Source organism: Pseudomonas sp. CC11G, assembly GCF_056174845.1.
Genome location: NZ_JBWBZC010000008.1, coordinates 56247 through 166028, shown reverse-complemented (window position 1 = coordinate 166028; position 109782 = coordinate 56247). Strand labels below are relative to the sequence as shown.

The window sequence follows — 109782 nt, the reverse complement described above, 5'->3', positions numbered from 1 at the left end:
CCGGATAAATGCGCTCACCGCCGCCCATCTGCATGAGCTCGGGCCCGTCCTCCCCGACCCAGGCCATACCTCGTGGTGCGCTGTCGGTGCCGGTTGCGTACCCAGGAACTGCGGCAGTTGCAGCGGGGTCTCCACTGACAGCTGCGAGAACCGTCGGGGTGATGGTCAACGTCTGGCCGATTGTTTTGGCCAGTTCCTGCATTTGGGTTTGGATCTTCGCGATTTCATCTGGAGAAAGGTTGATGGTGATATCGACCTTTTTCAGCGCATCGAGCTTCTGCTGCAGGGCGTCAACTGTTTTGGTGGTTGCCTCCACGCTCGCCTGGGCGTTGTCGAATCTGATCTGGTCGGCGGTCTGCTCAATGGTTTGCAGCTCCTTAACGAAGCCTTCAAAACCATAGGTGTTCGCCCCTTCCTGGCTGAGCTTCTTCAGGACGTCCAAAGCCGCGTTTGCGTTTTGTTTGGCGGCCTCAACGTCGCCCGAGCGAAGAGCGGCGGCGGCTTTCGACCGGAGGTCCTGCGCCTGTCCGTAGCTGGCTTCACCGCCGCTGCCGCTATTAATTTCGGCAAGGGCTTCTGCGTACCGTTTAGCCGTCTCGACCTGGGCGGCCTTAGCTGCACTCAGCTCCTGATTAGCCTTGCGCTGGGCGGCGACTTGTTTGTTTAGCGACGCTTGGGTGTCCTTGGCCAATTGATCCAAAGTAGCCTTCATTGCGTCAGCCTTGGTTTTGGCTTCTGCCGCACTCTTTCCCATGCCGCTCGCCGCTTGGTTGAATCCCTGCTTGAGGTTGTTTGCTACTTCCAAGGCCTTTTTACCGGCCTCTTCGTACTCTCCGTTGAACAGTTTCGTCACTCGGGCCACAGCATCGGAGGTTGTCGCGGCGTAGTCGGTCACGCTTTGGCGAAGCGTGTCCATGGCGCCAGTAACGTTACCGCTAGCAAGTTGTGCGGATGCCGCGATGAAAGCTCCCAGCATGTCGCCAATCGTTTTAAACCCAGCCCCCAGCAGAATGGCGCCAGCTGTCAGAGCCTTGAAAATTGTTCCTAGCACGCCGGCCGAGGTCGATGCCGAGTCACTGTTGGTCGAAAGGTCGACCATCAACCCACTGACCGAAGTCAGCGAGGGGAGCAGGCTTGCTGCCATTTGCTGGCCAACGCCCTCAGCCACAGTGCTGAGCACGTCGAGCTGGTCGTTAAAGTCACCGGCCGCCGAGTAGGTTTCCTGGTCCAACACTAGGCCTAGGTCTTTCGCCTGATCGGTCAAAGCCTTGATGCCATCGGCGCCCCGGTTCAGCAGCGGCAGCAGCTTGGCGCCGGACTTACCGAACAGCTCCACCGCCAGGGCAGATTTCTGCGCGCCGTCCGGCAGTTGGGCAAATTTGTCCGCCAGCTCCACCAGCAGTACGTCAGCGCTTTTTACGTTACCGGTGGCGTCCTTCACGGAAACGCCAATCGAAGCGAATGCCTCGGCTTGGGTCTTCGAACCTTCGCTGGCTTTGACCGCGTTCTGGCTCAACTTTGCCAGAGTGACCGACAGTGCATCGCCCTCGACAGTCGCAAACTTAGCGGCGTACTGGAGACCTGCGAAAGCCTGCGCAGATACCCCGGCGCGCTCCGCCAGCTCGTCGGTCTTGTCGATTGCGTCAATGCTGTTTTTTACGTAGGCCGCGAACACGCCGGCGCCGACGGCCAGCGATGTGCCGATGATTGCGCCCGCCTTGACGGCTGTTTTGCTCAGATCACTGAAAGACGCGGTGGCTTCGGAAAAGGCCTTCTGCGATGTGTTCTTGCCTTCAATGACAAGCTGCGTGGTTACCTTGCTACCGGCCATTGGTCAGCCTCTGAATGTATTGGGAGAACACCTGCTCTTTTGCCTTGGCGTATCGAGCGGCGGTTGCCATAGAGCGCTCGGCCTTTCTCCGCTGCCCTTCAACTGCGCCCACCCAAAGCTCAAGTTGCGCGAGCGTGTAGCCCTTCACGTCTGCCCAGGGGTGGCCGGCGCTGATCAGCGCTTGGATTGAACTTGCCCAACCAGCTGATTTGCCTGAGCCAGTAGGGCCTGGTCGAAAAAATCGGCGTTGACTCGCAACACGTGGAGCACCAGTTCAAACGCCACAGCGGCCGGCATGTTGCGGCGCTGCCACCAGTTGAGCGTGGTACAGCAAGCCAGAATCCCGCGAAGCAAAGCGGTGTTCTTGCTGAACTCGAAGTATTTGAGCGGCGCGGGTTCGGCCAGTAACGCGAACACGGCGGCCCCCATCTTCGAGAATTCTTCAAAGTGATCGAGCGTGACGGGCTTGATGCGGACGCGCTTGCCCAGCACCAAAACGATTTGCTGCTCAGGGAACAGCACTTCCAAATCGGACATACGAACTCCATGAAAAAGCCCGCACGGGGCGGGCTATGGATGGGAGAAAGCGAGGGATTAATCCGGGTTGGTTTCTTCCCACTTCAGCAGGGCCGACTGGCCGGCGCCGAAGAAGTCCGGGTCTTCCGAAAGAGTGAAGGTCACGCCCACCACGGCGAAGTCTTCGCGGTTGATCAGCGGCAGTTCACCGGACAACGCAATGCGAGAGCGGCGAATAGAGACCCGGCGATTTTGCAGCTCGCCCGCCTCGTTGGTGGTCTCGATGAAAACTTCGTAATACTTGCGGCCCTGAATGAACGCTTCCACCAGGTTGGTATTCGGGAAGGTATAGGCGTACTTGACCAGCAGGCTTTTGTTGCCATCGGCATCAGCCACAGTCGCCGCGATATCGGTAGCAAGCTGGCCGCCAGGAAGGACCTTGATACCACCAGGCGTCTTCACGAAATCGACATCAGCTTCATACTCGTCAGTACCGTCGGCACTGGTGAGGCTGGTGATAGCCAGCGGCAGTTTGTCCGTGATGATGGTGCGCCCAACCATGGCCGCCTTGGTCTCGGCAGCTACGGTGCCGGAGAGCACCTGCACATTGATGGAGCCCAGCAGCGCGGCCAGGCTTTCTGGTGGCAGTTCCAGCAGCTCACCTTCGAGGGTGCCACCAGATGCACGGCTCACGCCGTCCAACTCGCTGTTGGTGCGGCTGCGCGGATCGGCCAGACTCAACTCGGTCAGCGCCGGCGTGAATCCAATAGTGCGGAAAGGACCGAACTCGAAGGGTGGCAAAGTAGAACCTTTCGGGCGCACGTGTACGCGGCCGTAGTACAGGCCAGTAAATAAGCTCATTTGTATCTCCTGTGGGCGGCGCCCGGTTATTGGTACTTCTCGACGTACTCGACATCGACGGTGACGATCACGCGGCTGCGGTCGGCGGGTGGGTCATTGGGAAACTCGACGCTGTCCTGCTTGCACTCGCCTGGAATGGGGCGGTCAAACACGCCGCCAGCCCACCCCAGCGCGCGCAGCACGTCAGCATGAAAGAGCTGCATTTCTGGCAGGGTGGCCGTGCGAGAGAAAACGCCCTCGATTTCAAAGGTGGCGTTACGGCGAACGTTCCGTAGTACGCGCTCCAGGGTCTGGTCATCGCTGATGCGCAGCAGCACATAAGGGAGCGACTGCTTGTCCTCTACCACCTTTCGGAGAAACACCCCGTTGAGCGCAGTGCTATAGCCATTCACTGGTGCGATAGCCTGCAACCGAGCCTCGATAGCTCGGGTCAGTTCGGTTGCGACGGACATTTGATAACTCCAGAGAATGCGTGGGATCAGCCCTTCGCCAGCTCGCGCCGAACACGCTTTTCGAATTCTTGCTGTAGGAAAATATTGGTCCAGCGAACGGTATCGGCGCCGCTCAACTGCTTGAACCAGTAAGCAACCGAAGGCCCCATTGCGGCGCGCAGCGATCCTTTACCAGTGAGTTTGCCTTTCTTTCCTTTACTGCTGAGGGGCAGCTTGGCGGCGCTGCCTGGGTTTACGAACCCAGCCGCGACCTTCCGGCCGTTGGGGCCTTTGACCCAAAGCCGCGCCCTGGTGGCGTCGACAGAGTCGTAGCCCCAAGACTCATAATTCAGCACAGAGACGCCAGACGAGGACGCGATAATTCGACTGTTCAATCGCCGCGTATTCGCCCGTTTCACCCGCAGCGCTTTGCGCGCCTGGGCGCCTCGGATTGTTCCTCGAAGCGGGCTGACGTAGCGCTGTTTGCGCGTCTCGGTGGCACCAGTGTTCAGCGTGCCGCGCAAGATTGGCACTACTGATTTACCCTGCGCGGCGAGGCGCTGAGTTGCCAGCTCGACACCCACCACACGGACATTGACCTGCATCAGATGCGCTCCAGCCACAGCGCCCGGACAATGCCGTCGTCGCTCGATTCGTCGTACGCGATCACGGTGTACACCTCGGCGCCGACGGCGAATTGGTCATCCACCTGCACCCGTCCGGTTTCGATCAGAACCACTTCGCCGCGGATGCGGTAGGAGGTGGCCTGCCCGTCTTGGTCCAAATACGGCGCTTCGAAATTAAGCTGGATGCGGCAAGCCACTTCCGGACGGCCCGCGGCGCGACACAGCGCTCGCTCGCCAACGAACTCATCCGCCGAGCACCGCAACTCCGCCTTGGTGCCCATGGCGTCACGAACGCTGGTAAGGCAGAACAGGCGGTCTCCGTGTTTCAAGTAGCGGCCTTGCTGTAGGCGCTCGCTGTACCTGGCGCGGATATCGACACGGGCCAGGCTCCGCACGCCAACTTGCGGGGCAAGGTCCGCAGCATCTTTGCTCACGATGCCAAGCCACACCTTGCCCAGGTCGCAAGCCACCAGGTCAGACCCGAACACCAATACGGTGGCGTGCCGGTTCAATTCGCCCGAGCGCATCAGACACCCAGCCCGATGCGGAACGGCTGGAGCAGGTGCTGCGAACCCATGGGCAGCACCATGGGCGCCTGGCTCAACACCACGTCTTCGTGGTGCTCGTACAGGTGGCCAAGCTTCAGCAGGCAGGCGGCGGTGATCGACGGATTCAGGACGATTCCGCGAATGGCCATTGCGTGCGCGGCCTTGGCTTCAACGTAGCTTGCTTCGATCAAGCCGATCTGCACGCCGCGCAACTCGCAATCTTGGATGGCTTCAGCAGCAGCCAAAGCCGCCGAGCGAACGGCGCTGGCGTCAGACAGAGCGAAAACCGCGTCATCCATAGCGTCAAGCAAGGCAGCCTGATCGGCGTAAATGCCACGGTTCATAAATTGGGATGCGGCGTGCTCCGCCGCATCGAGGTACATCTGCACCATATCCTGGGCATCGTCATCGGCCCGCAGGTGATTCATTGCAACATCGATGGCGATGACAGACATGGTTAGGCCTTAGCTTCTTTGGTTTTCGGTTCAGCCTTGGCCTTGTTGGCGGGATCAGGCTTCGCTTTGTTTTCAGGAGCCGGCGCGCTTTTGGCGCCGCCAGTGCGTTCAACTAACCCGTTCAATTCCAACTCCTGAGCGCGAACGCTGGTTACAGAAATGCTTTGGCCTGGGGCCGCGAATTCGGCGCCGTTGTTGAAGCCTCGCAAAACCTTCACTTGTTCTTCCGACATAGACAAAAGCGCCCGGAATACCGGGCGCCCTCCTGTTACGCGCAGGCTTACGGCGCGGTGAATGGGCCTTCAACGAAGGATTGCGGACGGTAAACCGCCAGCGCCAAACGTTCTTCAGCGCGGATGGTCACCATGTTCTTGGTGAAGTTGTCGGCGTCTTCGGTCGACACTTCCACAGCTGCGTCTTCGCGGTCGAACACCTGGGCAGCGATGTCGAACGCACCAACAAGGAAGCGGCCAGCCGGGATTGCGTTGCTGTCCACCACCGGCAGGCGCCACATACGAGGCTGGCCACCTTCCTGAACGTTCACCCAGATATAGGAACCGGTGGTGTCCTTCGCCAGCTCCATGTCCGCCCAGTCGATTGGGTTCAGCGCGATAGCACTCGCGCGGTATTCCGCGATACGCACTTGCAGAATCGCGCGGCGCAGGATGTCCAACTTGTTATCACCCGATTTACGCAGCGACTCGTTGAACGGCGTTGCCTGCGGAATCAGGCCCAGCAGGTTCTGACCGGTGCCGTCGCCGGCGAGGATTTGGTTTTCCTCGACGTATTTCAGGCCGTAGATGGCGCGACCGTCGATATAGCTTTGCAGCAACGGGATATCCGCCAGTACCTGCTTGGAAGCACGGAACCAGTGGGCAATGGTTTTAACGGTGGTGGTTACCAGGTCGAACGACAGGTCCGACTGTGGTTTGGCCAGGGTCTCGCCAACGCCGGCCGCCATGTTCTGGAAGCCGCTTTCCTTCACATACTCAATAGCGTTGGAAGAGGTGCGGCCTGGCATGATCAGGTCGCGGATGGTGAACGGACGCTCAGGGCCAGTGATGATGCCGGCACGCGGGTTGGCTGAATCGCGTCACCCACGCCACCGGTGCCGGTGGTGGAACTGGTAATGCTGGTAACGGCCTTAAGGCGCAGTCGCGCGGTGCCGCGACCGGATTCCGACAGGCTCTTGAAGCCGGCGCTCTCCGAAAGCTGAGTACCCGCCGACTTGAAGTCTTCATCGTTGGAAGCGCCGCGGCGCGCCAGCTTCTGCTCAACTTCTTTCAGGCGGTCCATCAGCTCAAGGCCGGACTTGGACAGGCCGTCCAGGATCACCTTGGTGTCGTCGAGAATCTTGCCGTGGCTTTTGATTTCCTCGTTCGCCTTCTGGGCGAAGGCCTTGATTTCGATATCGCGCGTGTTCAACGCATCCATCACCGACTTCAGTTCTAGCTGTTCGTCACGACGCCCTTCACGGTCATCCTTGCGCTCCATCGAGCGGGCGATTGGGTTTTTCTGGTGCATGGGGTATTCCTCAGAACTTAGGGAGTGAGAAGCTGCCGAGCTGAGTTACCAGCGCTTTAGCGGATTCGGTTTCGATTTGCGGGTCGCCACCGGACTCACTCCGGTTCAGCAGGTGCTTCAGTCCACGGTTCGCAATGACCGCGGCCTGGGTCTTCGAGAAGCCTGCCTCGCGCAGGATCTGCTCAAATTCGGGGAGGGTTGGCAGAGTGCCGTGAGCGAGCTTCGCCTTGACCTCATCAATTCGCGCGTCGTCATTGGCCGGCGAAGTCACAATCGATATCTCGATCAGCTCCAGCTTTTTCAGCGTACGAATGCGCGTCTTCTCGTCGTAGCTGTCGTCCAGCACGTAATACCCGATGGACAGGCCGGTGATGGCCTTCGACGCCATGCCGCGCTGAGCCACGTTCGCGTTTGGCGCATCGCCAAGCCAAAGGCTTCCTTTACCGAAAAGGCCGTGGGTGTCTTCAACCAGGCTGTCGATGTCCCAGTTGCCGATGGGCGAGTCGGTGCGGTGCTGCCAGAGCACAGGGAAGGTGCGGCCTTTGGCCTTGGTCGCGGCGATGCTTTCGATAAACGCACCTGGTGCGACCACTTCGTTATACGAGTCGACCACGCCGAACACAGAACCGTAGCCAGAAAAAAGGCCAGCATCGCTGACCTCTTTGACCTGATAGTCGAATGACCGAATCTGCATCGGCCGATTTTTGCGTTTCATTCCGGCACTCCGGTTTGCTGGTCATCGTTGAGCCAGGCAGTCAGTGCGGCCTTGGCTTTCTGTGCGTCTGTACCGCCGCCAGCCAGTTCATCAATTGGGGCCATGCTGGTCTGTACGGTGAGCTTGTCGGCATTGCCGCCGCGCGGCGCCAGGTTCTCTTTGGCGCGGCACTCATCGCGGGTGTAGATACCGTTTTGGGTCATAGCGCTGTAGAAGGCTGCACGGGCGGCGCTGTCTGCGCGGAGCAGGCCCTCCACGTTGAACTTGAAGAAGTAGTAACGGCGCTCAGCAATCGGCAACAGTCGGCGATTCGCCGCTTGCTCGATTCGCTTCATCCAGGGCAGCAAGGTGAACGTCAGGAATCCGATCATTTGCTGTTCCATCCCGGTCCCCCAGGAAGTGGAGTTAGCGGTGTGCCCAACCATGAAAGGGGGCACCCGGAACCACCGGCAGATTTCCTCAACATTGAACGCGCGCGTTTGCAGCATCTGCGCGTCTTCAGGCGTCATGGAGACCTGCTGATACTTCATTCCGCCTTCCAATACCATTGTCTTGCCAGTGTTAGTGGCGCCGGCGAACTGGGTGGCCATGTCATTGCGCAGCTCGTTGCGCTGCGTTGGCGTCCACACTTGGTCGGTAGAGAGCACGCCGCCTACCTTCATCCCGTTGGCGAACATCTTGCTGGCCGACTCATCAGCAGCCATTGCAGCGCCGAACACGTTTCTGCCGAGGGCAATGGGGCTCAGACCCTCCAGCGGGTCAACGCCAAACCCGCGCACGTGCATCATCGAAACTTCGGGAATCAGGCGGGATCGACCGTCCTGGCCGATGGTCTTGTATTCGATAGAGCCGTCGGTCAATCGGCGGCAGGTGGTCAGCTGGGGAGCAGGAACTCAAGGCTGACAACTACGCCACCGCTGCGGACCAGCTCAATGAAAGCATTGCCGTGCAACAGCAGACTGCTGAGAACACACTCCCAAAACTCCACAGCCGTCTGATCCGCGTTGGGTGTGCGGCCCACCAGGTCATGCAGCGGATTGTTTTCCGCCAAGACCGAAGCGCCTTCGCCACGGCGGTACAAATCAATCGGCAGAGTGGCCAGGGTCTCTGCAATCAGCCGAACGCAAGCCCATACGGTCGACAGCTGCAGCGCGGTTTGTTGGCTTACTGTTTTCCCCGATGCGGAGTCAACGCCGTAGTAGGCCCGCCAAAACTCTTTGTCGCGAAGGGAGATTGAGCTTCCGCTAAACAGGCGCGACAGCGTGCTTTTGATCAGACCTTGCCCCGCGGCTTTCGTCTTCTTCGACATTCGATTAACCGATGATGATGGGGTTGGACAGGAAGCCGGACGCATCACCAGCCTCGACGCTGGTCATTGCGCGGTTCATTGCCATGATCAAAGCCACCACCCCGTCGATCTTGTTCTCGGGGCGTTCTTTGTTCGGGTAGATGTTGTCCTTTGCGTCGGTCTTGGCGACGACGTTGCTCGCCATCCAGCTGAGTACCGGGCAATTGCCGTGGGCCAGAAGGCGCTGTGCAACCAGCTTTTCGACCTCTTTCATAGGCTCGCTGAAGTTGCGGACGGTGGCGCCCACCTCAACCATCACCATCCCTTCGCGTTCCATTTCTTGCGAAAGCTGGGTGGCCTGCCATGGGTCGTAGTCGAATTCACGCACGTCGAAGCGGCCGGCGAATTCGCGCATATCGTCCTTGATCACCTCGAAGTCGATCACCTCACCATCGGTAAGGGTCAGCAGCTTCAACTTGTCCCATTCGGCATAGCGCATTGCGTTGGTGTCTTCCGACTCCATCGCTCGGGCTTCCGGCAGGTAGTAGCGGCCGTGCACGTGCCAAAGCGGGTCGTCCTCAATCGGCGGAAACACCAGCACCATGGCAGCGATATCGATCTTTGAAGCCAAGTCCAAGCCGATGTAACAGGCCCGGTTCTCCAATTCGTGAAGGCTTTTCCGTTCCTGGGCTTCAGCCCAGCGAAGCATGTTCAGCCAGGAAGCTTTCGCGCCCACCCATTCGTTGAGGTGCTTGGTGCGGAACGTTGCCTGCTTGCTGGCCGATTGCATCGCATCGCGCTGGCGAGCAGCCAGAAAATCGCCGTTGATGGACACGCCGTAATTCGGATTCGCCTTGCGCAGAACCGCTTCAGTGGTCCAGTCGTCGCCCTTGTCGATGGTGTAGAGGATCGCCCACAGGTCGGGGCGGTCTGCTCCCTTCACCTTTTCAAGCATCTTTTCAGAATCGCGAATGAGCTGGTGGCACGGGCCGCCAATGGTGGAGCCAGCCGTGGTGATGACCAGCATCAGCGGTTGCTCACGGGCGCCCATCCCGGTTTCCATCGTGTCGAAAAGAGTGCTGTCGTGGTGCTCGTGGTACTCATCGACAATTGCACAGCTCGGGCTTGAACCGTCGCCAGGCTTACCGATCACGGGTTCAAACCTTGAGCCGTCTTCCACCCGGCACATGTTCGAAGCGTTCACGTCCACGCCGTAATGGTCACGAAGCTCTGGCGTGCGCTCCACCATCAGCTTCGCGGGGCGAAAAACCTCCCACGCCTGCTTCTCGGTGGTGGCGCCCGAGTAGACCTCGGCACCGAACTCACCGTCTGCGGTGAACATGTAGTTACCAACCCCGCCGCCGATCAGGCTTTTGCCGTTCTTGCGCGGGACGAAAATCAGAATCGTCCGGTACTTTCGCAGCCTGGTTTTGCGGTGCACCCAGCCGAACGGGATGCAAATCGCGAAGAGCTGCCAGGGCTCAAGCTTTACGGACTGGCGTTTGCTGGCCCACTGCCTTTCGTGTGGGGGAGCAGCTGCAGGAACTTGGCCACCCGCTCGGCCTTCGCCGGGTCGAACACGTACGGAAACGACGGGGATGCCTTGCGTTTCCGATCATCGATGTGGCGTTGACAGGCCAGCTTGATGAAGCTGCAAACCAGAATCTTGCCGCTCACCACATCGCGGGCGTACTCTCCGCCGCCCTTACCAGCGGATAGCTCGGACGCGACGCCATTAAAGATTCTCGAAAGGGTTGCCTTGCGGCTTGTCTTTGCGGCCGCCAATGCGCGCCCGGTCGGCCGGGGTCATCCCGAACTTGCCGAGCAGAGCTTCAAGGCGAACCAACTTTGTCGCCGGAAATTCGGCGGGTCATTGCGGAACTGGGCCAGCATTACTGCCGCCAATTCCAGGGCGAATCGGTCGGACTCGGTAATCACATCGCGCGGGGCGGCGGTGATCAGTTCCGACCAGGTGCCAAGTTGTTGTTGTGAAAAATATGACGGCGCGTCGCCGAGTTCGCCGGCGGCCTGGGCGTCTTCACGCTGGCGCTCGGGGTGTTTCTTGAACGACCCACGGGCGTCGAGCACGTTGGTCGGCGTCCTTGGTCTGCCCATTTTTGAGAATCGCGATTTTGGAGAAACGGAAAAAAGGCTCCCCCCGTCGTTCGGGACGTGAAAGCCCTAGAGTTTTTACCCACCCCTCCCCCCTTCCGTGAGCCCCACACGCTCGCCGACCCTGTTGTGACAGGCCCTGCATAGGCTTCGGACGTTGGTGCGGTCTAGTGCGCGCTCTGGTGCCTTCTTCACGGTCTCGATGTGGTCAACAATCACCGCCAGCTTGACCCTGGAGTACCGAGCGCACTCACTACACAGGGGGTTTGCACGCAGCCAAGCAGCACGAAAGCGAACCCAGGCCTGCGATTTGTAGAAGTCGTCGCTGCTATCGCGCCGGCCGTTGTAGTCCTTGTGCACCTTCTTCATGTGCTGTGCACGCTTGGCATCGGCCCTGCGCCTGGTGCCTTGGGCAATGTGGTGACCCACGTACTAACTCCCTGCAGCCTGGGGTGGCGCATGGTTTGAGTGGACGACCGGGCATTAAGGATCAGTACGAGTGCGGCGCTCTGCCCCGTTCCATGCTTCAGACCTGAGCACGCCGGCCAGGTTGCCGTCGCGCGGAACACTGACCAGGTGAAGAACACCAGTAGGCAAATCAACGGCCACGCCTCAACGGGCAGGACCAACTTGCCCTTGGCGATGTACAGCATGGTGGAGCCAGCGCAACCCATAACGAGCTGGGCGCCAATAGACACAGGCAACTTAAAGCGGGCATTGCCGCGCTTGTAGGTGAACAGCCGCACAAACACTGCGGCACATAGCCAGAACGTTGCTTGCGTAAGGACAGCGCTAAGCATCGGGATCCCCTTGCCTCATGTCCGGGGGTTGAACCCCGGACCTAGGGTCAGGATCAACACCGCGGCGCTTGATGGCGAACAGGGTAAGTGTCACCACCAGAGCAGATGAAACGAATGCAGCCGGCGCTGAAAACTTGAAGGGGCGTACACCCCACAGCTCGACCTCGGTTATCGCCGGCACGAACAGGTAACCCATCACCACCGATGCGACAAAGAAGAGGACTCGCTGCCAGATGGGAAGTTCGCGCGTTGTAGTGAAGTAGATCAATCCACCGAACAGCGCGCCGATGGCGGCATATACATCGATGGATGCAACCAGGCCGACGACGCTTACACCGACTGCGCCGGCAACAACTCCAGTCGCTGTGCTCGGCTCAGCCATCGCGGACTCCATGAAGAAAAGGCCCGGTGTGAACGGGCAAGTCCGTCGCTGGGGAAGCAAACGGAGAGGGTAGAAACGAAAAAGCCCCGGCGGTTAGGCCAGGGCTTTTCAAGCGGTAAAACCGCAAAGTAGCTGGAAATCTACAGTTCTCGACCGGTCGAGTCAAGCGGCCTCGCGGCGGCTCTCCAACGCGCCATCAATCCACGCAACGCCCGCTTTCCACAACTGCCGCACCTTCTCCTTTCCCATGCCCAGTTTCTTAGCCAGCGAGTCCAAAGGCATGCCGCTGGTGTAGTAGCGCAAGATCACCTCGCCACACTCTGGGTAGCGGTGGCCCAGGCGGCCGACCAGCCTATCGACCAGAAGCGCTTGGTCATCGGTGATATCTGGAGTGGCCCGAAATCCACTTACCGAGCACGACGCCACACCAGACCCCTGCACCACCCACATACCCCACTGACATAGGAGACGTTCCGTGTCTTTAGTGTCCTGCTGCTGACCTGGCTCCCCGGCAAATATCATTGACCATCCCCACCCTTCAGCCGATCAATCTCCAACTGCAACGCTTTCACTTGCGCTTGCAGCCCCTCCGCTCTATTCCACTCCAGCCGACGCAGTTCAAGCTGACGCTGCGCCTCCATCCTCAGTGCGGCGCGCTCGGACACCATCGCTTCGAAATCAGACCAGAGACGCTTTGCACGAGCTCGGGTATCGGTGGGCACCAGGCCGCACGGGAGCGCAGAAACCATGTAGCCGGGCCCAAGCAAAAAGTCCTGCTCAACTTGCTCCGTGGTCATGTAAGCAGCGGCTCCATCCTCCATTGATAACTTCACCCACTTGTCACTATTGACCATTCCGCCCCCTAATTGCTCGCCCTGCATCCTCACCTTTGATTGATGCGGAATAACGCTGGAAGCCTCGCCATCATTGGCCTCAGCGGCTTTAGTGGTTTCGTGCAATCTCGGCGCTGGGTTGGTGTGAATCACCCCGAAACCCCGGCCATCTAGGCTGTCGTGCCACTTCTCCAAGGCGGCCCTTTTCAACTCTTCGGCGGTGGTGTGGATGTAGGCCGCAGCAGTTGCGCCCATGGAGTGATTCAGCAGCAATTCCCCCACCAGGTAATCGACACCCAGCTCCAGCCAGGACGTGCGGGCGAGCTTGCGCAGGTCGTGACTTGTCCACTCGCCATTCCCAAGCGCGCGGAAGACTTCACTTGCCTGCTTATGGGTAAGGGGCTTGCCCGCTTCATTCGGGAACAGATACGGCCCTTCGATGCCCTTGGCTTTTAGCAGCTCCAGATAGCGGCGGACCAAGGTGGCCACCTGTTCAGTCACGGGCAGCACATGCTCAACGCGGGTCTTGGTGGTGATTCCCGGCAAGACCCATTCTCGCTCGCCCAGGTCGATGCTGCTTTTCCGCGCAACACGTGTTTCGCCAATGCGCGTGCCATGGCAGAGCATCATCAGCGGCAACATGCACTCGACGGGCTTGCGCTCGAAGTCGGCGGCCAGAACCTCCAGTAACTCAGCCAAGCGCCCGGCTCGTAGCTGAGCGGATTTCGGCTTGATCTTCGCCTTCACAAAGTCGCCAAACTTCATCCCAGACATGGGGTTGGCGGCGATCTTGCCGACGCTGTTTGCGGTACGCAGTGCAGTGGCCAGCACCCCGAACACCTGACGCACATATGCGACCGAAAGCGTCTCCTGCAACGGCCAGAGCAACGCCGTATCGATGATGGATTTCGTCAGCGTGTCGAGTTCCTGCTCCTGCAGCCGGGGGAACAGGTGCTGCTTGATGATCGACTTGCAGGTGTCTTTGCGCTTGGCAGAAAGGCTTCGGTCGCGCTGCAGCCGGTCGCCGTACCAGCTGAGCACCTGGCCCACCGAGTAGAACTCTCCGACCACAGCACTTGCTTCGCTGTTGGCCGCGCGGCGCGCAAGGATGCTTGGCAACACCGTGAGCATGGTTTTCACCTTCAAGGCTGGATAGTCCGCGCTTTTCTTCCACCTACCATCGATCACCACATGCCATGAACCTCTGGCGCGGTCAGTGAGGAAGCGGAAACGAAGCTTGGGGTATCGGTCGTCACGCAGTTCTGCCACGCCCAAGGCGGCTTGGCGCGCGATTTCGGCGTCACTGAATTGAACCTTGGCCGTGTGGGTCACTGGCGCACCCCGGAGGTTTCTGTTTTAGCCTTGAGGTCAGCCGCGATCAGCGCCGGAACGTCATTCACCGAACTGGTGTAGGCAAAGGGAATGGAGTCATCAGGGCGGATCAGTGCGAATTGTTTACAGGTAGGGCGCTGGATGAATGCCACGGTGAACCCGTGCTCAGCGATCCAGCAATTCGACAACGGCGCGGCCAAACCCGCTTTTGGCTGCCAGTGAGAAGGAACGGCGAAATCAGACATCGCGCACCTCCACGGTGGCACGGGCGGACTTCCAGTTGAACGGCAGAGCGATCACCCCGCCCTCCCGCAGCCGATCCCATGCCCGAGCGCCCACGGCGCGCTCCAGATCCATCGGTGGAAGGTTCGAGAGGATGATCGTCGGACGCTGTTCCTCGTAACGTCCATTGATCACGGTGAACAGCACGGCAAGTTCAAACTCTGTCGGCTTGGTCGCCCCGATTTCATCGATCACCAGTAAGGCGGGCTCAATCAACGCTGCGTAAGCGTCCGCCTCGGTGTACCGAGCCGCTTTATCGTAGGAGCCCTTGATGAGCATCAGGATCGCACTGACGGTGCGGAAAACCGCTGTATCGCCGCCAGCCATCACCGCTTGCGCGGTCGCGGCGGCAAGGTGGGTTTTGCCAGTACCTGGTGTGCCGGTCATTACGACGCAGCGGCCGGCTGCCTTATGGCGCTGGAAGTTCTCGGCGTAGCTCTTGCAAGTGTCCAGGCACAGCTGCTGCTCAGGGGTCGCGGCCTGGTAGCCGTCAAACGACTTGCCGGCGAAGCGGCGTGGAATCAGCGAGTCGCCCAGACGCTGCTTCAGTCGCTCGACGCTCGCAGCCAGCTCTTCTGCCCGCTCTCCAGCGGCGCGCGCTTCTTTGGCGCAGGAAGGGCAGCCGCTGGAAGTCGGCCGGCGGCGGTGTTGAAAGGACATGTATTCGCCGTGGCGTGTGCACGTGGCCAGGTGCTTGGCCGTGACGCCCACCAACTTCTCAGCGGCGCTGATCGAGAAATCTGCCTGAATTGGTTCAGATGCCATACGTGCCATCCCCTCGCGGGATCAACCCTGCGTGATAGTTGTGTTTGTCGAAGTCGTTGTGGCGGTCCAGCGTGGGATGCGGGTGGACGTTGCCCGGTGCAGAGGTGACCTTTTCGGGGAAAAGGCCCGTCCAGCCCGCGGCTACCGATATGCGAAGCACTTCGTCGGGATTGACGTGTCCTGCCAGTTGTTGGGCTTGGTGCTCGCACATGGTTGCGGTGAGGGGATTGCGTTTTTCCTTTCGCAACTGGACCCAGCTGGCCCAAATGTCCTGACTGACGTTTGGCGGGCAAGCTGTGAGCGGATCGAATTTCGCAGCGACCGGGCGGGCCGTCTTTTTCGGCGCGCCCTGCTCTTGATCTTTGCTCTTATCTTTATCTTCTTCTTTATCTTTATCTGGCGTGACTTCGCGTGACTCGCCGTGACCGGGGTTGTTTTCCGCAGCTTCGCGTTGACGCTGCCGTTGTAGTCGTTTCCGCTCAGCGGCAGACATCGTGCCGGTTTGCTCGTCCCCTTGGTCCTCTTTCTTAGGTTGGCGCGCAGCCCACCCGCTGACCATTTCACCATCCAAAACCCGGCCCTGCATGGCGCACAAAATCGAGGCGATTTGTTCTTCTGTCACGTCGAGGGCGCTGGCTAAATCTTCCTGCGTGACTGTCACGTGACCACGCGTGACATTGCGTGACGCGTCAACAATCAGGTGCAAATACACGGCCTGCACAAGAGATATTGGCTGGGCGGAAAAGCGCGCGATGGTGCGCCACTTTGGATCGGTTGGCATGTCGTGCCAGAGGCGTAACCACTGGTTGGCCATATTCCCTCTCACTACTGGATGCCCTTACAGCAACACCAGCGGACTAATCAAAATCGGTCTGCCTGCGTAATCTGGCCTCATCAGAAACGAGGGCAGATTCATGAGTCAGGCAGCGGAGTTGGTAAGGTCTTTTAAGTCGGGGCAAAGCTCTGCGGCCTTGAATGCTCCCTTGGTCACCTGCTCGGCGCGTGTAGCGCTTTTCGGGCTGATGTTGGTAGCGCCCGAAAGCCACTGAGAAACCGCAGGCTGGCTTACACCCAAGGCCTTGGCGGCCTGAACCTGATCCCCGAAGTGATCGACGAGCTTTTTGATAAGTGGATTCATTTTCGCGGCCCATGATAAGCGTCCTTATAGCCTATTCATAAGGAGGCTAATTTGCAACTCAATAAGCGCGCTTATACATTTGGCGGCATGAACCTAGCCCAACGCCTCAAAGCTGCGCGCAAGCACGCAGGCCTCACCCAACGACAGCTCGCCGAGAAGTCAGGGATTACGCAGCCCAACATTTCGCAGATCGAAGGCGGGTCGAATCTTCAAAGCGCGCACGTGACGCGAATCGCTCTTGCTTGTGGCGTTTCACCGCAGTGGCTTTCTGATGGCATTGGTGGAATGCTTGATGGCCTGGGACGGGAGTTTTATATCGTGGGCGGTGATTCGAACGTTTCGAATACCGATCAGCCGTACAAAGCTCCCCAGCGCTATCCGTTAATCAGCTGGGTCATTGCAGGGATGTGGGAAGAATCGTGCGACAACTTCAATCCCGGTGATGCCGAGGAATGGATCGAGTCTCACGCCAATGCCGGGAAATGTGGCTATTGGTTGGAGGTCAAAGGACTGTCGATGTTTGCGCAATCGGGGCCGAGCTTTCCTCCGACGATGCGCATTCTCGTGCAACCGGAAGGGTTCGACTTGGTGAGCGGGAAGTTCTACATCGGGAAGCTCTTGAGCACCGGTGAGACGACGTTCAAGCAGTACGTGCGGGACTCTGGCGTGGAGTACCTGGCCCCGCTCAACCCTGCGTTCAAAACGATAGAAATCGATGAGGACGTGCAAATCATCGGCCGCGTCATCGACGGCAAGCTGCCGGCGGCACTTTTCTAAAGCGTTATCGCAGCAACTGCCGACGAGCGTCGTCATAACGCTTGGCAGTTTCTTTCTGCGCCTGCCTGGCGCGAATGTACTGATCAAGTGCCAACTTCTGTTGCTGAACCCTCAATGCGAGCTCGCGACCTAAAGCCTGTTTCTGCGGATCGGACGATGCCATGAGCCCGACGGCTTCTAGCTCGTTGGCGGGCACCTCGACATAGCGCTGGTGCTCGATCTCCTTATCCTTTGCGATCTGCGCCGCCTTTGCAGCTTCTGCCCTCTCTGCGTCTGGGGACGGTCGCGCATCAACGGTGATGGCGTTGTCGGGGCTATCTGCGGCGCCAGCGCACGGGCGATCAGTGAAATCGAATCCGCCTCCCGCTTTCGGGCATTTGTATATTTGGCCAAAAGCCAGTCCAGGTAGAAGCAACAGCAACGCAAAAATCCGCATATTCATCTCCTTTGAATCGCCGGCCGGCACCGGCGCGCACCCCGCATTCTCCACACATCACACCCATTCAAAAAGCTTGATAAATTCGCTTATCAAAAAAGATAAGCAGACTTATTGACGCCTAGTATTAGTAGGCTTATATTTGCCCCATCGGAAACGAACACGGGCAAAGCAAATGGAAACCATCACTCGCGGTAACTGGAAAGGATTCACCGGTTGTGGCCTCAGCAACCGCGAGCTGGAATTCACCCTTGCTGTAGCCAATGGCGCCACCGACAAAGAAATCGCCCGCCAGGTTGGCCTGGCATGCGACTCGGTAAAAAAGCGCATCTACAACGCCATGTTCAAGCTCGGCGTAAACCGCCGGGCCGCCCTGGTAGCCGAAGCCATGCGCAAGGCAATCATTGCCCCGCTGGTGATCCTTCTCTGCTGCCTCTGCGCATTCCAGACCTTTCTTGACCTCGGCCACATGCAGCGGGCGCACCGCGTCGTGCGTATCCAGCAGCGTGCCGGCGGCAAGCGCGACACCACCGATGACCCCTTCGAGTTTTGCTGATGACCACTGACCAACGCTTCGGCCTGGGCTGGTGGTGCATCGCGGCAATCGTCGTGGCCATCAACCTGATGTAGGGCAGCGATGCCTCGGGGCAACCCGGAACGCTCTTTAACAACCAACGCCATGAACAGCTAGCCCGAAAGGGCGAGGCAGCCCGAGCTATCCACCGGCGGGCGACAGAAATCCGGGGGAGTTACAAAACGTATTGCCACTACTGGCGACCGGCGATCCGACAGGCCCGAAAGCCTGCCCACGCACAGATAGCTGTGACGGCGGACGAAGCGAAACGCTGAACCGAGAAATGCCCAGCAGGCGCGAATGACCCGGTAAGCAATGCGAGCGGTACGGAAAGCTTCACTGATGCACCTGCTCACCCGGGTGCATTGGGAAGCAACCAACCAAGGAGAAGGACATGTTGATACTCACCCGCCGCGTAGGCGAAACCCTCCACATCGGCGACAACATCAGCGTCACGGTGGTGGAAGTGAACGGCAACCAGGTGCGCATCGGCATCGCCGCGCCGAAGGACGTTCGAATCATGCGTCCGGAAGCAAAGCTGCAGCAGCCGAAGCTGGTCACGGCCAGTTAGGAGGCAGCATGGATCGCTTGCAGATCGAATACGCGCTTGCCCGGCAGATACCCGAAATGCCTCGCGGCTTCGAAATCCACACCAACTACGGGCAGTTTGCCCTCGATGGAAAGGACGCTGAGAAGGTCGCGGCGCTGGTGGAAAAGCTTTTGCGCTCTCGCCTGGCCGAGCTGCCCGCAGACTGAGTTGTAAACCGGCAGCTTACAACTGCCCCGATACCTGCTTCGGCAGGCTGCATCGGACAGTGATCGGCGCCTCCTGTGACAGCGGGGTGGCCACCTTGCTCCGAGCCAACAGCCAAGGCCTCCACCCTTGGTTAGGTGAAGACGGGCAACACACGCGGCGATTCGATCACTGTCCGATGCAGAAGCGGCGTGGAAAGCAGACACGCAGCGCAACGTAGCTCCGAGCGCACTCAGAAAACCGGAGACGTGGTGCCCGTATTCAGGCGGGGTAAAGCAATCAGCGGATCAACGGCCCCACGACCGCCGCAGAGAGCAAGGCTGTATCAGCCCCATTGCGGGGACTGTTGGCCTGGGGATAGCCGGATTAGCGCCCGGCCTTCTGCATCACCAATTTCATAGGTGGCCACTGCCTGCCCAGTGAGCGTTCAGCGGAGGGTTTAGCCATGGGCCATTAAACGATCCGAAAGCACCACCTGCAGCAACCATCGCAACGAGTTAAGGCCGCCGCCGAGGCACGGACGCCCGGCAGCACCCTCCCCGCCTTCATACGCCGCCACCTTACCGGTTGGACCTTGCGGAAGACTCTTCCGGACAGGGTGGCGACCTATGCACGCAAACCCACCCCGAGGAATACCCATGAAACAGAAAGCGATCCTGTTCGCCCTGGCGTTGGCCTTTACCGGCCTGGCCAACGCTGCACCCGCTGAGCTGAAGTTCTGCACCGGCGGCGAAGGCGGCTTCTACGAGAGCTTGGGCCAAGCCATCGGCAAGGCGATCACCAAGACCACCGGCAGCCATTTGGACGTGATCAACACCGGCGGTTCGGTGGAGAACGCCCAGCGCCTGAAAGACGGTGACTGCGACATCGCCATCATCCAGGCCGACGCAGTGACCAGCCTCCCTCTGCCGGCCGACATCAAGGTGTCGGATGCGCACACCGAGGTGGTGTATTGGCTCCACGGCCCGGCCGGCGTCGACGACTTCGGCAAGATGGAAAACGATTCGGTGGCCGAGAAATACGCCTTCGCGGCGGTGAGCGGCAGCGGTGCACTGGTGACGGTGCGCAACTGGATCAAGACCGACAAGGACTACGAAGGCGCGCGCATCGTTGAGTTTGACGATTGGTACAGCGCCGCCGAGGCGGTCGCCCAGGGCTACGTTTCCCGCGCCGGTGTTCGCATCGAGATTGCCGGCATGCTGTACATCGGCCGCGCCGGCAAGATCACCCCGGACATCACCGAAGACTTTTCGAAGCAGATCATGATCGGCGAAGTGAACGACGACTCCTTTGAGAACGCCAAGGACGCCAACAACAACCCGCTCTACACCCACTGCAAAATCAGCGGCGAAGCAACCAGCGGGCTGAAGACCTCGACCACCCTGGCCGCCGACAGCTACTGCCTGCGCGCACAGATCGTCTACAACAACGACTACCACAAAGACCTGCCAGCCAAAGAGCAGCGCGAAGTGCGCCGCGCGGTAGACAAGGGCATAAACGGCATCGTCAAAGCGGTTCGCTAACGTGCTCCGCTTCGCCCTGGCCGTGATCGTGGTTGGCCTGCTGCTCACCACCTCTTCCCTCCTGCACTTCCTGTCCATCACCTACCTGGTCGGCGTCCTCTCGGGGCTGCTGCTCGGCGGCGTGCTTTGGTTCCGGCTACGCGGGAGCAACCCGAAGGCTTGATTCGTGCCCTGCATCCGCGGGGCCAGGTGCCAACCATGACGATCTACAGCGCCCTCCTGATCGTGTTCGTCCTGCTGAAGCTGTTCGACCTGCTCGACTGGTCATGGTGGTGGATCACCGCCCCGCTCTGGGGCTCGGTCAGTTTCTACGTCCTCGTCCAGCTGCTTCGCCTCATTCCACGGCGCAAAGGCCCCACACCAACACTACCGAGTGAGCACAACCTATGAACCGTTCGCCCGACATCGACCATGCAATCGAACACACCCGCCAGGCACTGGCAGCCCGCGCACAAAAGCGCCACCTCCCACCGCCGCGCGCCACCCAGGTGTTCATCCACGGAAAGGCCATGGTTCAGGTCAAAGACCTCGACACCGGCCGCGTTCTCGGCTTCCGCCGCTCCTACAGCGAAGCACGCTTGCTGGCCGCCCAATTGGAGCGCGGGGAGCTTCGCGCATGATCGGCTGCAACTCCCATATGCTTAAGCAATCGGAATCGGCAATGCTGGAAGAAGCCATGGCCCGCTTTCTTGCCGGCGGCGGCGCCGTGAATGAAGTGCCCAACGGCCTGAGCAACCCCAACCCCATCGCGTTCATTCAGCCTCGCATTGCGCCATCAAAAGCGCGCAAGAGCCGCGCCAAAGCACCTGAAGAAAAGAAGCCAAGGCGCCCCAGTCTTTCCGACCTGGCGCGAAAAGAACGCGACGGCAAGATCGCCGAAATGGCCAAGACCATGACGGCACCCGAGATAGGCGAAGCGCTGGGGCTCAGTCGGGGCACGGTTGTGGATATCGGCCGCCGCCGAGGCTTCGGCTTCGTGCCAACCCCGGCCATAGACGACGGCGAAGACGCCCGGTACATCGAGCGCATCCTGGCCATGAAAGGCCTCGGCGTCACCAAAACGCAGTGCGCCCGAAAGCTTGATATCTCCCTGACGAAGATGGACCGCCTACTGGCAGTCGGAAAGATCGACTACCCCAAAGCAGGACCAGGGCGCCCACGATGAAACGAGCACCACACCACCGGCGGCGGATGCACATCACCCTGCCGCCAAGCGAGATTGTCCATGGCAATGACAACGCAGCAGCGGTCAGCGAAAGCGGCCGAGAAGCGCGCAGCGAAGCAAATCGAAATCCTGCGGCTACCAACACCACCAGGCACCAAAGCCCAACTGGCCGACCTGATGGAATGGCATGGCGTTGAGGTCGCGGCGGAAGCCATGAGCCTGATGGTTATGAACCTGCATGCGCTTGGACCGACTGGTTCGGCCCACGCCTTCGCCGTGCCGCGCCACGAAATACGCATCAGCGAAAACGTAGCGCGGAAGCTCTACGAGGAAGGCGCCCGACAGTCGCAAAGCTTTGATAAGGAGGAAGCGTGAGCAGCCAACCAACACCGAAGCAGGCCGAAACACTAGGCCATATCCGCGGCTTCATCGAAGCCAATGGCTATTCGCCAACCGTCACGGAGCTGGCGGCCATCGCCGGCGTACACGGTAACGCTGTGCAGGGCCGCATTGACGCCCTGGTCAGCAAAGGCTTGGTCACTCGCACCACTGGCGCCGCGCGAACCATCCGCCCCGCCGCCTGAAAAACCTTTCCCCTTTCTGGAAAACCTTTTCCGCCACCTGCTGCGGCTGGGCGGCGCTTTGCCTGGAGAAACGCATGACACCCTCCCACCAGATACGGGTCGGCGATTGCCTGGAGCTGCTGCGGGCGATGCCAAGCGAGTCCGTGCAGTGCTGCGTCACCTCGCCGCCCTATTACATGCTGCGCGACTACAACATCGACGGGCAAATTGGGCTGGAGGAAACGCCGGCGGAGTTCATCAACCGGTTGGTTGAGGTGTTCCGCGAAGTGCGCCGAGTACTCCGGAAGGACGGCACCGCCTGGGTAAACATGGGCGACAGCTACGCCGGAAGCTGGGGCGCACACGGCCGGGCAGATATGGGCATCAGTGTCTCAGCAATGAGCGCGAGGCAGGTTGCAGCCAGCCTGCGCAAAGGCAAGAAGGTGAAGAGCGAGGGCTACAAGCCGAAGGACATGATGGGGATGCCTTGGCGCCTGGCCTTTGCCCTACAGGACGATGGCTGGTATCTGCGCCAGGACATCATCTGGAATAAGAACAACCCAATGCCGGAGAGCGTGCGCGACCGGTGCACCAAGTCGCACGAATACATTTTCCTGCTGAGCAAATCGCCGAAGTACTACTACGACCAGGCGGCCATCCTCGAACCCTGCTCACCCAACACACATGCCCGATTATCCCAGGCAGTGCAGGAGCAGATCGGCAGCGAGCGGGCGAACGGTGGCGCCAAATCCAACGGCAACATGAAGGCGGTGGCCAGGAAGTCAAACGGCGTTGGCTGGGGCTATGACACCAGCAGCAAGCCGCGAACCGCTGGCCGAGTGAAGGACAACGCCTCCATGGACTCGGCCCTGGCAATCATGCCCAGCGAGCGCAACAAGCGCAGCGTGTGGACGGTACCGACCCACAGTTTCAAAGGCGCCCACTTCGCCACCTTCCCGCCTGACCTGATCAGGCCCTGCATTCTCGCCGGCGCACCGCGCGGAGGCCTTGTGCTTGATCCGTTCGGCGGCGCCGGTACCACCGGCCTGGTCGCCATGCAGGAAGGCCGGTGCTCGCTTCTGCTCGAGCTCAATCCCGAATACGCCGCGCTGGCCACTGCCAGGCTGAACACAGCCTGGATCGATGGTGCTGCGCAGATGGACATCCTTCTCGACTCCAAGGAATCAGCCGCATGACAGCCTTTCAAAGCCTGCCCCTCCCGTTGGAGTGGGAACTTGTCGTTGACCTGTTCGCCGGCGGCGGCGGGGCCAGCACAGGTATTGCCCGGGCGTACCGCGAACCCGACGTTGCGGTGAACCACAACCCCATCGCCCTGGCCGTGCACCGCGCGAACCACCCCGAGACGGCCCACTATGTGGCTGACGTCTTCGAGGTCGACCCGGTGTTGGCAACCGGCGGCCAGCCTGTAGGCATCCTCTGGGCCTCCCCTGATTGCCGGCACCACAGCAAGGCCAAGGGAGGCGCGCCGCGTGATCGCGGAGTTCGCGGCCTGGCCTGGGTTGTCGTGCGCTGGGCACATGCCACCCGCCCCCGTCTGATGTTCTTGGAGAACGTCGAAGAGTTTTGCGACTGGGGCCCCATCGACGAACACGGCCAGCCGATCAAGGCTGAGCGTGGACGGACCTTCAAGTCGTTCGTTGCTGCGCTGAGCACTGGCCTGCCAGCGGATCACCCGGATATGCCGGAGATACTGGAGTCGATAGGCGAGTTCGTGCCCATGCAGGCCCTGGTGCGCGGCCTGGGCTACAACGTCGAATGGCGCGAGCGTATTGCCTCCAACGCTGGAGCCCCAACCATCCGCAAGCGCCTCTACTTGGTCGCGCGAAACGACGGGAAGGCGATTGTCTGGCCGGAGCCAGTGCGCCACAAAGCGCCGACGCGCAAACAGCAACCTTGGCGAACTGCGGCCGAGTGTATCGACTGGAGATATCTGGGCCGGACGATCTTCCGCGACAAGCCGATGGCCCTGAACACCCGCCGGCGAGTGGCCAAAGGCTTGTGGCGCCATGTTCTCACCAGCGCCAAGCCGTTCATTGTGCCAATGCGCGGCACGTCCGATGCGCACACCAGCACCCACGGCACCGACGAGGCGCTGTCGACCATCAGCGCCGGAGGTACGCATCACGCATTGGTTCAGCCGGTCACCGCGCCCTTCCTAACCGAGTGCGCCAACGGGTCATCGCAACGGAACTTCGATATTCAGGAGCCGCTGCGCACTCAGGTCGCCCAGGTGAAGGGCGGCCACTTCGCCGTCGTGGCGGCCAACATGGTCACGCTGCGCAAGGGGTCGGTGGGCGCCGATGTAGCCAGCCCACTTGGCGTTGTCGCAACCAGCAGCGGCCACCATGCGTTGTCTGCGGCGTTCTTCGAGCAGGCCAACGGCGGCTTCTACGATGGGGATGGGCGCGCTGCCGACACGCCGCTATCGACTATCTGTCAGTCCGGCGCCAACCAGCGCCTGGTGAGCGCCTACCTGGTGAAGTACTACGGCGCCGAACAGGACGGTGTGTCGCTGCATGAGCCGATGCACACCCTGCCCACCAAGGACCGCATTGCACTGGTCGAGACGGTACAGGTGCCGAATACGCTCACACCTGAGCAGCTGGAAGGCGCCCGCCGGTGCGCCGCATTCATGCACGAACACCTGCCGGAGCATTTCAAAGACCCGGCCGAAATCGTCATGGTGGGCGGCTACGTGCTGGTGGATATCACGCTGCGGATGCTGCAACCGCCGGAACTGAAGCGCGCGCAAGGCTTCAACGAGAACTACATCATCGACCGCGGCTTGTTCGTTGATCCGGTGACCGGCGCTGAAGAGTGGCGAGAGATAAACAAGACGGATCAGGTGCGGCTGATAGGGAACAGCGTGTGTCCTGACGAGGCGGAGGCGCTGGTCCGGGCGAATGCGGCGGACCTGATCGAGCTATACAACCGGCTCGCCGCGTGAGCCGAATACGCCAGTTAATCGGCTCAAACCAACCCTCCCCGGCACTTCCTTGCCCGATGCGGCCGGGTCGGAAGGAGAGTTTACACAAACGGAAGCATGGATAACCCTTGCAGAACCGCCGCCACCGAGGCGGCCCAGGCTGCTCGAGCATTCCAGAGTGCTTGCTTTTGCAAAGTGGCTAAAACATTGCTTCCATCCCTGGTTATGGAGAAGTTGTCGGGCATCCCACCCGGTGCCGGTGGGCGCTCCTCAGTTACGACTTTGGCCTTAGCAGATATCACCCAAAGGACTGCGGAGGCGATAGCCGAAAAGGCGGCAAGACCCTGGAGCAAATCTTTCAAATCGATGCAGACCATCTGTTCCTCCTTGAACCGGCACATCGCCGGGCTTGGCACATTTACCCCATAACCCACTGTCACGCCACCCGGGCGTTCACTGCTTGCCAAACGGAAACATCAGGCGCTTCCACCAGGCCGGCCTGGGCCCTGCCGTCACTCTTCGGAACACCTGAAGCACAGCATCAGCGCCGAGCTCCAACTCTTTCAGGCTCCGCCGGTTCTTTTCCATTTCACGGATAACCAGCACCGCCAGCTTCTTCTCTGTATCGGTCAAGTCGGCCATGCGCTTCTCCTCTGCTTCGATCACGTTCGAGAAAGCTAGCACTTGAATTGACTATTGCCTGTAGGGGCATTCCGAACATCCCCCCGGCACTTGCTTGCCCGATGCGGCAGAAGGGAAAGTGGCTACCTGAGCAGTTTTTCTTTTACCAAAGCGTTCAGCGAAGAGGTGATTTCTTTAACGTAACTTAGAGTTTCTTCCTCGCCAACCAATCCTTTGTCTTTAAACTCCGTAGCAATTTTAGATACTGCAAAACCATATACTCCACGTCTTAACTTTGGATAATTAAGATTGGACCAGTTCGTATAGTTATTTGACACGGACGAGCACAAGTATTCAAAGCGCAGGACCGCCTCAAACATTTTACCTGCTTCGACACCCCAAAGAACTGAGCATTCCAGTTGAAGGCCCTTAAACTCCGCCGCAAGGGCTTCAACTTCTGCTCTCTTTTTCATTAATATTTCTTCGAAATAGCCATGAAGCATCATTGGCGGGCCTTCCGGATTGGTAGCCACGGCTTCTGCGGAGGATTGGACATGGCTCCACAGGTACATAACCTCCCGCGTGTATTTACTTAATGTAATTGCTACTTTTCGCGCCAAATCGTGGTCGGAGGTTGCACTTATTTGTTTTCTCCAGGTATTTACTCCTGAGTATGCAACCCCGACGGCAGCTATCGTTGCTATTGCAGCGAAAATTTCCATTAAGTCGTGAACACTCGTCACAACAAAGAACCCTTCCCCAATTACGGCTCTACCTATTATTCCACCCAAAACCAATAACAGCGCGCATCCGCCGTATATCACTGAATCAGCTTTCAATTCCGACACTCCCTTACTGACCACAATCCCTTTCCCATCACGTTATCAGGTGAGGATTCCCCGTGCACCGAATCTACCTCAGCGGCCCCATGACCGGCCTGCCCGACTTCAACTACCCAGCATTCAACGCCGAAGCCGCACGACTGCGCGACCTGGGCTACGAAGTGGTGAACCCCGCCGAGAACCCGCCACAAGCATCATGGGCCGACTACATGCGCCAGGACATTCCGCAGCTGCTCACCTGCGACACCCTGGCCCTGCTGCCGGCCTGGCACAACTCCAAGGGCGCGAAGCTTGAGCATCACATTGCCGCGCAGCTGGGACTGCTCAGGGTCAGCGTTCATCAAATCGAGCAGCCAGCAAAGCAGGCGGCACCAGCCTTCATTCCCGAGCGGGCTGCCGCTGGCGTGACTGATGAACGTGCAGAATTCGAAAAATGGGCCGTGACCGACTGGCCAAAAGCACCACTGACGTTTGTGCGTGACGCATTGCCGAAGAACGACCCGCGCTATGGCGAGTATTGCGCAGATTACCTGCAGCGCGCCTGGGTCGGCTGGCAGGCCCGCGCAGCGCTTTAACCCCTTCCCCACTTATCCAATCAACTGCCGGCACTGGCCGGCGGTAAGGACGAAGTCATGGCTAAAAATAATCACCTGGAGCTCGGCAAGGAGATGTGGCTGATCCTCTCGCCGACGTTCCACCAGGTGGCCGCCGACAATGGCATCACGACGCAAGACCAGTTTGTTTCGCTATGGGCCGGCTTCCTCGCCGGTTCCTGCGGCGCCATGACCGCAAACGTTGGTCCGGACTTCGCGGCCGCTCTTCTGGACGAAATCAAAAAGTCGGTGGCCGCTGTCTCCCGCTCGAAACTGAAGGCGGTGAAATCATGAAAGAACGCCCCATCCTGTTCAGCGGGCCTATGGTGCGCGCCATCCTGGAAGGCAGGAAGACAGTCACACGGCGGCGGGTGAAGTCCACCAAGGCTCACGCCGACGGTTTCATGTTGGTGAACCACGGCAAAGGCTTTTGGCCTTACAACTCGTTCGGCGACTTCACCAGCGACCAGGAAGGCATGGAATATCCAATTGCCTGCCCTTACGGAAAGCCAGGTGATCGGCTGTGGGTGCGGGAAACGTTTTCCACGCTTAGCGCAGGCCAGTACGAGCCGGTAAAGCCCAGACAAGGCTATGGCCAAGACGTCCGCTTTGCAGCAACCGACCCGCTTTCCGATTGCGACGTTGGAGTGCGTGGTTACCAGTGGCGGCCCAGCATCCACATGCCCCGCTGGTGCTCTCGCATCCTGCTGGAAATCACCGCCGTGCGCGTGGAACGCCTGCAGGACATCAGCGATGAGCAAGCCCAGGCCGAGGGCTGTTTCTTCACCGACTACGGCCGGCAGTGCTTTCACGGTGGCACCGGCTGGAAAGATGTTGGCGATTGCCCAGCGCAGGCCGGCCACCAACAGCGCAATGGCTGGATGTGGGACGCGACAACCAGTCATGAACAATGCCTCGGCACACCGCGCTGGGCGTTCGGCAACCTTTGGAATTCGGTCAATGGGCCAGATGCCTGGGACGCCAACCCCTGGGTATGGGTCGTAGAGTTCAAGCGGGTGAACGGTTGAGCGGCCTCGAAATCTGCCCCATGTCACTGGCTGAAGCCAATGAGTTTGTTCGACTCCACCACCGGCACCACCGCCAGGTCCAAGGCCATAAATTTAGCCTGGGACTTTCCGCTGGCGGCGCGGTGGTTGGCGTTGTGATCGTTGGCCGTCCAGTCGCTCGCCACCTTGATGACGGAGCCACGCTGGAGGTAACCCGCTGCTGCACAGACGGAGTGCGCAACGGCTGCTCCAAACTTTACGGCGCTGCGTGGCGGGCAACGCGCGCTCTGGGCTATCGCCGCCTGATCACCTACACCCTCGCCAGCGAAGAAGGTGGAAGCCTGCGCGCCAGTGGCTGGCGACTCATCGGTGTGCGCGGGGGCGGCCAATGGAGTTGCCCAAGTCGGCCGCGGGTTGAAACCACAAACCCAGGGCAAAAGCTTCTCTGGGAAGCAGTAACCCCTTAACCCCCCCCACTCCCCTACAGCCTGCCGGTGATCGGCGGGCGAGGTATTTCCATGTCTGCAACTGAACGCTTCCGCGAGTTGGCGAATGACGCCCTGTGCGAAATCAGCAAGAACAGCCCGGCGGGGGCTTGCCTCGCCCTCGTCATTTACACACCAGGCAAACCCGAACACGACATCGTGCTCCGCGATATTGGTCTTGATGACAACGAGGTGCTGAGTGCACTGCGGCGCCGAGGCTTCAGCATCGACGGCGACAACGCCTACAAGCGCGATCTGTGCGACTCGATCATCGGGGCAATGATGCTGGGCGCCCAAGATAAGAGCCCGCCACCCGACGGCCAATGGCAGCAACAGTTCTGGCAGATCGCCCGCGAAGAGGCGGCCGACCGGCAAGACCTTATTACGGCCTTGGCCCAGGTGGCCGACTGCCTCGGCAAAGCCCTAACGCAAGGCGAAGTATCTGCCAAGCAGGCAGGCGCAGCGCTGGTGAACGCCGGCGAACTGTTGGCGAAGTTCCAGCGATAACCCCTCCCCACCTTCTGCCGCCATAGGGCGGCCCGCAGAGGTATTGCCTATGGGCCTGAAAGCCACCCAAATGCCGGTGCAGGACGAAGCGCACGACAAGGTGCTGGAGTCCCGCATGGCTGAACTGATCGGAACCACCACAAAGGCCCTGCAGCGAAAGCGCGAGCGCGGTATCACGCCCCTTGGAGTGTGGCAGCGCGTAGACGGCAGGGTCATGTACAGCATTCGGAGATATGAAGAATGGGTAGAAAGTCTGTGGGAGCCCTGCCCGAGGGCGTCGAAGTCGTCGGGCAGTCAGTCCGCATCCGATTCACATGGAAATCCAGGCGCTGTGAAACGCTCACCTTCGCGCCGACCTCGGCCGGTATCGCAGCCGCCTCAGCTCTACGTTCTCAAGTAAAACAACTGATCAAGCTCGGCGTGATGACGGACGACAAATACGCCGAGCTGTTCCCCGCCTCCGGCTACGTGCTGTCGCAACAGACCCCGATGTTTTGCGCTTACGCCCAGACCTGGCTGGACAGCCGGATCATCGTCAAAGGCACCCGCGACAACTACCGGGGCACCCTGAACAACTACTGGATGCCGTTCATTGGGCCGCGGCGTATTGATGAAATCACCTCGGCGGACCTGCGCAAGATCGTTGCGGAAACGGACTGGACGTCGGTAGGGGTTCGGCGCAATGCCACGGACAAGCTGTCGAGCGTGTTCAAGTCGGCGGTGGCTGACGGCCTGATCGCTCGCAACCCTATGGCATCCATCACCCGGCCGAAGCTGCAAAAGAAGGTCGTGGACCCGCTGACACGCGAGGAAGCCGAAGAGGTGATCGCGCACCTTTACCAGAACCTCAAAGGCCTGGTGCGGGTGTACGCCTGCTTTTTCGAGTTCGCGTTTTTCACTGGGATGCGCCCGGGCGAAATCATGGCGCTGCGCTGGGATGAGGTGGATATGGGCGCGAAGAGTGCACACGTCTGCCGCGTGCTGGTGAAGGGGAAGATCGAGGAAAGGGTAAAAACGAAGCACAACCGGCATGTGCTGCTGAACCGCCAGGCGCTGAATGCCTTGCGTGAGGCCATGCCGTTGACCAAGGCGCGGAGCCCATATGTTTTTGCGCCAGCGGTGTTTCCAGATGACGAGCCGTACATCCACACCACCAGCACCACAACCGACTATTTCCACGACGCGCTGAAGGCCTTGAAGATCCGCCGGCGCCGTCAATACGACACCCGCCACACCTACGCGACCATGTGTCTCATGGCCGGCTTGAACCCCGCCTTCATTGCCAACCAGCTTGGCCACAGTGTACAAATGCTGCTTTCGACCTACGCCAAGTGGCTCAACTCAACTTCCGATTTTGCGGAGTTGGATAAGCTGGAAAACCGGCAAGTTGGTACAACTTTGGTACAGGCAAAATAGCTGCAACCCTACAGGCCCCGCCGTTTCTGGTCGAAGTTTGAAGACTGCGACATTTCCTTATAAGATCCGGCCTCCCCATTTCGTCGCACCGTGCGGCCCCCAGCCGCTGGTAGAGCCCTTTTTTCTGTGAAAATCCAAGGCTTGCTCACCAGCGCAATCGTTGTACAAAAGGTAGTTAATGATGAGCGCAAGACACTTTCTCTCGCTAATGGACTGCACGCCCGATGAGTTGCTGGGTCTGCTCCGTCGCGGCATTGAGCTGAAGAGCCTGCGCCATCGAGGCATCCTTTTCGAGCCGCTGAAAAATCGCGTGCTGGGTATGATTTTCGAGAAAGCCTCGACCCGTACCCGCCTCTCCTTCGAAGCCGGCATGATCCAGCTCGGCGGCCAGGCCATCTTTCTGTCGCCGCGTGATACCCAGCTGGGCCGTGGCGAGCCGATCAGCGATGCCGCCATCGTCATGTCGCGCATGCTCGATGCGGTGATGATCCGCACCTTCGCCCACAGCACCCTCACCGAATTCGCAGCCCATTCGCGAGTGCCGGTTATCAATGGCCTGTCGGACGACCTGCACCCCTGCCAACTGCTGGCCGATATGCAGACCTACCACGAGCTGCGCGGCCCTATAAGAGGCAAAACCGTGGCCTGGATCGGCGACGGCAACAATATGTGCAACAGCTACATCGAAGCTGCCCAGCAGTACGATTTCCAGCTGCGCGTGGCCTGCCCGCCCGGCTATGAGCCGAACCCGGCCTTTGTCGCCCAGGCCGGCGACCGCGTGACCATCGTGCGCGACCCGCGCGAAGCCGTGGCTGGCGCCCATCTGGTGAGCACTGACGTTTGGACCTCCATGGGCCAGGAAGAAGAAGCCGCCGAACGCCTGGCGCTGTTCAAGCCGTACCAGGTCACCCGCGCCCTTCTCGACCAGGCCGCCAGCGACGTGCTGTTCCTACACTGCCTGCCCGCGCACCGTGGCGAAGAGATCAGCGAAGACCTGCTCGACGACCCACGCTCCGCCGCCTGGGACCAAGCCGAAAACCGCCTGCACGCGCAAAAGGCGCTGCTGGAAATGCTCGTTGAGCCAGGCTACCGCCCGGCATGAGTACGGCGGCGCTGCTGAGCCTGCGGGACCTGAGTTGCGGCTACCGCGACCATCCCGTGGTGCAGCAGCTGAACCTGCAACTCAATGTCGGTGAAATCGGTTGCCTGCTCGGCCCTTCCGGCTGCGGCAAAACCACCACGTTGCGCGCCATCGCCGGTTTCGAGCCGGTGCTGGGCGGCGAAATCCAGCTAGGCAGCAGCGTTATCTCCCGCGCTGGCTTTACCCTGGCCCCGGAGAAACGCCGCATCGGCATGGTGTTCCAGGACTACGCCCTGTTCCCGCACCTGACCGTCGCCGACAACGTCGCCTTCGGCATCCGCCAGCAACCCAACAGCACGCAAACCACCGCCGAGCTGCTCGACCTGGTCAAGCTTTCCACCCTGAGCAAACGCTTTCCCCACGAACTCTCCGGCGGCCAACAGCAGCGTGTGGCGCTGGCCCGCGCCCTGGCAACCGACCCGCAATTGCTGCTGCTCGATGAGCCCTTCTCCAACCTCGACAACGAATTGCGCCGCCGCTTGAGCCATGAGGTGCGGAAATTCTCAAGGCCCGTGGCACCAGCGCCGTACTGGTCACCCACGACCAGGAAGAAGCCTTCGCCGTCAGCGACAAGGTGGGGGTGTTCAAGGAAGGTCATCTGGAGCAGTGGGACACGCCCTACAACCTCTACCATCGGCCGCAGACGCCCTTTGTCGCCAGCTTTATCGGCCAGGGCTATTTCGTTCGCGGCGAAATGCTCAGCCGTGAATCGGTGCAGACCGAGTTGGGAGTTATCAATTGCCAACCGCGCGATTGGCCCAGCGGTAGCCCGGTGGATGTGCTGCTACGCCCGGACGACATCGACTTTGCCGAAGATGGCGAGCAAAAGCCTTGGTGCTGAGTACGAGCTTTCTCGGCGCCAACACCCTATATCGCCTGCGCCTGGCCACCGGCGGGCACGTTGAAGCGTTATTCCCCGGCCATGTACAGCGCCAGGCTGGCGACTACGTCGGCGTGCGTCTGGCGGCCACGCAGGTCGTTACTTTCCCCGCGCCGGGCAGCCAGCTCTAAAGCGCTACCACCTGATCGCGGCCGTTGTCTTTGGCCTGATACAACGCGCGGTCGCCGCGTTGCATGGTGGTTTGCCACGGTTCCGGGCCGATATAGCGGCTGATCCCTACCGACACCGTCATCCGCAGCTGCGGGTAACCCTCCCACTGCGTGGCGCGCAAAGTGCCGCGCAACCGCTCCATGGCCAGCAGCGCGCCCGCTTCGTTGGTGTTGGACAGAATCAGCAAAATTCTTCGCCGCCCATGCGCGCGACAAAATCCACGTCGCGGATCACCCGCTGCAGAATGCCCGCCAGTTGGCACAGCACCGCATCACCGCCGTGGTGGCCGTACGCGTCATTTACGTGCTTGAAAAAATCCAGGTCCAGCAGGCACAACACAAAATCGTAGGTGCCGCGGTCGGCCAGGGCTTTCTGCTGGTCCAGCACTTCGTTGGCGAAACGGCGGTTGTACAGGCCCGTCAGCTCATCGGTAATCGCCAGTTGCTGGATACGCTCCAGCGCCACCTGCAGGTCGCGGTTGCGCTCTTGCAGAATGTCGCGCAGACGGCTCATCTCCAGCCCGAGCATCGAAACCCCGCCAATCAACACGAAAAACGCCAGGGTACGGATCGCCTCGATCTGCCAGTCAAAATTCATCCCGCGGTGGATCAGCGCAGCCATCAGCACGCAGTAGCAGACCGCGGTGTACACACCGATGCGGATAAACCCGCGCAAGCTCAGGCGGAAGGCGCCGAACATCAGCACTACCAGCACCATCATCAGAAACAGCGAACGCAGGCTGTCGGCGAAATACACGCTGACGAAGATTACGCCGATGGCCCAGCTCATCTGCGGCAAGGTCAAGCTGGGGTCGTGAAAACGCAGGTTGAGGTTGAACCAGGTCAGGGCGAAAAAGCCGGCGGAGCTGGCCAGCACAATAAGGGTCAGCAACAGCATGCCGGCCACTGTCAGTTGCATAAACCCGCCGGCAAACGCCAGCCAGCACAACAACAGGTAGCCCAGGGATGCACTGCTTGCCAAGAGAATCCGGCGTACGCGCAACCGTTGTTGGCGAGACGGCATCAGCGGGTCCTTCTCCGTAAGGATCGTTAGGGCAGTATAACCAGCCGTTTCCGTCGCGCTTGGTTGCTCAGCGGTATCGCGTCACAGATGCAGACGGCCACTGGCCACCAGCACCGCATGGCCGGCGATTTTTACCCGCTCGCCGTCGAGCCGGCAGAACAACTCGCCGCCGCGCGCCGAGCATTGAAAGGCATTGAGCTCCGGCTTTGCCAACCGTGCAGCCCAGTAGGGAATCAGGCTGCAATGAATGGAGCCGGTGACCGGGTCTTCATCAATGCCAATGGCCGGGGCGAAGTAGCGGGAGACAAAATCATGCTGCTCGCCCGGCGCGGTCACGATCATGCCCAGCCACGGAAGCTTTGCTACGGCGGCCAGATCGGGCTGGCATTCACGCACTTGCTGCTCGCTCGCCAACACCACCAGCAGCTCCTTGCCGGTATCCAGCACCTCGACAATCGGCCCATTCACCGCCGCCTTGATAGCCGCGCTGGTTTCGATCGCCTGCCCCGGCAGGCTGGAAAATCCAGCACCAGCCGCTTACCTTCGCGGCTAACGCTCAAGGCGCCGGACTGGCAAATAAAGTCCAACTGCGGCGCGGTTTCGCCGTGCAGCTCGAAGAGTGCAAAGGCGCTGGCCAAGGTGGCATGGCCGCACAACGGCACTTCACAGGTCGGGGTAAACCAGCGGATATGCCAGACCGCGCCCTCTTTCACCACGAACGCGGTTTCGGCCAGGTTGTGCTCGGCGGCGATGGCCTGCATGCGCGCCTCGTCCAGCCAGTTGTCCAGGCGATAGACAATCGCCGGGTTGCCGGCAAATGGCGTCTGGGTAAAGGCGTCGATCTGGTGGAAGTCGAGGGACATGAGCGCGCTCCTTGGCATAAAAGGCGCCCAAGATACCGAGATTGAATCGCGCCGGCCTGATACAGCCGGCGCTTATTCGAGCGCTACAGCCCTACATGAAGCAGGGCTAGCCTTCGCTGCGCACCCGCTTCACGGCATCCAGCCAGCCGGCGTAGAGTTTTTCCCGGTGCGCGGTGGCCATCCGCGGGCTAAACAGGTGCTGGCGGTGCCAGTGCTGGGCAATGGATTTCAGATCGGGATAAATACCGGCTTGCAGGCCCGCCAGGTAGGCGACGCCCAACGCCGTGGTTTCGGTGATTTCCGGGCGCTCCACCGGCACGCCGAGGATATCGGCGAGAAACTGCATCACCCAGTTGTTCTCCACCATGCCGCCGTCCACCCGCAACGAGCTGGGCGAAGCCGCGCCGTCCTGGCCCATGGCAACCAGCAGGTCGCGGGTTTGGTAGCACACCGATTGCAGGCCGGCGGTGACGATTTCCTTGATACCGGTATCACGGGTTAAGCCGAAGATCGCGCCACGGGCTTTGGGGTCCCAATACGGCGCGCCCAGGCCGGTAAAAGCCGGCACCAGAAACACGCCGCTGGCGTCACCCGTCTGCTCGGCCAACGCTTCGGTGTCGCGGGCATGGCTGATCAATTTGATGCCATCGCGCAGCCATTGCACCGCCGCGCCAGCGACGAAAATGCTGCCTTCCACGGCATAGGTCACCTCGCCTTTGAGGCGATAACCCACGGTGGTGAGCAGACGGTTTTGCGATACCACCGGCGTTTTGCCGGTGTTCTGAATCATGAAGCAGCCGGTGCCGTAGGTGCTTTTCACCATGCCCGGTTCAAAGCAGGCCTGGCCAACCAGCGCGGCCTGCTGGTCGCCGGCCATGCCCAACACCGGAATGCTCGCGCCAAACCAATTGGTGTCGGTGATGCCGAAGTCGGCCGCGCAGTCGAGCACCTCGGGCAATACGCTTTGCGGAATCTCGAACAACGCCAGCAGGTCGGTATCCCATTGCTGGGTATGGATGTTGAACAGCATGGTGCGCGAGGCGTTGCTGGCGTCGGTTTTGTGCGACTTGCCGCCAGTCAGGCGCCACAGCAGGAAACTGTCGACGGTGCCAAAGCGCAGCTCGCCGCGCTCGGCGCGTTCCTGGGCACCGGGCACGTTGTGCAGAATCCAGCGCAACTTGGTGGCGGAGAAATACGGGTCGATCAGCAGGCCGGTCTTGGCCGCGACGGTCGCTTCATGGCCGGCGTCCTTCAGCCCGGCGCAGTAGTCGGCGGTGCGCCGGTCTTGCCAGACGATAGCCGGGTGGATCGGCGTGCCGGTGGCGGCGTCCCACACCAACGTCGTTTCCCGCTGGTTGGTGATGCCGATGGCGGCGATTTCCGAGGCGTTCAGGCCGCTTTGGCGCAGCGCATCGCGGCAGACTTTCAGGGTGCTGAGCCACAGGTCTTCGCCGTCGTGCTCCACCCAGCCGTCTTTGGGAAAGTACTGTTTGAATTCCTGTTGCGCGCGGGCCACCGGGGAGCCTTGGGCGCTGAATACGATGGCGCGGCTGCTGGTGGTGCCTTGGTCGATGGCAAGAAGGTACTGGGACATCTGCGCTTCCTTGTTATTTTTGGTTATGACATCGCCAGCGGCGAACCTGCTGTTTTATTCGCGGCCAATCGGGGCGAAGGCGCCTTGGCAATGTGAAGCGAGCACCTCGGCCGCCAGCTCCACTTCCAGGCCGCGACGCCCAGCACTTACATGAATGGAGGGAAATTGCTTGGCGCTTTCATCAATAAAGGTGCGCAGACGCTTCTTCTGCCCCAGCGGGCTGATGCCGCCGAGCAAGTACCCCGTGGAACGCTGCGCGGCGGCCGGGTCGGCCATATCGGCTTTTTTCACTCCGGCGGCATGGGCCAGCGCCTTGAGGTCCAGCGTGCCCGCCACCGGCACCACGGCCACCAATAGCTCGCCTTTTTCACTGGCCGCCAGCAAGGTTTTGAACACCCGCGCCGGGTCCAGGCCCAACTTCTCGGCGGCTTCCAAACCGTAGGAAGCCGCCTTGGGGTCGTGGGTGTAACTCAGCACGCGGTGCTCGGCGCGGGCTTTTTTCAACAAGTCGATGGCTGGGGTCATGTTCGAATGTGAAAATTATCTGGCAAAGTTCGCGTACCTTAGAGGCGAACCTGGCAAAAGTCGAGCAGCGCCGCCCGGCCCGGTTCGCTGCTCAACCTGCTTATAATGCCGCGCAAAACAAGGAAGCCCCCATGACCCTGGCGCCCCGGCAGCAAGACATTCTCGACCTCGCCCGCGAACGCGGTTACGTCAGTATCGATGAACTGGCGCAGGCGTTTGCCGTCACCCCGCAAACCATTCGCCGCGATATCAACCAGCTCGCCGGACAAGGCCTGCTGCGCCGCACCCACGGCGGCGCCGCCAGCGAAGCCTCGAGCACCCAGAACACCGCCTACACCATGCGCGCCGGGCTGATGCGCGACGAGAAGCAGCGCATCGCCGAAGCCATCGCCGCCCAGGTGCCGGACCACGCCTCTGTGTTTATCAATATCGGCACCACCACCGAAGCCATCGCCCGCGCCCTGCTCAATCACCGGGGTTTGAAGGTGATCACCAACAACCTGCACGTGGCCGCTCAACTCAGCGACAAGGCCGACTTCGAAGTGTTGGTGGCCGGCGGCACGGTGCGCAGTGACGGCGGCATCGTTGGCCAGACTGCCGTGGATTTTATTCAGCAGTTCAAAGTGGACTTCGCCCTGATGGGCATCAGCGGCATCGACGACGACGGCAGCCTGCTCGACTTCGATTACCAGGAAGTGCGGGTGTCTCAGGCCATTATCGAGAACGCCCGGCACGTGCTGCTGGCGGCCGACTCCAGCAAGTTCGGCCGTAACGCCGTGGTGCGCCTGGGCTCCATCGGCTTGGTGAACCAGCTGTTTACTGATCGCGCTCCCTCGCCTTCCCTTGCTCGCTTGCTTGCGCAACATAAAGTGCAGCTCAAGCTCGTCTGACGCTTATCCCTACACATTAAAAAGAAATGACCGCTTGGCGACCGAACAGGTCGTCCGGCTGGCCAATGGCAAAACATTCGGCTACCATTTTCGGAAACGAACATTCAAACGTTCACTTTCGACTTTTGAGGCCGGCCATGCCCTCCACCCAGAAACCCAGCAGCTCCCTTGCCGAGATCTATGACGTTGCCGTGGTGGGCGGTGGCATCAACGGTGTGGGCATTGCCGCAGACGCGGCGGGCCGTGGCCTTTCTGTGTTCCTTTGCGAAAAAGACGACCTGGCGCAACACACCTCCTCGGCCAGCAGCAAGCTGATCCACGGCGGTCTGCGCTACCTCGAACATTACGAATTCCGCCTGGTGCGCGAAGCCCTCGCCGAACGCGAAGTGCTGCTGGCCAAGGCGCCGCATATCGTCAAACCCATGCGCTTTGTATTGCCTCACCGCCCGCACCTGCGCCCGGCGTGGATGATTCGCATGGGCCTGTTTCTGTATGACCACCTTGGCAAACGCAAACAACTCGCGGGCTCGCGCAGCCTGCGCTTTGGTGCCGGCAGCCCGCTGAAAGCCGAAATCACCCGCGGTTTTGAATACGCCGATTGCTGGGTCGACGACGCCCGCCTGGTGGTGCTCAACGGCATGGCCGCCCGCGAGCAAGGTGCACATATTCACACCCGCACCCGTTGCGTGAGCGCCCGGCGCAGCAAAGGCCTGTGGCATGTGCACCTGGAACGGGCCGATGGCAGCCTCTTTTCGATTCGCGCCCACGCCCTGGTGAACGCCGCCGGCCCGTGGGTAGCGCGCTTTATCAAAGATGACTTGCAGCAGAAATCGCCCTACGGCATCCGTTTGATTCAGGGCAGCCACATCATCGTGCCGCGCCTGTTCGACGGTGAGCAGGCGTACATCCTGCAGAACGAAGACCGCCGTATCGTGTTCGCCATTCCGTATCTGGAGCGCTTCACGCTGATCGGCACGACCGACCGGGAATACCAGGGCGACCCGGCGCAGGTGGCGATTACCGCCGAGGAAACCCAGTACCTGCTGGACGTGGTGAACGCCCACTTCAAACAGAGCATCAGCCAGGCCGACATTCTGCACACCTACTCCGGTGTACGGCCGCTGTGCGATGACGAATCCGACGACCCTTCGGCGGTTACCCGCGATTACACCCTGGCGCTGTCTGCTTCGCCGGGCGAGGCGCCGTTGCTGTCGGTGTTTGGCGGCAAGCTGACCACCTACCGCAAGCTGGCGGAATCGGCGATGGGCCACCTGGCACCGTTCTTCAAACAAATGAAAAGCAGCTGGACAGCCGAAGCCCCGCTACCCGGCGGCGAACAGATGACCAGCCGCAGTGCGTTGGTGGAAGCGCTGTGTGGGCAATATGGTTGGTTGCCAACCCAAGTCGCGCGGCGCTGGGCGAGTACCTACGGCAGCCGCAGCTTCAACATTCTGCAAGGCGCCAATTCGCTGGAAGACCTTGGCGAACATATGGGCGCCGGGCTGTATGCCCGTGAAGTGGATTACCTGTGCCGCGAAGAATGGGCCGGCGATGCCGCCGATATTCTCTGGCGCCGCAGCAAGCTCGGGCTGTTTATGACGCCGGGGCAGCAGGCGCGGTTGAGTACGTATCTCGAAAGTCCGCAGGGGGCGAACGCCGCTTAAATCGAATCTGTGTGTGCTTAGCAAGACCTTGCCCCGCATCTTTGCGGGGCTTTTTTTATATGGCCTCGGTGAAATTTTGTAGGAGCGACCTTGGTCGCGAACCCTGGAAACGACATTCGCGACCGATGTTTGCAGGGTTCGCTAGCATGCTAGCTCCTACAGTTCCCAATCAATACACCGCAATATGCGAATCCGCACGCGGCTCGGTCCCGCCGCATAGCACGCCGGTTTTCGGGTCACGCAAAATAATCTGCCCGCGCCCGTAATCCGTCAGATCACAGGCAATCTCCACCTGATGGCCGCGCCGCGCCAAGGCAAATGCCAAATCCCGCGAAGCGCCCTGCTCTATCCCGACCTTCATCTCCCCCAACCACTGCCAGCGCGGTGCATCCAGCGCTGCCTGCGGGTTAAGGCCGAAATCCACCAGGTTCATCACCATCTGCACATGGCCTTGCGGCTGCATATAGCCGCCCATGACTCCAAACGGCCCCAGGGCTTCGCCGTCTTTGCTCAAGAAGCCAGGAATGATGGTGTGAAAAGTTTTCTTGCCCGGCGCCAGGCTGTTGGCATGGCCGGGGTCGAGGCTGAATTCCGAGCCGCGGTTTTGCAGGGCAATGCCGCTGTCGGGCAGCACTACGCCCGAGCCGAAGCCGTGATAGCAGCTCTGGATAAACGACACCATATTGCCCTCGGCATCCGCCGTGGCCAGATAGACAGTGCCGCTGGCGTGCGGGTCGCCATGCAGCGGTGGCTGTGCGCGCTCGCCGATTTGCGCGCGGCGGCTTTCGATATAGCCGGGGCTGAGCAACTGCTCGACCGCCACGCGCATATGCTCAGGGTCGGTGATGTGGTGCAAGCCGTCGCTGTAAGCGAGTTTCATCGCCTCCAGTTGGCGGTGCCAAGTGAGCTGGCTATCGCGCTGATCGAACTGGAAGCCTTCGAGAATCTTCAGGGTCATCAGGGCAATCAGGCCCTGCCCGCTTGGCGGGATTTCCCAGACGTCGACGCCCCGATAATTGACGCTAATCGGATCGACCCACTTTGGCCGGTAACTCTCCAGATCACTGGCCCGTAGATAGCCGCCGGTGGCTTCCGAATGGGCGGCCAAGCGCTGGGCAATGCTGCCGCGATAAAAGCTTTCGCATTGCGTAGCCGCCAACTCGGCCAACGTTTCAGCCTGCGCCGGGTTACGAAACAGCTCGCCGGCCTTCGGTGCGCCGCCGTCGAGCAGAAAGGTCGAGAACCAGCTTTCCAATACCGGCTGGCGCTCGGGGGTGTATTCCTCAAGGGCTGTCTGCCATTGGTGCGCGACCACCGGCGAGACCGGAAAACCGTCGCGCGCCAGGCTGATGGCCGGCTGCAATAAATCTGCAAATGGCAGCCGACCAAACCGCCGCGATAATTCTGCCCATGCCGCCGGACAACCCGGCACCGTCACCGGCGCCCAGCCATACACCGGCATTTTTTCGTGCCCCGCCGCCTGCATGGCCTCGATGCTCAACGCGTGCGGCGCATGGCCGCTGGCATCCAGACCGTGCAATTGGTTTTTCACCCACACCAGGGCAAAAGCGTCACCGCCAATGCCGCAACCAGTGGGCTCGACCACCGTCAGCGCCGCCGCCGTAGCGATGGCGGCGTCAATGGCGTTGCCACCCTGGCGCAGTATTTCAATTCCCGCCTCGGCCGCCAACGGCTGCGAGGCGGCGACCATGCCGCGCCGGGCGAACACGCTCTGGCGCTGGGAGGGATAGGGGTATTCATGGGCAGAAAACGTCAACATAGGCAGAACTCACACAAGGTAAAAACGTACGTCCGTTTTTTACTTACCGGACTTGATTCGGGTCCACTCACGGGTGATCACACGCTGAATCGCCGGCGGCAGATCGGCCGACACGAACAGCTTGGAAATCACTTCGTCACTCGGGTAGATGCCGGGGTTGTCGCGCACTTCGGGCTTGAGCAGCGCGGTGGCGTCTTTGTTGGGGTTGGCGTAGCCGACGTAGTCACTCACTGGTGCAATCACTTCCGGGCGCAGCAGGTAGTTGATCAGCGCATGGGCGTTTTTGGCGTTGGTCGAGTCTTTCGGGATGGCGATCATGTCAAACCACAGGTTCGCGCCTTCCTTGGGAATCACGTACCGGATGTCCACGCTCTTGCCCGCCTCTTTCGCCCGGGTTTGCGCTTGCATCACATCACCCGAATAACCGATGGCTACGCAGATATCGCCGTTGGCCAGGTCGGTGGTGTATTTCGACGAGCTGAAATAGGTCACCGACGGCCGCAGTTTCTGCAGCAGCGCCGAGGCTTTTTTGTAGTCGTCCGGGTTGGTGCTATTGGGGTTCATGCCCATGTAGTGCATGGCTTGCGGAATGATTTTTACCGGCGCATCGAGCATGGCCACGCCGCAGTTTTTCAGCTTGGCGAGGTTGGCCGGGTCGAACACCAGCGCCCAGGAATCCACCGGCGCATTGGCACCTAATGCGGCGCGCACTTTCTCGACGTTGTAACCAATGCCCAAGGTGCCCCACATATATGGCACGGCGTATTTGTTGCCTGGGTCGGCTTCTTCCAGACGGGCCATCAGGCGCGGGTCGAGGTGCTTCCAGTTGGTGAGCAATTCACGCTGCAACGGCTGGTAGGCGCCGGCCCGGATCTGTTTGGGCAGAAACTGGCTGGAAGGCACCACTAGGTCATAACCCGAATGGCCGGAGAGCAGTTTGGCTTCGAGCATTTCGTTGGTGTCGAAAACGTCGTACTGCACCGGCACGCCGCTGTCTTTCTCGAAGTTCTTGAGGGTGTCCGGGCCGATGTAATCGGACCAGTTGTAGAAGCGGATGGTCTGCTCCGCCGCCTGGGTAGCCGGCAGAATTGCCAGTGCGCAGAACGCGCCCAGCAGTGTGCGTGAAACGGAAGTGCGCGAGCCCATACTGAATATCCTTTGGTGAGGTAATACAGAAAAACCGGGTGATGGGGGGAGCCGTAAGCAACGTTTCAGGAGCCTCAGACTCCTTCTTCAAGAAACCGCACCAGCTCGGGCACGGTGCCTTCGATATGGTCACGCAACACGCGCTCGGCCGTGGCCGCATCGCCGCTGCGAATGGCATCGAGAATTTCGCTGTGTTCTTCGCGGGCGCTCATGGGCTTTTCCGCGTGCTGCAGCCACAGGCGCATATGGGGTTCGATCACGGAATAGAGCGCGGTGATCTGGCGCATCAGCCGCGGGCGTTCGCTCAGGCTGCACAGGTATTCGTGGAACACCCGATGGCGACTAACCCACTCGGCGCTTTCGTCCCGGCATTCGTCCATTTCATCGAGCAGGCGCTCAAGCCGGTTCAAATGGCGCTCGGTCATCTTCGGCACCGCCACGCGCAAGGCCAGGCCTTCCAAGGCGCTGCGCATTTCGAAGACCTCGTGCATCTCCTCGATATTCAGGCCACTGACCACCGCCCCACGGTTGGGCCGCAACGTCACCAAGCCTTCCGCCGCCAAGCGCCGAAACGCCTCGCGCACCGGCATGCGGCTCATGCCGACTTCAGTGGCGATTTCCTCGGCAATCAGGCGGTCGCCGGTGCGGTACTGGCCTTTGCAGATGGCATCGAGCAGAAAGCTGTACACCTCTTCTTCGGCGGTCATGGGTTGTTTCGCGTAGGTGGGGACCAGGTGCATGCGGGGCTATCTCTTGGCTTTTTGGATCCAATTATCCATAGATGCAAATTAGCAAGATGTGGGCCAGGGGTGACTAAAAGTACTTATCCGATTGTTTTTAAAGGATTTAGTTAGAGATCGAGCTAGTGGCGATGGAGATCAAACAGGCACGGATCGCCACATCTCGGTGCGGGTTCGTTACCTCCGCGCACACTTTGCGAAAGTTAAACCCTCTCCCCAGCCCTCTCCCGCAAGCGGGCAGAGGGGGCAAACCGAGTTAGCCGGAAAGAACGCGATTGAGTTCCCCTCTCCCGCTTGCGGGAGAGGGGCTAGGGGAGAGGGTTGAGGCAAACGCAGATTCAACGCGCAAAAAAAACCCGGCAGATTGGGGAATCCACCGGGCCGATACACCCAGGAGCAGGAGTGTGAAGGGAGGAGCAACAAACCAGTGGTTTGGCTCTATCTAAAGAAGCGCACCGTTAAAACCGTCAAGCCACCTGCGCCAACTGCGCCTTAGCCTGATTCAAGCCTTTTTCCATAAATTCGCCACCCAGGTTCAACCCTTCGGCGTGGATAAAACTCACTTCATGAATCCCGACAAACCCCAGCGCCTGACGCAGGTAGGGTTCCTGGTGATCGGCCGTGCTGCCGGCATAGATGCCACCGCGAGAAGTCAGCACAAACGCGCGCTTGCCGGTGAGCAGACCTTGTGGGCCGGTGTCGGTGTATTTGAAGGTGACGCCAGCCCGCAGCACGTGGTCGAGCCACGATTTCAGGGTGCTTGGAATGGTGAAGTTGTACATGGGCGCGGCCAGCACCAGCACGTCGGCGGCCAGCAGTTCATTGGTCAGGGTATTGGAGCGCGCCAATGCGGCTTTTTCGGCGTCGCTCTGCTTGTCGGCCGGGGTCATCCAGCCGCCGAGCAGGTCCATGTCCAGGTGCGGCACTTGCTCAACGGCGAGGTCGCGGACGGTAATGGTGTCGGCGGGGTGAGCGGCCTGCCACTGGGCGATAAATTGCGCGGTGAGTTCGCGGGATACCGAACCCTGTTTGCGGGCGCTGCTTTCAATAACCAAAACCTGGGACATGGGGCTGACTCCATCTGCGTTGTCATTCGATGGAGTAAGACTACGGCCACAGATATTGATTAAAAAGCGTAAAAAACCGCTGCAACCCATCTATTAATTTGATTTATCCCTAAGCAAACTCTAGGCTTCAAACTCAGACAGGATTACACGTGACCTTGATGCGCATCTTGATCACCTGAGAGGTGAAACGGCCGGTGAGTAATGCATCTTTACCCGGCTGCAGGGTGACTTTACGGGTACGTGGCGCTTCCGGCCCGTTGCGGAACACCGCTTTGCATTCCGCTGCTTTCTGGCCGTAGTTGACCAACTGCACCGCCCCCATATTGAAGTCGACCTCCTGGGTTGAAGCGGAAACCTCAGCGCCATTCAGGGTCTTTTCCAGTTCGATGGGAAAAGCCTGCGCGCTCAGGGGCAATACAGCGAAAGGCAGCGCGGCAAAGGCCAAGCACAACATCTTATTTTTATTCATCAGCTGGTCTCCAACAGGGAGCACAGCTTAGGCCAAGAGGAAGCGAGGATGAAAGCGCCCCGGGTAACCCTGGATCAGTGGCGAACCCTGCAAGCGGTGGTCGACCACGGCGGCTTCGCCCAGGCGGCCGAAGCCTTGCACCGTTCGCAGTCGTCGGTGAGCTACACCGTGGCGCGCATGCAGGAGCAGCTTGGCGTGCCGCTGCTGCGGATTGACGGGCGCAAAGCCGTGCTCACCGAAGCCGGCGATGTGCTGCTGCGCCGCTCGCGGCAACTGGTAAAAAACGCCAGCCAGCTCGAAGACCTCGCCCACCATATGGAACAAGGCTGGGAAGCCGAAGTGCGTTTGGTAGTAGACGCCGCCTACCCCACCGCCCGCCTGGTGCGTGCGCTCACCGCGTTTATGCCGCAGAGCCGGGGTTGCCGGGTGCGTTTGCGTGAAGAGGTGTTGTCGGGGGTGGAAGAAGTGTTGAAAGACGGCATCGCTGACCTGGCCATCTGCGGCTTCAACGTGCCCGGTTTTCTCGGCTCGGAAATGAACCCGGTCGAGTTTGTGGCCGTCGCCCACCCGGAACACGCCCTACACCGTCTGCACCGCGAACTCACTTTTCACGACCTTGAATCCCATATGCAGGTGGTGATTCGCGACTCCGGCCGCCAGCAGCCGCGCGACGTCGGCTGGCTCGGCGCCGAGCAGCGCTGGACCCTCGGCAGCCTAGCCACCGCCGCCACCTTCGTGGCCAGCGGCCTGGGCTTTGCCTGGCTGCCGCGGCACCTGATCGAACGTGAATTGCGCGACGGTGTGCTCAAGGAATTGCCGCTGGACCGCGGCGGTAGCCGGCACCCGACCTTCTTCCTTTATACGAACAAGGACAAACCCCTGGGCCCGGCCACGCAGATTCTTATCGAGCTGCTGCGCAACTTCGACGCCGCGCCGCTGGATGCACCCTTCGCCGCCCCCGCCATGCACGGCTGATACGACACTCGCCAGGAGGCTCCCATGCCGTATTTCGACCACGATGAATGCCAGCTTCACTATGAGGCTTACGGTTTCAAAGAGCATGGAACCGGATCGCCGCTGATTCTGGTGCACGGCTTGGGTTCCAGCACTCTGGACTGGGAGTACCAGGTGCCGGTGCTCAGCAAGCATTACCGGGTCATCAGCCTGGATGTGCGCGGCCACGGGCGCTCGGACAAGCCGAACGAGAAATACAGCATTGCCGGCTTTGCCGAAGACGTGGCGGCGCTGATCGAACACCTGAATCTGCCGCCGGTGCACCTGGTGGGCATTTCCATGGGCGGCATGATCGGTTTTCAGGTGGCGGTGGATTACCCGCAGTTGCTGAAAAGTCTGACCATCGTCAACAGCAGCCCCGAAGTGAAAGTGAAACGACCGAAAGATGCGCTGATGGTGGCGCAGCGCTGGGTCATCTCGCGCCTGGTGAGCCTGGAAGTTATCGGCAAGAAACTAGGCCGTTTGCTGTTCCCCAAACCCGAGCAGGTGGAGTTGCGCCTGAAGGTGGAACGGCGCTGGCCCATGAACGACAAACGCGCTTATCTCGCCAGCCTCGACGCCATTATTGGCTGGGGCGTGCGGGAACGACTGGCGCGCATTACCTGTCCTACGCTGGTAGTGACGGCCGACCACGATTACACCCCGGTGGCCGCCAAACAGGCCTACGTAAACGAACTGCCCAACGCCCGCTTGCTGGTGGTGGAAGACTCCCGCCACGCCACACCGATGGATCAACCCGAGTTCTTTAATACGGCGCTACTCGCCTTCCTTGCCGAAGTCGAACAGCAACCGAAATAACGCCAAACAACAACACAAATATCCCCAACAAGGTCTGCCCCCATGTTCAAGAAAGCCACCCTCTTCGCCTGCTCCGTGCTGTTTGCCGGCCACTTGTTCGCTGCAGAGAACACCCACGTTCTACTCACCACCAGCCTCGGCGAAATCGAGATCGAACTGGAAGACGCCAAAGCGCCGATCAGCACCGCCAACTTCCTCGCCTACGTGGATAAAGGCTTCTACAGCAAAACCATTTTTCACCGAGTAATCCCGGGTTTCATGGTTCAAGGCGGTGGTTTCGACACCGATATGCGCCAGAAGAACACCGCCTCGCCGATCAAAAACGAAGCCGACAATGGCCTGCATAACGTGCGCGGCACCCTGGCCATGGCCCGTACCGGCGTGGTCGATTCGGCCACCAGCCAGTTCTTTATCAACCAGAAAGACAACGCCTTCCTCGACCACGGCGGCCGCGACTTCGGCTACGCCGTATTCGGCAAGGTGGTGAAAGGCATGGATATCGTCGACAAGATTTCCCAGGTGCCGACCGGCCGTTATGCCGGCATGAGCGATGTGCCGAATACGCCCGTGCTGATTCTGTCCGCCAAGCGCCTGTAATCCAGATGGCCCATGGATGGGCCATTGCTGCACAGAGAGAGCAACGCAATGTATCGCCGTTTTGAACAACTGATTGATATCTTCCGCCCTGCTCCCAGCGAAGCGCCGCCCACCGATGTATGGCGCTTCTACTTGTACTTCCTGCGCCAGGCCTGGCCCAGCTTCGTCGCCCTGATGGTGATCGGCCTGATCGTCGCGCTGATCGAAGTGGCGTTGTTCAGTTTTCTCGGCGATATCGTCGACTGGGCGCAAAGCACGCCCCCTGCCGAATTCTTCCACCAGCACAGCACCGCCTTGCTGTGGATGGCTGCGGTTACCCTACTGTTGCGGCCCTTGTTCAATGGTCTGCATGGCCTGCTGGTACACCAGACCATCAGCCCCAGCCTGACCAACCTGATCCGCTGGCAAAACCACAGCTACGTGCTCAAGCAGAGCCTGGGGTTTTTCCAGAACGACTTCGCCGGGCGCATCGCCCAACGCATCATGCAAACCGGCAACTCCCTGCGCGACTCGGCTGTGCAAGCCGTGGACGCGCTCTGGCATGTGCTGATCTACGCCATCAGCAGCCTGGTGCTGTTTGCCGAAGCCGACTGGCGCCTGATGCTGCCGCTGCTGGCGTGGATCGTCTGCTATATCGCCTCGCTCGTGTACTTCGTGCCACGGGTAAAAGAACGCTCGGTCATCGCCTCCGAATCGCGCTCCAAACTGATGGGGCGCATCGTTGACGGCTATACCAACATCGCCACCCTCAAGCTGTTCGCCCACACCAATTTCGAGCAGAACTACGCCCGCGAAGCCTTGAAGGAACAGAACGAAACCACGCAAATGGCTGGCCGGGTGGTCACGCTGATGGACGTGGTTATCACGGCCATGAACGGCGCGCTGATCGTCGGCACCACGGGGCTCGCGTTGTGGTTGTGGAGCCAGGGGCTGATCACCGTCGGCGCCATTGCCTTGGCCACGGGCCTGGTAATTCGCCTGATCAATATGTCCGGCTGGATCATGTGGGTGGTCACCGGCATTTTCGAAAATATCGGCACCGTGCAAGACGGCATGCAAACCATCGCCCAGCCGCGCCAAGTGCTCGACATCGCCCAGGCGCCGCGCCTGCAAGTGCCGCAAGGCGCGGTGAGCATGCGCAACGTCAACTTCCACTACGGCAAAGGCAGTGGCGTGATTGGCGGGCTGAACCTGGAGATTGCCGCCGGCGAGAAGATTGGCCTGATCGGGCCGTCCGGCGCCGGTAAATCTACTCTGGTGAACCTGCTGCTGCGCCTGTACGACATTGAAGGTGGCGAGATTCTGATTGATGGCCAGAACATCGCCGAAGTAGCCCAGGAAACTCTGCGCGAACGCATCGGCATGGTGACGCAAGACACCTCGCTGCTGCACCGCTCCATCCGCGACAACCTGCTATACGGCAAGCCGGACGCCACCGACGCCGAGCTTTGGGAAGCCGTGCGTAAAGCGCGAGCCAGCGAGTTTATTCCCGAGCTGTCGGATGCCCAGGGCCGGTTTGGTTTCGATGCCCATGTGGGTGAGCGCGGGGTCAAACTCTCCGGCGGCCAACGCCAGCGCATCGCTATTGCCCGGGTACTGCTCAAAGACGCGCCGATCCTGATCCTCGACGAAGCCACCTCGGCGCTCGACTCTGAAGTGGAAGCCGCCATTCAGGAAAGCCTCGACAGCCTCATGCAAGGCAAAACCGTGATCGCCATCGCCCACCGCCTCTCCACCATCGCCCGCATGGACCGTTTGGTTGTGCTGGATAAAGGAAGGATTGCCGAGAGCGGCACGCATTCGGAACTGCTGGCGCAGAAAGGGTTGTATGCGCGGCTGTGGCATCACCAGACGGGTGGGTTTGTCGGGATTGATTGATTGCCCGTGCAGGCCAATCGAGCCCCGCACGATGTGTGGGGCCGCCTAGGCGAGCGCAGCGAAACCCAGCATTTTGCGAATCGATGGGTTTCGCTTACAGCTCTACCCATCCTACGGCCGTATAATTAGATAGCCTGCTAACAATATCGATATCAGTGATCTGCACTACAACCAGCATTGATTTCTCCTAAGCCGCCGCAACTGGTCAGATAGCACCATCTCCACCGCTATTGAGACCGCCATCATGAAACCCCTTGCCATCGCCGCCTTTGCTCTGCTTGCCGCCACCCCGTTCGTGTTTGCGCAAACCTCGCAGCCCAACACCGCCAAAGCCGGCGCCAACATTCCAGCCGTCGAGTACCAATACGGCATGCAACTGGACGTGAAGAAAGTGCTGTCGATGACCGACGTGTCCAATGTCGCAGGTGTAGTGCCGGTGACCATGGTTTACGAAGACAGCCACGGCCAGGTGCAGAAAGTTAAATACCTGGAGCTCGGCGGCGCTGATGACCACAGCTAGAGGCCGCGTCATTGCTCGCTCTTACTGCTAAAAGAGCGAGCGAAGGCTCAAGCACGGGCATTTCCGACGAAAGATAGCTTGCTTCCGATTTCAATTGATCATAGTCTCAAAGCGCGACAACTTGTCGCACCCAGAGCCACAGCAGTGAAGAGAGCCACAATCCAAGCCTTCCCGCCGTACCCGAAGGTTTCAGTTGCCGCTTTCATTCGACCCCCCGACCGTTGAGGAAAGACCATCATGAAAATAGCGTCACTGGTTACAGCCGTTCTCTCCGGGTTCGCCCCGAGTGTATTTGCCGATGACCTAAACCCGAGTCCCGGTGCCGGCCTGCCGACCGAGACTTACCATTACGGTATGAAAGTCGATGTCGCCAAAGTGCTGCACCGTACCGACAACTCCGACAAAGCCGGCGTCGTGCCCGTCATCGTCGTGTACGAAGACAGCCTCGGCGAAGTACACAAATTGAAGTATCAGGAATGGGGCGGCCGCGTGCAGCACAGCTGAGCGCCTGCCATGAACCGTAGGATGGGTAGAGCCGAAGGCGAAACCCATCGTTACGCGTTTTACGAATCCGTATTTTCCTGCTTGAACGGCAAGAGGCTTCTCGCCTCCTCCGCATACGCCCGAATCCCCTCCCGCTCATCCTGCAGAAAACCCGCCACTGCATCGCGCAGCCCTGGGTGACAGAGGTAATGCCAGGACTGGGTAATCACCGGCTCAAACCCGCGAATCAACTTGTGCTCGCCCTGAGCGCCAGCATCGAAACGCTGCAAACCCTGGCTGATCGCATAGTCCATGCCCTGGTAAAAACAGGTCTCGAAATGCAGCCGATCAAACTCCGCCAAGCAACCCCAATAACGTCCATACAAACTGTCGCCGCCGACCAGGCTGAAGGCCATGGCCACCGGCCGTGAGCCCTGAATGGCGAACACCACGCGAATGGCTTCAGGCATGCGCTCGGCCAACAGGCTGAAAAACGCGCGAGTGAGATACGGCGACTGGCCGCGCACCGCGTAGGTATTGGCGTAGCACGCGTAGACAAAGTCCCACTGCGCCTCGCTGAGCTGCGCACCTTCGTACCACTCGAAACCAATCCCCTGCCCCGCCACCTGCTCGCGTTCCTTGCGCATTTGCTTGCGTTTGCGCGAGGCCAGCACGTCGAGGAAATCGGCGAAATCCCGGTAACCGCGATTGCGCCAATGAAACTGGCAGCCCAGGCGCTGCAGCCAGTTCTCCCGGCCATCGAGCAAGGCATTGGCCAGGTCATCGGTGAAGTTGATATGCAGGCTGGAAAGGCCTTGGGCCGGCAAGTCTTCAACTAACTGGTTGAGCAATTGCGAGGCGCTGTCTGGCAAACCGAGCAAGCGCGGCCCGGTCACCGGCGAGAACGGCACGGCGCCGAGCAGCTTGGGGTAATAACGAATGCCGGCGCGCTGGCAGGCATCGGCCCAGCCGTGGTCGAACACGTACTCGCCGTAGGAGTGACTTTTCAAATAGGCCGGCAGCGCGGCCTGCAACTCGCCCTGCTCGCTCAGCCACACCCGATGCGACGCCCGCCAACCGCTGCGCCCGCCGATACTGCCGCTGTCTTCCAGGCTGGAGAGAAACGCGTGGCGCAGAAACGGCTGCGACTCGGGCAGTAATGCATCCCAGGCTTCAGCAGAGATAGCGGACAGCGAGTCGAGAATTTGCACAGGCATGGGCGGGTCCACAGCGGGTTAGACGGCTTGGCCATCATAACGGCAGGCTGCCTGGCACAGTCAAAATCAAAAACTGCGCCCATAAAAAAGCCCCGCCGAAGCGGGGCTATAAAAGGAGCAGAACCTTTGTTGCGTAGAGCTACTACTTAGAACACGTATTGAGCGCGGATCACGAAGCCGTCGCCGTCGTCATCACCATTGATGTTGGTGATCTTGTCGGTTTTGACCTTGGTGTACATGCCGCTGATTTTTACTGCTTCGTTGGCGTACCAGTTCACACCCAGGTTGTGCACTTTGGCCGAGGTGTCATCAGCTTCGCGCAGGAAGGTACCGGTGGTAGCCGTTACAGCGGTGTCGTTATCCACGTTCAGGCTGTCGTAGCGGTAGTAGATTTCCCAGGCACCAATTTCCTTGTTGGCTGGTTTCACCGCGTCGAATTTGCCCATTTTGTAGCCACGCGCTTCACCGGTCAGGGTGTAGGCGGCTTGAACGTAGTAGCCGTCGCCTTTCAGGTCATCCTGAGCGCCGTCAGACTCGGTCTTACGGTTGAAGTATTCGCCCTGCAGGGAGAAAGGACCGGTTGCCCAGGCAGCTTCAACACCGTACGCCTTGTCTTGGTCCCAGAACTGGGTAGCGCTGTTGGTACCGCCGAATACGGCGCGGTTACCCAGGTTGCCAGCAGCGTTGCCGCCGTTGGTATCAACGCCACGCATGCCCAGACGGGAGCGGAAACGTACGTCAGCACCGGCTACGTCTTTAAGGTCACGCTGAGCGACGTTCAGACCGAAGTGCAGAACGTTACCGGCTTCAGCGAACGGAGCGACCACGAAACGGCCGTTGAATTGCTTAACGCTTTCGCCGTCGGTGTCGTTGGCGTCTTTGCTGGTCAAGCTAGTGGAGGCGTAGCCCCAGTTGCTGATCAGGTACTGCACTTGCAGACCGAGGCCGTCTTGGTGGGTGTTAACCCAGTCCAGGGTTTCGGAGGCGGCGCTACGTTCCAGAGCAGTTACCCACTTGGAGCTGGTAGCTTTTTCCAGACCGAAATCCGGGTCGAAACGGCCAGCACGGATGGTCAGCGGAGCAAAGCCGGTGTAGCTGAAGGAGGCTTCGTCGAAGTTACCGCTGCTCGGAGCGCCAGAGCTGTTGCCGGAGTTTTCCGAGAAGTCGTAGTTAATCTGGTAGGCCCAGTCGGTGTACGCAACACCGCCCAGTTCCAGGTAGGCGCGGCGGAAGTAGGCAGCGTCACCGTTGTCGCCGTTCTTGGTGTAGAAGCCGTCGAAGCTGCTGTAGTCGGCTTGAACACGACCGCCCAGCTTGAAGCTGAACGATTTGTCAGTAGTAGCCACTTCAAGGCCACCTTTAGTTTTTACAACGATGTCAGCGCCGTCAGTAGTAACGGTACCGGCGAAAGCCTGGGCGGAAATGGCCAGGGCCAGGGCGCTGGCGGCAAAACCGGCGAAGTGCTTACGGATCATCGAAGAATTCCCCTATTGGTCTTTGAAATACACCCGAGCGGCTGGCTCGTTTGTGCTGGGGGGAATACTGGCGGGGGGTTATTTCAGCTCAGTTGCTTTTATATAAATGTTTTATGACAAAGGAACTTTTTTACTCCGAATAGGAATATGCATTTAGAAGCTCTAGGACGCACCTTTCAGCCTATTTTCTGGCACCCCGCCAGCAGCGTGATATCACCGAAAAGCAAAACATTGCTGTCACATAGCGGGAACATGACCACCGCTGGTCAGGCATAAATCTGCCCATTGCGGCCGTTTTTCCGGCAGTGCAAGCCTCGTTAAGTCCCCCTTTCTCATGTAACTCACGCCCGCCGATCGCGCCGTCAAAACATCTATTTAATCGATCATTAGCAGGCATAAATTGCGCTATTCGCCGATAACAATCCGATAGATCATGGCACCCAACACCAGCGGCATCCCACCGCCACGCCACCAACGGCGCGGCCCAACGAGCGCCAACTGGCTAACCAACGGAGGACACAAGTCATGATCGAACGTCGACCTTTTGAACAGATGGGTGGTGCCAACCATGGCTGGCTGAACGCTCGCCACCACTTCTCGTTTGCCGAGTACTACGATCCGAAACGAATGAACTGGGGCCAACTGCGTGTGTGGAACGACGACGAAATCGCGCCACAAAGCGGCTTCCCCCGTCACCCGCACCGGGACATGGAAATCATCACGTATGTTCGTGAAGGGGCCATTACCCACCAGGACAACCTGGGCAATAAGGGCCGTACCGAGGCCGGTGATGTACAGGTAATGAGCGCCGGTACCGGGATCGCCCACAGCGAGTACAACCTCGAGGATGAAACCACCAAGATCTTCCAGATCTGGATTCAGCCCACCGAGTTCGACGCGCCACCAGCCTGGGGTGCCAAGCCGTTTCCGAAAGGTGAACGTGCAGGTAGCTTCGTAACCCTGGCCAGCGGTGACAAGAGCGACAGCGAAGCCCTGCACATCCGTGCCGACGCCCGCTTGAGCGCTGCCACCCTGAAAGCCGGCCAGCAAACCGAATACCGCCTGGGCACTGACCGCAAGGCGTATCTGGTAGCGGCCAGCGGCGTGATCAGCGTCAACGGCGTTCAAGCCAACGCCCGTGACGGGATCGCGGTGAGTGGTGAAGATGTGCTGGTGTTCAACGCCGTCGAGGATGCGGAAATCATCCTGGTGGATGTGGCGTGATTCCCAGCGTTACGCAGTAAAAAAGGCAGCCTTCGGGCTGCTTTTTTTGTTGGGAAAGCAATCGCGGCTGAAGCTGCTCCTACAAGCGGGTGCGTTGCTCTGTAGGAGCGGCTTGAGCCGCGATTCCTGCAAACGACAAAACCATGTGCAGCCAGCCCATCTCAGGCTAGGCTACGGCTCTTTTTCCGCTGGAGCTGCCGCCATGAGCCACGACGTCGAAACCCTCGATACCGCCCCCGCCGTAGAGCCCCTGACCAGCACCGAAGCCCGCGTGCTCGGTTGCCTGGTGGAGAAGCAAGCCACCACCCCTGAAAGCTACCCGCTCACCCTCAATGCCGTGGTGCTGGCCTGCAACCAGAAAACCAGCCGCGAGCCGGTGATGAACCTTACTCAGGGCCAGGTCGCCCAAGCTCTGCGCGCACTCGAAGGCCGCAGCATGGCCCGTCTGGTGATGGGCAGCCGCGCCGATCGCTGGGAACACCGTGCCGACAAGGCGCTGGAGCTGGTGCCGGCGCAGGTCATTCTGCTCAGTCTGTTGTTGCTGCGCGGGCCGCAAACGCTGAATGAATTGCTGACCCGCAGCAGCCGCATGCATGACTTTGACGACGTCGAGGCGCTGCAACACCAGCTCGAACGCCTGGCCAGCCGTGGCCTGGCCGTGCAGGTGCCGCGTCAGGCCGGGCAGCGTGAAGACCGCTATATGCACCTGCTGGCCAGCCCGGAAGAGTTGGCGGCGGCGATTGCCAGTAGCGGGCGCAGCAGCGACGGGCCGGCGCCTTCGCAGTCGCGGATTGATGAGTTGGAAGAGCGCATCGCCCAACTGGAAGCGCGGTTGGCGAAGCTGGAAGAAGCGAACGGCTAATCACACGACCGAGTAAAGCCTCTGCCCTCACCCCTAACCCCTCTCCCGCACGCGGGAGAGGGGAATAGATTCAAGGCGCGGCTGATTACTCGACCAGCCCCCTCTCCCTCCGGGAGAGGGCTGGGGTGAGGGGCCGTTAAATTTGATTACCCGAAATAAAAAAACCGGCTCAAGGCCGGTTTTTTTTATGGATCAATCCAACATCCCCACATGCTTCGGATGGCTCGCCACCCGCTCAAGCCAGGCCCGCACTGCCGGGTACGGTTCCAGATCGAAACCGCCTTCATGCGCCACATGGGTATACGCATACAGCGCAATATCCGCGATGGAGTAATGATCGCCCACCAGATAGTGAGTGAGCGTCAACTGCTTCTCCATCACCTTCAACGCCTTGTAGCCGCCCTTGCGCGTGGCCTCGTATTCGGCGCGGCGCTCTTCCGGCAAGCCTTGGTACAGCTTGATAAACCGCGCCACGGCAATGTACGGCTCATGGCTGTACTGCTCGAAGAACTGCCATTGCAGCACTTGTGTACGCAGGCGCGGTTCACTTGGCAGGAATTCGCTGCCGTCAGCGAGGAAATTCAGAATCGCATTGGACTCCCACAGACAGGTGCCGTCTTCAAACTGCAGCACCGGAATCTTGCCGTTGGGGTTCATGGCGAGAAATTCCGGGGTCTGGGTTTCGCCCTTGAGAATGTCCACTGGCACCCACTTCGACTCTTTGCCGAGCAGGTGCAGCATCAATTTGACCTTGTAGCAGTTGCCGGAGAGGTAATCGCCGTAAACCTTGTACATATCAACCTCCTAATCAGGTTGTGTGAAAACTACTGCGCTAGGGCAGGCTGCGTTAAAAACAGGCTCAAAATGCTCATTGACTGCGTGTCAGCTGCGCTTTTTCGCCTGTTTTTGCCTTGCCTTCCCGTCGCTCGCTACGTTTTCACGCACTCTATAATTCGCGAGCTTTAACTTAAGCAGCGTTTTTTAATTGTGCTTGGCGGATAACATTGGCCAGACGCGAAAGGCCTTCGCCCAAACGGTCCGGCGAAATATGGCTGAAGTTCAACCGTAAATAGCCGTGGTTCTCGTCGGGCTTGGCGAAGAACGGCTCGCCGGGCATAAACGCCACGTTTTCCTTGAGTGCCGCATCCAGCAGCGTGCGGGTATCCAACGGCGTCTTAAGCGTCAGCCAGAAAAACAGCCCGCCCTGCGGCACGTTCCAGTCGGCCAGGTCGGCAAAGTGTTCTTCCAGCGCCAGCTGCATAGCGTCGCGGCGCACACGGTAGAAGTCGCGCAGCTCGGCCAGATGAGCCTTGTACTTCTCGGTGCCCAGCCACTGCAGCGCCTGCCATTGGCCGACGCGGTTGGTGTGCAGGTCGGCCGATTGCTTGAGGCGCAACAGGTGCGGGAACAGGTCTGGCGTGGCGATCAAAAAGCCCACGCGCAGGCCCGGCAACAGAGTTTTCGACACGGTGCCGGTGTAGATCCAGCTGGCCTTTTTCAGGCGGCTGACGATGGGCGTGGCGCTGCCGGCATCGAACACCAGCTCGCGGTACGGCTCGTCTTCAATCAGGGTGACGCCGAACTCGTCGAGCAAGGCGGCCACGGCGTCGCGCTTGGCTTCGCTGTAGCGCACGGCCGACGGGTTCTGGAACGTGGGAATCAGGTAGGCGAACGCCGGCTTGTGTTGCTCCAGGCGCTGACGCAACGCCTCCAGCTGCGGGCCATCGGCCTCTTGCGGCACGCTCAGGCACTCGGCGCCGAACAGTTGGAACGACTGCAGCGCGGCCAGGTAGGTCGGTGCTTCCAGAAGAATTTCGGTGCCCGGATCGATAAACAGTTTCGCCGCCAGGTCGAGAGTTTGCTGCGAGCCGCTCACGATCAGCACCTGGCTGGCCTCGCAGGCGATACCCAGCGAGCGCGCTTCGGCGGCGATGGCTTCGCGTAACGCGGGCTCGCCTTCGCTCATGCCGTACTGGCCGATGCCGCGCGGCATTTCGGCCCAGTCCACTTTCGGCAGCATGGCTTCGGCGGGCAGGCCGCCGGCAAACGACATCACTTCCGGACGCTGCGCAGCCGCCAGAATTTCGCGGATCAAAGAGCTTTTAAGACGGCTGATACGTTCGGAGAAAACCATGCAAGTCACCGGTAGCAAAGGCAGGGAAAAATAAGTCAAACTGCTTGACCGAAATCGGCTAAACCGAAACTACGACGATACGGATAACAACGTCAATATGCTTGACCTTAAAAAACCAACCTCGCAGCAAAATGCCATGGAAGCATTTTTCTTCGGCTACCAGGCATTCACCGCCAAAGCCGATGAAATGCTCGCCCGCCGGGGCTTGAGCCGGGTTCACCAGCGCATCCTGTTTTTTATCGGGCGCAGTCCCGGCATGAGCATGAAGGAGCTGCTGGGCGTGTTGGGGGTGAGCAAGCAGGCGCTGAATATGCCGCTGCGCCAGTTGCTGGAAATGGACCTGGCGCGCAGCGACGCCGCCACCGACGACAAGCGCAAACGCCTGCTCTACCTCACCGTTGAGGGCGTGAAACTGGAAGGCGCACTGCGCCGCGAACAGGTAAAACTGCTGCGCCGCGCGTTCGATGAAACCGGCGAGCAGGCGGTGAATGGCTGGTTTGCGGTGAACCAGGCGCTGGCGCGGCAAGCAACTAGCGAAGAATAGGCACAGTCGACGCAAAACGGACTACTCGCGACAACTGTACGGCCATTTGCGCCAATTGCTGTATCGGGACGCCAACCCGCGCCGCGCTTAGGCTGGACGCTTATCTGGAGTGGACCACCATGAGCCCCGAACTGCTACTTGCCTTTGTCGCCTTTGCCTTTGTCACCTCCGTGACGCCCGGCCCGAACAACACCATGCTGCTCGCCTCCGGGGTGAACTTCGGTATTCGCCGCACCGTGCCGCATATGCTCGGGATTAGCATCGGGCTGATGTCGTTGGTGCTGGCGGTGGGCCTGGGGCTTGGTCAGGTGTTCGAAAAAGTGCCCATGCTGTACGTGATGCTGCGCTATGTCGGCGCTATCTACCTGCTGTACCTGGCGTGGAAAATCGCCCGTTCAGGCCCACCCGATGCCAACGGCGCGGAACGCGGCAAGCCGTTCGGTTTCTTCCAGGCGGTGGCCTTTCAATGGATTAATCCCAAGGCCTGGATCATGGCCGTGGGCGCCATTACCACCTTCACCCCGCAAGAAAATTTCGTGGTCAACGTACTGCTGATCGCCAGCGTATTCGCCCTGGTCAATTGCCCGACGATGAGCGTGTGGACCGCCGCCGGCAGCCTGCTGCGCAATTGGTTGCGCAACCCGCGGGCCCTGCGTTTTTTCAATATCACCATGGCGCTGCTGCTGGTCGCCTCGCTCTACCCCATCTTCAAGGACGTGTGAATGGAAGCCGCCACCTCCCAACCGCTGCGCCCCCTGGCCGATAGCTCACCGTCGGCGGTGGTCGCCGGTTTTATCGCCATGATGACCGGCTACACCAGTTCGCTGGTGTTGATGTTTCAGGCCGGCCAAGCCGCCGGGCTGACCACCGCGCAAATCTCGTCGTGGATCTGGGCGCTGTCGATCGGCATGGCGATTTGCAGCATCGGTTTGTCGCTGCGCTACCGCACGCCGATCACCGTGGCCTGGTCGACCCCAGGCGCTGCACTGCTGATTACCAGTCTCGGCCATGTGAGTTATGGCGAGGCGATTGGCGCCTATATCACCTGCGCGGTGCTGGTGATTATTTGCGGGCTCACCGGCAGCTTTGAGCGCTTGGTCAAACGCCTGCCCGGCTCTCTGGCCGCGGCGTTGTTGGCGGGCATTCTGTTCAAGATCGGCAGCGAGATTTTCATCGCCGCCCAGCACCGCACTGGCCTGGTGGTGGCGATGCTGTTCACTTACTTGCTGGTCAAGCGCGTACAGCCGCGTTACGCCGTGCTCGCCGCCTTGCTGGTGGGCACGGCGCTGGCGGGGTTTATGGGGCTGCTGGATTTCAGCGGCTTTCATCTGCAAGTGGCGGTGCCGGTGTGGACCACGCCGAGCTTCTCCCTGGCTGCGACCATCAGCATCGGCATTCCCTTGTTCGTAGTGGCAATGACCTCGCAGAACATGCCCGGCATCGCCGTGCTGCGTGCCGACGGCTACAGCGTACCGGCCTCGCCGCTGATCAGCGTCACCGGTATCGCCTCGCTGCTGCTCGCGCCATTTGGCTCCCACGGTATCAACCTGGCGGCCATCAGCGCGGCCATCTGCACCGGCCCACATGCCCACGAAGACCACAGCAAGCGCTACACCGCCGCCATGTGGTGTGGGGTGTTTTACGGGTTTGCGGGGATTTTCGGTGCCACCCTGGCGGCGTTGTTTGCGGCGTTGCCCAAAGAGCTGGTGTTGTCGATTGCGGCGCTGGCGTTGTTCGGCTCGATCATCAATGGCCTGACCAATGCGATGGCCGAACCGAAGGAACGCGAGGCGGCGCTGATCACCTTTATGGTGACGGCCTCGGGCTTGAGTTTGTTTTCGATTGGGTCGGCGTTCTGGGGGATTGTGGCGGGGGTGTTGACGTTGTTGATCCTCAACTGGCGCAAGGCGTAACTATCCGATCAAGCCACCGTCATCCCCGCGCAGGCGGGGATCCAGGTTCGGTACTGGCGCATCAAACGGTGATCTTCTGCGAAATTCTGGATTCCGAATCGTCGGACCGCCGCCTGCGCGGGAATGACGGTGGTGGGTTGCTCATCACGCCAACCGAAAATGCTCCACCATCCCCTGCAACTCATGGCTCAAGCTCGCCAGCTCGATGCTTGAAGCCGCCGTGCCTTCCATTGCCATCGACGACTGATCCGCGCTGCTGCGAATATTGGTCACGCTGCGGTTGATCTCTTCCGCCACCGAGCTTTGCTGCTCAGCCGCCGCGGCAATCTGCTGGTTCATCTGGTGAATCACCGACACCGCCGCCGCAATACTGCCCAGCGCGCTTTCGGTTTCCAGCGCATCGCTGACGGTCAGCTCCACCAATGCCGTGCTGCTTTGAATCTGGGTGACCGAACTCTGTGCGCCTTTTTGCAACGCACTCACCAGCCGCTCGATCTCTTCGGTGGACTGCTGCGTACGTTTGGCCAAGGCCCGCACTTCATCGGCCACCACGGCAAAGCCCCTGCCCTGCTCGCCCGCCCGTGCGGCTTCAATGGCCGCGTTCAATGCCAACAAATTCGTTTGCTCGGCCACGCTTTTGATCACGCTGAGCACCGCCACAATATTGTGAATTTCGCTGCTCAGGTGCTGGATGCTGGCGCTCGCCGAACTGGATGACACCGACAGCTGCTCAATGCGCGCCAAAGTCTGACGCACCACGTTCTGGCCATTGGCGACTTTGCTATCCGCCGTTTCCGCCGCGCCCGCCGCTTCCTCGGCATTGCGTGCCACGTCGTGCACGGTGGCAGTCATCTGGTTCATGGCGGTGGCGACCTGTTCGGTCTCTTCTTTCTGGCTGGCCACTTCGGCGTTGGTCTGTTCGGTAACGGCCGACAGAGACCGCGCCGAGGTGGCGATCTGGTTGATGCCGACCTGCAAGCCACCCACCATGCTGCTCAGGCTGGCGGACATGCGCTGCATGGCGCTCATCAGTTGCCCCACTTCATCGTTGCCGCGCACCTGAATCTGCGTGCTGAGGTCGCCTTCGGCAATGCGGGTGGCAACATGAATCACGCTGTGCAGCGGTTTGACGATCACCCGAGTGATCAGCAGCGAGGCACACAGGCCCACCAGAATCGCCAGCGCCGACGAGCCGAGAATCAGCACCGAGTTGGCTTTCAGTTCCGCCTGCATGGCTTGGTCTTGCGCGGCGTATGCCTGGTTGACGTCGGTCACCACCTGCTCGGCGCGCTCGCGCATTTGCGCGTAAACCTGGCGCTCCTTGGCGAGCAGATCGGTGTATTCGGCGAGCTTGCCGCTGAAGGTGGTGATATTGGTGCTCACATCATTGAGCACGCTCACGTAGCCGGCGTCGGTCACCGAACCTTTCAGGGTGTCGGCTAGCTTCAGCGCTTCATCGGCCTGGGCGATCTTGCTCGACTCCAAAGCCTCGCCCTCGGCGGCCTTGCGACTGGCGGCCAGGCGCGCGTGGGCTTCGTTCATGGCTTGCAGCATCAGGCGCGACACCTGGCTGACCTGCCCGGCTTGCTCGATAAACTGCGCGCCGTTCTGGCCTTGCGAGTCCTTCAGTTCATAGGCGCCGTCGTCGGCCAAGCCGGCCTGCAGTAAATCCAGGTTATTGGCCACGCTGGTCACCGACCAACTGGCCATTTCCAACGCCAGATCTTTGGCCAGGGCCAGCTCGACGAACTGGTCGAACGAGGTGCGGTAGGCGCCCACGGCCTGCTCCACTGCGTCCATCGCCGGTGCACTGGCCGGCGACTGCTGTTTGAGCGCGGCGCTGGCGGCGAGAATGCTTTCCACGCCTTTACGCAGCGAATCGGCCGCCTTGGCATCGCCGGTAATGGAGAACGCCTGCTCGTCGAGGCGCACACGCAGCACGGCGCTGTTGATGGCCGACATCTGTTTAAGGCCGTCGAACCGCTGGCTGATGACTTGCAACGAAGTCACGCCAATGGCCGCCACCACGGCGGTGAGCACCAACACCAGGCCAAAGCCGGTGCCCAGCTTCTTTGCCATACCCAGGTTGGCAAAACGGCGTTGCAAGGCGGAAATCATGGCGCGGGTCCCCTATCGACGGCTTAACGACAGATCTGTCATTCAAGATTCGTGCGAAGTTGCGGCGCGCGGCAGCGTTGTACAAGCGGCTTTACCCCGGGGCATGGCAAATAGCTATGCCGGGGTCGCTTTCAGAACAAAAAACTGACGCCAAGGGTTTATACGCGCCCAGCGCGCGCACCGGCCCGACACGTAGGCTGCTCCATCGCAGCGCATCAAACTGACAGCCTGCTGACAACAGACATCACACAACAACAAAATCCGTTCTAGACCGCTCAACCCCGCCAGCACCCGCCTCTGCGGCACTCCGACACCCTTGAAACCTGCGTCGTTACTGAGCTAACGAAATTATTCAGCTAGCACTTTCGTCTAACAGTGCGTTGACAAAGCCGGTTAGCTCTGCAAATAATCCGGCACAGTTGTACGACAACATATAACAACAACAAAATTTGCAGGACAACGCCATGACGACTCGCCCCATAGCCAGTCCTTTACCGCGCCAGCCCTCGGCCCGGTCGTTCGTTCGCCCCCACGGGCCACCCCACCCTATTGAATTCGCTGACGGCTAGCCCTTAGCCCGCAGCAATGGCTTGGCCGTTTTTTTGCGGTTCAAGTTCCACGTCCCGGTACAGGGGCATCACCGGTTCCACCACAGATGCAGGCCATGGTTTGGCTCGCAGGGGAACGGCTTTTTCAAAAATGGGAGCACAACAACAATGACCACCCGCACCGTTCGTTCACTTGCCCTGTTGGGCGCAGGCAGCATGGCGCTGGCAATGCCACTCGCCAGCCAGGCTGAAGGCTTTCTTGATGACACCAAGGCCACGCTGAATTTTCGCAACGCCTACTTCAACCGCAACTTCACCAACCCGGCTTATCCGTCTGCCGCCAACCCGCAGAACAAGGCCGAAGAGTGGACGCAGAACTTTATCCTCGACGTGAAATCCGGCTACACCCCGGGCCCGGTTGGCTTTGGTGTGGACGTGCTGGGTCTGTACTCGCAGAAACTCGATGGCGGTAAAGGCACCGGCGGTTCGCAGTTGTTGCCGATTCACGACGACGGCCGCCCGGCCGACAACTTTGGCCGCCTGGGTGTGGCCGCCAAAGCCAAGCTCTCGAAGACTGAATTGAAAGTCGGCGAATGGATGGTGGTGCTGCCGATTCTGCGCTCCGATGACGGCCGCTCCCTGCCGCAAACCTTCCGCGGCGGCCAGGTAACTTCCCAGGAAATCGACGGCCTGACCCTCTACGGCGGCCAATTCCGCCAGAACAGCCCGCGCAACGACGCGAGCATGGAAGATATGTCCATGCAGGGCCGGGGCACGGTGCTGTCCGACCGCTTCAACTTCGGTGGCGGCGAGTACAACTTCAACGAAAAACGCACCACCATCGGCGTCTGGTATGCCGAGCTGGAAGACATCTACCAGCAGCAATACTTCAACGTGCTGCACAGCCAGCCGGTCGGCGACGTCACCCTGGGCGCCAACCTCGGCTACTTCATCGGCAAGGAAGACGGCAGCCAACTGGCCGGCGACCTCGATAACAAAACCGGCTTCGCCATGCTCTCGGCCAAATACGGCGGCAGCATCTTTTATGTCGGTTTGCAGAAAGTCAGCGGCGACAACGCCTGGATGCGCGTCAACGGCACCAGCGGCGGCACCCTGGCGAATGACAGCTACAACTCCAGCTACGACAACGCCAAGGAAAAATCCTGGCAGGTGCGCCACGACTACAACTTTGCCGCCCTCGGCGTGCCGGGGCTGACCCTGATGAACCGCTATATCAGCGGCGATAACGTGCACACCGGCGCCATCACCGACGGCAAGGAATGGGGGCGTGAATCCGAGCTCGCCTACACCGTGCAGAGCGGCACCTTCAAAAGTCTCAACTTCAAATGGCGCAACGCGAGCATCCGCCGCGACTACAGCACCAACGAGTTTGACGAGAACCGCATCTTTATCAGCTACCCGCTTTCCCTGCTGTAACGCTCACGCTTTTCTCCTCGTGTGGAACCACGTTTAGCCCGTCCTTGTGACGGGCTTTTTTTATGCAAAACCACACGTCATCCCGGCGCAGGCTGGGACGACGGTGTTGAGGGTGAGCACTCTGCCATCACTGAACATGGCAACCCACCCGTTCGCAGCTTATGCTCACCCCCATGCCCAATCGTTACGCGCCCTCGACCAGTTTCATCGACCTGTTGCTAGACGCCGTGTGCGTTGTGGACAGCAGCGGTCACTTTGTCTACGTGAGCGCCGCGTTCGAGCAGATTTTCGGCTACACCCCCACGGAAATCCTCGGCCGGCAAATGCTTGACCTGGTGCACCCGGAAGACCGCGCCAAAACCCTGCAAGCCGCCAGCGAAATCATGGCCGGGCTACCCAAGCTGCACTTTGAAAACCGCTACGTGCGCAAAGACGGCCAAGTGCGGCACATCATGTGGTCGGCGCGCTGGTCGCCGGCCGATCAGCTGCGCGTCGCCGTGGCGCGGGATATCACTGCGCGTAAAGAGGCTGAATCGATGCAGGCCGCGTTGTATGCGATTTCCGAGGCAGCGCATGCGGCCGAGGACTTGCCGGCGCTGTTCGAGCAGATCCACCAGATCATCGCGGCCCTGCTGCCGGCGCTGAATTTCTCGGTGAGCCTGCGCGATGAAAGCACTGGCGAGCTGGATTTCGTTTACCACGTAGACGAACAGCCCCACGCGCAGAACAAGACCGACATCAGCCTGTTCAACCAGGAAATTCTGCGCAGCGGCCACGCCGTATTGCTCACCCCGCAAACCCAACCCTGGTTGCCGGCGCACCTGCACTACCTGCTGGGCAGCGATGGTCAGCAATGCTGGCTGGGCGTGCCGCTGCATTCGCACCACGGCATCATCGGCACGCTTGTGCTCAAGCGGTACGCCGGGGCCACGCCGTATACCGATAAGCACCAGGAACTGCTGCAGTTCGTGTCCACCCAGATTGCCGCCGCCATCGAGCGCAAACAGCTGACCGCCACCCTGCTGCATATCGCTCAGCACGACCAACTCACCGGCCTGCCCAATCGCGCCCTGCTGCACGACCGCCTCAACACCGCCCTGGCCCGCGCCCGCCGCGAGTATGGGCAAGTGGCGCTGCTGTACCTGGACCTGGACAAATTCAAAGCCGTGAACGACCACCACGGCCACGCCACCGGCGACCTGTTGCTGCAAGCGGTGGCCGCCCGCTTGAAAAGCTGCGTGCGCGCCGTGGACACCGTGGCGCGCTTTGGCGGCGATGAATTTGTACTGCTGCTGGAGAACGTCGACCTGCCGGAGCATGCCCTCGGCGTGGCGGAAAAGATTCTGGCGGCGCTAGGCCAACCGATGGACCTGGCAGGCGTACAGCTGCAAATTCAGCCGAGCATCGGCATGGCCTTCTACCCGGAGCACGGCGATGCCCCGATGCAGCTCCTCAAGCAGGCCGACGCCTCGATGTACCACGCGAAAACCAGGGCGGTAACCGCGTGGCCTACCAGCCGCACAAGTAAGTACTAGGCCTGCTGCGCCTGCACTTCCAACTGCGCCAACCCCTGCTCGAAGGCCTGGCCGCACAGCTTGTCCATGTCCATCACCATATGCATACCCTTCATCAGCAGGTTTTTCGGCCCGCCCATGGCCCAGGTGACCCGCACGTTTTCACCCTCGGGCACCAGCGTGAACACCACATCGTTGTTGGCTTTGAAGGGTTTTAGAAACGCCAGCTTCATGCGCACCAACTCATTGGGCCGGCTCTCGACGATGGTCGAACTGCCCTGCCCCACCTGGATGTTGCCCACCCAGCTTTGCGTGGCGCCGACCCCGGTATCCGGGCCGCTGTAGGTGACCTGCATGGCCGGGTCGAGCTTGGCCCAGGGCGACCACTGCTGCCACAAGTGAAAGTCGTTGATTTGGGCAAACACCTTGTCCAGCGGCGCGGCGATGCTGCGCGAGCGCTCGACATGAAAGGTGTCGGGCTGGCGCGACACCACCAGCAGCAACACGACAACCGCCACCACCAGGGCGATGACTACAAAACTCAACATGACCACTCTCCTTGGGGTTATTCGCTGCAGCAGCTGTGGGCCGGGCCCGCTGGCTGCTCGTATTGATCGTGCAACTTCCACCAGTATTTGCCGGCGTTGTTGAGGTCGGGCATGCCATCCCAGCCTTCGCGGCGGCCGAATGGCGTGAGGTCCAGCCAGTTGTTGGTGCCGTCGAGCAAATCCAGGCCACGGCCGTAGGTGGAATAAGTGTGAAACACCTGCTCACCGTCACGCAGAAACACACTCACGCCCGGCTGCTCGCCGTTCGCATGATGGTCCAGGCCCAAGCGCTGCAACTCGGCCTTGCCTCTGTAGTTGTACTGCACCGGCGCCACGCTTTCGTCGAGCGTCACGTGGAAGTCGTAGTTAAAGCGGCTGTTGAACGAGGAAAACCACGGCAGCGTCCAGCCCATGCGTTTTTTGAACGGCTCGATTTCGGCCAGCGGCGCGCGCGATACCAGCACCAGGTTGGTATCGCGCGCCTGCATATGCGCCTGGTGGCCAATGTTGTCGACCACAAATGAACAACCGGGGCAGCCCTGGCCTTGATCGCGGTGGAACATAAAGTGATAGACCAGCAGTTGGCTGCGGCCGGCGAACAGTTCCACCAGGCTGACTTCGCCTTGCGGGCCGTCGAATCGGTAATCCGCCGTCACTTCCACCATCGGCAGGCGGCGGCGTTCTTCGTTGAGCAGGTCACGCAGTTTGGTAAACGCTTTTTCCCGCGCCAACAGAGCTTTGCGGGCTTCGAGCCATTGTTCGTGGTTAACAACGTTCATGATTGTTACCTCGTTCATTTTCTATTTGTGGGAGCCAGCTTGCTGGCGAAGAACGTTGTGCAATTTCCCTAAAAACCGCGTCAGGATTCTTCGCGAGCAAGCGCGCTCCTACACGTCCAACTCCCGTACCGGCCGCACTTCCACACTGCCCACCCGCGCGGCGGGAATCTTGCCGCCAATCTGGATGGCTTCGTTGAGGTCGCGGGCTTCTATCAGGTAGAAGCCCGCCAACTGCTCCTTGGTTTCGGCAAACGGGCCGTCGGTAATCGACAGCTTGCCCCCGCGCATGCGCACCGTGGTGGCGGTTTCCACCGGGTGCAGGGCTTCGGCGGCGAGCATGCGGCCGCTCTCCTGAACGGCCTGGGCGTAGGCAAAACACTCTTCGTCTTTAGGGCTGTCGGGCTGGCTGTGGAGGTCGTGTTCGTTGCTGTAGACCAGGCAGAGGTATTTCATCGCGGGCTCCTTAACAGGGCGGTGTGCTCAGTAGTCGAACGGCCAGACGGCCAATCGACATCGGCAGACAATTATTTTTACGGCTGACTCAATTCGCGCAGCCGACCTTCGAGAAACTGCCGATCCGGCGCTTGCTGCGCCAAGGCCAGCGCGCGCCGGTACGCCGCAGTGGCGGCCTCGGTCTGGCCCAGCCGCCGGTGCAGATCGGCCTCGGCGGCATGGGCCAGGTGATAGTCCGCCAGTTCGCCAGCGGCCAGCGCCTGCACCAGTGGCAATGCCGCCTGCGGGCCCTCGACCATGGCCAACGCCACCGCCCGATTCAGCGCCACCACCGGCGACGGCGCGGCCTGCAGCAAGGCGTCGTACAGGCCGACAATCTGCTGCCAGTCGGTGGCATCGCTATGCGCCGCTTCGGCATGCACCGCCGCAATCGCCGCCTGCAAGGTATAGACGCCAAACTGCCGCGAGCGCAGGGCTTGCAGCACCAGCGCGTCGCCCTCGCCTATCAATTCGGTCAGCCATAACGAACGATCCTGCTCGCTCAACAGCATCGGCTCGCCGCTGGCCGACAACCGCGCCGGGCGCCGTGCTTCGTTGAGCAGCATCAGCGCCAGCAGGCCCATCACTTCGGCGTCTGGCAGCAACTCCAGCAGCAGGCGACCGAGGCGGATAGCTTCGCTGGAGAGATAGCTACGGGTCAGCGAGTCGCCAGAACTGGCGAAATAGCCTTCGTTGAACACCAGATAAATCACCCGCAACACGGCCTCCAGGCGCTCCGGCAGCTCGGCGCGGCTGGGCACTTCATAGGGAATGCCGGCATCACGGATTTTGTTCTTGGCCCGCACGATGCGCTGCGCCACGGTGCTGGGGGCGGTGAGAAAGGCGCGGGCGATGTCCTCGGTGCTCAGGTCGCAGATTTCCCGCAGGGTCAGGGCCACCTGGGCATCGGCGCCCAGGGCCGGGTGGCAGCAGGTGAAGATCAGGCGCAGGCGGTCGTCTTCGACGCTGTCGGCGTCGGCCTCGTCGGTGCTCAGGGCGACGAGTTGTTCGGCGTGGTGTTCCAGCGAGTCGAACCGCGCCTGACGGCGCATGTTGTCGATGGCTTTGAAGCGGCCGGTCGACACCAGCCAGGCGCGGGGGTTGGCGGGCACGCCGTCGCGGGGCCATTGCTCCATGGCGATACGGAAGGCTTCGTGAAGGGCTTCTTCGGCCAGGTCGAAGTCGCCGAGCAGGCGGATAAGCGTGGCCAGCACGCGGCGGGATTCGTTGCGGTAGAGGGTGGTCAGGGTTTCGGTGAGGGTGGGCACCGGGGAAATCCTCGTCCGTGATTTTGTCTGGGAGGATTCTAGGCTGCTTTCGCGGACTGTCGTACACCGGGAGATTCTGGGTCCCTGCCTGCGCTGCGGTCCGACGATTCGGGACGACGGAGGTTTGAGCCTCTATCACCGTCACCCCAGCGCAGGCTGGGATCCAGAATTTCGGAACGATTGAAAATCCCGCCCCAAAAATAAAAAAAGGTGCGCTCGTGGCGCACCTTGGGGTGTTGCAAACAGCTCTAGGGAGAAACGCCCTCAGGCTTGTGACCCAAGCGCGGTTTGCGGGCAAACCCGCGAACTCACAGTGGCGTGAGCAACTCGCCGCGTTCAACAAACGCCTGCAAATTGGCCAGCACCAGCTCTTCCATCTGCAACCGGGTTTCCTCGGTCGCACTGCCCACATGCGGCAGCAGCATCACGTTATCGAGCGTGAACAACGCTTCAGGCACCTTCGGCTCGGCTTCGAACACATCCAGCCCTGCACCGCCAAGCGTGCCGTTCTGCAACGCCGTCACCAGCGCCTGCTCATCAATCACCGAACCACGGGCGACGTTGACCAGAATTCCGGTCGGGCCCAGCGCAGCAAGTACTTCAGCGTTGACGATATGGTGCGTCGCCGCCCCGCCCGGACAGGTCAGCACCAGAAAGTCCGCCCAGCGCGCCAACTCCACCAGGCTGGCTTCATAGGTGTAAGGGCTGCCTTTGACCGGCGAGCGATTGTGGTAACGCACGTCCATATCAAACCCGCTGGAACGCTTTACCACCGCCTGACCAATCCGCCCCAAGCCAACAATGCCCAAGCGCTTGCCGCTCACCCGACGGGCCAGCGGAAAATTGCCCTTGAGCCACCCACCGGCGCGCAGAAAACGTTCGGAAGCCGCCAGCTTGCGCGAGGTGTCGATCATCAGGCCCATGGCCAGATCGGCCACGCAGTCGTTGAGCACCTCGGGCGTGGTGCTCACGCCAATGCCACGGTCGCGAGCGGCGTCCACGGCAATCGAGTCGTAGCCCACGCCGAAGCTGCAGATGGCCTTGAGGTTGGGCAAAGCAGCCAGTTGCTCAGCCGAGCAGCCGAAACGCGCCGAGGTGGCGACCAGCTCGAACTGGGCGCCATGCATTTTCAGAAAGGTTTTCGGGTCGGGTTGTTGCCACAAGGGCGTGACGTCGTAGCGGTCGGCGAGGTTGTGCTGGAAGCGGTCGGTCAGGGGGCCTACCTGTAGAACCTTGGGCTTGCTCATGGGTGCTCCTGGCAGATTGTCGTTTGCAGGGTTCGCGAGCAAGCTCGCTCCTACACAGGACACCGTAGGAGCGAGCTTGCTCGCGAAGCTCTTGATCTACCCCACGCTCACGTAATCGGCGCCGGGTTGAACAGGGTAATGTCGTTGTGCAGCTTGTGCTGCTCGGCCCAGGTTTTTTTCTTGCCGCTGGCCACATCCAGGTAGTAGTGGAACAGCTCCCAACCCAGCTCTTCGATGCTTGCCCGGCCCGTGGCAATGCGCCCGGCGTCGATATCGATCAGGTCGGGCCAACGCTGGGCCAGCTCGGTGCGGGTCGATACCTTTACCACCGGCGCCATGGCCAACCCGTACGGCGTGCCCCGGCCAGTGGTGAACACATGCAGGTTCATCCCGGCCGCCAATTGCAACGTGCCGCAAACAAAATCACTGGCCGGCGTAGCGCAAAAAATCAGGCCTTTTTTCTCGAAGCGCTCGCCTGGGCCGAGCACGCCATTGATGGCGCTGTTGCCGGATTTGACGATGGAGCCCAGGGATTTTTCGACGATATTCGACAACCCGCCCTTCTTGTTCCCCGGCGTGGTATTGGCGCTGCGGTCGGCCTCGCCTTTGGCCAGGTAGCGGTCGTACCAGTCCATCTCGCGCACCAGTTCCTCGGCCACTTCCTTGGTCTGCGCCCGCGAGGTGAGCAGGTAGATGGCGTCGCGCACTTCGGTCACTTCGGAAAACATTACGGTCGCGCCGGCACGCAGCAACAGGTCGCTGGCAAAACCCAGCGCAGGGTTAGCGGTGATGCCGGAGAACGCATCGCTGCCGCCGCATTGCATGCCCAGAATCAACTCGGCTGCCGGCACCGTTTCACGGCGGCGTTGGTCGAGTTTTTTCAGGCGCACTTCGGCCAATTCCATGATCTGTTCGATCATTTCGGTAAAGCCGTGGCTGGAGTCCTGCAGGCGATACAACCAGGGTTCGCTGAGGTCGACCGAGGCGTCGCCTTCATGCATCACCTGGCCGGCTTGCAGCTTCTCGCAACCGAGGCTGATCACCAGCGCTTCGCCGCCCAGATTGGGGTTGCGCGCCAGGTTGCGCACGGTGCGAATCGGGATATAGGCGTCGGTCGCGGTAATGGCCACGCCGCAGCCGTAGCTGTGGGTAAGCGCCACCACGTCGTCGACGTTCGGGTACTTGGGCAGCAGCTCGTCCTTGATGCGTTTTACCGCGTGGTCGAGCACGCCGGTCACGCACTGCACGGTGGTGGTGATGCCGAGGATATTGCGCGTGCCCACGGTGCCGTCGGTGTTGCGGTAGCCCTCGAAGGTGTAGCCCTCAAGCGGCTCCCCTGCAGCCGGCACTTCGGTGGACAGCGGCAGGCTGTCCAGGGGCGGCGCGGTGGGCATGCGCAGCTGGTCTTCCTGCACCCAGCTGCCGCGAGCAATCGGCTTCAGCGCGTAGCCGATGGTTTGCCCGTAGCGAATGATACGCCCGCCTTCGGGAATATCTTCGAGGGTGATCTTGTGGCTTTGCGGCACGCGCTCAAGGGTGGTGAGGCCATCGGCGAAGGTGGTGCCGGCGGGCACCCCTTGGTCGTTGACCACAATCACCACGTTGTCCAGCGGGTGCAGGCGGATGTAGCGCGGCGAGTCGGAATGTTCAATCAACTGCATGACACTCGCTCCTCAGGAGTGGGCTGGCGTAAGTTCGGCTTCGCGTTGCTGGCCGCCGTTGGCTGGCGGCTCTTTCAACTCTACGCGCTGAATCTTGCCGACGATTACCAGGTAGCTGAACACCGCCAGCACGGCGTTGGCGCCGACAAATACCAGGGCCCATTTGAACGAACCGGTATTGGCGATGATGTAGCCGATCACGATTGGCGTGGTGATCGAGGCGATATTGCCGAAGGTGTTGAACAGGCCACCGGACAAACCGGCAATCTGCTTGGGCGAGGTGTCTGCCACCACCGCCCAGCCCAGCGCGCCGATGCCTTTGCCGAAGAAGGCCAGGGTCATAAACCCTACCACCATCCAGTCGGCCGATACGTAGTTGCAGAACACCATGGTGGTCGACAACGTCAGGCCGCAGACAATCGGCAGCTTGCGGGCGAAGGTCAGCGAGTGGCCTTTGCGCAGCAGGTAGTCGGAAATGATGCCGCCCAGCACGCCGCCGATAAACCCGCAGATGGCCGGCAAGCTGGCGATAAAGCCGGCCTTGAGAATGGTCATGCCGCGTTCTTGCACCAGGTACACCGGGAACCAGGTGAGGAAGAAGTAGGTGATCGCGTTGATGCAGTACTGGCTCAGGTATACGCCCAGCAGCATGCGGTTGGTGAGCAGCTGGCGGATATAGTCCCAGCGCGGGCCGTCGCTTTTGCGGGTCTGGTCCATGTCCACCAGGCCGCCGTTGCTTTCGATATGGTCGATTTCCGCCTGGTTGATGCGCGGGTGTTCCTTGGGGTTGTAGATGGTCTTCATCCAGATGCCGGAGAAGATAATGCCCAGCACGCCCATGACAACGAACACATGCTCCCAGCCCATGGCGTGCACGATCCAGCCCATGATCGGGGCGAACAGTGCGGTGGCGAAATACTGCGCCGAGTTGAAGATGGCCGAGGCCGTGCCGCGTTCGGCGGTGGGGAACCAGGCCGCGACGATGCGCGCATTACCGGGGAACGACGGCGCTTCGGCAAAGCCAACCATAAAGCGCAGCACGAACAGCGTGGTTACTGCCCAGGCCACCGGCAAACCGCCGACAAAGCCTTGCAGCAACGTAAACAACGACCAGATGAAAATGCCCGCCGCGTACACCTTTTTCGAGCCGAAGCGGTCGAGCAGCCAGCCGCCGGGAATCTGCCCGAGCACATAGGCCCAGCCGAATGCCGAGAAGATAAAGCCCAGGGTGACGGCGTCGATGCCCAGGTCTTTTTGCAGGCTGGAACCGGCGATGGAAATGGTCGCGCGGTCGGCGTAGTTGATGGTGGTGACCAGAAACAGCATCAGCAGAATCAGGTAACGCACGCGAGTTGGTTTGGTGTCTTGCACAGTCGAGGCTCCCACGTTTTGTTCTTGTCGAGCGGGTGCGCGGTTTAGCGCACCAGGCAAGGTCGTTTGTTATCGAAGGTCCAATTCGGAATCAGGAACTGCATGGCCACGGCATCGTCGCGGGCGTTCAAACCCATGCCCTGGTACAGCTCGTTGGCCTTGGCCAGCGCGTCCCAGTCCAGCTCCACGCCCAGCCCTGGGGTTTGCGGCACCTGCACTTTGCCGCCGACAATCTGCAGCGGGTTGCGGGTCAGGTGCTGGCCGTCCTGCCAGATCCAGTGGGTATCGATGGCGGTGACTTTGCCCGGCGCGGCGGCGGCCACGTGGGTGAACATCGCCAGGGAAATATCGAAGTGATTGTTGGAGTGCGAACCCCAGGTCAGGCCCCAGTCGTTGCACATCTGCGCCACGCGCACGGAGCCTTGCATGGTCCAGAAATGCGGGTCGGCCAGCGGAATGTCGACCGACTGCAATTGAATGCAGTGGCCCATCTGCCGCCAGTCGGTGGCGATCATATTGGTGGCGGTAAGCAGGCCGGTTTCACGGCGGAACTCGGCCATTACTTCACGACCGGAAAAACCGTTCTCGGCGCCGCACGGGTCTTCGGCATAGGCGAGTACGCCATGCAGATCGCGGCACAGGCTTACTGCTTCTTTCAGCGACCAACCGCCGTTGGGGTCGAGGGTGATGCGTGCCTCGGGAAAGCGTTCGGCCAGGGCCCGCACCGCTTCCACCTCGGCCGCGCCGGCTTGCACGCCACCTTTGAGTTTGAAGTCGTTGAAGCCGTAGCGGGCATGGGCGGCCTCGGCTTGGCGCACGATGCTTTCCGGGTCCAGGGCGGTCTGGTTACGCACGCGAAACCAGGCGTCGTCGGCGTCGTCTTCGTTGCGGTAACCGAGGGTGGTTTTGTCGCGGTCGGCCACATAGAAGAGGTAGCCGAGCATTTCTACCGCATCGCGCTGCTGGCCTTCGCCGAGCAAAGCGGCAACCGGTACGCCGAGGAACTGGCCGAGCAGATCGAGCAGCGCCGATTCGAGCGCGGTCACGGCATGGATGGTGATGCGCAGGTCGAAGGTTTGCAGGCCGCGGCCGCCGCTGTCGCGGTCGGCGAAGGTTTTGCGCACCTGATTGAGCAGACCGTTGAAGTTGCCGATGGACTGGCCCAGCAGCAGGCTGCGGGCATCTTCCAGGGTTTGGCGAATACGTTCGCCGCCCGGCACTTCGCCAACGCCGACATGGCCGGCGCTGTCTTTGAGAATAAGGATGTTGCGGGTAAAGAACGGACCGTGGGCGCCGCTGAGGTTCAGCAGCATGCTGTCGTGGCCGGCAACCGGCACCACTTGCAGCTCGGTAATAACGGGCGCGCTGGCAATCGCCTGGCCGTGGCTTGCTGTGTTCATGACCGTTTCCCTATTTATTTTTATGCGGGGACTGGCTGAATGTTTGTATGTTCTGTCGGAGCGGCGTTGCCTGGTTCGCGAGCAAGCTCGCTCCTACAGAACGGAGCAGCTGTTCGGGGTTAGCCGATATAGGTGGTTTTTACGGTGGTGTAGAACTCGGCGGCGTAACGGCCTTGTTCGCGTGAGCCGTAGGACGAGCCTTTACGGCCACCGAACGGCACGTGGTAATCCACGCCGGCGGTTGGCAGGTTGACCATCACCATGCCGGCCTGGGCGTGACGTTTGAAGTGGTTGGCGTACTTCAGCGACGTGGTGGCGATACCGGCCGACAGACCGAATTCGGTGTCGTTGGCCATCGCCAGTGCTGCTTCGTAATCCGCCACTTTCACCACGTTGGCCACCGGGCCGAAGATTTCTTCGCGGCTGATGCGCATGTCGGCCGAGCTATCGGCAAACAGGGTTGGCGCGAGGAAGTAGCCTTCGGTATCGCAGGTCACCAGACCGCCGCCCGCCACCAGGCGCGCGCCCTCTTCCTGACCGATGCCGATATAGCGCAGGTCCTGGTCGAGTTGGGCTTGGGAAACCACCGGGCCGATATCGGTGCCGGCTTTCAGGGCGTGGCCGACCTTGATCGACTTCATGCGCTCGGCAACCGCTTCAACAAACTTGTCGTGAATGCCGGCGGTGACGATCAAACGGCTGGAGGCAGTGCAGCGTTGGCCAGTGGAGTAGAAGGCGCTTTGTACGGCCAGTTCTACCGCCAGTTTGAGGTCGGCGTCGTCGAGGATGATCTGCGGGTTTTTGCCGCCCATCTCCAGCTGCACCTTGGCGCCACGGGCCACGCACTGAGTGGCGATGTTGCGGCCGACGCCCACGGAACCGGTAAAGCTGATGCCGTCGACCTTGGTGTTGTTAACGATGGTTTCACCGACCACACGGCCAGCGCCCATCACCAGGTTGAACACGCCAGCCGGGAAGCCGGCGCGGGAAATGATTTCGGCGATAGCCCAAGCGCAGCCCGGCACCAGATCGGCGGGCTTCAACACCACGCAGTTGCCGTAGGCCAGCGCCGGGGCAACTTTCCAGGCCGGAATGGCGATGGGGAAGTTCCACGGGGTGATCAGGCCGACCACGCCCAGCGGCTCGCGGGTGACTTCTACCGATACGCCGGGACGTACCGAGGCGAGCACTTCGCCAGCCTGACGCAGGCATTCGCCAGCGAAAAATTTGAAGATATTGCCGGCGCGGGTCACTTCGCCGATGGCTTCGGGCAGGGTCTTGCCCTCTTCACGGGCCAACAGCGTGCCGAGCTCTTCGCGGCGGGCGAGGATTTCGCTGCCGACTTTATCGAGCGAGTCACTGCGTGCCTGAATGCCGGAGGTGGACCAGGCCGGGAACGCGGCGCGGGCGGCGTCGATGGCTTGGTTAACCTGGGCGGCGTCGGCCTGGGCGAATTCACCAATCACATCGGCGAGGTCGGACGGGTTGACGTTGTTCGAGTAGCTGGCACCGGCTACCCATTCGCCGCCGATGTAGTTGTCGAAACGCTTTTGTTCGCTGTTGGCCACGGAAAAGCCTCCTGAAAAAGAAACCACAGCCGCTGTGTTCAGCGGCTGGTTGCTTGCGGGTCGCGCTACTTATTGCGGACCTCTTTATTGAGGACCTTGGGCGTGAATCAGTGCGGCGAGTTTTTCGTACTCGTCCTTGGTCAGGTCGGTGAGCGGTGCGCGTACCGGGCCGGCGTCGTAGCCAACAATCTTGGCGCCCGCTTTCACGATGCTCACGGCATAACCGGCGCGCTTGTTGCGGATGTCCAGGTACGGCAGGAAGAAGTCGTCGATGATCTTGCCGACGGTTTCGTGATCGTCGCGGGCAATCGCGTGGTAGAAGTCCATCGCGGTTTTCGGGATGAAGTTGAACACTGCCGAGGAGTACACCGGCACGCCGAGAGCCTTGTAGGCAGCGGCGTAGACTTCGGCAGTCGGCAGGCCGCCGAGGTAGCTGAAGCGATCACCCAGGCGGCGACGGATCGACACCATCAGCTCGATATCGCCCAGGCCGTCTTTGTAGCCGATCAGGTTCGGGCAACGCTCGGCCAGTTGCTCCAGCAGCACTGGCGTCAGGCGGCAGACGTTACGGTTGTAAACCACCACGCCGATTTTTACCGATTTGCACACTTGCTCAACGTGCAGGGCCACGCCTTCCTGGCTGGCTTCGGTGAGGTAGTGCGGCAGCAGCAGCAAACCTTTGGCGCCCAGGCGCTCGGCTTCCTGGGCCATTTCGATGGCTTGGCGGGTTGGGCCGCCAACGCCGGCCAGAATCGGCACACCGCCATCGCAGGTGTCGACTGCGGTTTTAATCACCGCGGAATATTCGCGGTTGGTCAGCGAGAAGAATTCGCCTGTACCACCGGCGGCAAACAACGCCGACGCACCGTATGGCCCCAGCCATTCCAGGCGACGGATATAGGATTCGGGATTGAAATCGCCGGCAGCGTCGAAGTCAGTCACAGGGAAAGACAGCAGGCCGGCAGAGAGGATGGACTTCAGTTCTTGTGGATTCATTATTCGAACACCCTGTAAAGCGCGTAGTGGATTAAGGCGTGGCAGACCGATTGCCCTGCTGCCGAAGAAACGGCCGAGGGCTCAATCGCAAACGCAGAGTTACGTTATCGTACAACTACAAAGACTGTCATCCCCTTTTCGCTTCCGCTCATCTACGACTATAGGCGTACTGGTCGACGCGACTGCCCGTGTTCTAGCCTTGCAAATGCCCGCTGACTCAAGCTCCGCCTGCCGCCGCACGCCTTAACGCCTGAGCCTTAGCGGGCTTTAGTCCAGCACAGGCTGTAGTCTACTCAGCCAGGCCGGTAGCGAATTTTCTACCTAAGTCGCGTTGACAAACTTTGCAAGGGCTGTTGATAATCGAGCCAAGTCATACGACAACCGATAACAGCGCACGGCTTCTGTGCACACCTATCGGCACTGATCGAACCCATAAAAACAAACACAAGAAATTCAGGGCCCAGTCATGACCAGTCAATCCAACGCCCCCACTCCGTTCAATCGCCTTCTACTTACCGGTGCCGCTGGCGGCCTGGGTAAAGTGCTGCGCGAAACCTTGCGCCCTTACGCCAACGTGCTGCGTCTTTCCGATATTGCGCAAATGGCTCCGGCTAGCGGCGAGCACGAAGAAGTGCAGGTGTGCGACCTCGCCGATAAACAAGCCGTGCACCAACTGGTGGAAGGCGTGGATGCGATTCTGCATTTCGGCGGCGTGTCGGTTGAGCGGCCATTCGAAGAAATTCTCGGCGCCAATATCTGCGGTGTATTCCATATCTATGAAGCCGCGCGCCGCCATGGCGTAAAGCGCGTGATCTTCGCCAGCTCCAACCATGTGATCGGCTTCTATAAGCAGGACGAGAAGCTCGACGCCGCCTCCCCTCGCCGCCCGGATGGCTACTACGGCTTGTCCAAGAGTTACGGCGAAGACATGGCCAGCTTCTACTTCGACCGCTACGGCATCGAGACCGTCAGCATCCGCATCGGCTCGTCATTCCCGGAACCGCAGAACCGCCGAATGATGCACACCTGGCTGAGTTTCGCCGACCTCACCCAGTTGCTGGAACGCGCCCTCTACACCCCGAACGTCGGCCACACCGTGGTGTACGGCGCCTCGGCCAACGCCACGCAGTGGTGGGATAACCGCCTGGCCTGCCACCTGAATTACGCGCCTAAAGACAGCTCGGAAGTATTCCGCGCCAAGGTAGAAGCCCAGCCGATGCCGGCCGCCGATGACCCGGCGATGGTCTACCAGGGCGGTGCCTTTGTAGCCGCCGGGCCGTTTGGCGACTGACCGCACCACCGCGTTAACGCTGTCGCTCTTCTGATAAAAACAAACAGAGAACTGCGCTGCCATGGATGCTGAACTGATTGTCGACGCCCGCAATGCCACCGGCGAAAGCCCGGTCTGGAGCGTGGCTGAGCAGGCCTTGTACTGGGTGGATATTCCCGCCCAGCGCCTGCACCGCTGGCGCGCCAGCGATGGCCAGAGCCACAGCTGGCAAACCCCGGAAATGCTCGCCTGCATCGCCCGCAAGGCAGACGGCAGCTTTGTGGCCGGCATGCAGAGCGGGCTGTTCCGCCTGCGCGCCAAGGAAGACGGCAGCCTCGCCAGCAGCCCGCTTGCCAGGGTCAGACACGCCCACGCCGATATGCGTTTCAACGATGGTCGCTGCGACCGCCAGGGGCGCTTCTGGGCCGGCACCATGTTACTCGACATGGCAGCCGGTTCACCGGTGGGCGCGCTGTACCGCTACGACGGCCAGGCCGAGCCACTGACCGCCCAACTCAGCGACTTTATCGTGCCCAACGGCCTGGGCTTCAGCCCGGACGGCCGCACGATGTACCTGTCCGATTCGCACCCCAGCGTGCAGAAAATCTGGGCCTTCGATTACGACACCGACAGCGGCACGCCGCATAACCGCCGGCTCTTCGTCGATATGAATGACTACCTGGGCCGCCCCGATGGCGCTGCCGTAGACGCCGATGGCTGCTACTGGATTTGCGGCAACGACGCGGGTCTGGTGCACCGCTTCACCCCCGAGGGCCGGCTGGACCGTTCCCTCGCCGTACCGGTGAAAAAGCCGGCCATGTGCGCCTTTGGTGGCGCCGGGCTGGACACCTTGTTCGTCACCTCGATCCGCCCCGGCGGCGACCTCAGCGACCAGCCGTTGGCCGGTGGCGTGTTCGCCTTGCAGCCGGGGGTCAAGGGTCTGGAGGAACCGTTGTTCGCGTCCTGACACCACTACCCAAGCCACCCTCAAACAAAAACAAAACGGAGCTTTAACCATGAACTTCAAACGCACCTTGCTCACCGCCGCCCTGCCGCTGGTGTTCTGCCTGTCGAGCAGCGCCCAGGCGTTGAATATCAAGTTCGCCGAAGTGCACCCCACCGGCTACCCACCGGTCGTGGCTGAACAAGCCATGGGCAAGAAGCTGGAAGAGCAATCCAAGGGCGAAATCACCTTCAAGATGTTTGCCGGTGGCGTGCTGGGTTCGGAAAAGGAAGTGGTTGAGCAGGTACAGCTCGGCGCCATTCAGATGACCCGCGTAAGCCTGGGCATCGTTGGCCCGGTGGTGCCAGACGTGAACGTGTTCAACATGCCGTTTATCTTCCGCGATCATCAACATATGCGTGACGTGATCGACGGCCCTATCGGCCAGGAAATCCTCGACAAGATCACCAACTCCGACTTCAACCTGGTGGCCTTGGCCTGGATGGATGGCGGCACCCGCAACCTCTACACCAAGAAGCCGGTGCGCAAGATGGCCGACCTCAAGGGCATGAAAATTCGCGTGCAGGGCAACCCGTTGTTTATCGACACGATCAACGCAATGGGCGGTAACGGCATTGCGATGGCCACCGGGGAAATCTTCAGTGCCCTGCAAACCGGTGTGATCGACGGTGCGGAAAACAACATGCCGACGATGCTCGAACACAACCACTACCAGAACGCCAAGTTCTACACCCTGACCGGTCACCTGATTCTGCCGGAGCCGGTGGTGATCTCGAAAACCACCTGGGAAAAACTCACCCCTGAGCAGCAAGCGTTGGTGAAAAAAGTCGCCCGTGAAGCGCAGTTCGAAGAACGCAAATTGTGGGATGAAAAATCGGCCAGCAGCGAAGCCAAACTCAAAGCCGGGGGCGTGGAATTCATCACCCTGACCGACGCCGAGAAGAAAGAGTTTGTGGATGCGACCGCGCCGGTACGTGCCCAGTACGGCGCGCCATATGCAGACTTGATCAAGCGCATCGAAGCCGTCCAGTAAAAACTACTGCGCTCGGTTAGGCGGCGTTAAAGACAGATTCAAAAATGCTCATTGGCTACAGCCAACTCCGCTTTTTTCATCTGTCTTTGCCTTGCCTAACCTTCGCTCGCTACGTTTTTACACCGTTGAAATAGAAAGCGAAGAAACAGCCCACCACCCTGATAACGCCGCTGGTGAAGTCCCATGAGAAACACGCTGCTGCTCATCAATGACCAGATCTACCGCGCCTGTATCGGCATCGCCGGTATGTCGGTACTGGTCATGACCCTGATTATTCCCTGGGGCATTTTTGCCCGTTACGTACTCGGCAGCGGGTCCAGCTGGCCCGAGCCAACCGCCATTTTGTTGATGGTGGTGTTTACCTTTTTCGGCGCAGCGGCCAGCTACCGGGCCGGCGCCCATATGGCTGTCGGCATGGCCACCGAACGTCTGCCCCTGCAGGCACGCAAGGCGCTGGCAATTGTGGTGCAACTGCTGATGGCGCTGATCTGTGTGTTCATGATCATCAAGGGCGCCAAGTTGTGCGCCGGCACCTGGAACCAGTTCCTCGGTGAAATGCCGTCCGTGCGGGTGGGTATCTCGTACCTGCCGATTCCAATTGGTGGCGTGATCACGCTGATTTTCGTACTGGAAAAACTGTTCCTCGGCGACCAAAGCAAGCGCCGCGTCATGAGCTATGACGTTGAAGAAGCCCAGGGGGCCAAATAAATGGATGCGCTAATTCTGTTGGGCAGTTTTATCGTGCTGATTCTGATCGGCATGCCGGTGGCGTACGCCCTGGGTTTGTCGGCGCTGATCGGTGCCTGGTGGATCGATATCCCGTTCGATGCCCTGATGATTCAGGTGGCAGGCGGGGTGAATAAATTTTCGCTGCTGGCGATTCCGTTCTTCGTACTGGCCGGCGCGATCATGGCCGAAGGCGGCATGTCGCGGCGGCTGGTGGCACTGGCCGGCGTGTGCGTAGGATTTGTGCGCGGCGGGCTGTCGCTCGTAAATATCATGGCATCGACCTTCTTCGGCGCCATCTCCGGCTCGTCGGTGGCGGACACCGCCTCGGTGGGTTCGGTGCTGATTCCGGAAATGGAAAAAGCCGGCTACCCACGGGACTTCGCCACAGCTGTAACGGTGAGTGGTTCGGTGCAAGCCCTGCTGACGCCGCCGAGCCACAACTCGGTGCTCTACTCGCTGGCTGCCGGCGGCACGGTGTCGATTGCCTCGCTGTTTATGGCCGGTATCGGCCCGGGCCTGCTGCTCAGCGCGGTGATGATGGTTCTGTGCATGATCTTCGCCCGCAAGCGCAACTACCCCAAGGGCGAAGTGATTCCGATGCGTCAGGCGCTGAAAATCGCCGCCGAAGCGCTGTGGGGCCTGATGGCCATGGTGATTATTCTGGGCGGCATTCTGTCCGGCATCTTTACCGCCACCGAGTCGGCAGCCATTGCGGTGCTGTGGTCGTTCTTCGTCACCATGTTCATCTACCGCGACTACAAATGGCGCGACCTGCCCAAGCTGATGCACCGCGCCGGGCGCACCATTGCCATCGTGATGATTCTGATCGGCTTCGCGGCCAGCTTCGGCTACATCCTGACCCTGATGGAAATCCCCACCAAGATCACCACCGCGTTTCTGACTCTGTCGGATAACCGTTACGTGATTCTGATGTGCATCAACGTGATGTTGCTGCTGCTGGGCACCGTGATGGACATGGCGCCGCTGATCCTGATCCTCACCCCGATTCTGTTGCCGGTGGTGATCAACTTCGGCGTCGACCCAGTGCACTTCGGCATGATCATGCTGGTGAACCTGGGGATTGGTTTGATCACGCCTCCAGTGGGCTCGGTGCTGTTTGTGGGGGCGGCGGTGGGCAAGGTGTCCATCGAAGCGACCGTGAAAGCGCTGCTGCCGTTTTACGTAGCGCTGTTCGCCGTGCTGATGGCTGTGACGTATATCCCGGCAATCTCTCTCTGGCTCCCTAGCGTGGTGCTCTAACACGATCCCGTAGGATGGGTAGAGCCAGAGGCGAGACCCATCGATTCGCAAAATGATGGGTTTCGCTTCGCTCTACCCATCCTACGGTTCGTACGGTTTCACGCTGCATCGGCCGCACCCGGTTACATTGGGTGCGGCTTTTTTCTAAGGATGGTTATGTCTTCTGCCCCCGCCCTCTTCCCCCGCCATATCGCCGTCCTCACCCTGGCCTTGCTCGCCAGCTGTTTTGCCGGCAACCACATCGCCGCGCGCATTGCCTTCGACCATGACACCGGCCTGCTACTGGCGATTCTCTGCCGTTCCGGCGTCACCACTCTGGTACTCGCCGGCCTGGTCTGGTGGCGCCGCGATTCACTGAAGCTGCCGGTCGGCACCTGGCCGTGGCAGCTGGCGCTGGGCTTGTTGATCGCCACGCAGAGCTTCTGCGTGTACTCCACCGTGGCCCGAATTCCGGTGGCGCTGGCGCTGCTGATCGTCAATATCGCGCCCATTTTGTTGGTGCTGCTGACCTGGGCGTTGGGCGGCGCAAGACCGACGCCGCGCTCGCTGGTGCTGATGGGTGTGATTCTGTTCGGTCTGGTATTCGCCCTGGATGTACCGGAACGTTTGAACGGTGTGGACGATGGCATCCAGTGGTTCGAAGGCGTGATGTTCGGCCTGGGCGCTGCCGCGGTATTTGCCGTGGCGCTGTGGATCACCGACAACAAGCTGTCGGCCATGAAGGGCACGGTACGCAGCATGCTGACCATGCTCATCGTATTTTCCAGCGTGGCCATTGCGGGGTTCAGCGGCGTGATGCCCGGCGGCGTCAGCCTGCCTAGCGCGAGCGCCGGGTGGGTCGCCCTCGCCTGCCTGGTGGTGCTTTATGGCTTCGCGTTTTCGCTGCTGTTTATCTGCATGACGCGGCTGGATATGGCGCGCAATGCGCCGGTGATGAATGTGGAACCGGTGGCCAGCCTGGTGTTTGGCTGGCTGATTCTGGGGCAACTGCTGAGCGTGGGGCAGATTGTCGGCGGGCTGATCGTGGTGAGCGGCATTGTGCTGCTCACGTACCGCAAACGTGCTTGAAGTGATTTATTCCTGGCCAGCCTGGGCGGCTTCATGGGCCTGGCGCAGTCGCTCTCGGCTGTTGGTCAGGTGCAGGCGCACCGCGGCGCGGGCGGCATCGGAATCCTGGCGGGCGATGGCCTCGAAAATCTGCTCGTGCTCTCGTTCCAGGCGGGCCATGTAATGGCGTTGGTCATCATGGGCAATACGCGCCGAATTGAGCCGCGTGCGCGGAATGATGCTGGTGCCCAGGTGGCTCATGATGTCGGTGAAGTAGCGGTTGCCGGTGGCTTCGGCAATCAGCAGGTGGAACTGGAAATCCGAGACCACCGCATCGCCGGAATGGGCCGCGCTTTCACGCAGAGCATCCAGCACTTCGCGCATGGCTTGCAGTTGCTCGGCAGTGCGGCGCTGCGCGGCGAGGCCGGCAGACTCAACTTCCAGGCTGATACGAAACTCGAGAATGGCCAACACATCGCGCAGGGTGACGATGGTCGCCGGGTCGATCCGAAAGCCGCTCGGGCTTGGCGTATCCAGCACGAAAGTGCCGATGCCATGACGAGTTTCCACCAGGCCCGAGGCCTGCAACCGCGACAGCGCCTCACGCACTACGGTGCGGCTGACGCCTTGCGCTTCCATGATCGCCGACTCGGTGGGCAGCTTGTCGCCCCGCTTGATCTGCCCGTCGCGAATCTGCTGCGACAGCTCGGTCACCAACTCCTGAGCGAGGCTGCGATGCTTGCGGCGCACACGTGGTTGGGGGCTTGGGATATCCATGGGGACGGTCATTCTCGGCTAACGGGCAGGCGGCCATCATATCCCAGCAGTTGTACGATGACACCCCCGCAAGCGCCGCAAAGCTGCGGCATAACGACATCCTTTCGCACACAAGAGTGCGCCACTTCCTACAGAGTGCCTTGCCTATGAATGCCAACGACCTGGTCTCCATCGAAGACGCCCTCACCCGCCTGAGCGTGGCGCCTGCCATCGGCGGCAGCCTGGTGGCCTGGACGCGGCTGAGCGATGGTTTGAATCTGCTGCGCCCCTGCCCGCCTGACATTGAAGGACCGCGGCAGCTGGGCTGTTACCCGCTGGCGCCCTGGTCCAATCGTATTGCCAACGGGGGTTTTGATTGCCCTGACGGTTGGTTGGCGCTAAGCCCGAATGCCAGCAACGACCCGCTGCCGATCCATGGCAGCGCGTGGCAGCAGGCGTGGACGGTGCTTGAGCATGGCGCGTCGCGGCTGGTGCTTGGGCTGGACAGCCAGGTGCCGTTTGCCTACCGCGCTGTGCAGCGCATCAGCCTGGAAAACGGGCGGCTTAGCATTGAGTTGGAAGTCACCCATTTAGCCGACCAGCCCTGCTGGCATGGGCTGGGGTTGCATCCGTATTTGCCGCGTACGGCGGCCACAAAACTGCAGGTGCATGCCGATGAGGTGTGGCTGTGCGATGACGGGCGATTGCCGACGCAGTTGGTTGAGCTGCCGGCAGCGTGGAATTTTCGCGCAGGCGCGGCGTTGCCAAATGAATTGGTGGATAACGGGTTTACGGGGTGGGATGGTCGGGCGCTGATCACGCAGGCGGACTTGGGTTACCAGCTGGAAGTGCGTGCTACCGGCAGTGAGTTTCTCCTGCTGTTCTGCCCGCTGGATAAACCGTTTTTCTGTTTCGAGCCGGTAAGCCACCCGGTGAACGCGCACCACCTGCCAGGGCGGCCGGGGTTGCGGTTGTTGGCGAAGGGAGAGACGTGTGAGCTGGGGTTTAGTCTGGAATACCAAACGTTGAACTGAGGCGTACGGCTCGAGACTCTGGGTCCCAGCCTGCGCTGGGACGACAAAGAAATGGCATCTATCACCGTCGTCCCCGCGCAGGCGGGGACCCAGAATCTGTCAGGCTTACGCTAAACGCTCAGCCCATCAGATCGCAGTAGACCCACCATCCACCGCCAGCGAATGCCCGGTGGTAAACGCAGCGTTATCGCTGCACAGGTACATCACCGCCGCAGCAATTTCTTCCACCTTGCCGATACGACCAACCGGGTGCATGGCGGCCACAAAGTTGGCCTTGGTCGGATCCGCCTCATGGGCACGACGGTACATATCGGTATCAATCACCGCCGGGCATACGGCGTTCACGCGAATTTTCTTTTTGGCGTATTCGATCGCGGCCGACTTGGTCAGGCCGATCACCGCGTGTTTGGACGCCGCATAGATACTCATCTTCGGCGCCGCACCCAGGCCAGCCACAGAAGCGGTGTTGACGATGGCGCCGCCACCTTGCGCCATGATCAGCGGCAGCTCGTACTTCATGCACAGCCACACGCCTTTGACGTTCACGCCCATGATGGCGTCGAACTCGGCTTCGGTGCCTTCGGCCACACGGCCTTTTTCGATCTCGATACCGGCGTTGTTAAAGGCGTAGTCCAGACGACCGTACGCGTCGACCACACCGGCCATCAGAGCCTGTACTTCGGCGTCTTTGGTCACGTCGCAGCGGATAAAAGTGGCATCGCCGCCCGCATCGCGGATCAGCGCCACGGTGCCTTCGCCGCCGGCCACATCGACATCCGACACCACTACCTTGAGGCCTTCCGCTGCAAACGCCTGCGCGGTGGCGCGGCCGATGCCGTTGGCGGCGCCAGTTACCAGGGCTACCTGGCCGGAGAAAGTCATGCTCATCCCTCTATCCCTCTTTAGTGGTATCGAATTGTTGTAGCGGGCAAGTCTAGCCAGCCCCACACACCGCGCGTCAGCACTATTTAAAGCCGCGAGGAACGACTATCCAGCGCAGTGATAAAAGCGCGCCCCGAGGCATTTAGCAGATGGATAAGCCTGCATTCCGCTGGTGATCAAACCTTGCCCTCGGGGCGTGAGCGGTCTATCACCACTGTTTCCCTGCCATGAGTGTTTAGCCATGACCACCCAACTCAACCGTCAATTCCTGCTCGCCCAGCGCCCGGTCGGCCTGCCTAGCCGTGACACCTTCAGTTATGTGGAAAACCCGGTCGGCGAGCCCGGTCCCGGTCAGATTCTGGTGAAAAACGAATACCTGTCCCTCGACCCGGCCATGCGCGGCTGGATGAACGACGCCAAGTCCTATATCCCACCGGTCGGCATCGGCGAAGTGATGCGCGCCCTGGGCGTCGGCAAAGTGGTTGCCTCGCAGAACGATAAATTCCCGGTCGGCACGTACGTCAACGGCGCCCTCGGTGTGCAGGACTACTTTCTCGGCGAGCCTAAAGGCTTCTACGCCGTAGACCCAAGCCGCGCGCCGCTGCCGCTGTACCTGTCGGCCCTGGGCATGACCGGCATGACCGCCTACTTCGCCTTCCTGGATGTCGGCCAGCCGAAAGAAGGCGACACCGTGGTGATTTCCGGCGCAGCGGGTGCAGTGGGCAGCGTGGTCGGCCAGATCGCCAAGATCAAAGGTTGCCGCGTGGTCGGCATAGCCGGCGGCGCCGAGAAATGCCAGCTGCTCAAAGACGAGCTGGGTTTTGATGGCGTGATCGACTACAAAAATGAAGACGTGATTGCCGGCCTGAAACGCGAATGCCCGAAAGGCGTGGACGTGTATTTCGACAACGTCGGCGGCGACATCCTCGATGCCGTACTGACCCGTATCGCGCCAAAAGCCCGCATCGTGATTTGCGGCGCCATCAGCCAATACAACAACAAAGAAAACGTGAAAGGCCCGGCCAACTACCTCTCCCTGCTGGTGAACCGCGCGCGCATGGAAGGCTTTGTGGTGATGGACTACGCCAGCCAGTTCGCCGACGCCGCCAAAGAAATGGGCGGCTGGATGGCGGCCGGCAAGCTGAAGAGCAAAGAAGATATCGTCGACGGGTTGGAAACCTTCCCTGAAACCTTGCTGAAGCTGTTCAGTGGGGAGAATTTTGGCAAGTTGGTGTTGAAGGTTAGTTAATCCTAAGCACAAAAAAGCCCGCTGGCGGGGAACCGCGAGCGGGCTATCAATGCCAGACGTTGATCTACTTAGTCTTTGGCTTGAATGCGGGTCCGGAGTAGTTACCCACCTTCACCTTCTCCACTTTCTTCACCACGATCTCGTTAGACAGCTTTTCGTTTAGCGCAGCGATCACGCCCTCCAAACTCGTCGCCCCTAGTAACCCACTCGAGCTCTGCACAAGGGAAAGCTTTGCAGTTCTGAATAGGCTCACATCGTCGGCGGCGAACTCACCCCGGCATATTCCAGCCGACCCTTTCCGCGATCCTTTAACAACAGCGTGTTGGCCGGGTGTTTATCCAGCAATTTAGTGGCTGCACGATCGGAAACCGGACTGTTGACCGAATCAACCACAATCCGGTGCTCGTACTTGTCTGGAACGTAGGCCACCGAGGCATTTTTCCCCGCTACCAAGCGGCGCAACCCGGTTGTCACCGGCTGAGCACTGAATGGCTCCATTGAGGATTTGGGAGTCGCCAAGCCATCGGCGGTGCCTTTGTTCAACTCACTCCAGCGGGGATAAAACTTGCCTGTTTCATAATCCTGAAACACTGCAGTCAAGTCATACACCCGGGCGTTCTGGATATGGGCTAGATCCTGTAAGGCAGGTAAAAGCTGGCCATCCTTCTGATGAAGTTGCAAATGGTGGCTACCAAAAGAACCGATAGTGCCGGGGCCGTTCAAACCCGGGATTTTTTGGATAGCCCACGCCATGTACCGGTTACGGAAGTCATCACTGCCGTCGGCGGCATCGTTGGTCTCATTCCGAGCATCAATGGGATGGACGGTAACGCCCATTTTGAATGCGTCGCTCAATACGCGTTTGTCCCATGGCATCGCCCCGCCGTTATTATAGAAATCCAAGATTCCCTGCATGATTTCCCCATCTTGCCTAACACCTGGGGCTACAAATGAGCGGCTCAAATAGTCTTCGATGGATTCGTAACCTTTCGCCCTTATTTGGCTTTCCAGCGCCTCACCCTGTTGGTTAGCCTTTAGATCGTTACTCAGTGCACCGCCTTCATACAGCAGATTCCTGACCTTCCCTTCTGCAATCAAGTGCTGGATTACCATCGCGGCATCAGCAAAGTTGTGATCCTCACCCAGCAGCACCGGCCCGTCGAGCAGTTGTTCGGCCACCTGGTTTCTGATCTGCGCCAAAAACGCTCCCCGCTCTTCATCAATGACCAGATTTTTCTCTGCCCACTGGATCATCCTTTCCACCCGATCGAAATCGGGCACCGTATCAGTATCAGTCACGCTATCGCGTTGAGTTGAACCGGAGGCCTCGTTTGAAGGCTGTGCGGCAGGCAGCTTGTCGTTGCCCAATGTTCCCTGCACCCGTGGATCGGCATCGTGAACTTTGCGCCCGTCTTTATTGATAGCCAGCGGCGCGTCAAAGCCTCGCACCTGGGTGCCCGGTAACCGCGCCTGTACCTCGTTCGCCAGGCACTGCGCCGTGTTGCAGCCCGCCAGCGTCAGCTTGCCGACCGGCCGGCCAAACTGGTTTTGCACGTTGCTGACGATGTCCAACACATCGCGGGCATCGGCGTCACCAATTCGGGTACCGGCAGCATTGCCATGCCCCACCACCTGCACTTTCAGTGTCTGGCCGGGCGGTATCACCGGGGGCTTCCCGCCCACCCAACGCAAACTTCCATCGGGGTTACGGGTGTAGTGCGTGGTGCTTTCCGGGTGTTTACCCGCCAGGTTGCGCGCGGCCTCCCGCGTAACCTGATCTTTGTCGACCTCGACGACGGCCTGGTATTTTTCCGACTGGGGCGTCTTCTGTTGGAACGCGTCCTTCGGGGCCAGATACTTATCGGCATAGGTAGGGACCGGCTTGATAAGGAGCTCGTCGATAGAGGCGTAGATACTTTCGGCCTCTGCATCACGTTCGGTAAAGTCCCCCTGCGAACGGCCACTTTCGTCAGCGCCTTTCACAGCCGGTTTTAGGCTGGAAGCCCCGTCATAGTCAGGTCCTGGCATGCGGCTTCTGTCGTCACCTAAGACGTAGATATCTTGCTGGCGCAGGTAACCACCAGAATCGGTATCGAGTGATTTGGCGCCCGACATATCAACGTAAGGCGACTCAGCCCCTTTTGCAGCTGGGCGCTTGCCACCAACCAACGCTCGCGGAGCGGCGCTGCTGACGTCGAACTTGCGACCATCCCCACCAATCGCACGACGAGGCTTGGGTGGCACGTCGTAGCGCATAAATCCCCTTCGAAATGAACAGGTCAGCGTTGTCGCCGAACACCTCCAACGTGCCCGAAATGGAACTGGGGTTATTGCCCGTCACTTCGGTAAGAATCGCCCGCGCCGTACGCGACAGATTGGGGTTATTCAGCAGCGCGCCGCCCAACTGACTGGTGCCATTGACCATGCTGTTGTTGTAGATCAGGCCGGGGCTTTTCACATCGAATTCGGTAAAGCGGTTGTGCGACAGGCCGTTGTTATTGGGGTTAGCGATCTCGATCACTGGCACGCCGTTGGGCGCGCTGATGACTTGAGTGCGGGAGGACGACGTGCTTGGGTCTATCACGATCTGCGCTGACGCCCAACCAGGTACGCCGGCCAGCAGCAGCGAAAGCGCCAGGCCATTGAGAGTGGCAGAAGCAGATGACTGGTCCTGACCAGCCTTGCGTCGGGTGCGGGTGATTTCGGCGACGGGAATTAAACAGCCTAATGGCTTGCTGAAGATAAGGCGGAAACAGTGCTTGTTCATATATAAACCCCACTCTCAGTGCAGCACGAAGCACGCTTAAGTGAAAAAGACGGCCACAGCTGCAAACAATTAAAACGGTATTAATTTATCAACGCTGGCTTAGCGCATCCCGGCAAACGCTATTCGTTCGAACGCTTCTCCAGCGGAGATAAAACAGGAACTTCACGCTCATCCTTTTCCGACTTTCGCCGCGACTTTTCCAAGATCTTCCGTCTGCTTTCTTCTAACTCGTGTTTTATTTTTTCTTGCAGGCGAAGTTTACTTTTTAGGTCTTGTTCTATTTCCACGGGCGTCACGAGCGGCGCCTTTCCTACGCGGCTTTCAGCGCCACCGTGCGTCGAAAAGCTCATAGCTATGGCTAACGCCAGGACACCGACGCAACACCAGGAAAAATGGAGAATAGGGGATTTAATAAAAAAGCTTGGGGCAGCAAACGGGGGGAATTTAATTGTACTCATGGCGGCGTAACTACTTTTTTAATTAATTTCTTAACGCTACGCCAATCCACTAAACGAACATACAAGACCAAACAGCCAGCCTTGTAAGCTGAGTCTCTCCAACGCCTACATATATTCTTCTTACTTCAAACCCACACAAATAATGGAAAACTCACACAACAACACAAGAGCATTACCAGCCAGCAAGCAAGCACCACATTCATCTATTGACAAATAACAGAAACAAAAAAGCCCGCAGATGCGGGCTTTTTGGTTAGTAGCGCAAACGTTTATTCGGCGTTGGCTGCCATCGATTGGCGCATGGCCAATGCATCTTTAGGCAGATGACGGGCCGCTTGTACCAGCGCAACCAGGGTCAACAGCATGGCAATTGGAATCAGGTACATGGCGTCATGCAGCCCCACGGCCTTGAACGCTTCGTTCATTTCGGCAGCACCGGCGGCGTACATGGCCGAGTGGGCGAAGTGGTCAGACAGCCAGCCCACCACCACCGGGCCAAGGCCGCCGCCGAGCAGGTAGAGGCCGGCGAAGAACAGGGCCATGGCGGTGGCGCGCAGACGCGGCTCGATCACGTCCTGAATCGAGGTGTATACGCAGGTGTAGAAGTTGTAGGAGAACAACCAGCCCACGCTGAAGATCGCCACGAACAGCGCAATGCTGTCCGCGCCGAGGCTCAGCGCCCAGCCGGTGGCCACGGTGGAAATCACCAGCGACGCGGCGGCCATCCACAAGCGACCGCGCTCGGAACGTTGGTGCGCCTTGTCGGCAAACCAGCCACCGATGGTGAGCCCGAACAGACCGGTCACGCCGACGATCACGCCGGTGGCAACGGCCGCCTGGCCCAGCGGCAGCAGGAAGTAGCGTTGCAGCATCGGCACCATGAAGGAGTTGCAGGCGTAGGTGGCGAAGTTGAAGCACAGGCCGGCGACGATCAGCCACCAGAAGGTGCGAATACTCAGCACCTTGCGTACCGGGCGGTCAACTTTCACCGCCGCCACTTGCACTTCTTCAGCGGCGCCGCGCTGCGGCTCGCGGATGAAGAACATGAAGATCGCCAAAATCATGCCCGGCACGGCGGCGATAAAGAACGGCGCACGCCAACTGCCGAACGCTTCCACCATCGCGCCGATGGTGAAGAAGGCCAGCAGCAAGCCCAGCGGCAGGCCGAGCATAAAGATGCCCATGGCGCGGGCGCGCTTGTTGGCGGGGAACAGGTCGCCGATCAGCGAGTTGGCCGCCGGCGCGTAGCTGGCTTCGCCAATGCCTACGCCCATGCGCACCAGAAGAAAACTCCAGAAGCCGGTAACAAAGCCATTGATGGCTGTAAGACCACTCCAGGCCAGCAGCCCCCAGCCCATGATTTTGCGGCGCGAGCCAGTGTCGGCCATGCGCCCAAGCGGCACGCCGGCAATGGCATAGATGATGGTGAACGCAGTGCCGACCAGGCCGAGCTGCAGGTCGCTCAGGCTCCATTCGTGGCGCAGGGGTTCGATGATGATCGCGGGGATGCTGCGGTCAAAGAAATTGAACAGGTTGGCAAGGAACAGCAAGAACAAGACACGCCAGGCGTTGTTCGCCTGAGTAGCACTGGACATAACGGAGTTCTCTTTTGTTGTTCTTATAAAACCGGCCGGGCCTCTACGCAAAAAGCTGTAGGACAAAGCACCAGGGTGCAATCTAGAGCCTCTGCCTACGTATGTCTGTGAATATTCGTAAACCTTATGTAACTCGATATAGAGCCGTACGCCGCTTCGATAGGGCGTGCTTTGCGCACCAAGCGATCTCCTGCCAAACCGCTTGGTGCGCGGAGCACACCCTACAACAGCGGGCCCCCGTTTCGAGCTCGATAAGACCGTTTGTCATTTGGGCTTGCGCGCCATCTAAGATATATCTTAAGTTATATCTTAGATAACCCAAGACGAGAGCAAAACGATGCGAGACCACCATCACACCCACCATCATCACCCCATATCCGCGAAACCGATGAGTTCGAGCGCCGCCCCGGTGGGCGCGGCGGCCGCGGGCCACGTGTGTTTGCACCAGGCGATCTGAAGTTGCTGCTGTTGGCGTTGATCGCCGAGCAGCCGAGCCACGGCTATGACCTGATCCGCCGCATCGAAGACATGTTCGAAGGCGCCTATGCGCCGAGCCCCGGTGTCATTTATCCGACCCTGACCTTTCTCGAAGAAAGCGACCTGATTTCTGGCGATGCGCAGAACGGCAAAAAGCTCTACAGCGCGACCAGCGCTGGCCAGGCCTCATGACTGAGCAGCAAGTGGCGCTGGACGGCCTGAAAGTTCGCCTGGAAGTCAGCAAGCGCGCCCTGCGTGGCCACGACCGGCCGGCACAGATTCACGAGGCGGTGCATAACCTGCGTCACGCTTGCAACTGCACCATGGCCAGTGGAGCGAGGCGGAAATCAACCGCGTGCGCGATCTGCTAAATGCCGCCGCCACGGCCATCGCCGCCGGCCCTGCCCCCATTCAAAACACTGCGGAGACCGCGCAATGACGACAGCAAACCCGATGGGCATTCACCGCGTGATGCACGAAATCAAACGCCGCCGTCTGGACGTGCTGCGCGTGACCGACATTACCCCCCATATGCGCCGCATCACGGTCGGCGGCCCGGAGTTGGCAGGCTTTGTCAGCCTGGGCAGCGATGACCATATCAAGCTGTTCTTCGCCGAAACGCCCGAGCAACAGGCCGCGCTGGAAAACATGACGTTCGGTGGCGACAAGGAAGGCCCGAACCGGCGATGCGTGATTACACGCCACGCCGTTATGACCTTGCGCTGGGCGAGTTGGATATCGACTTCGTGCTCCATGGCGACGGCCCGGCGTCCACCTGGGCCGAGCAGGCTACGCCCGGCCAGCACCTTTATATAGGCGGGCCGCGTGGGTCGATGATCGTGCCGGATATGTTCGACAGCTATCTGCTGATCGGCGATGAAACCGCCCTGCCCGCCATTGCCCGCGCCTGGAAGAGCTGCCGGCCAATCGGCAGGTGCTGGCGTTGATCGAAGTGCCGAATGCGGCCGAGCAACAGGAGCTGAAAAGCGCGGCGAACGTTGAGGTGCGGTGGCTGCATCGCGAGGCCGGGCAGGATCTGCTCAGCGCGGTGAAAGGCATCACCTTGCCGAGCGGTTCGCTCTATACCTGGATCGCCACCGAATCGCAGATTTCACGGCGCGTACGCCGGGTGCTGCTGGATGATTTCGGCGTCAATGAAGACTTCCTCAAAGCCGCCGGTTATTGGAAAGCCGACGCCTCTACTGAGGACTGATCAGTCCACTCGCCCGCCATTCGGCCAGCCAACCCAGGGATTCCTGGGTACTGGCCGTAGGGCGATACTCAGCCGCCAACCAACCGCTATACCCCGCCTCGCCCAGCGCCTGCAAGGCACCGGCAAAGTCTACCGTTCCGGTCCCAGGCTGATTGCGCCCGGGGCAATCGGCAAACTGCACATGACCAATCTTGCCGGCCAACGTCGCAATCGCCGTCGGCAAGTCCAACCCCTGACGCGCCATATGGTAAAGATCCAACTGCGCGGCAAAATTCGGGTGATCCACGGCCTCAATCAGTGCCAGCAGATGCTCCGGCGTGTTGATCAGAAAGCCCGGCATATCCAGCGGGTTGATCGCCTCGCTCAGCACCTTGATGCCCAGCCGCGAAATTCCTCGGCAGCCCGGCGCACATTCGTCGCCAATGTGGCCAGTGCCTCTTCGCGGCTGACACTTCCGCCAACCGCCCGGGCAGCACGTTGACGAATTGCGGACGCACCATGGCCGCGTAGGTCAGCGCTTCCTGCAAGGCTTGCTCGAATTCGGCCTGACGCGCAGGTACCGCGGCCAAACCAGGCCCGCCGGAAGCCAGATCCGGCGCAGCAATATTCAGCAGCACCAGCGGCAAGCCCGCCGCCGCTAACGCTTCCTTGAACTGAATAGCCGGCACGTCGTAGGGATACTGCACTTCCACGGCAGAAAACCCGGCCGCAGCTGCCGCCACGATGCGCTGCACCAGCGGCACCTCGGTAAAGAGCAGGGAAATATTGGCGACCACCTTCATCAGTGTTTCTCCCGGTACAGCTCAATAAGCGTGGCGGGGTCGCGCTCCAGATTGCCGACATTGCTGCCATGCAGGCGCATCAGTTGCGCAGCCAGGGCGCTGACGGGGGTGCTGGAGTCATGTTCGCGGGCCAGTTTTACCGCGGTGTCCAAATCCTTGAGCAACGTACGAACATGCCATTTGATCGGCTCGAAATGGCTCTCGGCCATTTGCGGGGCAAGAATTTGCAGCGGCTTGGAGTCGGCAAAACCACCGACCAAGGCGGACGCCAGCAGGCTGGCATCGACGCCGGATTTTTCCGCCAGCGCCACCACTTCGGCGATCACCAGCGCATTGCAGGCGACGATCATCTGGTTACAGACCTTGGTCACCTGCCCTGCCCCCACCGCGCCCATGCGCGTCAGGCGTTGGCCGAGGTGCATCAGAATCGGCCGCACCTGCTCGATATCGTGTTCACGGCCGCCGGCCATGATCGCCAGCGTGCCGTTCTGCGCACCGGCCACGCCGCCGGAAACCGGTGTATCCAGCCAATGCATGCCGCTGCGGCTTTCCAGCTCGGCAGCCATTTCGCGGGTGGCGGCGGGTTCCAGGCTGGAAAAATCCACCAGCAGTTGGCCGGCTTTCGCCCCTTCTGCCACGCCGTTCTCGCCGAATACCACCTTGCGCACGACGCGGGTGTCGGCCAGGCACAGCATCACCACGTCGGCGTGGGCGCAGAGTTCAGCGGGGGTGGAAACCTGACGGGCGCCGGCGGCTACCAAGGGGGCGCATTTGTCGGGGGAGCGGTTCCACACGGTCAGTGAGTAACCGGCAGCCAGCAGGCGCTGGCACATGGGCAGGCCCATCAGGCCGATGCCGGCGAAGGCGATAGAAGGGAGGGCGGCGTTCATCGAGGGCTCCAAAGTTCAGCGAAGCAGGCTGCAGCGAAAGACGGCCATCTTAACCTTGTGGTCAACGAAGAAAAGCGCGCACCACCGTCGTCCCCGCGTAGGCGGCGGTTCGACGACTCGAGACCCAGGATTGCCTGGCCAGCACCGATACCTGTCCTATTCTGGGTTCCCGCCTGCGCGGGAATGACGGTGGTGTTTGGACGCCTTATGTTTACGAGGCCGGGCGCTCTTGAATCAACACCCAAGGCGCCACCACCACCGCCCACAACTGCGGGTCGCGGGCCAGCAGGTCTTCGGCCAATGCCGTTTCTACCTTGCTGATGGCGGAGCTTTGCAGCCACTGCCCCACTTGCGCGCCGTTATCTTCGGCCACGGCCGTCGCCACTTCGATCAGGTCCATGCCCGGCGTTACCCACAGCAAAGCGCCACGGGCGAAGAACGGTTGCAGCTCCGCCCAGGTAATGGCGGCGGTTTCGCCGAGCAACTTGGCGTACAGGGGGTTGATGGCGTCGGTCATCGCAGGCTCTTTGTTCGACAAAATGTAAAAGGTGGTCCACCGTTCGTGGCGGCCATGATAGCGGCGCACCACAATGAAACAAGCGCGACCTGACGTACAAAGCACGAAAGGCGGCACGCCGTTTTTCTATACGTTTGTTGCGATTTAGCGACATTGCCTACAGACGGCATCAGTCGCCGCTTTTCAAGGGATAAATCGGCACTCTAAACTCCGCCGTTAAAGTTGCCAGGGATTGTAGTCAGGTGTTTTTTCCTGACTTTGCAACTTAAGACCAACAAGGCATGAACCTCTGCGCGCTAGCGTGGATTGGTCCTATAAAAACGAAACACATAAGAGTGGAGCACTATGAACAAGGCTACTAAGCAACTGTTTGCTGCCATGGCTATGGCCGGCGTCGCCAGCTATTCACTAGCAGCTGACACCATCAAGATCGGCCTGGCTGGCCCGGTTACCGCGCTGTCGCTCAATACGGCGAGATGCAGTTCATCGGCGCCAAAATGGCTATCGAACAAATCAACAAGGCTGGCGGTGTAAACGGCCAGCAGCTCGAAGGCGTGGTTTACGACGACGCTTGCGACCCGAAACAAGCCGTGGCCGTGGCCAACAAAATCGTCAACGACGAAGTTAAATTCGTAGTTGGCCACCTGTGCTCCAGCTCCACTCAGCCGGCTTCCGACATCTATGAAGATGAAGGCATCCTGATGATCACCGCGGCTTCCACCAGCCCGGAAATCACCGCCCGTGGCTACCAGCTGGTCTTCCGCACCATCGGTCTGGACAGCCTGCAAGCCCAACCGCCGGTAACTTCATTGCTGACCACGTCAAGCCGAAAACCGTTGCTGTCATCCACGACAAGCAGCAGTACGGCGAAGGCATCGCGACCGCGGTCAAGCAGACCCTGGAAGCCAAAGGCGTGAAAGTCGCCCTGTTCGAAGGCATCAACGCCGGCGACAAAGACTTCTCAGTCATGATCGCCAAGCTGAAACAAGCCAACGTCGACTTCGTGTACTACGGCGGCTACCACCCGGAACTCGGTCTGCTGCTGCGTCAGTCGGCTGAGAAAGGCCTGAAAGTGAAGTTCATGGGCCCAGAAGGCGTGGGTAACAAAGAACTGTCGGCTATCGCTGGCCCAGCTTCCGAAGGCCTGCTGGTTACCCTGCCGAAGTCGTTCGACCAGGACCCGAAAAACCAGGCGCTGGTTGAAGCGTTCAAAGCCAAGAAAGAAGACCCAACCGGTCCGTTCGTGTTCCCGGCTTACGCCGCGGTACAAGTGATTGCCGAAGGCATCAAGAAAGCCGGTGACACCGACACTGCCAAGGTAGCTGCCGCCCTGCGCGCCAACACCTTCAGCACCCCGACCGGTGATCTGAGCTTCGACGCCAAGGGCGACCTGAAAGACTTCAGCTTTGTAGTCTATGACTGGCACGCTGACGGCACCAAAACCGAAGCCAAGTAAGTTTCGAGCCGCAACCCGAAGCCCACTGCATGTGCAGTGGGCTTTGTTTTAAGAGGTAAACGGGTCCACGCTCAGCCAAAAGCTATTGAGCGGCACCCACGCGAAAGCTTTCAAAACCCCATTCCCAAGCTAAATAGCAAGGCAGGTCTGCTCAAGGCAGGACTGAACGGCGCGAGCCGGCCCCGTGAGGGGCGAAGCACAAGGCGTGCTTCGTGATGGTAGCGATTGACCACCCCTGTTCCGCTGCAAACCGCAGCGCACAGTACCCGCCCCGGCGGGATGCAGCCCCTACAGGCCCTGCATGGCGCAATCGTCCACCTGACGCAGCTATCGAGCCCTGCAACCGGTTTTGCAAGTTTTCAGGAGAGTTTTGATGCCTGACATCTACCATTTCTTACAGCAGCTGGTTAATGGCTTGACCATTGGCAGCACCTACGCCCTGATCGCCATCGGCTACACGATGGTGTACGGCATTATCGGCATGATCAACTTCGCCCACGGCGAGGTGTACATGATCGGCTCCTACGTCGCGTTTATCGTGATTGCCGGTCTGACCATGCTGGGCCTGGACAGCCTGCCGATCATTCTGATTGCGGCCTTTGCGGCCACCATCATTGTCGCCAGTGCTTACGGCTATAGCATCGAACGGGTCGCCTACCGACCGCTGCGTGGCAGCAACCGTTTGATCCCGCTGATTTCGGCTATCGGTATGTCGATATTTCTGCAGAACGAGGTGCTCCTCGCGCAGAACTCCAAAGACAAAGCGATTCCAAACCTGATCCCCGGCAACTTCGTATTTGGCGAGAGCACCATGAACGGTGTGGTCATCTCCTATATGCAGGTGCTGATTTTCGTCGTCACCTTCCTGGTGATGGCCGGCCTGACCTTGTTCATCTCCCGTTCCCGCCTGGGCCGCGCCTGCCGCGCCTGCGCCGAGGACATCAAGATGGCCAACCTGCTGGGCATCAACACCAACAACATCATCGCCCTCACCTTCGTCATCGGCGCCACCCTGGCAGCCGTCGCGGCGGTATTGCTGGGCATGCAGTACGGTGTGATCAACCCGAATCTGGGCTTCCTCGCCGGCATCAAGGCGTTCACCGCCGCGGTACTGGGCGGTATCGGCAGCATTCCGGGTGCCATGCTTGGCGGCCTGGTGCTGGGCGTTGCCGAAGCCTTCGGCGCCGATATCTTCGGTGACCAGTACAAAGACGTGGTGGCGTTCAGCCTGTTGGTGTTGGTGCTGTTGTTCCGCCCGACCGGCATTCTCGGTCGCCCGGAGGTTGAGAAAGTATGAGTACCTCTATTAACGCCAAGCAGCTCAAGACCGCGTTTTTCAGCGCCCTGCTGGTGCTGGCCGTGGCCTACCCGATTTTGGGCCTGAAGCTGAATATCGTCGGCATCAAGCTCGAAGTGCACGGCGCCAGCGACCCCATTCTGTGGACCATCTTCGCCTGCGCCATCGCCATGTTCTTTTGGCAACTGTTCCGTGGCCAGTTGGGCGATGCCTGGAGCGCCGTGCCGAAAGTACCGAGCGTGCCGGCTTCGGCCAGCAACTTCCTGACCCTGCCTTCCACCCAGCGCTGGTTCCTGCTGGCTCTGGTAGTCATGGCGCTGGTATGGCCGTTCTTCGGTTCGCGCGGGGCGGTGGATATTGCCACCCTGATCCTCATCTACATCATGCTCGGCCTGGGCCTGAACATCGTGGTGGGTCTTGCCGGTCTGCTGGACCTGGGTTACGTCGGCTTCTACGCCGTCGGCGCCTACAGCTACGCCCTACTCTCGCACTACTTCGGTTTCGGTTTCTGGCTGTGCCTGCCGATTGCCGGCCTGATGGCGGCGCTGTTTGGCTTCCTGCTGGGCTTCCCGGTACTGCGTCTGCGCGGCGACTACCTGGCCATCGTTACCCTGGGTTTCGGCGAGATCATCCGCATTCTGCTGCGTAACCTCACCGGCCTTACCGGCGGCCCGAACGGCATCAGCAATATCGAAAAACCGACCCTGTTCGGCCTGAGCTTCGAGCGCAAGGCAGCCGAAGGCATGCAAACCTTCCACGAGTATTTCGGCATTGCCTACAACTCCATCTACAAGGTGATCTTCCTTTACCTGGTCGCCCTGTTGCTGGTGTTGCTCGCCCTGTTCGTGATCAACCGCCTGCTGCGTATGCCAATTGGCCGTGCGTGGGAAGCGCTGCGTGAAGACGAAATCGCCTGCCGCGCGCTGGGCATGAACCCCACGGTGATCAAGCTTTCCGCGTTCACCCTGGGCGCCTGCTTCGCCGGTTTCGCCGGTAGCTTCTTCGCCGCCCGCCAAGGCTTGATTACGCCGGAGTCGTTCACCTTCCTGGAGTCGGCGACCATTCTGGCCATCGTCGTGCTCGGCGGTCTGGGCTCGCAGTTGGGGGTCATTCTGGCCGCCATCGTGATGATTCTGCTGCCGGAGCTGATGCGTAACTTCAGCGAGTACCGCATGTTGCTGTTCGGTGCCCTGATGGTGTTCATGATGATCTGGCGTCCGCAGGGCTTCTTGCCTATGCAGCGTCCTCACCTGGAGTTGAAGCAATGAGCCGCCCGATTCTTGAAGTAAGCGGCCTGTGCATGCGCTTCGGCGGTCTGTTGGCCGTTAACGGTGTGGGCCTGACCGTGCAGGAAAAGCAGGTGGTATCAATGATCGGCCCGAACGGCGCCGGCAAGACCACCGTGTTCAACTGCCTGACCGGTTTCTACAAGCCAACCTCCGGCACCGTGCTGCTCGACGGCGAAGCCATCCAGGGCCTGGCCGGTCATGAAATCGCCCGCAAGGGTGTGGTGCGCACCTTCCAGAACGTGCGCCTGTTCAAAGACATGACCGCCATCGAAAACCTGTTGATTGCCCAGCACCGGCACATCAACACCAACTTCCTGGCCGGTCTGTTCAAGACCCCGGCGTTCCGCAAAAGCGAGCGCGACGCCATGGAGTTCGCCGCGCACTGGCTGGAAAAGGTCAACCTGACCGACGTCGCCAACCGCCCGGCCGGCACCCTGGCCTACGGTCAGCAACGCCGCCTGGAAATCGCCCGCTGCATGATGACCCGCCCTCGCCTGCTGATGCTCGACGAGCCGGCGGCGGGTCTGAACCCGAACGAAACCGAAGAGCTGAAAAAGCTGATCGGCGTGCTGCGCGATGAATACAACGTCACCGTGCTGCTGATCGAACACGATATGAAACTGGTCATGAGCATTTCCGACCACATCGTGGTGATCAACCAGGGCACGCCCCTGGCCGACGGTACTCCGGAACAGATTCGCGACAATCCGGATGTGATCAAAGCCTATTTGGGGGAGGCGTAACTCATGCTGTATTTCGATAACGTTTCCACCTTCTACGGCAAGATCCAGGCGTTGCATAACGTCAACGTGGAAGTGCACAAGGGCGAGATCGTCACCCTGATCGGTGCCAACGGCGCCGGCAAATCGACCCTGCTGATGACCCTCTGCGGTTCGCCGCGCGCGGCCAAAGGCAGCATCCGCTATCAGGGCGAAGAGCTGGTGGGGCTGGAGTCCAGCGAGATCATGCGCAAAAGCATTGCGGTGGTGCCCGAAGGCCGCCGTATCTTTGCCCGCCTGACCGTGGAAGAAAACCTGGCCATGGGCGGCTTCTTCACCGAAAAAGGCGACTATCAAGAGCAACTGGACAAGGTGCTGCACCTGTTCCCGCGCTTGAAAGAACGCTACAACCAGCGCGGCGGCACCATGTCCGGCGGCGAACAGCAAATGCTCGCCATCGGCCGTGCGCTGATGAGCAAGCCGCAATTGCTGCTGCTCGACGAGCCGTCGCTGGGCCTGGCACCGATCATCATCCAGCAGATTTTTCAGATCATTGAACAACTGCGCAAAGATGGTGTGACCGTGTTCCTGGTGGAGCAGAACGCCAACCAGGCGTTGAAGATTGCTGACCGTGCCTACGTGCTGGAAAACGGCCACGTGGTCATGCAAGGTACCGGTGAAGCGCTGCTGACGGACCCCAAAGTCCGCGACGCCTATCTCGGCGGCTGATAATAGTGCCAATCGAAAGCCCCGCTCGGTTCGCCAGGCGGGGCTTTTTTATGGGCGCAGAAATTATCGAGGCTGAAGCCTCTCCCACAGGTGACCGAGATCCTTTGTGGGAGAGGCTTTAGCCTCGATGCTTTGGATCTTCCCTCGCCAAAATAATTTGCCCGCGCTGTAACAACCCGCCCCCGCCTTTCTCTACTTCACTAAGCAGGCAGCCATGGCCTGCTCCTTCAACGTGAATAGAGAGAACCCCATGAACAAGAACAACCGTCCCCTGCACACCGCCGCCCTCGCCCTGGCCTTGGGCAGCGCCCTGAGCATTGCCGCCGCGCCCATGACGGCGCATGCCGATGAGAAAGGCGACAAGTGTTTTGGCGTGGCCATGAAGGGCAAAAACGATTGCGCGGCGGGCGCCGGCACTACTTGCGCGGGCACATCTGCAAAAGACTTCCAGGGCAACGCCTGGAAACTGGTTCCTAAAGGCACCTGCGAAAAAACCGCCAGCCCGACCTCGCCGACCGGCTTCGGCCAACTGGCTGCCTTCAAAGAAAAAGCCTGAGCAGTCGGGACGCACGACCATGAACCAGCCCCTGCCTCTTCGTGCGTCCCGTACCGGCCTGCCAGCGCGTGCTGGCCTGGGCCTGAAATCCCAGCATTACCAGGACATTCTCGCCAGCCGGCCCAGCATTGGTTTCTTTGAAATCCATGCGGAAAACTACATGGTCGCCGGCGGCCCGTTTCATCATTACCTCGGGCAGATTCGTCAGCACTATCCGCTGGCGCTGCACGGGGTTGGCTTGTCCATTGGCGGCGAAGAACCGCTGGATACCGACCACCTGCAACGCCTTGCCGTGCTGCTGGAGCGCTACCAGCCGGAAGTCTTTTCCGAACATCTGGCCTGGTCCAGCCATGGCCCTACTTACTTTAATGACCTGCTGCCGGTGGCCTACGACAGGCCGACGCTGGAGCGAGTCTGCGCCCATATCGACCACACCCAGTCCTTTCTCAAACGCCCACTGCTGCTGGAAAACCCGGCGACCTATGTCGAGTTCACAGGCTCCAGCCTGGGCGAGGCGGCGTTTATCCGTGAGGTGGTGCAACGCACCGGCTGCGGCCTGCTGCTGGATGTGAACAACCTGTATGTCTCCTGCATCAATCACCAGCGCGATGTGCAGACCTATCTACATGAATTGCCGTTGGCCGCCGTGCAGCAGATTCACCTGGCCGGCTTTGCCGAAGACCAGGACAGCGTTGGCGCCCGTCTGCTCATCGACAGCCATGGCGCGCCGGTGGATAACGCGGTGTGGGCGCTCTATGCGCAAATCATCGACCAACTGGGCCCACTGCCCACGCTTATCGAATGGGACAACGACGTACCGCCCCTGCACCAGTTGCTGGCCGAAGCCCAGTTGGCCGAACGGGTGCTCGCGCCATGAGCCTGCAAGCCGATTTCCAGCATGCCCTGCTCGGCATTGAGCCCAGGGCGCCCGGCGGCTTGCGCACCTGCAATGGCTCCAACCCGGCGGCGCGCTTTGCCGTGTATCGCAATAATGTGCTGAGTTCGCTGATCAATGCCCTGGCCGACAGTTACCCGGTAGTGCAGGCCTTGGTCGGCGTCGAGTTCTTCCGCGCCATGGCGCAGGTGTATGTGCACAACCATCCGCCGCGCTCGCGCTTGTTGGTGCACTACGGCGATGACCTGGCGGACTTTATCGCCGACTTTGAACCGGCCCGCTCGCTGCCTTATCTGGCCGATGTCGCGCGTCTCGAAGCACTGCGTATTCAGGCCTACCACGCTGCCGACGTAGACCCCGTGAGCACCGAAGAGCTGGCCGCCGCCGTCAGTGACGCCGCGCAATTGCCCGGCCTGGTGTTTCACCTGCATCCGTCGTTGCACGTGCTGTCGTCGGCCTACGCCGTAAGCTCTTTGTGGGCGGCGCATCAGGGCGAATTGACGCTTGAGCAGATCGTGATCGAACAGCCTGAACACTGCCTGGTGCTGCGCCAACAGCTCGATGTGCTGGTGATCGAACTGGATGCCGCCAGCGCCGGCTTTATCTATCGCCTGCGGGCCGGCAAGCCGTTTGCGGCCGCCACGGCCAACTGCCCAGCCGACTTCGACCTCAGCGCCTGCCTGGCGCTGCTTATCCATTACGGCGCGATCACCGCGCTCTCCTGCGAGTGACGCCATGAACCGTCTGATCGATCTATTCGAAAAAATCCCCCATAGCCTGATCGCCTTTATCGCGCGTTTCTCCATTGCGGCGGTGTTCTGGAAATCCGGGCAGACCAAAGTGGAAGGCTTTGCCATCGACCTGGTCAGTGGCACCTTTGTCTTCGACAACCCGCACCTGGCCGACTCAACCATTCCGTTGTTCAGCAGCGAATACGCCCTGCCGCTGATTCCGCCGGAAACCGCCGCCTACCTGGCCACCTTCAACGAGCACTTTTTCCCCGTGCTGATTTTGCTGGGCTTCGCCACGCGCTTCTCCGCCCTGGCGCTGCTGGGCATGACGCTGACCATTCAGTTGTTCGTCTACCCCGACGCCTACCCCACCCACGGCACCTGGGCGGCGGTGTTGCTGTACCTGATGGCCCGTGGTCCTGGCGTGCTGTCCATCGACCACCTGCTGGCGCGGCGCCACAGAACGGCGCGAACCCTGTAGCATTACCGCCCCTCGCCAGCCAGTGATAACCGGGCCTGTACATGTCAGTTGAAGTTGCTACCGCCGCCGCCACCGATGACCGTGGCGACTTTCTCGCCCTCGTGGAAAAGAGCCTGGTGCAGAACACCCTGGTCAAGGTGCTGCTCAGCAAATACCAGGGCGAGGAAACCGACCTGCAGCGCCTAACCCTGCGCCCGGTGACGGTACGCGGCCAGGCCTGCCTGTCGTTTTTGTACACCTACAAAACCCGCGATATCACCAAGAACCACCCGGTTGACGAAGCCCTGGCGCTGATCGCCGAGCTGCTGCCGGTCGCGTTCAAGAATGCGCACCTGCTGTCGCTGACCGACGACGTGCAGCTGACCTTCGGCAAGAAAAACAAAAGCCGGTTGTTTGTCGGCAAGGCCGTGGAGCGCGAAGGCGCCAGCACCGGCCATGACCGCGAGAAAAAACGCTTTCTGGAGCTGACCCGGCCGTTTCTCACCGACCTCGGTGTCACCACCGCCAAGCACGAGCTGGTGCCGGCGATGGCGCGCAAGTGGAAGCAGATCAACAAGTTCGTTGAAGTGTTTTCCCACGCCCTGGCCAGCTCGCCGCTGCAACAACGCGGCGCCGACGAAGCCATTCACGCCGTCGACTTCGGCTCCGGCAAGGGCTACCTCACCTTCGCCATGCACGACTACCTGCGCAATAGCCTGGGCCGTCAGGGCAAGGTCACCGGCGTTGAGCTGCGTGAAGATATGGTGCGTTTGGGCAACGATGCGGCAGCGCGCTTGGAGCAACCGGGGCTGAGCTTTGAGCATGGCGATGTGCGTACCTACACCCCAGCGGCCATCGACATCATGATCGCCCTGCACGCCTGCGATGTGGCAACCGACTACGCCATTCACCTCGGCATTCGCAGCGACGCCTCGATCATCATGTGCTCGCCCTGCTGCCACAAACAGATCCGCCCGCAGATGAGCAGCCCGAGCATGCTGCGCCCGATGCTGCAGTACGGCGTGCACCTGGGCCAGGAAGCCGAGATGGTCACCGACAGCCTGCGCGCGCTGCTGCTGGAAGCCTGCGGGTATGAGACCAAGGTGTTCGAGTTTGTCTCGTTGGAACACACCAACAAGAACAAGATGATTCTCGCCGTGAAACGCGCCGAGCCGGTGAACCCGGCCGAGATGATGGAAAAGATTCAGGGCATCAAGGCGTTTTACGGGATTCAGGAGCAGTGTCTGGAAACGCTGCTTAAAGCCGACAATCGCCTCTGATGCGAGACCGTAGGATGGGTAGAGCCGCAGGCGAAACCCATCGTTACGCGAATTGATGGGTTTCGGCTGCGCCTCTACCCATCCTACGGCCCTACGGGGTTGTAAGCAGGTCCAACTCCTTGCGCCGCTGCTCGAACCACCCCAACAAATAATCCGCCAACACCTGCGTGCGCTTGGGCAACCCATGCTGATAGGCATGCACCAGAAACACCGGGCTGATCCTTGTCTGGTAGTCGCGCAACAGCCACACCAGGCTGCCGTCCAATAATTCCTGATGCACCAGATACGACGGCAACCGCGCAATCCCCGCGCCGCCCAGGCAGGCCTTCTTCAACAGGCTGTAGTGGTTGCTGGCAAACGGACCGGTTACCTGCACCCGCGTCAGCTCATGCTGACGGTGGTACAGCCATTCTTCGGCGCCGCTGTAATGGCTGTTGAGCAGGCACACGTGCTCGCTCAGCTGCTGCGGCGTCTGCACCTCACCATGGGCGGCGAGGTATGCCGGGCTGGCACAGGTCAACTCCTGCATCGACAACAGCGGGCGAGCCACCAGGCGGTCATCCATTTGCTCGCCGCTGCGAATCGCCAGATCGAACCCATCGGCCACCAGATCGCGGTAAGTGTTGCTTAGCTCAAGCTCGATACGGATCTGCGGAAACGCCTGGGCGAACTGCAGCTGCAACGCATCGAAAAAGGTATCGCCCAACGACACCGGCGCGGTGATCCGCACGCTGCCCGCCGCTTCTTCCTGCAAGCGCGCCAGGGTTTGCCGGGCTCGCGTGGCCTGGGCAACCAGCGCCTGCGCTTCAGGCAATAACGCCGCGCCCGCCGCCGTCAGCGACAACTTGCGCGTGGTGCGGTACAGCAAGCTGATACCCAGCCCCTGCTCCAGCAAGCCGATACGCTTGGACAGTTGCCCCTTGCTGCACCCCAGGCGTTCAGCGGCCTGGGTAAAACTGCCCGCCTCGACCAGGGTGGCAAAGGCGGCCAGATCATCCATTTCACTCATGGCTATTGTTTCCCAGTGAGAACCAAAGGTTTCCAATTAGCGGGATTATCACCCACAAAAGGTCGACCTACACTGCAAGCCACTCAATCAGGAGCAGTGCCATGAAAATCATCCTTGTCGGTGCCAGCGGCACCATTGGCCAAGCGGTAGAACGTGAACTGGCCGAGCGTCATGAAGTGATCCGCGTCGGTCGCAGCAGCGGCGACTACCAAGTGGATATCCGCGATGTGGCCTCGATTCGTAAGCTGTTCGAGGAGATCGGCAGTTTCGATGCCCTGGTCGCCGCCACCGGCTCCGTACATTTCGGCGCTTTAGCTGAAATGCAGGCTGAACAATTCACTGTGGGCCTGAATGACAAGCTGATGGGCCAGGTCAACCTGCTGCTGATTGGCCGCGAATTTATCAACGATGGCGGCTCCTTCACCTTTACCTCGGGAATTCTCAGCGACGACCCGATTGTGGCCGGCACCTCGGCGAGCATGGTTAACGGCGCGCTGAACAGCTTCGTCAAAGCCGCCGCCATTGAGCTGCCGCGCGGCCTGCGGGTAAATATCATCAGCCCGACCGTACTGGTCGAAGCGATGGACAGCTACGGCCCATTCTTCCGCGGCTTCAAGCCGGTGCCAGCGGTGGATGTGGCGCTGGCGTATGCCAAGAGCGTGGAAGGCAAGCAGACGGGGCAGATCTATACCGTTGGCTAAATCGTTCTTGTGCAGGCAACGGGGCGTGGGTAACGTGGCGGCACTTCCAAGGAGACCCCTCGATGCGCGCCGTTCGCCCCCTGCTGTTTGCCCTGCTGCCCCTGTTCGCCAGCTGCACGATGCTCTACGGTCCCGAGGAAGCGCCGGTTTCCTCCGGCACCCGTATCCAGGGCGAGCTGAGCGTCAACAACGGCCAACTGCTGCTGCGCCCGTGCCAGGAGCAACGCCGCTTTGTGATCAATGACAGCGGCAACACCGGGCTTCTGCAGGAATCGGCAGCGTTGCTCGACACCAAGAACGGCACCCTGTTTGCCGACGTCAGCGGCAACCTCGACGCCAGCAAAGTGGCCGGCAGCGATGGCCAGCTGAACCTCACCCGCCTGTACCGCGTGCAGCGTGAAGGCCACGGTTGCGACGACCCGAATTTCAAACGCCAAGTGCTGCGCGCCAGCGGCCATGAGCCGGACTGGGCTGTCAGCGTAAATGCCAAAGGCATGGTGCTCGAACGCCCGGGCCAGGAGCCGCTGGCCCTGCCCTATCTGGAAGAACAATTGGGCGACGGCCGCTTCAACCTCACCAGCGAGGCCAACGGCCTGACCCTGGAGCTCTGGGTGGCGCCGCAGCGTTGCGTCGACAGTGCCAGCGGGGCGGTGCAGTTCCTGTCGGCCGAGCTGCGCAGCAACGGCAAAGTGGAGCGCGGCTGCGCCTACTTTGGTGGGTCGCGCAACCAGTAAGCGTGCGTGTTAAACGGGCGTGAAGGCACGCCCGTTCACTCTTTTTTCACATTGTTTTGATCCGGCCTTCACCCGCGCTTTTCTAGCATGGCCCCCCTTATTCGGGGAGTCTTCATGCTCAAGTCACGTCGCCTGGTTTTTTCCGTCATCGCCGTAGTGGCCGTCATCGCCGGCTACCTGCTGATGCGTTACTTGCCAACCCATGCTCCCGCAACGCCGCTGCTGAGTGGTCCGCAGGCAGAAAGCTGGGCGCAGCCGGTGGATGCCTCGTTCAAGCTCTTCGAAATGTCGCCCACGCTGTACCGTAGCGCGCTGCCCACCTCGCAAAATTTGCCAGTGCTTGAGCAGTTGCAGATACGCACCGTTGTTTCCTTTATCAAAGACGACGACCGCCAGTGGTTGAACAATCCAGACATCAACCTCATCAGCATTCCGTTGCATGCCGACCGCGTTGACGATGCCGATGTATTGCGCGTACTCAACGCCCTGCAACTGGCCGAAACCCGTGGTCCGGTGCTGATGCACTGCAAACACGGCAGCGACCGCACCGGCCTGATCGGCGCCATGTTCCGCACGGTGATTCAAGGCTGGACCAAACAGGAAGCACTCAGCGAGATGCTCCACGGCGGCTATGGCCAGGACGACGATATGGAAGACGCCCGCGCCTATGTGGAACGGGCAGACATCGGCAAACTGCGCGAGGCGCTGACCAATGGCAAGTGCGACACCAAGGTGATTTCCACCTGCTATTTGCGGCCTTGGTTGAATACGTTGGTGTCGACGGCGCACCCTTGAGATTGGAGGGCGAGCGCTGATCGGGCTCCCCTCGCCCACTTGTGGGAGAGGGGCTGGGGGTGAGGGCCGCTCGTAAGCCCTGCACAATTCTTCCAGACACTGATTTCCCGCAAAGGCATACTTGCCCGACCACCCGTTTTCCTGGTCCACCCCCATGGCCTCAACCAACTGGATCGATCTCGCCCAGGATGCCGACACCGGCATCGAGACCATTCGCGCCCACTTCCGTGGCCACGCCTACGACCCCCATTGGCACGACAGCTACCTGATCGGCGTCACCGAGCAAGGCGTGCAGCAATTCAGCTGCCGCCAGCGCCAGCACAACAGCACGCCGGGCCAGGTGTTTATGTTGGAGCCCGGCGAGATCCACGACGGCTTCGCGCCCAGCGCCGATGGCTTCACCTACTCCACGCTCTATCTCGACCCGCACTGGCTGGAACGCGAGCTGCACGCACTGTTTGAACAGGCGCCGGCGGATTGCCAGCCCAGCATCGCCCAGACGCTAACCCAGGACACCGCACTAGCCCGTGCCACTCTGCAGGCATTTCAGGCGTTACACGGCGGCGAACTGCGAATCGTGCGGCAGACAGCGGTGGATGGTTTGCTCGGGCAACTGACCGCCCACCTGCACTGGCGCAAGCGCCTGCCGCTCGACCCGCGCTTGCCGCTGGTGGCGCAACGGGCGCGGGATTATCTGCACGCCCATGTGCACGACGATATCGGCCTGGACGATCTGGCGCGTGCCAGTGGCGTCGACCGCTTTCGCCTGAGCCGCGCGTTCAAATCCGCGTTCGGTATCGCGCCCCACGCTTACCTGATTCAACTGCGTCTGGCCAAAGCCCGGCACCTGCTGGCCCGTGGCGAAACCCCGGCCGATGTCGCCAGCGCCCTGGGCTTTGCCGACCAGAGTCATCTGGGCCGCTGGTTTCAACGCGCCTATCGCCTGACCCCGGCGGACTACCGCAAGCGCTGCACAAATCGTCCAGACTGAGCGCCCCGCCCCTGCGACCATTCAGGCTCCTGCTATTGATCGGAGCCTGCCCCGTGGACCTGCTGCCTTTTTTGTTATTCGCCTTCGTTGCCTCTATTACTCCTGGCCCCACCAACCTGCTGGTGATGAGCAATAGCGCGCGCTTCGGGCTGGTCGCCGCTGCGCCGTTGATTGCCGCTGCCTGTGGCGCCGCCGCGTTGCTGGTGTTGCTGGTCGGCCTGGGCATTGGCGAAACCCTGACGCAGCACCCGCAGGTGCAACGGGCCATGGCCTGGTTTGGCATTGCCTGGCTGAGCTATATGGCTTGGCAAATATTCCGCAGCCCGGCGGTGGGGCTGGATAACGCCCAGCAGCAAACCGGCGAACGCATGAGCATGACCGCCGCGGCGGCGTTGCAAGTGGTCAACCCGAAACCTGGATGATGGCGTTGGCGGTGGTCGGCGTATTTGCCGCCCACGCCGCAGATAAAACCGGCCGCGTGGCGTTGTTGGCGTTGCTGTTCTTTGTGGTCGCGGTGCCGTGCATGGCGGCATGGGCCGCATTGGGACGTGGCGCTACCCGCTTCTGCCGGACCGATGTGGGGATGCAACGGTTTAATCGGGTGATGGCAGCGCTGTTGCTGGCGTCGGCCTGGTTGAGTTTGTTGGCGTAAAACGAGAAAGGGCGAACCGCTTGTGGCGGTTCGCCCTTTTGCGTCACGGCGCGACGGATGAGCGCCCCGTGACAGCAACCAAGTAGGTTGGGTTGAGCGTAGCGAAGCCCAACAAGACGACGCGTAAAACGCGTTGGGCTTCGCCTTCGGCTCAGCCCAACCTACAAGGTTGATTAGCTCGCACGCGCCATGTTTCTAAGCGCCTTCACCTGATCGTGATTGCGCTGAACGCCCTGACGTTGTTTCTCAAGAATGCTGCGCACGTTCGAAGGCAGGTCTTTTTCCAGCGCTTCTTTGTAGTGCTTGAGCGCCACGTCTTCACCGCGCTCGGCTTCGTTGAGAATGGCCTCTTCGCTA

Annotated in this window: 119 protein-coding genes and 8 pseudogenes (2 of these 127 running past the window's edge); 62 read left to right on the top strand and 65 right to left on the bottom strand. The window is 60.4% G+C overall.

Annotation, left to right across the window (positions count from 1 at the left end; translation table 11 throughout):
- From AC0V2S_RS12880 to AC0V2S_RS12760, 25 genes are all read right to left on the bottom strand, one after another.
- Nucleotides 1–1831 carry the 5' portion of a phage tail tape measure protein gene (locus AC0V2S_RS12880; protein ID WP_475510086.1) on the bottom strand. Its footprint begins 224 nt before the window's first position, so the window shows 1831 of its 2055 coding nt (coding positions 1–1831); its start codon is at nt 1829–1831; the stop codon falls past the left edge of the window.
- Nucleotides 1832–2005: 174 nt separating this feature from the next.
- Nucleotides 2006–2368 (bottom strand): hypothetical protein, encoded by a 363-nt coding sequence (locus AC0V2S_RS12875; RefSeq protein ID WP_475510085.1) that lies wholly within the window; start codon nt 2366–2368, stop codon nt 2006–2008.
- A 57-nt stretch (nt 2369–2425) separates the two neighbouring features.
- A complete protein-coding gene (locus AC0V2S_RS12870; protein ID WP_475510084.1) occupies nt 2426–3208 on the bottom strand; it encodes a hypothetical protein in 783 nt (260 codons plus the stop codon).
- A 26-nt stretch (nt 3209–3234) separates the two neighbouring features.
- Nucleotides 3235–3660, bottom strand: a complete 426-nt coding sequence (locus AC0V2S_RS12865; protein ID WP_475510083.1) for a hypothetical protein — start codon at nt 3658–3660, stop codon at nt 3235–3237.
- A gap of 26 nt (nt 3661–3686) precedes the next feature.
- Entirely contained in the window at nt 3687–4244 is a 558-nt protein-coding gene (locus AC0V2S_RS12860) for a hypothetical protein (protein WP_475510082.1), read from the bottom strand.
- Nucleotides 4244–4792, bottom strand: coding sequence for a hypothetical protein (locus AC0V2S_RS12855; protein WP_475510081.1), 549 nt, complete (start codon nt 4790–4792; stop codon nt 4244–4246). Before AC0V2S_RS12855 ends, AC0V2S_RS12860 begins: the two co-directional genes overlap by 1 nt.
- Entirely contained in the window at nt 4792–5268 is a 477-nt protein-coding gene (locus AC0V2S_RS12850; RefSeq protein WP_475510080.1) for a head-tail connector protein, read from the bottom strand. The genes AC0V2S_RS12855 and AC0V2S_RS12850 overlap by 1 nt, the downstream gene beginning before the upstream one ends.
- A 2-nt stretch (nt 5269–5270) precedes the next feature.
- The gene (locus AC0V2S_RS12845; protein WP_475510079.1) at nt 5271–5501 is read right to left on the bottom strand and encodes a hypothetical protein; all 231 of its coding nucleotides are present in this window, start codon (nt 5499–5501) and stop codon (nt 5271–5273) included.
- A 47-nt stretch (nt 5502–5548) separates the two neighbouring features.
- Nucleotides 5549–6289 (bottom strand): phage major capsid protein, encoded by a 741-nt coding sequence (locus tag AC0V2S_RS12840; protein ID WP_475510078.1) that lies wholly within the window; start codon nt 6287–6289, stop codon nt 5549–5551.
- Between the two features lie 2 nt (nt 6290–6291).
- A complete protein-coding gene (locus tag AC0V2S_RS12835) occupies nt 6292–6792 on the bottom strand; it encodes a hypothetical protein (RefSeq protein ID WP_475510077.1) in 501 nt (166 codons plus the stop codon).
- Nucleotides 6793–6802: 10 nt separating this feature from the next.
- Nucleotides 6803–7507, bottom strand: a complete 705-nt coding sequence (locus tag AC0V2S_RS12830) for an HK97 family phage prohead protease (RefSeq protein ID WP_475510076.1) — start codon at nt 7505–7507, stop codon at nt 6803–6805.
- Nucleotides 7504–8367, bottom strand: coding sequence for a phage portal protein (locus tag AC0V2S_RS12825; protein WP_475510075.1), 864 nt, complete (start codon nt 8365–8367; stop codon nt 7504–7506). The genes AC0V2S_RS12830 and AC0V2S_RS12825 overlap by 4 nt, the downstream gene beginning before the upstream one ends.
- Nucleotides 8368–8381: 14 nt before the next feature.
- A complete protein-coding gene (locus AC0V2S_RS12820; RefSeq protein WP_475510074.1) occupies nt 8382–8816 on the bottom strand; it encodes a phage portal protein in 435 nt (144 codons plus the stop codon).
- A 4-nt stretch (nt 8817–8820) separates the two neighbouring features.
- Nucleotides 8821–10236 carry a terminase large subunit gene (locus AC0V2S_RS12815; protein ID WP_475510073.1) on the bottom strand — a complete coding sequence of 472 codons (1416 nt, stop codon included), beginning with the start codon at nt 10234–10236 and terminating at the stop codon, nt 8821–8823.
- Nucleotides 10237–10283: 47 nt separating this feature from the next.
- Nucleotides 10284–10580, bottom strand: a complete 297-nt coding sequence (locus tag AC0V2S_RS12810; RefSeq protein ID WP_475510072.1) for a hypothetical protein — start codon at nt 10578–10580, stop codon at nt 10284–10286.
- A gap of 21 nt (nt 10581–10601) precedes the next feature.
- A complete protein-coding gene (locus AC0V2S_RS12805; RefSeq protein WP_475510071.1) occupies nt 10602–10910 on the bottom strand; it encodes a hypothetical protein in 309 nt (102 codons plus the stop codon).
- A 75-nt stretch (nt 10911–10985) separates the two neighbouring features.
- Entirely contained in the window at nt 10986–11276 is a 291-nt protein-coding gene (locus AC0V2S_RS12800; protein WP_475510070.1) for an HNH endonuclease, read from the bottom strand.
- The gene (locus AC0V2S_RS12795) at nt 11273–11707 is read right to left on the bottom strand and encodes a phage holin family protein (protein ID WP_475510069.1); all 435 of its coding nucleotides are present in this window, start codon (nt 11705–11707) and stop codon (nt 11273–11275) included. The genes AC0V2S_RS12800 and AC0V2S_RS12795 overlap by 4 nt, the downstream gene beginning before the upstream one ends.
- Nucleotides 11700–12089, bottom strand: a complete 390-nt coding sequence (locus AC0V2S_RS12790; RefSeq protein ID WP_475510068.1) for a putative holin — start codon at nt 12087–12089, stop codon at nt 11700–11702. Before AC0V2S_RS12790 ends, AC0V2S_RS12795 begins: the two co-directional genes overlap by 8 nt.
- 162 nt (nt 12090–12251) lie before the next feature.
- Nucleotides 12252–12611, bottom strand: coding sequence for an antiterminator Q family protein (locus tag AC0V2S_RS12785; RefSeq protein ID WP_475510067.1), 360 nt, complete (start codon nt 12609–12611; stop codon nt 12252–12254).
- Complete coding sequence (locus tag AC0V2S_RS12780) at nt 12608–14254, bottom strand: tyrosine-type recombinase/integrase (RefSeq protein WP_475510066.1); 1647 nt, start codon at nt 14252–14254, stop codon at nt 12608–12610. Before AC0V2S_RS12780 ends, AC0V2S_RS12785 begins: the two co-directional genes overlap by 4 nt.
- On the bottom strand, nt 14251–14499 hold the full coding sequence (locus tag AC0V2S_RS12775) for a hypothetical protein (RefSeq protein ID WP_475510065.1): 249 nt from the start codon (nt 14497–14499) through the stop codon (nt 14251–14253). The genes AC0V2S_RS12780 and AC0V2S_RS12775 overlap by 4 nt, the downstream gene beginning before the upstream one ends.
- Nucleotides 14492–15301: an ATP-binding protein gene (locus AC0V2S_RS12770; protein ID WP_475510064.1), complete on the bottom strand. Its 810-nt coding sequence runs from the start codon at nt 15299–15301 to the stop codon at nt 14492–14494. Before AC0V2S_RS12770 ends, AC0V2S_RS12775 begins: the two co-directional genes overlap by 8 nt.
- Nucleotides 15291–16115, bottom strand: coding sequence for a hypothetical protein (locus AC0V2S_RS12765; protein WP_475510063.1), 825 nt, complete (start codon nt 16113–16115; stop codon nt 15291–15293). The genes AC0V2S_RS12770 and AC0V2S_RS12765 overlap by 11 nt, the downstream gene beginning before the upstream one ends.
- 105 nt (nt 16116–16220) lie before the next feature.
- Nucleotides 16221–16439, bottom strand: coding sequence for a Cro/CI family transcriptional regulator (locus tag AC0V2S_RS12760; protein ID WP_475510062.1), 219 nt, complete (start codon nt 16437–16439; stop codon nt 16221–16223).
- A gap of 51 nt (nt 16440–16490) precedes the next feature.
- Here AC0V2S_RS12760 and AC0V2S_RS12755 point away from each other — a divergent pair, with 51 nt between their 5' ends.
- Nucleotides 16491–17216: a LexA family protein gene (locus AC0V2S_RS12755; protein WP_475510061.1), complete on the top strand. Its 726-nt coding sequence runs from the start codon at nt 16491–16493 to the stop codon at nt 17214–17216.
- A gap of 4 nt (nt 17217–17220) precedes the next feature.
- On the opposite strand, the gene AC0V2S_RS12750 is transcribed toward AC0V2S_RS12755, so the two are convergent.
- A complete protein-coding gene (locus AC0V2S_RS12750; protein WP_475510060.1) occupies nt 17221–17652 on the bottom strand; it encodes a DUF4124 domain-containing protein in 432 nt (143 codons plus the stop codon).
- Nucleotides 17653–17827: 175 nt separating this feature from the next.
- Here AC0V2S_RS12750 and AC0V2S_RS12745 point away from each other — a divergent pair, with 175 nt between their 5' ends.
- From AC0V2S_RS12745 to AC0V2S_RS12690, 12 genes are all read left to right on the top strand, one after another.
- Nucleotides 17828–18208 carry a response regulator transcription factor gene (locus tag AC0V2S_RS12745; protein ID WP_475510059.1) on the top strand — a complete coding sequence of 127 codons (381 nt, stop codon included), beginning with the start codon at nt 17828–17830 and terminating at the stop codon, nt 18206–18208.
- A gap of 412 nt (nt 18209–18620) precedes the next feature.
- On the top strand, nt 18621–18797 hold the full coding sequence (csrA, locus tag AC0V2S_RS12740) for a carbon storage regulator CsrA (protein ID WP_475510058.1): 177 nt from the start codon (nt 18621–18623) through the stop codon (nt 18795–18797).
- Nucleotides 18798–18805: 8 nt separating this feature from the next.
- Entirely contained in the window at nt 18806–18982 is a 177-nt protein-coding gene (locus AC0V2S_RS12735; RefSeq protein ID WP_475510057.1) for a hypothetical protein, read from the top strand.
- Between the two features lie 636 nt (nt 18983–19618).
- A complete protein-coding gene (locus AC0V2S_RS12730; protein WP_475510056.1) occupies nt 19619–20503 on the top strand; it encodes a TAXI family TRAP transporter solute-binding subunit in 885 nt (294 codons plus the stop codon).
- Between the two features lies 1 nt (nt 20504).
- The gene (locus AC0V2S_RS12725) at nt 20505–20666 is read left to right on the top strand and encodes a hypothetical protein (RefSeq protein ID WP_475510055.1); all 162 of its coding nucleotides are present in this window, start codon (nt 20505–20507) and stop codon (nt 20664–20666) included.
- A gap of 35 nt (nt 20667–20701) precedes the next feature.
- Nucleotides 20702–20893, top strand: coding sequence for a hypothetical protein (locus AC0V2S_RS12720; protein ID WP_475510054.1), 192 nt, complete (start codon nt 20702–20704; stop codon nt 20891–20893).
- Nucleotides 20890–21123, top strand: coding sequence for a hypothetical protein (locus tag AC0V2S_RS12715; protein WP_475510053.1), 234 nt, complete (start codon nt 20890–20892; stop codon nt 21121–21123). Before AC0V2S_RS12720 ends, AC0V2S_RS12715 begins: the two co-directional genes overlap by 4 nt.
- Complete coding sequence (locus AC0V2S_RS12710) at nt 21120–21668, top strand: hypothetical protein (RefSeq protein WP_475510052.1); 549 nt, start codon at nt 21120–21122, stop codon at nt 21666–21668. Before AC0V2S_RS12715 ends, AC0V2S_RS12710 begins: the two co-directional genes overlap by 4 nt.
- 60 nt (nt 21669–21728) lie before the next feature.
- A complete protein-coding gene (locus AC0V2S_RS12705; protein WP_475510051.1) occupies nt 21729–22043 on the top strand; it encodes a hypothetical protein in 315 nt (104 codons plus the stop codon).
- Entirely contained in the window at nt 22040–22252 is a 213-nt protein-coding gene (locus AC0V2S_RS12700; RefSeq protein WP_475510050.1) for a LexA family protein, read from the top strand. The genes AC0V2S_RS12705 and AC0V2S_RS12700 overlap by 4 nt, the downstream gene beginning before the upstream one ends.
- A gap of 74 nt (nt 22253–22326) precedes the next feature.
- Nucleotides 22327–23427 carry a DNA-methyltransferase gene (locus AC0V2S_RS12695; protein ID WP_475510049.1) on the top strand — a complete coding sequence of 367 codons (1101 nt, stop codon included), beginning with the start codon at nt 22327–22329 and terminating at the stop codon, nt 23425–23427.
- A complete protein-coding gene (locus AC0V2S_RS12690) occupies nt 23424–25199 on the top strand; it encodes a DNA cytosine methyltransferase (RefSeq protein ID WP_475510048.1) in 1776 nt (591 codons plus the stop codon). Before AC0V2S_RS12695 ends, AC0V2S_RS12690 begins: the two co-directional genes overlap by 4 nt.
- 80 nt (nt 25200–25279) lie before the next feature.
- Here AC0V2S_RS12690 and AC0V2S_RS12685 read toward each other — a convergent pair whose 3' ends face one another.
- From AC0V2S_RS12685 to AC0V2S_RS12675, 3 genes are all read right to left on the bottom strand, one after another.
- Complete coding sequence (locus AC0V2S_RS12685) at nt 25280–25555, bottom strand: hypothetical protein (protein WP_475510047.1); 276 nt, start codon at nt 25553–25555, stop codon at nt 25280–25282.
- A gap of 76 nt (nt 25556–25631) precedes the next feature.
- Nucleotides 25632–25820 carry a hypothetical protein gene (locus AC0V2S_RS12680; RefSeq protein WP_475510046.1) on the bottom strand — a complete coding sequence of 63 codons (189 nt, stop codon included), beginning with the start codon at nt 25818–25820 and terminating at the stop codon, nt 25632–25634.
- Nucleotides 25821–25942: 122 nt separating this feature from the next.
- Entirely contained in the window at nt 25943–26638 is a 696-nt protein-coding gene (locus tag AC0V2S_RS12675) for a hypothetical protein (protein ID WP_475510045.1), read from the bottom strand.
- Nucleotides 26639–26700: 62 nt separating this feature from the next.
- On the opposite strand from AC0V2S_RS12675, the gene AC0V2S_RS12670 reads away from it, so the two are divergent.
- The 8 genes and pseudogenes from AC0V2S_RS12670 to AC0V2S_RS12635 all read left to right on the top strand — a co-directional run bounded on the left by AC0V2S_RS12670 (nt 26701) and on the right by AC0V2S_RS12635 (nt 32801).
- The gene (locus tag AC0V2S_RS12670) at nt 26701–27216 is read left to right on the top strand and encodes a DUF4406 domain-containing protein (RefSeq protein WP_475510044.1); all 516 of its coding nucleotides are present in this window, start codon (nt 26701–26703) and stop codon (nt 27214–27216) included.
- A 57-nt stretch (nt 27217–27273) separates the two neighbouring features.
- The gene (locus AC0V2S_RS12665; RefSeq protein ID WP_475510043.1) at nt 27274–27528 is read left to right on the top strand and encodes a hypothetical protein; all 255 of its coding nucleotides are present in this window, start codon (nt 27274–27276) and stop codon (nt 27526–27528) included.
- A complete protein-coding gene (locus tag AC0V2S_RS12660) occupies nt 27525–28262 on the top strand; it encodes a hypothetical protein (RefSeq protein WP_475510042.1) in 738 nt (245 codons plus the stop codon). The genes AC0V2S_RS12665 and AC0V2S_RS12660 overlap by 4 nt, the downstream gene beginning before the upstream one ends.
- Nucleotides 28145–28708, top strand: coding sequence for an XF1762 family protein (locus AC0V2S_RS12655; RefSeq protein ID WP_475510041.1), 564 nt, complete (start codon nt 28145–28147; stop codon nt 28706–28708). The genes AC0V2S_RS12660 and AC0V2S_RS12655 overlap by 118 nt, the downstream gene beginning before the upstream one ends.
- A gap of 51 nt (nt 28709–28759) precedes the next feature.
- The gene (locus tag AC0V2S_RS12650; RefSeq protein WP_475510040.1) at nt 28760–29233 is read left to right on the top strand and encodes a hypothetical protein; all 474 of its coding nucleotides are present in this window, start codon (nt 28760–28762) and stop codon (nt 29231–29233) included.
- Nucleotides 29234–29473: 240 nt separating this feature from the next.
- Nucleotides 29474–30649 (top strand): tyrosine-type recombinase/integrase, encoded by a 1176-nt coding sequence (locus AC0V2S_RS12645; RefSeq protein WP_475510039.1) that lies wholly within the window; start codon nt 29474–29476, stop codon nt 30647–30649.
- A gap of 181 nt (nt 30650–30830) precedes the next feature.
- Nucleotides 30831–31751 (top strand): ornithine carbamoyltransferase, encoded by a 921-nt coding sequence (gene argF / locus AC0V2S_RS12640; RefSeq protein WP_475510038.1) that lies wholly within the window; start codon nt 30831–30833, stop codon nt 31749–31751.
- A pseudogene (locus AC0V2S_RS12635) lies at nt 31748–32801 on the top strand (ABC transporter ATP-binding protein). The gene argF and the pseudogene AC0V2S_RS12635 overlap by 4 nt, the downstream one beginning before the upstream one ends.
- Here AC0V2S_RS12635 and AC0V2S_RS12630 read toward each other — a convergent pair.
- The 4 genes and pseudogenes from AC0V2S_RS12630 to ybaK all read right to left on the bottom strand — a co-directional run bounded on the left by AC0V2S_RS12630 (nt 32798) and on the right by ybaK (nt 36846).
- Nucleotides 32798–33354, bottom strand: a pseudogene (locus AC0V2S_RS12630) (GGDEF domain-containing protein). The pseudogenes AC0V2S_RS12635 and AC0V2S_RS12630 sit on opposite strands and share 4 nt — an antisense overlap.
- A gap of 591 nt (nt 33355–33945) precedes the next feature.
- Nucleotides 33946–34727: pseudogene (locus AC0V2S_RS12625) on the bottom strand (PhzF family phenazine biosynthesis protein).
- A 106-nt stretch (nt 34728–34833) separates the two neighbouring features.
- On the bottom strand, nt 34834–36321 hold the full coding sequence (glpK, locus tag AC0V2S_RS12620) for a glycerol kinase GlpK (protein WP_475510037.1): 1488 nt from the start codon (nt 36319–36321) through the stop codon (nt 34834–34836).
- A gap of 54 nt (nt 36322–36375) precedes the next feature.
- Entirely contained in the window at nt 36376–36846 is a 471-nt protein-coding gene (gene ybaK / locus AC0V2S_RS12615; protein WP_475510036.1) for a Cys-tRNA(Pro) deacylase, read from the bottom strand.
- A 131-nt stretch (nt 36847–36977) separates the two neighbouring features.
- On the opposite strand from ybaK, the gene AC0V2S_RS12610 reads away from it, so the two are divergent.
- Both AC0V2S_RS12610 and glpD read left to right on the top strand, forming a co-directional pair.
- Nucleotides 36978–37736 carry a DeoR/GlpR family DNA-binding transcription regulator gene (locus AC0V2S_RS12610; protein ID WP_475510035.1) on the top strand — a complete coding sequence of 253 codons (759 nt, stop codon included), beginning with the start codon at nt 36978–36980 and terminating at the stop codon, nt 37734–37736.
- 137 nt (nt 37737–37873) lie between these two features.
- Nucleotides 37874–39400, top strand: coding sequence for a glycerol-3-phosphate dehydrogenase (glpD, locus tag AC0V2S_RS12605; RefSeq protein WP_475510034.1), 1527 nt, complete (start codon nt 37874–37876; stop codon nt 39398–39400).
- Between the two features lie 169 nt (nt 39401–39569).
- Here the strand turns inward: glpD and AC0V2S_RS12600 are convergent, their stop codons facing one another.
- The 5 genes from AC0V2S_RS12600 to AC0V2S_RS12580 all read right to left on the bottom strand — a co-directional run bounded on the left by AC0V2S_RS12600 (nt 39570) and on the right by AC0V2S_RS12580 (nt 44602).
- Nucleotides 39570–41180: a gamma-glutamyltransferase family protein gene (locus tag AC0V2S_RS12600; RefSeq protein WP_475510033.1), complete on the bottom strand. Its 1611-nt coding sequence runs from the start codon at nt 41178–41180 to the stop codon at nt 39570–39572.
- Between the two features lie 39 nt (nt 41181–41219).
- On the bottom strand, nt 41220–42326 hold the full coding sequence (locus AC0V2S_RS12595) for a polyamine ABC transporter substrate-binding protein (RefSeq protein WP_475510032.1): 1107 nt from the start codon (nt 42324–42326) through the stop codon (nt 41220–41222).
- A gap of 74 nt (nt 42327–42400) precedes the next feature.
- Nucleotides 42401–43066: a GntR family transcriptional regulator gene (locus tag AC0V2S_RS12590; protein ID WP_475510031.1), complete on the bottom strand. Its 666-nt coding sequence runs from the start codon at nt 43064–43066 to the stop codon at nt 42401–42403.
- A gap of 467 nt (nt 43067–43533) precedes the next feature.
- Nucleotides 43534–44133 carry an FMN-dependent NADH-azoreductase gene (locus tag AC0V2S_RS12585; RefSeq protein WP_475510030.1) on the bottom strand — a complete coding sequence of 200 codons (600 nt, stop codon included), beginning with the start codon at nt 44131–44133 and terminating at the stop codon, nt 43534–43536.
- Between the two features lie 133 nt (nt 44134–44266).
- Nucleotides 44267–44602 carry a 3-phosphoglycerate kinase gene (locus AC0V2S_RS12580; RefSeq protein WP_475510029.1) on the bottom strand — a complete coding sequence of 112 codons (336 nt, stop codon included), beginning with the start codon at nt 44600–44602 and terminating at the stop codon, nt 44267–44269.
- Between the two features lie 48 nt (nt 44603–44650).
- On the opposite strand from AC0V2S_RS12580, the gene AC0V2S_RS12575 reads away from it, so the two are divergent.
- From AC0V2S_RS12575 to AC0V2S_RS12550, 6 genes are all read left to right on the top strand, one after another.
- On the top strand, nt 44651–45577 hold the full coding sequence (locus tag AC0V2S_RS12575) for a LysR family transcriptional regulator (protein WP_475510028.1): 927 nt from the start codon (nt 44651–44653) through the stop codon (nt 45575–45577).
- 24 nt (nt 45578–45601) lie between these two features.
- Nucleotides 45602–46414: an alpha/beta fold hydrolase gene (locus AC0V2S_RS12570; protein ID WP_475510027.1), complete on the top strand. Its 813-nt coding sequence runs from the start codon at nt 45602–45604 to the stop codon at nt 46412–46414.
- A gap of 42 nt (nt 46415–46456) precedes the next feature.
- Nucleotides 46457–47011: a peptidylprolyl isomerase gene (locus tag AC0V2S_RS12565; RefSeq protein WP_475510026.1), complete on the top strand. Its 555-nt coding sequence runs from the start codon at nt 46457–46459 to the stop codon at nt 47009–47011.
- Nucleotides 47012–47059: 48 nt separating this feature from the next.
- Nucleotides 47060–48889, top strand: coding sequence for an ABC transporter ATP-binding protein (locus AC0V2S_RS12560; RefSeq protein ID WP_475510025.1), 1830 nt, complete (start codon nt 47060–47062; stop codon nt 48887–48889).
- Nucleotides 48890–49133: 244 nt separating this feature from the next.
- Complete coding sequence (locus AC0V2S_RS12555) at nt 49134–49409, top strand: DUF2790 domain-containing protein (RefSeq protein ID WP_475510024.1); 276 nt, start codon at nt 49134–49136, stop codon at nt 49407–49409.
- Between the two features lie 237 nt (nt 49410–49646).
- Nucleotides 49647–49913: a DUF2790 domain-containing protein gene (locus AC0V2S_RS12550; RefSeq protein WP_475510023.1), complete on the top strand. Its 267-nt coding sequence runs from the start codon at nt 49647–49649 to the stop codon at nt 49911–49913.
- Nucleotides 49914–49972: 59 nt separating this feature from the next.
- Here the strand turns inward: AC0V2S_RS12550 and AC0V2S_RS12545 are convergent, their stop codons facing one another.
- Nucleotides 49973–51109: a GNAT family N-acetyltransferase gene (locus AC0V2S_RS12545; protein WP_475510022.1), complete on the bottom strand. Its 1137-nt coding sequence runs from the start codon at nt 51107–51109 to the stop codon at nt 49973–49975.
- 146 nt (nt 51110–51255) lie between these two features.
- The gene (locus tag AC0V2S_RS12540) at nt 51256–52584 is read right to left on the bottom strand and encodes an OprO/OprP family phosphate-selective porin (protein WP_475510021.1); all 1329 of its coding nucleotides are present in this window, start codon (nt 52582–52584) and stop codon (nt 51256–51258) included.
- Between the two features lie 525 nt (nt 52585–53109).
- Between AC0V2S_RS12540 and AC0V2S_RS12535 the strand changes: the two genes are divergently transcribed.
- Together AC0V2S_RS12535 and AC0V2S_RS12530 are read left to right on the top strand one after the other, a co-directional pair.
- On the top strand, nt 53110–53808 hold the full coding sequence (locus AC0V2S_RS12535) for a pirin family protein (protein WP_475510020.1): 699 nt from the start codon (nt 53110–53112) through the stop codon (nt 53806–53808).
- Between the two features lie 202 nt (nt 53809–54010).
- Complete coding sequence (locus tag AC0V2S_RS12530) at nt 54011–54670, top strand: YceH family protein (RefSeq protein WP_475510019.1); 660 nt, start codon at nt 54011–54013, stop codon at nt 54668–54670.
- Nucleotides 54671–54862: 192 nt separating this feature from the next.
- Here the strand turns inward: AC0V2S_RS12530 and AC0V2S_RS12525 are convergent, their stop codons facing one another.
- Nucleotides 54863–55465, bottom strand: a complete 603-nt coding sequence (locus AC0V2S_RS12525; protein ID WP_475510018.1) for a glutathione S-transferase family protein — start codon at nt 55463–55465, stop codon at nt 54863–54865.
- Between the two features lie 172 nt (nt 55466–55637).
- A complete protein-coding gene (locus tag AC0V2S_RS12520; RefSeq protein WP_475510017.1) occupies nt 55638–56804 on the bottom strand; it encodes an aminotransferase-like domain-containing protein in 1167 nt (388 codons plus the stop codon).
- 97 nt (nt 56805–56901) lie between these two features.
- Between AC0V2S_RS12520 and AC0V2S_RS12515 the strand changes: the two genes are divergently transcribed.
- The 3 genes from AC0V2S_RS12515 to AC0V2S_RS12505 all read left to right on the top strand — a co-directional run bounded on the left by AC0V2S_RS12515 (nt 56902) and on the right by AC0V2S_RS12505 (nt 59261).
- On the top strand, nt 56902–57348 hold the full coding sequence (locus AC0V2S_RS12515) for a MarR family winged helix-turn-helix transcriptional regulator (RefSeq protein ID WP_475510016.1): 447 nt from the start codon (nt 56902–56904) through the stop codon (nt 57346–57348).
- A gap of 119 nt (nt 57349–57467) precedes the next feature.
- The gene (locus AC0V2S_RS12510; protein WP_475510015.1) at nt 57468–58070 is read left to right on the top strand and encodes a LysE family translocator; all 603 of its coding nucleotides are present in this window, start codon (nt 57468–57470) and stop codon (nt 58068–58070) included.
- A complete protein-coding gene (locus tag AC0V2S_RS12505; RefSeq protein WP_475510014.1) occupies nt 58071–59261 on the top strand; it encodes a benzoate/H(+) symporter BenE family transporter in 1191 nt (396 codons plus the stop codon). It begins immediately after the preceding gene.
- 144 nt (nt 59262–59405) lie between these two features.
- On the opposite strand, the gene AC0V2S_RS12500 is transcribed toward AC0V2S_RS12505, so the two are convergent.
- Nucleotides 59406–60251, bottom strand: coding sequence for a methyl-accepting chemotaxis protein (locus AC0V2S_RS12500; protein ID WP_475510141.1), 846 nt, complete (start codon nt 60249–60251; stop codon nt 59406–59408).
- Between the two features lie 15 nt (nt 60252–60266).
- Nucleotides 60267–60494, bottom strand: a pseudogene (locus AC0V2S_RS12495) (HAMP domain-containing protein); the annotation flags it as partial.
- 1601 nt (nt 60495–62095) lie between these two features.
- On the opposite strand from AC0V2S_RS12495, the gene AC0V2S_RS12490 reads away from it, so the two are divergent.
- Both AC0V2S_RS12490 and AC0V2S_RS12485 read left to right on the top strand, forming a co-directional pair.
- On the top strand, nt 62096–63364 hold the full coding sequence (locus AC0V2S_RS12490; RefSeq protein ID WP_475510013.1) for an OprD family porin: 1269 nt from the start codon (nt 62096–62098) through the stop codon (nt 63362–63364).
- Between the two features lie 173 nt (nt 63365–63537).
- Complete coding sequence (locus AC0V2S_RS12485) at nt 63538–64899, top strand: diguanylate cyclase domain-containing protein (RefSeq protein WP_475510012.1); 1362 nt, start codon at nt 63538–63540, stop codon at nt 64897–64899.
- Here AC0V2S_RS12485 and AC0V2S_RS12480 read toward each other — a convergent pair.
- The 10 genes from AC0V2S_RS12480 to kdgD form a co-directional block, all read right to left on the bottom strand.
- Nucleotides 64896–65426, bottom strand: coding sequence for an SRPBCC family protein (locus AC0V2S_RS12480; RefSeq protein WP_475510011.1), 531 nt, complete (start codon nt 65424–65426; stop codon nt 64896–64898). The two genes, AC0V2S_RS12485 and AC0V2S_RS12480, sit on opposite strands and share 4 nt — an antisense overlap.
- 17 nt (nt 65427–65443) lie before the next feature.
- Nucleotides 65444–66205 (bottom strand): DUF899 domain-containing protein, encoded by a 762-nt coding sequence (locus AC0V2S_RS12475; RefSeq protein WP_475510010.1) that lies wholly within the window; start codon nt 66203–66205, stop codon nt 65444–65446.
- Between the two features lie 108 nt (nt 66206–66313).
- Nucleotides 66314–66658 carry a YciI family protein gene (locus AC0V2S_RS12470; RefSeq protein ID WP_475510009.1) on the bottom strand — a complete coding sequence of 115 codons (345 nt, stop codon included), beginning with the start codon at nt 66656–66658 and terminating at the stop codon, nt 66314–66316.
- 77 nt (nt 66659–66735) lie between these two features.
- A complete protein-coding gene (locus AC0V2S_RS12465) occupies nt 66736–67974 on the bottom strand; it encodes an RNA polymerase sigma factor (protein WP_475510140.1) in 1239 nt (412 codons plus the stop codon).
- 299 nt (nt 67975–68273) lie between these two features.
- Nucleotides 68274–69212: a 2-hydroxyacid dehydrogenase gene (locus AC0V2S_RS12460; RefSeq protein ID WP_475510008.1), complete on the bottom strand. Its 939-nt coding sequence runs from the start codon at nt 69210–69212 to the stop codon at nt 68274–68276.
- A 107-nt stretch (nt 69213–69319) separates the two neighbouring features.
- Nucleotides 69320–70873, bottom strand: coding sequence for a galactarate dehydratase (garD, locus tag AC0V2S_RS12455; RefSeq protein ID WP_475510007.1), 1554 nt, complete (start codon nt 70871–70873; stop codon nt 69320–69322).
- A gap of 12 nt (nt 70874–70885) precedes the next feature.
- A complete protein-coding gene (locus AC0V2S_RS12450; protein ID WP_475510006.1) occupies nt 70886–72244 on the bottom strand; it encodes an MFS transporter in 1359 nt (452 codons plus the stop codon).
- A 44-nt stretch (nt 72245–72288) separates the two neighbouring features.
- Nucleotides 72289–73644: a glucarate dehydratase gene (gene gudD / locus AC0V2S_RS12445; protein WP_475510005.1), complete on the bottom strand. Its 1356-nt coding sequence runs from the start codon at nt 73642–73644 to the stop codon at nt 72289–72291.
- Between the two features lie 119 nt (nt 73645–73763).
- Nucleotides 73764–75212 carry an aldehyde dehydrogenase family protein gene (locus AC0V2S_RS12440; RefSeq protein ID WP_475510004.1) on the bottom strand — a complete coding sequence of 483 codons (1449 nt, stop codon included), beginning with the start codon at nt 75210–75212 and terminating at the stop codon, nt 73764–73766.
- 84 nt (nt 75213–75296) lie between these two features.
- Nucleotides 75297–76208, bottom strand: a complete 912-nt coding sequence (gene kdgD / locus AC0V2S_RS12435) for a 5-dehydro-4-deoxyglucarate dehydratase (RefSeq protein WP_475510003.1) — start codon at nt 76206–76208, stop codon at nt 75297–75299.
- Nucleotides 76209–76674: 466 nt separating this feature from the next.
- Here kdgD and AC0V2S_RS12430 point away from each other — a divergent pair, with 466 nt between their 5' ends.
- From AC0V2S_RS12430 to AC0V2S_RS12405, 6 genes are all read left to right on the top strand, one after another.
- Entirely contained in the window at nt 76675–77499 is an 825-nt protein-coding gene (locus AC0V2S_RS12430) for an NAD-dependent epimerase/dehydratase family protein (protein WP_475510002.1), read from the top strand.
- 61 nt (nt 77500–77560) lie between these two features.
- Nucleotides 77561–78445 carry a glucurono-1,5-lactonase gene (locus tag AC0V2S_RS12425; protein ID WP_475510001.1) on the top strand — a complete coding sequence of 295 codons (885 nt, stop codon included), beginning with the start codon at nt 77561–77563 and terminating at the stop codon, nt 78443–78445.
- A gap of 49 nt (nt 78446–78494) precedes the next feature.
- Nucleotides 78495–79475, top strand: a complete 981-nt coding sequence (locus AC0V2S_RS12420) for a TRAP transporter substrate-binding protein (RefSeq protein ID WP_475510000.1) — start codon at nt 78495–78497, stop codon at nt 79473–79475.
- A gap of 183 nt (nt 79476–79658) precedes the next feature.
- On the top strand, nt 79659–80183 hold the full coding sequence (locus AC0V2S_RS12415) for a TRAP transporter small permease (protein WP_475509999.1): 525 nt from the start codon (nt 79659–79661) through the stop codon (nt 80181–80183).
- Nucleotides 80184–81464, top strand: a complete 1281-nt coding sequence (locus tag AC0V2S_RS12410) for a TRAP transporter large permease (protein WP_475509998.1) — start codon at nt 80184–80186, stop codon at nt 81462–81464.
- Nucleotides 81465–81620: 156 nt separating this feature from the next.
- The gene (locus AC0V2S_RS12405) at nt 81621–82532 is read left to right on the top strand and encodes an EamA family transporter (RefSeq protein ID WP_475509997.1); all 912 of its coding nucleotides are present in this window, start codon (nt 81621–81623) and stop codon (nt 82530–82532) included.
- A gap of 6 nt (nt 82533–82538) precedes the next feature.
- On the opposite strand, the gene AC0V2S_RS12400 is transcribed toward AC0V2S_RS12405, so the two are convergent.
- The gene (locus AC0V2S_RS12400) at nt 82539–83288 is read right to left on the bottom strand and encodes a FadR/GntR family transcriptional regulator (RefSeq protein WP_475509996.1); all 750 of its coding nucleotides are present in this window, start codon (nt 83286–83288) and stop codon (nt 82539–82541) included.
- Nucleotides 83289–83434: 146 nt separating this feature from the next.
- On the opposite strand from AC0V2S_RS12400, the gene AC0V2S_RS12395 reads away from it, so the two are divergent.
- Nucleotides 83435–84301 carry an aldose 1-epimerase gene (locus tag AC0V2S_RS12395; RefSeq protein ID WP_475509995.1) on the top strand — a complete coding sequence of 289 codons (867 nt, stop codon included), beginning with the start codon at nt 83435–83437 and terminating at the stop codon, nt 84299–84301.
- A gap of 126 nt (nt 84302–84427) precedes the next feature.
- On the opposite strand, the gene AC0V2S_RS12390 is transcribed toward AC0V2S_RS12395, so the two are convergent.
- On the bottom strand, nt 84428–85189 hold the full coding sequence (locus AC0V2S_RS12390) for an SDR family oxidoreductase (protein WP_475509994.1): 762 nt from the start codon (nt 85187–85189) through the stop codon (nt 84428–84430).
- 235 nt (nt 85190–85424) lie between these two features.
- Between AC0V2S_RS12390 and AC0V2S_RS12385 the strand changes: the two genes are divergently transcribed.
- Nucleotides 85425–86432 carry an NADP-dependent oxidoreductase gene (locus AC0V2S_RS12385; RefSeq protein WP_475509993.1) on the top strand — a complete coding sequence of 336 codons (1008 nt, stop codon included), beginning with the start codon at nt 85425–85427 and terminating at the stop codon, nt 86430–86432.
- 249 nt (nt 86433–86681) lie between these two features.
- Here AC0V2S_RS12385 and AC0V2S_RS12380 read toward each other — a convergent pair whose 3' ends face one another.
- The 4 genes from AC0V2S_RS12380 to AC0V2S_RS12365 all read right to left on the bottom strand — a co-directional run bounded on the left by AC0V2S_RS12380 (nt 86682) and on the right by AC0V2S_RS12365 (nt 91252).
- Complete coding sequence (locus tag AC0V2S_RS12380) at nt 86682–88460, bottom strand: C80 family cysteine peptidase (protein ID WP_475510139.1); 1779 nt, start codon at nt 88458–88460, stop codon at nt 86682–86684.
- Between the two features lie 103 nt (nt 88461–88563).
- Complete coding sequence (locus AC0V2S_RS12375; RefSeq protein WP_475509992.1) at nt 88564–89199, bottom strand: two-partner secretion domain-containing protein; 636 nt, start codon at nt 89197–89199, stop codon at nt 88564–88566.
- Between the two features lie 119 nt (nt 89200–89318).
- Entirely contained in the window at nt 89319–89657 is a 339-nt protein-coding gene (locus AC0V2S_RS12370; protein WP_475509991.1) for a hypothetical protein, read from the bottom strand.
- Between the two features lie 269 nt (nt 89658–89926).
- Complete coding sequence (locus AC0V2S_RS12365; RefSeq protein ID WP_475509990.1) at nt 89927–91252, bottom strand: spinster family MFS transporter; 1326 nt, start codon at nt 91250–91252, stop codon at nt 89927–89929.
- Nucleotides 91253–91627: 375 nt separating this feature from the next.
- Here AC0V2S_RS12365 and AC0V2S_RS12360 point away from each other — a divergent pair.
- Together AC0V2S_RS12360 and AC0V2S_RS12355 are read left to right on the top strand one after the other, a co-directional pair.
- A pseudogene (locus AC0V2S_RS12360) lies at nt 91628–92168 on the top strand (PadR family transcriptional regulator).
- Nucleotides 92165–92942: pseudogene (locus tag AC0V2S_RS12355) on the top strand (siderophore-interacting protein). Before AC0V2S_RS12360 ends, AC0V2S_RS12355 begins: the two co-directional pseudogenes overlap by 4 nt.
- Here the strand turns inward: AC0V2S_RS12355 and AC0V2S_RS12350 are convergent.
- The 3 genes from AC0V2S_RS12350 to AC0V2S_RS12340 form a co-directional block, all read right to left on the bottom strand.
- Complete coding sequence (locus tag AC0V2S_RS12350; RefSeq protein WP_475510138.1) at nt 92929–93366, bottom strand: TIM barrel protein; 438 nt, start codon at nt 93364–93366, stop codon at nt 92929–92931. The pseudogene AC0V2S_RS12355 and the gene AC0V2S_RS12350 overlap by 14 nt on opposite strands.
- A 357-nt stretch (nt 93367–93723) precedes the next feature.
- A complete protein-coding gene (locus AC0V2S_RS12345) occupies nt 93724–94614 on the bottom strand; it encodes an NAD(P)-dependent oxidoreductase (protein WP_475509989.1) in 891 nt (296 codons plus the stop codon).
- Nucleotides 94615–94825: 211 nt separating this feature from the next.
- Nucleotides 94826–95131, bottom strand: a complete 306-nt coding sequence (locus AC0V2S_RS12340) for a DUF2288 domain-containing protein (RefSeq protein ID WP_475509988.1) — start codon at nt 95129–95131, stop codon at nt 94826–94828.
- A gap of 345 nt (nt 95132–95476) precedes the next feature.
- Between AC0V2S_RS12340 and AC0V2S_RS12335 the strand changes: the two genes are divergently transcribed.
- The 11 genes and pseudogenes from AC0V2S_RS12335 to AC0V2S_RS12285 all read left to right on the top strand — a co-directional run bounded on the left by AC0V2S_RS12335 (nt 95477) and on the right by AC0V2S_RS12285 (nt 104543).
- Nucleotides 95477–95665 (top strand): hypothetical protein, encoded by a 189-nt coding sequence (locus AC0V2S_RS12335; RefSeq protein WP_475509987.1) that lies wholly within the window; start codon nt 95477–95479, stop codon nt 95663–95665.
- Nucleotides 95608–96587: pseudogene (locus tag AC0V2S_RS12330) on the top strand (branched-chain amino acid ABC transporter substrate-binding protein). The gene AC0V2S_RS12335 and the pseudogene AC0V2S_RS12330 overlap by 58 nt, the downstream one beginning before the upstream one ends.
- Before the next feature lie 373 nt (nt 96588–96960).
- Entirely contained in the window at nt 96961–97884 is a 924-nt protein-coding gene (livH, locus tag AC0V2S_RS12325) for a high-affinity branched-chain amino acid ABC transporter permease LivH (RefSeq protein WP_475509986.1), read from the top strand.
- On the top strand, nt 97881–99152 hold the full coding sequence (locus AC0V2S_RS12320; RefSeq protein WP_475509985.1) for a high-affinity branched-chain amino acid ABC transporter permease LivM: 1272 nt from the start codon (nt 97881–97883) through the stop codon (nt 99150–99152). The genes livH and AC0V2S_RS12320 overlap by 4 nt, the downstream gene beginning before the upstream one ends.
- On the top strand, nt 99149–99916 hold the full coding sequence (gene livG, locus AC0V2S_RS12315; protein WP_475509984.1) for a high-affinity branched-chain amino acid ABC transporter ATP-binding protein LivG: 768 nt from the start codon (nt 99149–99151) through the stop codon (nt 99914–99916). The genes AC0V2S_RS12320 and livG overlap by 4 nt, the downstream gene beginning before the upstream one ends.
- A gap of 3 nt (nt 99917–99919) precedes the next feature.
- Nucleotides 99920–100621 (top strand): ABC transporter ATP-binding protein, encoded by a 702-nt coding sequence (locus AC0V2S_RS12310; RefSeq protein ID WP_475509983.1) that lies wholly within the window; start codon nt 99920–99922, stop codon nt 100619–100621.
- A 250-nt stretch (nt 100622–100871) separates the two neighbouring features.
- Nucleotides 100872–101177 carry a BufA1 family periplasmic bufferin-type metallophore gene (locus AC0V2S_RS12305; RefSeq protein ID WP_475509982.1) on the top strand — a complete coding sequence of 102 codons (306 nt, stop codon included), beginning with the start codon at nt 100872–100874 and terminating at the stop codon, nt 101175–101177.
- Between the two features lie 19 nt (nt 101178–101196).
- A complete protein-coding gene (gene bufB, locus AC0V2S_RS12300) occupies nt 101197–102054 on the top strand; it encodes an MNIO family bufferin maturase (protein WP_475509981.1) in 858 nt (285 codons plus the stop codon).
- On the top strand, nt 102051–102803 hold the full coding sequence (locus AC0V2S_RS12295; protein ID WP_475509980.1) for an HvfC/BufC N-terminal domain-containing protein: 753 nt from the start codon (nt 102051–102053) through the stop codon (nt 102801–102803). Before bufB ends, AC0V2S_RS12295 begins: the two co-directional genes overlap by 4 nt.
- A gap of 4 nt (nt 102804–102807) precedes the next feature.
- Nucleotides 102808–103284, top strand: coding sequence for a DoxX family protein (locus AC0V2S_RS12290; protein ID WP_475509979.1), 477 nt, complete (start codon nt 102808–102810; stop codon nt 103282–103284).
- Nucleotides 103285–103325: 41 nt separating this feature from the next.
- Nucleotides 103326–104543 carry a class I SAM-dependent methyltransferase gene (locus tag AC0V2S_RS12285; RefSeq protein WP_475509978.1) on the top strand — a complete coding sequence of 406 codons (1218 nt, stop codon included), beginning with the start codon at nt 103326–103328 and terminating at the stop codon, nt 104541–104543.
- 91 nt (nt 104544–104634) lie between these two features.
- Here the strand turns inward: AC0V2S_RS12285 and AC0V2S_RS12280 are convergent, their stop codons facing one another.
- A complete protein-coding gene (locus AC0V2S_RS12280) occupies nt 104635–105552 on the bottom strand; it encodes a LysR family transcriptional regulator (RefSeq protein ID WP_475509977.1) in 918 nt (305 codons plus the stop codon).
- 101 nt (nt 105553–105653) lie between these two features.
- On the opposite strand from AC0V2S_RS12280, the gene AC0V2S_RS12275 reads away from it, so the two are divergent.
- From AC0V2S_RS12275 to AC0V2S_RS12255, 5 genes and pseudogenes are all read left to right on the top strand, one after another.
- Nucleotides 105654–106253, top strand: coding sequence for a short chain dehydrogenase (locus AC0V2S_RS12275; protein WP_475509976.1), 600 nt, complete (start codon nt 105654–105656; stop codon nt 106251–106253).
- Between the two features lie 62 nt (nt 106254–106315).
- Entirely contained in the window at nt 106316–106987 is a 672-nt protein-coding gene (locus AC0V2S_RS12270; RefSeq protein ID WP_475509975.1) for a COG3650 family protein, read from the top strand.
- A 114-nt stretch (nt 106988–107101) separates the two neighbouring features.
- Nucleotides 107102–107782, top strand: a complete 681-nt coding sequence (locus tag AC0V2S_RS12265) for a tyrosine-protein phosphatase (RefSeq protein WP_475509974.1) — start codon at nt 107102–107104, stop codon at nt 107780–107782.
- Nucleotides 107783–107936: 154 nt separating this feature from the next.
- On the top strand, nt 107937–108773 hold the full coding sequence (locus AC0V2S_RS12260) for an AraC family ligand binding domain-containing protein (protein WP_475509973.1): 837 nt from the start codon (nt 107937–107939) through the stop codon (nt 108771–108773).
- 35 nt (nt 108774–108808) lie between these two features.
- Nucleotides 108809–109425 (top strand): annotated as a pseudogene (locus AC0V2S_RS12255) (LysE family translocator).
- Between the two features lie 173 nt (nt 109426–109598).
- Here the strand turns inward: AC0V2S_RS12255 and AC0V2S_RS12250 are convergent.
- On the bottom strand, nt 109599–109782 hold the final stretch of the coding sequence (locus AC0V2S_RS12250) for a PA2169 family four-helix-bundle protein (RefSeq protein WP_475509972.1). It continues 266 nt past the right edge of the window; the window shows 184 of its 450 coding nt (coding positions 267–450); its start codon lies beyond the right edge, outside the window — the gene reads right to left on this strand; its stop codon occupies nt 109599–109601.

Excerpts from the sequence above, each read along its gene's own strand:
- AC0V2S_RS12415 (WP_475509999.1), top strand. The coding sequence starts at position 79,659 with ATGAGAAACACGCTGCTGCTCATCAATGACCAGATCTACCGCGCCTGT.
- AC0V2S_RS12280 (WP_475509977.1), bottom strand. The coding sequence starts at position 105,552 with ATGAGTGAAATGGATGATCTGGCCGCCTTTGCCACCCTGGTCGAGGCG.
- AC0V2S_RS12590 (WP_475510031.1), bottom strand. The coding sequence starts at position 43,066 with ATGCACCTGGTCCCCACCTACGCGAAACAACCCATGACCGCCGAAGAA.
- bufB (WP_475509981.1), top strand. The coding sequence starts at position 101,197 with ATGAACCAGCCCCTGCCTCTTCGTGCGTCCCGTACCGGCCTGCCAGCG.
- AC0V2S_RS12715 (WP_475510053.1), top strand. The coding sequence starts at position 20,890 with ATGAACCGTTCGCCCGACATCGACCATGCAATCGAACACACCCGCCAG.
- AC0V2S_RS12575 (WP_475510028.1), top strand. The coding sequence starts at position 44,651 with ATGAAAGCGCCCCGGGTAACCCTGGATCAGTGGCGAACCCTGCAAGCG.
- AC0V2S_RS12270 (WP_475509975.1), top strand. The coding sequence starts at position 106,316 with ATGCGCGCCGTTCGCCCCCTGCTGTTTGCCCTGCTGCCCCTGTTCGCC.
- AC0V2S_RS12855 (WP_475510081.1), bottom strand. The coding sequence starts at position 4,792 with ATGCGCTCGGGCGAATTGAACCGGCACGCCACCGTATTGGTGTTCGGG.
- AC0V2S_RS12395 (WP_475509995.1), top strand. The coding sequence starts at position 83,435 with ATGAATGCCAACGACCTGGTCTCCATCGAAGACGCCCTCACCCGCCTG.
- AC0V2S_RS12665 (WP_475510043.1), top strand. The coding sequence starts at position 27,274 with ATGGCTAAAAATAATCACCTGGAGCTCGGCAAGGAGATGTGGCTGATC.
- AC0V2S_RS12320 (WP_475509985.1), top strand. The coding sequence starts at position 97,881 with ATGAGTACCTCTATTAACGCCAAGCAGCTCAAGACCGCGTTTTTCAGC.
- AC0V2S_RS12600 (WP_475510033.1), bottom strand. The coding sequence starts at position 41,180 with ATGTTGACGTTTTCTGCCCATGAATACCCCTATCCCTCCCAGCGCCAG.
- AC0V2S_RS12860 (WP_475510082.1), bottom strand. The coding sequence starts at position 4,244 with ATGCAGGTCAATGTCCGTGTGGTGGGTGTCGAGCTGGCAACTCAGCGC.
- csrA (WP_475510058.1), top strand. The coding sequence starts at position 18,621 with ATGTTGATACTCACCCGCCGCGTAGGCGAAACCCTCCACATCGGCGAC.
- AC0V2S_RS12595 (WP_475510032.1), bottom strand. The coding sequence starts at position 42,326 with ATGGGCTCGCGCACTTCCGTTTCACGCACACTGCTGGGCGCGTTCTGC.
- AC0V2S_RS12475 (WP_475510010.1), bottom strand. The coding sequence starts at position 66,205 with ATGAACGTTGTTAACCACGAACAATGGCTCGAAGCCCGCAAAGCTCTG.
- AC0V2S_RS12865 (WP_475510083.1), bottom strand. The coding sequence starts at position 3,660 with ATGTCCGTCGCAACCGAACTGACCCGAGCTATCGAGGCTCGGTTGCAG.
- AC0V2S_RS12305 (WP_475509982.1), top strand. The coding sequence starts at position 100,872 with ATGAACAAGAACAACCGTCCCCTGCACACCGCCGCCCTCGCCCTGGCC.
- AC0V2S_RS12380 (WP_475510139.1), bottom strand. The coding sequence starts at position 88,460 with ATGCCAGGACCTGACTATGACGGGGCTTCCAGCCTAAAACCGGCTGTG.
- AC0V2S_RS12335 (WP_475509987.1), top strand. The coding sequence starts at position 95,477 with ATGAACAAGGCTACTAAGCAACTGTTTGCTGCCATGGCTATGGCCGGC.
- AC0V2S_RS12770 (WP_475510064.1), bottom strand. The coding sequence starts at position 15,301 with ATGGCATCTGAACCAATTCAGGCAGATTTCTCGATCAGCGCCGCTGAG.
- gudD (WP_475510005.1), bottom strand. The coding sequence starts at position 73,644 with ATGAACACAGCAAGCCACGGCCAGGCGATTGCCAGCGCGCCCGTTATT.
- AC0V2S_RS12830 (WP_475510076.1), bottom strand. The coding sequence starts at position 7,507 with ATGAAACGCAAAAATCGGCCGATGCAGATTCGGTCATTCGACTATCAG.
- AC0V2S_RS12310 (WP_475509983.1), top strand. The coding sequence starts at position 99,920 with ATGCTGTATTTCGATAACGTTTCCACCTTCTACGGCAAGATCCAGGCG.
- AC0V2S_RS12295 (WP_475509980.1), top strand. The coding sequence starts at position 102,051 with ATGAGCCTGCAAGCCGATTTCCAGCATGCCCTGCTCGGCATTGAGCCC.
- AC0V2S_RS12265 (WP_475509974.1), top strand. The coding sequence starts at position 107,102 with ATGCTCAAGTCACGTCGCCTGGTTTTTTCCGTCATCGCCGTAGTGGCC.
- ybaK (WP_475510036.1), bottom strand. The coding sequence starts at position 36,846 with ATGACCCCAGCCATCGACTTGTTGAAAAAAGCCCGCGCCGAGCACCGC.
- AC0V2S_RS12510 (WP_475510015.1), top strand. The coding sequence starts at position 57,468 with ATGAGCCCCGAACTGCTACTTGCCTTTGTCGCCTTTGCCTTTGTCACC.
- livG (WP_475509984.1), top strand. The coding sequence starts at position 99,149 with ATGAGCCGCCCGATTCTTGAAGTAAGCGGCCTGTGCATGCGCTTCGGC.
- AC0V2S_RS12820 (WP_475510074.1), bottom strand. The coding sequence starts at position 8,816 with ATGTCGAAGAAGACGAAAGCCGCGGGGCAAGGTCTGATCAAAAGCACG.
- livH (WP_475509986.1), top strand. The coding sequence starts at position 96,961 with ATGCCTGACATCTACCATTTCTTACAGCAGCTGGTTAATGGCTTGACC.
- AC0V2S_RS12500 (WP_475510141.1), bottom strand. The coding sequence starts at position 60,251 with ATGGTGGGTGGCTTGCAGGTCGGCATCAACCAGATCGCCACCTCGGCG.
- AC0V2S_RS12485 (WP_475510012.1), top strand. The coding sequence starts at position 63,538 with ATGCCCAATCGTTACGCGCCCTCGACCAGTTTCATCGACCTGTTGCTA.
- AC0V2S_RS12720 (WP_475510054.1), top strand. The coding sequence starts at position 20,702 with ATGACGATCTACAGCGCCCTCCTGATCGTGTTCGTCCTGCTGAAGCTG.
- AC0V2S_RS12680 (WP_475510046.1), bottom strand. The coding sequence starts at position 25,820 with ATGGCCGACTTGACCGATACAGAGAAGAAGCTGGCGGTGCTGGTTATC.
- AC0V2S_RS12660 (WP_475510042.1), top strand. The coding sequence starts at position 27,525 with ATGAAAGAACGCCCCATCCTGTTCAGCGGGCCTATGGTGCGCGCCATC.
- AC0V2S_RS12745 (WP_475510059.1), top strand. The coding sequence starts at position 17,828 with ATGGAAACCATCACTCGCGGTAACTGGAAAGGATTCACCGGTTGTGGC.
- AC0V2S_RS12430 (WP_475510002.1), top strand. The coding sequence starts at position 76,675 with ATGACCAGTCAATCCAACGCCCCCACTCCGTTCAATCGCCTTCTACTT.
- AC0V2S_RS12800 (WP_475510070.1), bottom strand. The coding sequence starts at position 11,276 with ATGAAGAAGGTGCACAAGGACTACAACGGCCGGCGCGATAGCAGCGAC.
- AC0V2S_RS12520 (WP_475510017.1), bottom strand. The coding sequence starts at position 56,804 with ATGGTTTTCTCCGAACGTATCAGCCGTCTTAAAAGCTCTTTGATCCGC.
- AC0V2S_RS12285 (WP_475509978.1), top strand. The coding sequence starts at position 103,326 with ATGTCAGTTGAAGTTGCTACCGCCGCCGCCACCGATGACCGTGGCGAC.
- AC0V2S_RS12540 (WP_475510021.1), bottom strand. The coding sequence starts at position 52,584 with ATGATCCGTAAGCACTTCGCCGGTTTTGCCGCCAGCGCCCTGGCCCTG.
- AC0V2S_RS12420 (WP_475510000.1), top strand. The coding sequence starts at position 78,495 with ATGAACTTCAAACGCACCTTGCTCACCGCCGCCCTGCCGCTGGTGTTC.
- AC0V2S_RS12260 (WP_475509973.1), top strand. The coding sequence starts at position 107,937 with ATGGCCTCAACCAACTGGATCGATCTCGCCCAGGATGCCGACACCGGC.
- kdgD (WP_475510003.1), bottom strand. The coding sequence starts at position 76,208 with ATGAATCCACAAGAACTGAAGTCCATCCTCTCTGCCGGCCTGCTGTCT.
- AC0V2S_RS12515 (WP_475510016.1), top strand. The coding sequence starts at position 56,902 with ATGCTTGACCTTAAAAAACCAACCTCGCAGCAAAATGCCATGGAAGCA.
- AC0V2S_RS12525 (WP_475510018.1), bottom strand. The coding sequence starts at position 55,465 with ATGTACAAGGTTTACGGCGATTACCTCTCCGGCAACTGCTACAAGGTC.
- AC0V2S_RS12460 (WP_475510008.1), bottom strand. The coding sequence starts at position 69,212 with ATGAGCAAGCCCAAGGTTCTACAGGTAGGCCCCCTGACCGACCGCTTC.
- AC0V2S_RS12480 (WP_475510011.1), bottom strand. The coding sequence starts at position 65,426 with ATGTTGAGTTTTGTAGTCATCGCCCTGGTGGTGGCGGTTGTCGTGTTG.
- AC0V2S_RS12580 (WP_475510029.1), bottom strand. The coding sequence starts at position 44,602 with ATGAATAAAAATAAGATGTTGTGCTTGGCCTTTGCCGCGCTGCCTTTC.
- AC0V2S_RS12530 (WP_475510019.1), top strand. The coding sequence starts at position 54,011 with ATGAGCCACGACGTCGAAACCCTCGATACCGCCCCCGCCGTAGAGCCC.
- AC0V2S_RS12795 (WP_475510069.1), bottom strand. The coding sequence starts at position 11,707 with ATGCTTAGCGCTGTCCTTACGCAAGCAACGTTCTGGCTATGTGCCGCA.
- AC0V2S_RS12400 (WP_475509996.1), bottom strand. The coding sequence starts at position 83,288 with ATGGATATCCCAAGCCCCCAACCACGTGTGCGCCGCAAGCATCGCAGC.
- AC0V2S_RS12375 (WP_475509992.1), bottom strand. The coding sequence starts at position 89,199 with ATGAACAAGCACTGTTTCCGCCTTATCTTCAGCAAGCCATTAGGCTGT.
- AC0V2S_RS12805 (WP_475510071.1), bottom strand. The coding sequence starts at position 10,910 with ATGGGCAGACCAAGGACGCCGACCAACGTGCTCGACGCCCGTGGGTCG.
- AC0V2S_RS12785 (WP_475510067.1), bottom strand. The coding sequence starts at position 12,611 with ATGATATTTGCCGGGGAGCCAGGTCAGCAGCAGGACACTAAAGACACG.
- AC0V2S_RS12535 (WP_475510020.1), top strand. The coding sequence starts at position 53,110 with ATGATCGAACGTCGACCTTTTGAACAGATGGGTGGTGCCAACCATGGC.
- AC0V2S_RS12405 (WP_475509997.1), top strand. The coding sequence starts at position 81,621 with ATGTCTTCTGCCCCCGCCCTCTTCCCCCGCCATATCGCCGTCCTCACC.
- AC0V2S_RS12835 (WP_475510077.1), bottom strand. The coding sequence starts at position 6,792 with ATGCACCAGAAAAACCCAATCGCCCGCTCGATGGAGCGCAAGGATGAC.
- AC0V2S_RS12760 (WP_475510062.1), bottom strand. The coding sequence starts at position 16,439 with ATGAATCCACTTATCAAAAAGCTCGTCGATCACTTCGGGGATCAGGTT.
- AC0V2S_RS12610 (WP_475510035.1), top strand. The coding sequence starts at position 36,978 with ATGACCCTGGCGCCCCGGCAGCAAGACATTCTCGACCTCGCCCGCGAA.
- AC0V2S_RS12570 (WP_475510027.1), top strand. The coding sequence starts at position 45,602 with ATGCCGTATTTCGACCACGATGAATGCCAGCTTCACTATGAGGCTTAC.
- AC0V2S_RS12425 (WP_475510001.1), top strand. The coding sequence starts at position 77,561 with ATGGATGCTGAACTGATTGTCGACGCCCGCAATGCCACCGGCGAAAGC.
- AC0V2S_RS12565 (WP_475510026.1), top strand. The coding sequence starts at position 46,457 with ATGTTCAAGAAAGCCACCCTCTTCGCCTGCTCCGTGCTGTTTGCCGGC.
- AC0V2S_RS12850 (WP_475510080.1), bottom strand. The coding sequence starts at position 5,268 with ATGTCTGTCATCGCCATCGATGTTGCAATGAATCACCTGCGGGCCGAT.
- AC0V2S_RS12490 (WP_475510013.1), top strand. The coding sequence starts at position 62,096 with ATGACCACCCGCACCGTTCGTTCACTTGCCCTGTTGGGCGCAGGCAGC.
- AC0V2S_RS12875 (WP_475510085.1), bottom strand. The coding sequence starts at position 2,368 with ATGTCCGATTTGGAAGTGCTGTTCCCTGAGCAGCAAATCGTTTTGGTG.
- AC0V2S_RS12790 (WP_475510068.1), bottom strand. The coding sequence starts at position 12,089 with ATGGCTGAGCCGAGCACAGCGACTGGAGTTGTTGCCGGCGCAGTCGGT.
- AC0V2S_RS12550 (WP_475510023.1), top strand. The coding sequence starts at position 49,647 with ATGAAAATAGCGTCACTGGTTACAGCCGTTCTCTCCGGGTTCGCCCCG.
- AC0V2S_RS12645 (WP_475510039.1), top strand. The coding sequence starts at position 29,474 with ATGGGTAGAAAGTCTGTGGGAGCCCTGCCCGAGGGCGTCGAAGTCGTC.
- AC0V2S_RS12870 (WP_475510084.1), bottom strand. The coding sequence starts at position 3,208 with ATGAGCTTATTTACTGGCCTGTACTACGGCCGCGTACACGTGCGCCCG.
- glpK (WP_475510037.1), bottom strand. The coding sequence starts at position 36,321 with ATGTCCCAGTACCTTCTTGCCATCGACCAAGGCACCACCAGCAGCCGC.
- AC0V2S_RS12505 (WP_475510014.1), top strand. The coding sequence starts at position 58,071 with ATGGAAGCCGCCACCTCCCAACCGCTGCGCCCCCTGGCCGATAGCTCA.
- AC0V2S_RS12750 (WP_475510060.1), bottom strand. The coding sequence starts at position 17,652 with ATGCGGATTTTTGCGTTGCTGTTGCTTCTACCTGGACTGGCTTTTGGC.
- AC0V2S_RS12370 (WP_475509991.1), bottom strand. The coding sequence starts at position 89,657 with ATGAGTACAATTAAATTCCCCCCGTTTGCTGCCCCAAGCTTTTTTATT.
- AC0V2S_RS12560 (WP_475510025.1), top strand. The coding sequence starts at position 47,060 with ATGTATCGCCGTTTTGAACAACTGATTGATATCTTCCGCCCTGCTCCC.
- AC0V2S_RS12385 (WP_475509993.1), top strand. The coding sequence starts at position 85,425 with ATGACCACCCAACTCAACCGTCAATTCCTGCTCGCCCAGCGCCCGGTC.
- AC0V2S_RS12275 (WP_475509976.1), top strand. The coding sequence starts at position 105,654 with ATGAAAATCATCCTTGTCGGTGCCAGCGGCACCATTGGCCAAGCGGTA.
- AC0V2S_RS12585 (WP_475510030.1), bottom strand. The coding sequence starts at position 44,133 with ATGTCCCAGGTTTTGGTTATTGAAAGCAGCGCCCGCAAACAGGGTTCG.
- AC0V2S_RS12345 (WP_475509989.1), bottom strand. The coding sequence starts at position 94,614 with ATGAACGCCGCCCTCCCTTCTATCGCCTTCGCCGGCATCGGCCTGATG.
- AC0V2S_RS12365 (WP_475509990.1), bottom strand. The coding sequence starts at position 91,252 with ATGTCCAGTGCTACTCAGGCGAACAACGCCTGGCGTGTCTTGTTCTTG.
- AC0V2S_RS12470 (WP_475510009.1), bottom strand. The coding sequence starts at position 66,658 with ATGAAATACCTCTGCCTGGTCTACAGCAACGAACACGACCTCCACAGC.
- AC0V2S_RS12845 (WP_475510079.1), bottom strand. The coding sequence starts at position 5,501 with ATGTCGGAAGAACAAGTGAAGGTTTTGCGAGGCTTCAACAACGGCGCC.
- AC0V2S_RS12545 (WP_475510022.1), bottom strand. The coding sequence starts at position 51,109 with ATGCCTGTGCAAATTCTCGACTCGCTGTCCGCTATCTCTGCTGAAGCC.
- AC0V2S_RS12840 (WP_475510078.1), bottom strand. The coding sequence starts at position 6,289 with ATGCCAGGCCGCACCTCTTCCAACGCTATTGAGTATGTGAAGGAAAGC.
- garD (WP_475510007.1), bottom strand. The coding sequence starts at position 70,873 with ATGCAGTTGATTGAACATTCCGACTCGCCGCGCTACATCCGCCTGCAC.
- AC0V2S_RS12705 (WP_475510051.1), top strand. The coding sequence starts at position 21,729 with ATGGCAATGACAACGCAGCAGCGGTCAGCGAAAGCGGCCGAGAAGCGC.
- AC0V2S_RS12710 (WP_475510052.1), top strand. The coding sequence starts at position 21,120 with ATGATCGGCTGCAACTCCCATATGCTTAAGCAATCGGAATCGGCAATG.
- AC0V2S_RS12775 (WP_475510065.1), bottom strand. The coding sequence starts at position 14,499 with ATGTCTGATTTCGCCGTTCCTTCTCACTGGCAGCCAAAAGCGGGTTTG.
- AC0V2S_RS12410 (WP_475509998.1), top strand. The coding sequence starts at position 80,184 with ATGGATGCGCTAATTCTGTTGGGCAGTTTTATCGTGCTGATTCTGATC.
- AC0V2S_RS12555 (WP_475510024.1), top strand. The coding sequence starts at position 49,134 with ATGAAACCCCTTGCCATCGCCGCCTTTGCTCTGCTTGCCGCCACCCCG.
- AC0V2S_RS12340 (WP_475509988.1), bottom strand. The coding sequence starts at position 95,131 with ATGACCGACGCCATCAACCCCCTGTACGCCAAGTTGCTCGGCGAAACC.
- AC0V2S_RS12390 (WP_475509994.1), bottom strand. The coding sequence starts at position 85,189 with ATGAGCATGACTTTCTCCGGCCAGGTAGCCCTGGTAACTGGCGCCGCC.
- AC0V2S_RS12690 (WP_475510048.1), top strand. The coding sequence starts at position 23,424 with ATGACAGCCTTTCAAAGCCTGCCCCTCCCGTTGGAGTGGGAACTTGTC.
- AC0V2S_RS12655 (WP_475510041.1), top strand. The coding sequence starts at position 28,145 with ATGCCTCGGCACACCGCGCTGGGCGTTCGGCAACCTTTGGAATTCGGT.
- argF (WP_475510038.1), top strand. The coding sequence starts at position 30,831 with ATGAGCGCAAGACACTTTCTCTCGCTAATGGACTGCACGCCCGATGAG.
- glpD (WP_475510034.1), top strand. The coding sequence starts at position 37,874 with ATGCCCTCCACCCAGAAACCCAGCAGCTCCCTTGCCGAGATCTATGAC.
- AC0V2S_RS12290 (WP_475509979.1), top strand. The coding sequence starts at position 102,808 with ATGAACCGTCTGATCGATCTATTCGAAAAAATCCCCCATAGCCTGATC.
- AC0V2S_RS12735 (WP_475510057.1), top strand. The coding sequence starts at position 18,806 with ATGGATCGCTTGCAGATCGAATACGCGCTTGCCCGGCAGATACCCGAA.
- AC0V2S_RS12765 (WP_475510063.1), bottom strand. The coding sequence starts at position 16,115 with ATGGCCAACCAGTGGTTACGCCTCTGGCACGACATGCCAACCGATCCA.
- AC0V2S_RS12685 (WP_475510047.1), bottom strand. The coding sequence starts at position 25,555 with ATGGTCTGCATCGATTTGAAAGATTTGCTCCAGGGTCTTGCCGCCTTT.
- AC0V2S_RS12730 (WP_475510056.1), top strand. The coding sequence starts at position 19,619 with ATGAAACAGAAAGCGATCCTGTTCGCCCTGGCGTTGGCCTTTACCGGC.
- AC0V2S_RS12695 (WP_475510049.1), top strand. The coding sequence starts at position 22,327 with ATGACACCCTCCCACCAGATACGGGTCGGCGATTGCCTGGAGCTGCTG.
- AC0V2S_RS12650 (WP_475510040.1), top strand. The coding sequence starts at position 28,760 with ATGTCTGCAACTGAACGCTTCCGCGAGTTGGCGAATGACGCCCTGTGC.